Source organism: Streptomyces sp. NPDC020965 (assembly GCF_044333555.1).
Taxonomy (GTDB): domain Bacteria; phylum Actinomycetota; class Actinomycetes; order Streptomycetales; family Streptomycetaceae; genus Streptomyces.
The window spans coordinates 341,213-454,947 of sequence record NZ_JBIRRE010000002.1; the positions used below are offsets into that span (position 1 = coordinate 341,213).

At 71.0% G+C, this 113,735-nt stretch carries 99 protein-coding genes, 3 pseudogenes and 1 riboswitch (2 of these 103 running past the window's edge); of the genes and pseudogenes, 54 read left to right on the top strand and 48 right to left on the bottom strand.

The features are described 5' to 3' along the window. Positions 1-316: the 3' portion of a hypothetical protein gene (locus ACH4S7_RS08430; protein ID WP_398520330.1), read on the top strand. Its footprint begins 38 nt before the window's first position; only the last 316 of its 354 coding nucleotides appear in the window; its start codon lies beyond the left edge, outside the window; the stop codon is at positions 314-316. Between the two features lie 287 nt (positions 317-603). Next, positions 604-3,102 carry a DNA helicase PcrA gene (pcrA, locus tag ACH4S7_RS08435; protein WP_398520331.1) on the top strand — a complete coding sequence of 833 codons (2,499 nt, stop codon included), beginning with the start codon at positions 604-606 and terminating at the stop codon, positions 3,100-3,102. Positions 3,103-3,390: 288 nt separating this feature from the next. On the opposite strand, the gene ACH4S7_RS08440 is transcribed toward pcrA, so the two are convergent. Both ACH4S7_RS08440 and ACH4S7_RS08445 read right to left on the bottom strand, forming a co-directional pair. Next, entirely contained in the window at positions 3,391-5,157 is a 1,767-nt protein-coding gene (locus tag ACH4S7_RS08440; protein ID WP_398520332.1) for a M23 family metallopeptidase, read from the bottom strand. A 252-nt stretch (positions 5,158-5,409) separates the two neighbouring features. After that, positions 5,410-6,483, bottom strand: a complete 1,074-nt coding sequence (locus ACH4S7_RS08445) for an alpha/beta fold hydrolase (RefSeq protein WP_398520333.1) — start codon at positions 6,481-6,483, stop codon at positions 5,410-5,412. Positions 6,484-6,862: 379 nt separating this feature from the next. On the opposite strand from ACH4S7_RS08445, the gene ACH4S7_RS08450 reads away from it, so the two are divergent. After that, on the top strand, positions 6,863-7,276 hold the full coding sequence (locus ACH4S7_RS08450) for a cobalamin B12-binding domain-containing protein (RefSeq protein ID WP_398520705.1): 414 nt from the start codon (positions 6,863-6,865) through the stop codon (positions 7,274-7,276). Positions 7,277-7,583: 307 nt separating this feature from the next. Here ACH4S7_RS08450 and ACH4S7_RS08455 read toward each other — a convergent pair whose 3' ends face one another. Both ACH4S7_RS08455 and ACH4S7_RS08460 read right to left on the bottom strand, forming a co-directional pair. Next, a complete protein-coding gene (locus ACH4S7_RS08455) occupies positions 7,584-9,233 on the bottom strand; it encodes a DUF5691 domain-containing protein (protein ID WP_398520334.1) in 1,650 nt (549 codons plus the stop codon). A gap of 273 nt (positions 9,234-9,506) precedes the next feature. Further along, on the bottom strand, positions 9,507-10,853 hold the full coding sequence (locus ACH4S7_RS08460) for an SWIM zinc finger family protein (RefSeq protein WP_398520335.1): 1,347 nt from the start codon (positions 10,851-10,853) through the stop codon (positions 9,507-9,509). A gap of 128 nt (positions 10,854-10,981) precedes the next feature. On the opposite strand from ACH4S7_RS08460, the gene ACH4S7_RS08465 reads away from it, so the two are divergent. The 5 genes from ACH4S7_RS08465 to sucD all read left to right on the top strand — a co-directional run bounded on the left by ACH4S7_RS08465 (position 10,982) and on the right by sucD (position 18,409). Then, positions 10,982-12,118: an AAA family ATPase gene (locus ACH4S7_RS08465; protein ID WP_398520336.1), complete on the top strand. Its 1,137-nt coding sequence runs from the start codon at positions 10,982-10,984 to the stop codon at positions 12,116-12,118. After that, entirely contained in the window at positions 12,115-14,970 is a 2,856-nt protein-coding gene (locus tag ACH4S7_RS08470; RefSeq protein ID WP_398520337.1) for a DUF5682 family protein, read from the top strand. The genes ACH4S7_RS08465 and ACH4S7_RS08470 overlap by 4 nt, the downstream gene beginning before the upstream one ends. Then, on the top strand, positions 14,970-16,145 hold the full coding sequence (locus ACH4S7_RS08475; RefSeq protein WP_398520338.1) for a VWA domain-containing protein: 1,176 nt from the start codon (positions 14,970-14,972) through the stop codon (positions 16,143-16,145). The genes ACH4S7_RS08470 and ACH4S7_RS08475 overlap by 1 nt, the downstream gene beginning before the upstream one ends. A gap of 188 nt (positions 16,146-16,333) precedes the next feature. Further along, on the top strand, positions 16,334-17,509 hold the full coding sequence (sucC, locus tag ACH4S7_RS08480) for an ADP-forming succinate--CoA ligase subunit beta (RefSeq protein WP_398520339.1): 1,176 nt from the start codon (positions 16,334-16,336) through the stop codon (positions 17,507-17,509). 15 nt (positions 17,510-17,524) lie between these two features. Then, positions 17,525-18,409: a succinate--CoA ligase subunit alpha gene (gene sucD / locus ACH4S7_RS08485; protein WP_398520340.1), complete on the top strand. Its 885-nt coding sequence runs from the start codon at positions 17,525-17,527 to the stop codon at positions 18,407-18,409. 150 nt (positions 18,410-18,559) lie between these two features. On the opposite strand, the gene ACH4S7_RS08490 is transcribed toward sucD, so the two are convergent. Both ACH4S7_RS08490 and ACH4S7_RS08495 read right to left on the bottom strand, forming a co-directional pair. After that, on the bottom strand, positions 18,560-19,543 hold the full coding sequence (locus ACH4S7_RS08490; RefSeq protein ID WP_398520706.1) for a sigma factor-like helix-turn-helix DNA-binding protein: 984 nt from the start codon (positions 19,541-19,543) through the stop codon (positions 18,560-18,562). 630 nt (positions 19,544-20,173) lie between these two features. Next, positions 20,174-20,383 (bottom strand): annotated as a pseudogene (locus ACH4S7_RS08495) (helix-turn-helix transcriptional regulator); the annotation flags it as partial. Between the two features lie 116 nt (positions 20,384-20,499). On the opposite strand from ACH4S7_RS08495, the gene ACH4S7_RS08500 reads away from it, so the two are divergent. Continuing rightward, positions 20,500-22,692, top strand: a complete 2,193-nt coding sequence (locus tag ACH4S7_RS08500; protein ID WP_398520341.1) for a DUF6350 family protein — start codon at positions 20,500-20,502, stop codon at positions 22,690-22,692. A gap of 71 nt (positions 22,693-22,763) precedes the next feature. Here ACH4S7_RS08500 and ACH4S7_RS08505 read toward each other — a convergent pair whose 3' ends face one another. Next, a complete protein-coding gene (locus ACH4S7_RS08505) occupies positions 22,764-23,561 on the bottom strand; it encodes a hypothetical protein (protein ID WP_398520342.1) in 798 nt (265 codons plus the stop codon). A 408-nt stretch (positions 23,562-23,969) separates the two neighbouring features. On the opposite strand from ACH4S7_RS08505, the gene purN reads away from it, so the two are divergent. Then, positions 23,970-24,608, top strand: coding sequence for a phosphoribosylglycinamide formyltransferase (gene purN, locus ACH4S7_RS08510; protein ID WP_398520343.1), 639 nt, complete (start codon positions 23,970-23,972; stop codon positions 24,606-24,608). A gap of 77 nt (positions 24,609-24,685) precedes the next feature. Further along, the gene (gene purH / locus ACH4S7_RS08515; protein WP_398520707.1) at positions 24,686-26,221 is read left to right on the top strand and encodes a bifunctional phosphoribosylaminoimidazolecarboxamide formyltransferase/IMP cyclohydrolase; all 1,536 of its coding nucleotides are present in this window, start codon (positions 24,686-24,688) and stop codon (positions 26,219-26,221) included. A gap of 217 nt (positions 26,222-26,438) precedes the next feature. On the opposite strand, the gene ACH4S7_RS08520 is transcribed toward purH, so the two are convergent. Next, positions 26,439-27,041: a hypothetical protein gene (locus ACH4S7_RS08520; protein ID WP_398520344.1), complete on the bottom strand. Its 603-nt coding sequence runs from the start codon at positions 27,039-27,041 to the stop codon at positions 26,439-26,441. Positions 27,042-27,317: 276 nt separating this feature from the next. Here ACH4S7_RS08520 and ACH4S7_RS08525 point away from each other — a divergent pair, with 276 nt between their 5' ends. The 5 genes from ACH4S7_RS08525 to ACH4S7_RS08545 all read left to right on the top strand — a co-directional run bounded on the left by ACH4S7_RS08525 (position 27,318) and on the right by ACH4S7_RS08545 (position 33,640). Continuing rightward, entirely contained in the window at positions 27,318-28,196 is an 879-nt protein-coding gene (locus tag ACH4S7_RS08525; protein ID WP_398520345.1) for a bifunctional methylenetetrahydrofolate dehydrogenase/methenyltetrahydrofolate cyclohydrolase, read from the top strand. Between the two features lie 275 nt (positions 28,197-28,471). Further along, positions 28,472-29,233: a DUF3017 domain-containing protein gene (locus ACH4S7_RS08530; protein ID WP_398520708.1), complete on the top strand. Its 762-nt coding sequence runs from the start codon at positions 28,472-28,474 to the stop codon at positions 29,231-29,233. 397 nt (positions 29,234-29,630) lie between these two features. Beyond that, on the top strand, positions 29,631-30,809 hold the full coding sequence (locus tag ACH4S7_RS08535) for a helix-turn-helix domain-containing protein (protein WP_398520346.1): 1,179 nt from the start codon (positions 29,631-29,633) through the stop codon (positions 30,807-30,809). Positions 30,810-31,137: 328 nt separating this feature from the next. Continuing rightward, the gene (locus ACH4S7_RS08540; protein WP_398520347.1) at positions 31,138-32,127 is read left to right on the top strand and encodes a malate dehydrogenase; all 990 of its coding nucleotides are present in this window, start codon (positions 31,138-31,140) and stop codon (positions 32,125-32,127) included. 193 nt (positions 32,128-32,320) lie between these two features. Then, positions 32,321-33,640: a DUF5954 family protein gene (locus ACH4S7_RS08545; protein WP_398520348.1), complete on the top strand. Its 1,320-nt coding sequence runs from the start codon at positions 32,321-32,323 to the stop codon at positions 33,638-33,640. A 161-nt stretch (positions 33,641-33,801) separates the two neighbouring features. On the opposite strand, the gene ACH4S7_RS08550 is transcribed toward ACH4S7_RS08545, so the two are convergent. From ACH4S7_RS08550 to ACH4S7_RS08560, 3 genes are all read right to left on the bottom strand, one after another. Next, entirely contained in the window at positions 33,802-34,278 is a 477-nt protein-coding gene (locus tag ACH4S7_RS08550; RefSeq protein ID WP_398520349.1) for a DUF5680 domain-containing protein, read from the bottom strand. Between the two features lie 174 nt (positions 34,279-34,452). Beyond that, the gene (locus tag ACH4S7_RS08555) at positions 34,453-34,989 is read right to left on the bottom strand and encodes a carboxymuconolactone decarboxylase family protein (protein ID WP_398520350.1); all 537 of its coding nucleotides are present in this window, start codon (positions 34,987-34,989) and stop codon (positions 34,453-34,455) included. Continuing rightward, the gene (locus ACH4S7_RS08560; protein WP_398520709.1) at positions 34,986-35,828 is read right to left on the bottom strand and encodes a hypothetical protein; all 843 of its coding nucleotides are present in this window, start codon (positions 35,826-35,828) and stop codon (positions 34,986-34,988) included. The genes ACH4S7_RS08555 and ACH4S7_RS08560 overlap by 4 nt, the downstream gene beginning before the upstream one ends. A 123-nt stretch (positions 35,829-35,951) precedes the next feature. Here ACH4S7_RS08560 and ACH4S7_RS08565 point away from each other — a divergent pair, with 123 nt between their 5' ends. Further along, a complete protein-coding gene (locus tag ACH4S7_RS08565; protein ID WP_398520351.1) occupies positions 35,952-36,221 on the top strand; it encodes a hypothetical protein in 270 nt (89 codons plus the stop codon). A 37-nt stretch (positions 36,222-36,258) separates the two neighbouring features. After that, positions 36,259-37,440: a glutathionylspermidine synthase family protein gene (locus ACH4S7_RS08570; protein WP_398520352.1), complete on the top strand. Its 1,182-nt coding sequence runs from the start codon at positions 36,259-36,261 to the stop codon at positions 37,438-37,440. 21 nt (positions 37,441-37,461) lie between these two features. Here the strand turns inward: ACH4S7_RS08570 and rocD are convergent, their stop codons facing one another. Beyond that, entirely contained in the window at positions 37,462-38,670 is a 1,209-nt protein-coding gene (gene rocD, locus ACH4S7_RS08575; protein WP_398520353.1) for an ornithine--oxo-acid transaminase, read from the bottom strand. Positions 38,671-38,793: 123 nt separating this feature from the next. After that, positions 38,794-38,883, top strand: a riboswitch (ZMP/ZTP riboswitch). Positions 38,884-39,027: 144 nt separating this feature from the next. Between rocD and glyA the strand changes: the two genes are divergently transcribed. Continuing rightward, a complete protein-coding gene (gene glyA, locus ACH4S7_RS08580) occupies positions 39,028-40,296 on the top strand; it encodes a serine hydroxymethyltransferase (protein WP_398520354.1) in 1,269 nt (422 codons plus the stop codon). 240 nt (positions 40,297-40,536) lie between these two features. Here glyA and ACH4S7_RS08585 read toward each other — a convergent pair whose 3' ends face one another. The 3 genes from ACH4S7_RS08585 to ACH4S7_RS08595 form a co-directional block, all read right to left on the bottom strand. Beyond that, positions 40,537-41,169, bottom strand: a complete 633-nt coding sequence (locus tag ACH4S7_RS08585) for a hypothetical protein (protein ID WP_398520355.1) — start codon at positions 41,167-41,169, stop codon at positions 40,537-40,539. A gap of 287 nt (positions 41,170-41,456) precedes the next feature. After that, positions 41,457-42,518, bottom strand: coding sequence for a hypothetical protein (locus ACH4S7_RS08590; RefSeq protein WP_398520356.1), 1,062 nt, complete (start codon positions 42,516-42,518; stop codon positions 41,457-41,459). After that, the gene (locus ACH4S7_RS08595; RefSeq protein ID WP_398520357.1) at positions 42,511-43,155 is read right to left on the bottom strand and encodes an RNA polymerase sigma factor; all 645 of its coding nucleotides are present in this window, start codon (positions 43,153-43,155) and stop codon (positions 42,511-42,513) included. Before ACH4S7_RS08595 ends, ACH4S7_RS08590 begins: the two co-directional genes overlap by 8 nt. Positions 43,156-43,183: 28 nt before the next feature. Between ACH4S7_RS08595 and trpS the strand changes: the two genes are divergently transcribed. After that, positions 43,184-44,197 (top strand): tryptophan--tRNA ligase, encoded by a 1,014-nt coding sequence (gene trpS / locus ACH4S7_RS08600; RefSeq protein WP_398520358.1) that lies wholly within the window; start codon positions 43,184-43,186, stop codon positions 44,195-44,197. Between the two features lie 128 nt (positions 44,198-44,325). After that, entirely contained in the window at positions 44,326-44,913 is a 588-nt protein-coding gene (locus ACH4S7_RS08605) for a 2'-5' RNA ligase family protein (protein ID WP_398520359.1), read from the top strand. A 107-nt stretch (positions 44,914-45,020) separates the two neighbouring features. Here ACH4S7_RS08605 and ACH4S7_RS08610 read toward each other — a convergent pair whose 3' ends face one another. Then, on the bottom strand, positions 45,021-45,776 hold the full coding sequence (locus ACH4S7_RS08610; RefSeq protein ID WP_398520360.1) for a decaprenylphospho-beta-D-erythro-pentofuranosid-2-ulose 2-reductase: 756 nt from the start codon (positions 45,774-45,776) through the stop codon (positions 45,021-45,023). 153 nt (positions 45,777-45,929) lie between these two features. Continuing rightward, complete coding sequence (locus ACH4S7_RS08615; RefSeq protein ID WP_398520710.1) at positions 45,930-47,294, bottom strand: FAD-binding protein; 1,365 nt, start codon at positions 47,292-47,294, stop codon at positions 45,930-45,932. A 297-nt stretch (positions 47,295-47,591) separates the two neighbouring features. Between ACH4S7_RS08615 and ACH4S7_RS08620 the strand changes: the two are divergent. From ACH4S7_RS08620 to ACH4S7_RS08635, 4 genes and pseudogenes are all read left to right on the top strand, one after another. Then, a pseudogene (locus ACH4S7_RS08620) lies at positions 47,592-47,861 on the top strand (phosphatase PAP2 family protein); the annotation flags it as partial. A gap of 318 nt (positions 47,862-48,179) precedes the next feature. Further along, positions 48,180-48,449: pseudogene (locus ACH4S7_RS08625) on the top strand (phosphatase PAP2 family protein); the annotation flags it as partial. Next, positions 48,446-49,402, top strand: a complete 957-nt coding sequence (locus ACH4S7_RS08630; RefSeq protein ID WP_398520361.1) for a decaprenyl-phosphate phosphoribosyltransferase — start codon at positions 48,446-48,448, stop codon at positions 49,400-49,402. The pseudogene ACH4S7_RS08625 and the gene ACH4S7_RS08630, both read left to right, overlap by 4 nt. A 133-nt stretch (positions 49,403-49,535) precedes the next feature. Next, positions 49,536-50,477, top strand: coding sequence for a YihY/virulence factor BrkB family protein (locus ACH4S7_RS08635; protein ID WP_398520362.1), 942 nt, complete (start codon positions 49,536-49,538; stop codon positions 50,475-50,477). 116 nt (positions 50,478-50,593) lie between these two features. On the opposite strand, the gene ACH4S7_RS08640 is transcribed toward ACH4S7_RS08635, so the two are convergent. Then, entirely contained in the window at positions 50,594-52,120 is a 1,527-nt protein-coding gene (locus tag ACH4S7_RS08640) for a D-alanyl-D-alanine carboxypeptidase (RefSeq protein WP_398520363.1), read from the bottom strand. Between ACH4S7_RS08640 and ACH4S7_RS08645 the strand changes: the two genes are divergently transcribed. The 3 genes from ACH4S7_RS08645 to ACH4S7_RS08655 all read left to right on the top strand — a co-directional run bounded on the left by ACH4S7_RS08645 (position 52,059) and on the right by ACH4S7_RS08655 (position 55,252). Continuing rightward, a complete protein-coding gene (locus tag ACH4S7_RS08645) occupies positions 52,059-52,301 on the top strand; it encodes an SCO4848 family membrane protein (protein WP_398520364.1) in 243 nt (80 codons plus the stop codon). The two genes, ACH4S7_RS08640 and ACH4S7_RS08645, sit on opposite strands and share 62 nt — an antisense overlap. Before the next feature lie 11 nt (positions 52,302-52,312). Next, complete coding sequence (locus tag ACH4S7_RS08650) at positions 52,313-53,587, top strand: metallophosphoesterase (protein WP_398520365.1); 1,275 nt, start codon at positions 52,313-52,315, stop codon at positions 53,585-53,587. Between the two features lie 111 nt (positions 53,588-53,698). After that, a complete protein-coding gene (locus ACH4S7_RS08655) occupies positions 53,699-55,252 on the top strand; it encodes an ABC transporter substrate-binding protein (protein WP_398520366.1) in 1,554 nt (517 codons plus the stop codon). A gap of 28 nt (positions 55,253-55,280) precedes the next feature. On the opposite strand, the gene ACH4S7_RS08660 is transcribed toward ACH4S7_RS08655, so the two are convergent. The 6 genes from ACH4S7_RS08660 to sdhC form a co-directional block, all read right to left on the bottom strand. Next, on the bottom strand, positions 55,281-55,997 hold the full coding sequence (locus ACH4S7_RS08660; RefSeq protein WP_398520367.1) for a TetR family transcriptional regulator: 717 nt from the start codon (positions 55,995-55,997) through the stop codon (positions 55,281-55,283). Between the two features lie 181 nt (positions 55,998-56,178). Next, positions 56,179-56,682: a hypothetical protein gene (locus ACH4S7_RS08665; protein WP_398520368.1), complete on the bottom strand. Its 504-nt coding sequence runs from the start codon at positions 56,680-56,682 to the stop codon at positions 56,179-56,181. A gap of 442 nt (positions 56,683-57,124) precedes the next feature. Beyond that, positions 57,125-57,883 (bottom strand): succinate dehydrogenase iron-sulfur subunit, encoded by a 759-nt coding sequence (locus tag ACH4S7_RS08670; protein ID WP_398520369.1) that lies wholly within the window; start codon positions 57,881-57,883, stop codon positions 57,125-57,127. Further along, complete coding sequence (gene sdhA / locus ACH4S7_RS08675; RefSeq protein ID WP_398520370.1) at positions 57,883-59,637, bottom strand: succinate dehydrogenase flavoprotein subunit; 1,755 nt, start codon at positions 59,635-59,637, stop codon at positions 57,883-57,885. Before sdhA ends, ACH4S7_RS08670 begins: the two co-directional genes overlap by 1 nt. A 20-nt stretch (positions 59,638-59,657) precedes the next feature. Beyond that, on the bottom strand, positions 59,658-60,137 hold the full coding sequence (locus ACH4S7_RS08680; RefSeq protein ID WP_398520371.1) for a succinate dehydrogenase hydrophobic membrane anchor subunit: 480 nt from the start codon (positions 60,135-60,137) through the stop codon (positions 59,658-59,660). A gap of 8 nt (positions 60,138-60,145) precedes the next feature. After that, positions 60,146-60,526 carry a succinate dehydrogenase, cytochrome b556 subunit gene (gene sdhC / locus ACH4S7_RS08685; protein ID WP_398520372.1) on the bottom strand — a complete coding sequence of 127 codons (381 nt, stop codon included), beginning with the start codon at positions 60,524-60,526 and terminating at the stop codon, positions 60,146-60,148. A 402-nt stretch (positions 60,527-60,928) separates the two neighbouring features. Between sdhC and ACH4S7_RS08690 the strand changes: the two genes are divergently transcribed. The 4 genes from ACH4S7_RS08690 to ACH4S7_RS08705 all read left to right on the top strand — a co-directional run bounded on the left by ACH4S7_RS08690 (position 60,929) and on the right by ACH4S7_RS08705 (position 66,303). Then, positions 60,929-62,512, top strand: a complete 1,584-nt coding sequence (locus tag ACH4S7_RS08690) for a glycoside hydrolase family 20 protein (RefSeq protein ID WP_398520711.1) — start codon at positions 60,929-60,931, stop codon at positions 62,510-62,512. 451 nt (positions 62,513-62,963) lie between these two features. Continuing rightward, the gene (locus ACH4S7_RS08695) at positions 62,964-63,548 is read left to right on the top strand and encodes a hypothetical protein (RefSeq protein WP_398520373.1); all 585 of its coding nucleotides are present in this window, start codon (positions 62,964-62,966) and stop codon (positions 63,546-63,548) included. A gap of 416 nt (positions 63,549-63,964) precedes the next feature. Next, positions 63,965-64,858 (top strand): RNA polymerase sigma factor, encoded by an 894-nt coding sequence (locus ACH4S7_RS08700; RefSeq protein WP_398520712.1) that lies wholly within the window; start codon positions 63,965-63,967, stop codon positions 64,856-64,858. Then, positions 64,858-66,303, top strand: a complete 1,446-nt coding sequence (locus tag ACH4S7_RS08705; RefSeq protein WP_398520374.1) for a hypothetical protein — start codon at positions 64,858-64,860, stop codon at positions 66,301-66,303. Before ACH4S7_RS08700 ends, ACH4S7_RS08705 begins: the two co-directional genes overlap by 1 nt. A 208-nt stretch (positions 66,304-66,511) precedes the next feature. Here ACH4S7_RS08705 and ACH4S7_RS08710 read toward each other — a convergent pair whose 3' ends face one another. After that, positions 66,512-67,468: a L,D-transpeptidase family protein gene (locus ACH4S7_RS08710; protein WP_398520375.1), complete on the bottom strand. Its 957-nt coding sequence runs from the start codon at positions 67,466-67,468 to the stop codon at positions 66,512-66,514. 276 nt (positions 67,469-67,744) lie between these two features. Here ACH4S7_RS08710 and leuE point away from each other — a divergent pair, with 276 nt between their 5' ends. The 9 genes from leuE (at position 67,745) to ACH4S7_RS08755 (ending at position 78,501) form a co-directional block, all read left to right on the top strand. After that, the gene (gene leuE / locus ACH4S7_RS08715; protein ID WP_398520376.1) at positions 67,745-68,410 is read left to right on the top strand and encodes a leucine efflux protein LeuE; all 666 of its coding nucleotides are present in this window, start codon (positions 67,745-67,747) and stop codon (positions 68,408-68,410) included. A gap of 257 nt (positions 68,411-68,667) precedes the next feature. Continuing rightward, a complete protein-coding gene (locus tag ACH4S7_RS08720) occupies positions 68,668-69,894 on the top strand; it encodes a M20 family metallopeptidase (RefSeq protein ID WP_398520713.1) in 1,227 nt (408 codons plus the stop codon). A gap of 465 nt (positions 69,895-70,359) precedes the next feature. After that, positions 70,360-71,400, top strand: coding sequence for a BMP family protein (locus ACH4S7_RS08725; RefSeq protein WP_398520377.1), 1,041 nt, complete (start codon positions 70,360-70,362; stop codon positions 71,398-71,400). 549 nt (positions 71,401-71,949) lie between these two features. Next, complete coding sequence (locus ACH4S7_RS08730; protein WP_398520714.1) at positions 71,950-73,575, top strand: ABC transporter ATP-binding protein; 1,626 nt, start codon at positions 71,950-71,952, stop codon at positions 73,573-73,575. Next, positions 73,572-74,684 carry an ABC transporter permease gene (locus tag ACH4S7_RS08735; protein ID WP_398520378.1) on the top strand — a complete coding sequence of 371 codons (1,113 nt, stop codon included), beginning with the start codon at positions 73,572-73,574 and terminating at the stop codon, positions 74,682-74,684. Before ACH4S7_RS08730 ends, ACH4S7_RS08735 begins: the two co-directional genes overlap by 4 nt. Beyond that, a complete protein-coding gene (locus ACH4S7_RS08740) occupies positions 74,681-75,970 on the top strand; it encodes an ABC transporter permease (protein WP_398520379.1) in 1,290 nt (429 codons plus the stop codon). The genes ACH4S7_RS08735 and ACH4S7_RS08740 overlap by 4 nt, the downstream gene beginning before the upstream one ends. Continuing rightward, positions 75,967-76,362, top strand: coding sequence for a cytidine deaminase (locus ACH4S7_RS08745; protein ID WP_398520380.1), 396 nt, complete (start codon positions 75,967-75,969; stop codon positions 76,360-76,362). The genes ACH4S7_RS08740 and ACH4S7_RS08745 overlap by 4 nt, the downstream gene beginning before the upstream one ends. 102 nt (positions 76,363-76,464) lie before the next feature. Next, complete coding sequence (locus tag ACH4S7_RS08750) at positions 76,465-77,742, top strand: thymidine phosphorylase (protein WP_398520381.1); 1,278 nt, start codon at positions 76,465-76,467, stop codon at positions 77,740-77,742. Between the two features lie 456 nt (positions 77,743-78,198). Continuing rightward, positions 78,199-78,501 (top strand): STAS domain-containing protein, encoded by a 303-nt coding sequence (locus ACH4S7_RS08755; RefSeq protein WP_398520382.1) that lies wholly within the window; start codon positions 78,199-78,201, stop codon positions 78,499-78,501. A 76-nt stretch (positions 78,502-78,577) separates the two neighbouring features. Here the strand turns inward: ACH4S7_RS08755 and ACH4S7_RS08760 are convergent, their stop codons facing one another. The 3 genes from ACH4S7_RS08760 to ACH4S7_RS08770 form a co-directional block, all read right to left on the bottom strand. After that, a complete protein-coding gene (locus ACH4S7_RS08760; protein WP_398520383.1) occupies positions 78,578-79,567 on the bottom strand; it encodes a sigma-70 family RNA polymerase sigma factor in 990 nt (329 codons plus the stop codon). Positions 79,568-79,634: 67 nt separating this feature from the next. Then, positions 79,635-80,267, bottom strand: a complete 633-nt coding sequence (locus tag ACH4S7_RS08765; RefSeq protein WP_398520715.1) for a L,D-transpeptidase — start codon at positions 80,265-80,267, stop codon at positions 79,635-79,637. 238 nt (positions 80,268-80,505) lie between these two features. Next, complete coding sequence (locus tag ACH4S7_RS08770) at positions 80,506-81,780, bottom strand: MFS transporter (protein ID WP_398520384.1); 1,275 nt, start codon at positions 81,778-81,780, stop codon at positions 80,506-80,508. A 63-nt stretch (positions 81,781-81,843) separates the two neighbouring features. Between ACH4S7_RS08770 and ACH4S7_RS08775 the strand changes: the two genes are divergently transcribed. Then, positions 81,844-82,797, top strand: a complete 954-nt coding sequence (locus ACH4S7_RS08775) for a LysR family transcriptional regulator (protein WP_398520385.1) — start codon at positions 81,844-81,846, stop codon at positions 82,795-82,797. A 169-nt stretch (positions 82,798-82,966) separates the two neighbouring features. Here the strand turns inward: ACH4S7_RS08775 and ACH4S7_RS08780 are convergent, their stop codons facing one another. Continuing rightward, positions 82,967-83,647, bottom strand: a complete 681-nt coding sequence (locus tag ACH4S7_RS08780) for an alpha/beta hydrolase (protein ID WP_398520716.1) — start codon at positions 83,645-83,647, stop codon at positions 82,967-82,969. Between the two features lie 237 nt (positions 83,648-83,884). Between ACH4S7_RS08780 and ACH4S7_RS08785 the strand changes: the two genes are divergently transcribed. After that, positions 83,885-85,039, top strand: a complete 1,155-nt coding sequence (locus ACH4S7_RS08785; RefSeq protein WP_398520386.1) for an adenosine deaminase — start codon at positions 83,885-83,887, stop codon at positions 85,037-85,039. 122 nt (positions 85,040-85,161) lie between these two features. Then, on the top strand, positions 85,162-85,551 hold the full coding sequence (locus ACH4S7_RS08790) for an ATP-binding protein (RefSeq protein ID WP_398520387.1): 390 nt from the start codon (positions 85,162-85,164) through the stop codon (positions 85,549-85,551). A gap of 123 nt (positions 85,552-85,674) precedes the next feature. On the opposite strand, the gene ACH4S7_RS08795 is transcribed toward ACH4S7_RS08790, so the two are convergent. From ACH4S7_RS08795 to afsQ1, 5 genes are all read right to left on the bottom strand, one after another. After that, positions 85,675-85,878, bottom strand: coding sequence for a PspC domain-containing protein (locus tag ACH4S7_RS08795; protein ID WP_398520388.1), 204 nt, complete (start codon positions 85,876-85,878; stop codon positions 85,675-85,677). A gap of 97 nt (positions 85,879-85,975) precedes the next feature. Further along, positions 85,976-86,536 (bottom strand): VanZ family protein, encoded by a 561-nt coding sequence (locus ACH4S7_RS08800; RefSeq protein ID WP_398520389.1) that lies wholly within the window; start codon positions 86,534-86,536, stop codon positions 85,976-85,978. A 130-nt stretch (positions 86,537-86,666) separates the two neighbouring features. Continuing rightward, entirely contained in the window at positions 86,667-87,302 is a 636-nt protein-coding gene (locus ACH4S7_RS08805) for a hypothetical protein (protein WP_398520390.1), read from the bottom strand. Further along, entirely contained in the window at positions 87,299-88,924 is a 1,626-nt protein-coding gene (locus tag ACH4S7_RS08810; protein ID WP_398520391.1) for an ATP-binding protein, read from the bottom strand. The genes ACH4S7_RS08805 and ACH4S7_RS08810 overlap by 4 nt, the downstream gene beginning before the upstream one ends. A gap of 112 nt (positions 88,925-89,036) precedes the next feature. After that, complete coding sequence (gene afsQ1 / locus ACH4S7_RS08815) at positions 89,037-89,714, bottom strand: two-component system response regulator AfsQ1 (protein ID WP_208545416.1); 678 nt, start codon at positions 89,712-89,714, stop codon at positions 89,037-89,039. A 191-nt stretch (positions 89,715-89,905) separates the two neighbouring features. Here afsQ1 and ACH4S7_RS08820 point away from each other — a divergent pair, with 191 nt between their 5' ends. Beyond that, positions 89,906-90,685 carry a SigE family RNA polymerase sigma factor gene (locus tag ACH4S7_RS08820; protein WP_398520392.1) on the top strand — a complete coding sequence of 260 codons (780 nt, stop codon included), beginning with the start codon at positions 89,906-89,908 and terminating at the stop codon, positions 90,683-90,685. Positions 90,686-90,943: 258 nt separating this feature from the next. Here the strand turns inward: ACH4S7_RS08820 and ACH4S7_RS08825 are convergent, their stop codons facing one another. Next, a complete protein-coding gene (locus ACH4S7_RS08825; RefSeq protein ID WP_398520393.1) occupies positions 90,944-91,660 on the bottom strand; it encodes a uridine kinase in 717 nt (238 codons plus the stop codon). 43 nt (positions 91,661-91,703) lie between these two features. On the opposite strand from ACH4S7_RS08825, the gene ACH4S7_RS08830 reads away from it, so the two are divergent. Then, positions 91,704-92,102, top strand: a complete 399-nt coding sequence (locus tag ACH4S7_RS08830; RefSeq protein ID WP_398520394.1) for a hypothetical protein — start codon at positions 91,704-91,706, stop codon at positions 92,100-92,102. A gap of 100 nt (positions 92,103-92,202) precedes the next feature. On the opposite strand, the gene ACH4S7_RS08835 is transcribed toward ACH4S7_RS08830, so the two are convergent. Genes ACH4S7_RS08835 through deoC form a run of 3 tightly spaced genes read right to left on the bottom strand, consistent with a single transcriptional unit; the run spans position 92,203 to position 95,491 of the window. Continuing rightward, positions 92,203-93,105, bottom strand: a complete 903-nt coding sequence (locus ACH4S7_RS08835) for an aldehyde dehydrogenase family protein (protein WP_398520395.1) — start codon at positions 93,103-93,105, stop codon at positions 92,203-92,205. Then, entirely contained in the window at positions 93,098-94,534 is a 1,437-nt protein-coding gene (locus ACH4S7_RS08840) for an aldehyde dehydrogenase family protein (RefSeq protein ID WP_398520396.1), read from the bottom strand. The genes ACH4S7_RS08835 and ACH4S7_RS08840 overlap by 8 nt, the downstream gene beginning before the upstream one ends. 6 nt (positions 94,535-94,540) lie before the next feature. Beyond that, positions 94,541-95,491, bottom strand: coding sequence for a deoxyribose-phosphate aldolase (deoC, locus tag ACH4S7_RS08845; protein ID WP_398520397.1), 951 nt, complete (start codon positions 95,489-95,491; stop codon positions 94,541-94,543). Positions 95,492-95,664: 173 nt separating this feature from the next. Here deoC and ACH4S7_RS08850 point away from each other — a divergent pair, with 173 nt between their 5' ends. Next, positions 95,665-96,300: a PH domain-containing protein gene (locus ACH4S7_RS08850; protein WP_398520398.1), complete on the top strand. Its 636-nt coding sequence runs from the start codon at positions 95,665-95,667 to the stop codon at positions 96,298-96,300. Between the two features lie 876 nt (positions 96,301-97,176). Here ACH4S7_RS08850 and ACH4S7_RS08855 read toward each other — a convergent pair. From ACH4S7_RS08855 to ACH4S7_RS08870, 4 genes are all read right to left on the bottom strand, one after another. After that, positions 97,177-98,379 (bottom strand): hypothetical protein, encoded by a 1,203-nt coding sequence (locus ACH4S7_RS08855; protein ID WP_398520399.1) that lies wholly within the window; start codon positions 98,377-98,379, stop codon positions 97,177-97,179. Between the two features lie 115 nt (positions 98,380-98,494). Continuing rightward, the gene (locus ACH4S7_RS08860; protein ID WP_398520400.1) at positions 98,495-100,135 is read right to left on the bottom strand and encodes a phospho-sugar mutase; all 1,641 of its coding nucleotides are present in this window, start codon (positions 100,133-100,135) and stop codon (positions 98,495-98,497) included. 158 nt (positions 100,136-100,293) lie between these two features. Then, the gene (locus ACH4S7_RS08865; RefSeq protein ID WP_398520401.1) at positions 100,294-101,124 is read right to left on the bottom strand and encodes a purine-nucleoside phosphorylase; all 831 of its coding nucleotides are present in this window, start codon (positions 101,122-101,124) and stop codon (positions 100,294-100,296) included. A gap of 113 nt (positions 101,125-101,237) precedes the next feature. Continuing rightward, a complete protein-coding gene (locus tag ACH4S7_RS08870) occupies positions 101,238-101,675 on the bottom strand; it encodes a gamma-glutamylcyclotransferase (RefSeq protein ID WP_398520402.1) in 438 nt (145 codons plus the stop codon). Positions 101,676-102,041: 366 nt separating this feature from the next. Here ACH4S7_RS08870 and ACH4S7_RS08875 point away from each other — a divergent pair, with 366 nt between their 5' ends. Together ACH4S7_RS08875 and ACH4S7_RS08880 are read left to right on the top strand one after the other, a co-directional pair. Further along, positions 102,042-103,481: an NAD(P)H-quinone dehydrogenase gene (locus ACH4S7_RS08875; protein WP_398520403.1), complete on the top strand. Its 1,440-nt coding sequence runs from the start codon at positions 102,042-102,044 to the stop codon at positions 103,479-103,481. A gap of 155 nt (positions 103,482-103,636) precedes the next feature. Beyond that, positions 103,637-104,587, top strand: coding sequence for a DeoR/GlpR family DNA-binding transcription regulator (locus ACH4S7_RS08880; RefSeq protein WP_398520404.1), 951 nt, complete (start codon positions 103,637-103,639; stop codon positions 104,585-104,587). 469 nt (positions 104,588-105,056) lie between these two features. Here the strand turns inward: ACH4S7_RS08880 and ACH4S7_RS08885 are convergent, their stop codons facing one another. Both ACH4S7_RS08885 and ACH4S7_RS08890 read right to left on the bottom strand, forming a co-directional pair. After that, positions 105,057-105,677 carry a TetR/AcrR family transcriptional regulator gene (locus ACH4S7_RS08885; RefSeq protein ID WP_398520405.1) on the bottom strand — a complete coding sequence of 207 codons (621 nt, stop codon included), beginning with the start codon at positions 105,675-105,677 and terminating at the stop codon, positions 105,057-105,059. Between the two features lie 148 nt (positions 105,678-105,825). Next, complete coding sequence (locus tag ACH4S7_RS08890; protein WP_398520406.1) at positions 105,826-107,580, bottom strand: acetyl/propionyl/methylcrotonyl-CoA carboxylase subunit alpha; 1,755 nt, start codon at positions 107,578-107,580, stop codon at positions 105,826-105,828. Positions 107,581-108,064: 484 nt separating this feature from the next. On the opposite strand from ACH4S7_RS08890, the gene ACH4S7_RS08895 reads away from it, so the two are divergent. Further along, the gene (locus ACH4S7_RS08895; protein ID WP_398520407.1) at positions 108,065-108,502 is read left to right on the top strand and encodes a hypothetical protein; all 438 of its coding nucleotides are present in this window, start codon (positions 108,065-108,067) and stop codon (positions 108,500-108,502) included. Here ACH4S7_RS08895 and ACH4S7_RS08900 read toward each other — a convergent pair. Next, complete coding sequence (locus ACH4S7_RS08900; RefSeq protein WP_398520408.1) at positions 108,483-109,088, bottom strand: Maf family protein; 606 nt, start codon at positions 109,086-109,088, stop codon at positions 108,483-108,485. The two genes, ACH4S7_RS08895 and ACH4S7_RS08900, sit on opposite strands and share 20 nt — an antisense overlap. 107 nt (positions 109,089-109,195) lie before the next feature. Beyond that, the gene (gene mmpB / locus ACH4S7_RS08905; protein ID WP_398520409.1) at positions 109,196-109,324 is read right to left on the bottom strand and encodes a morphogenic membrane protein MmpB; all 129 of its coding nucleotides are present in this window, start codon (positions 109,322-109,324) and stop codon (positions 109,196-109,198) included. Positions 109,325-109,665: 341 nt separating this feature from the next. On the opposite strand from mmpB, the gene ACH4S7_RS08910 reads away from it, so the two are divergent. Genes ACH4S7_RS08910 through ACH4S7_RS08925 form a run of 4 tightly spaced genes read left to right on the top strand, consistent with a single transcriptional unit; the run spans position 109,666 to position 112,795 of the window. Further along, on the top strand, positions 109,666-110,112 hold the full coding sequence (locus tag ACH4S7_RS08910; protein ID WP_398520410.1) for a hypothetical protein: 447 nt from the start codon (positions 109,666-109,668) through the stop codon (positions 110,110-110,112). A gap of 42 nt (positions 110,113-110,154) precedes the next feature. Next, positions 110,155-111,399, top strand: a complete 1,245-nt coding sequence (locus tag ACH4S7_RS08915; RefSeq protein WP_398520411.1) for a hypothetical protein — start codon at positions 110,155-110,157, stop codon at positions 111,397-111,399. After that, positions 111,396-112,046, top strand: a complete 651-nt coding sequence (locus ACH4S7_RS08920) for a hypothetical protein (protein ID WP_398520412.1) — start codon at positions 111,396-111,398, stop codon at positions 112,044-112,046. Before ACH4S7_RS08915 ends, ACH4S7_RS08920 begins: the two co-directional genes overlap by 4 nt. Then, positions 112,046-112,795: an ABC transporter ATP-binding protein gene (locus ACH4S7_RS08925; protein ID WP_398520413.1), complete on the top strand. Its 750-nt coding sequence runs from the start codon at positions 112,046-112,048 to the stop codon at positions 112,793-112,795. Before ACH4S7_RS08920 ends, ACH4S7_RS08925 begins: the two co-directional genes overlap by 1 nt. Before the next feature lie 117 nt (positions 112,796-112,912). Here ACH4S7_RS08925 and ACH4S7_RS08930 read toward each other — a convergent pair whose 3' ends face one another. Both ACH4S7_RS08930 and ACH4S7_RS08935 read right to left on the bottom strand, forming a co-directional pair. Continuing rightward, a complete protein-coding gene (locus ACH4S7_RS08930) occupies positions 112,913-113,119 on the bottom strand; it encodes an acyl-CoA carboxylase epsilon subunit (protein WP_398520414.1) in 207 nt (68 codons plus the stop codon). Between the two features lie 87 nt (positions 113,120-113,206). After that, positions 113,207-113,735, bottom strand: partial view of an acyl-CoA carboxylase subunit beta gene (locus ACH4S7_RS08935; protein WP_398520415.1) — the end only. 1,055 nt of this gene lie beyond the right edge of the window; 529 of the gene's 1,584 nt are visible here — the last part of the coding sequence; its start codon lies beyond the right edge, outside the window — the gene reads right to left on this strand; its stop codon occupies positions 113,207-113,209.

The following is a 113,735-nucleotide window of genomic DNA, read 5'->3' on the forward strand; positions in this document are numbered from 1 at the left end:
CATCGGCATCGCGTCCTTGCTGGGCGGATTCCTCACGCAGATGAAGGCGATGGGGGCCGGAACGGCCCGTTTCGGCCCGGCGATGCTGCACGGGGCGCTGATGATGCTGATCACGGGCGTCGCGCTGGTCGGCCTGAATCAGGCCGACGATCAGACGGTGAACAACATAAAGATCGGCATCAAAATGGCGGTCCTGGTGGTGATCCTGGGCCTGGTCTATGTGAAGCGGGACGAGGAGACCGTGGAGAAGCCGCTGTTCGGCGCCGTGGGCGGACTGACGGTCACGAACATCTTCATCGCGACGGTCTGGACCTGAGGATCGCGGCGGTCTGAGGATCGCGGCGGTCCGGACCCGAGCGCGTCCGACCTCAAGATCGGCCAGGAGTGCGAAGCCCTCGCACGGTGACCGGACGAGTTCGGGGGGCGACCTGCTGTGATCGACCTGCTGTGATCGAGGTGGGCCCGGGGGGCGCCCCCCGGCCGGCGGGCGGCCGGGGGCGGGCCCTCATGAGCGGCGCGAGTGGCCTCGGGCCGCCACCGGATCGCCGCGGAATGCGAATGCGGCGGCGAGCTGTCAGTGGCTCGGCCTAGACTCGGAGAGCGATGAGCAGCCTCTTTGACGATCACTTCCTGGCAAACCTCCAGCCCCAGTCGGAGGAGCCCCCGCCGCCCGAGGACCACGAGGACCATGAGGGCCCCGATGGTCAGGCCCGCGAGGAGATTCCCGACGATCTCTTCCAGGGCGCCTTCGACGTGCCTCCGGCCCGGGACGCGTACTACCGCGACGGCGCCCCGCGCACCGTCGTGGACCCCGCCGCCCTCCTCGAAGGGCTGAATGACGAGCAGCGCGCCGCCGTGACGCACACCGGCTCGCCCCTGCTCATCGTCGCCGGGGCAGGATCGGGCAAGACCCGGGTGCTGACCCACCGGATCGCCCATCTGCTGGGCACCCGCAGCGTTCACCCCGGACAGATACTGGCGATCACCTTCACCAATAAGGCCGCCGGTGAGATGAAGGAGCGTGTCGAGCAGCTCGTCGGCCCGCGCGCCAACGCCATGTGGGTCTCCACCTTCCACAGCGCCTGTGTGCGCATCCTGCGCCGTGAGTCCAAGAAGCTCGGTTTCACCTCCTCGTTCTCGATCTACGACGCGGCCGATTCCAAGCGGCTGATGGCGCTGGTCTGCCGGGACCTCGATCTCGACCCCAAGAAGTTCCCGCCGAAGTCGTTCAGCGCCAAGATCTCGAATCTCAAGAACGAGCTGATCGACGAGGAGACCTACGCCGACCAGGCCACGAGCGCCGGGGGCGGGTTCGAGAAGACGCTCGCCGACGCGTACCGGATGTACCAGGGGCGGCTGCGCGAGGCCAACGCCCTGGACTTCGACGACATCATCATGACCACCGTCCATCTGCTCCAGGCGTTCCCGGACGTCGCCGAGCACTACCGGCGGCGTTTCCGACACGTCCTGGTGGACGAGTACCAGGACACCAACCACGCTCAGTACACACTCGTGCGCGAGCTGGTGGGCGCGGGGTATGAGGACCTGCCCCCCGCCGAGCTGTGCGTCGTGGGCGACGCCGACCAGTCGATCTACGCCTTCCGGGGCGCGACCATCCGCAACATCCTCCAGTTCGAGGAGGACTACCCGAACGCGACGACGATCCTGCTGGAGCAGAACTACCGCTCCACGCAGACGATCCTCTCCGCCGCCAACGCCGTCATCGAGCGCAATGAGAGCCGCCGCCCCAAGAACCTCTGGACGAACGAGGGCGCGGGCGCGCGGATCACCGGCTATGTCGCCGACACCGAGCACGACGAGGCGCAGTTCATCGCCGACGAGATCGACCGGCTGACGGACGCGGGCGACGCCAAGGCCGGCGATGTCGCCCTCTTCTACCGGACGAACGCACAGTCCCGTGTCTTCGAAGAGATCTTCATCCGGGTCGGCCTGCCGTACAAGGTCGTCGGCGGGGTCCGCTTCTACGAGCGCAAGGAAGTCCGGGACGTCCTCGCGTATCTGCGTGTCCTGTCCAATCCCGAGGACAGCGTCCCGCTGCGCCGCATCCTCAATGTGCCCAAGCGCGGCATCGGCGACCGGGCCGAAGCGATGATCGACGCGCTCGCGCAGCGCGAGCGCGTCACCTTCCCGCAGGCACTGCGCCGCGTGGACGAGGCGTACGGCATGGCCGCCCGGTCGGCGAACGCCGTCAAGCGTTTCAACGTGCTGATGGAAGAGCTGCGGACGATCGTCGACTCCGGCGCGGGTCCCGCGGTGGTCCTGGAGGCGGTCCTGGAGCGGACCGGCTATCTCGCCGAGCTCCAGGCGTCGACCGACCCGCAGGACGAGACCCGTATCGAGAACCTTCAAGAACTCGCCGCGGTGGCGCTGGAGTTCGAGCAGGGGCGCGGCGAGGCGGCCGACGGGGAAGAGGCCGGTACCGGCACCCTCTCCGAGTTCCTGGAGCAGGTCGCGCTCGTCGCCGACTCCGACCAGATCCCGGACGAGGACGAGGACGGTTCCGGGGTCATCACCCTGATGACGCTGCACACCGCCAAGGGGCTGGAGTTCCCGGTGGTCTTCCTGACCGGTATGGAGGACGGCGTCTTCCCGCATATGCGCGCCCTCGGCGAGGTGAAGGAGCTGGAGGAGGAGCGCCGGCTGGCGTACGTCGGCATCACCCGCGCCCGTGAGCGGCTCTATCTGACGCGGTCGTTGATGCGGAGTGCGTGGGGTCAGCCCTCGTACAACCCGCCGTCGCGGTTCCTGGAGGAGATCCCGGGACAGCACCTGGAGTGGAAGCGTACGGGGCCGATGGCCGCACCGGCCGGACCGACCGCCGGTCTCGGGGGGCGGCTGTCCTCGGCGCCGTCGTCGCGCGGACGGAACTCGGGCGCCTCCGGGTTCGCCACCCGGCGCGGTGCGTCAGAGAAGCCGGTGGTGTCGTTGGCGATCGGTGACCGGGTCACTCATGACCAGTTCGGTCTGGGGACCGTGGTGGAAGTGAAGGGCTCTGGCTCGGACGCCCAGGCGACGATCGACTTCGGTGACGAGAAGCCGAAGCGACTGCTGCTGAGGTACGCGCCGGTCGACAAGCTCTGAGTCGCGGCCGATCACCGGGGCGGGGCGGGGCCGAACCAGGGCTGGGCAGGCCGGGGCCGGTGGGCCTCGGCTCATGGGCCCCGACCGGCGATGGTCCCCTCGGCGGCGGGGGACCGGAGTCGGTGATCGATCAGAGCAGGTGACTGACCGAAGGCCGTTGAGACGACCGATGCCCGGTGCGCGACGGAGGGTCGTGGAACGAGCGAGACCTCCACGGTGAAGTGGAGACCTCGCTCGGGACGGCCGTCGTCGTGACGGCGAGTGGAGTGCGGAGGAGCGCCGGGGAGCCTACGTCGGGTCGAGGCCGTGGCCCCGGAGCCAGTTCAGCGGGTTGATCGTCGAACCGCCGCCCGGACGGACCTCGAAGTGGAGGTGGGGCCCGGTCGAGTTGCCGGAGTTGCCGGCGTATCCGATGACATCGCCCGCCTTGACCGCCCCGGACCGGATCTTCGCGCTGCTCAGATGGCAGTACCAGGTCTCGGTGCCATCGGGAGCGGTCAGGATGATCATGTTGCCGTAGGCGCCGTTCCACTGCGTACGGACGGTGCCGTCGGTCGCGGCGTACACCTCGGCGCCGTACGGGACGGGGAAGTCGATCCCGGTGTGCAGGGCCATCCAGTTGATGCCGGACTGGCCGTAGTACGTGCTCAGGCCCTTCTGCTTCACCGGCAGGGCGTACTTGGGGCGCAGCGCCTCGCGGCGCTTGACCTCATCCTCGCGCTTCTTCCGGTCCGCCTCCTGGCGCACCTTGAGGTCGATGCGCTCCTGGGTGCGGGAGGCGCGGTCGCCGAAGTCGCGGGCCTCGGCGCTGAGCGCGGCGAGCTGGGTGTCCATCTTGCTGTTCGCGGCGACCGACTTCGCGGACGGCGTGTCGGCGGCGGCGAGTTGGGTGGAGGTGTCCTTCTTGGTCTCGCCGCTGTTGGCGAGGCCCCCGACGGAAGCGGCGGCGATGCCCGCGACACCCATCACACAGGCGGAGGGGACGGCGACGGTCAGCAGCGCGGAGCGCTTGGCGGGGGTACGGCGGCGGCCGCGGCCCCCGTTCGTACCGGCTCTGCGTACGGGGCGAGGGGTGACGGGTGCCACGCCCACGATGGGGTCCAGTTCGGCTTCCGGCTCCAGGGCCGGGTGGGCGCCGGTGTCGGATTCGCCGTCGATGCCCTGGCCGGTGCCGGGCTCGGCATGGAAGCCGGCCCGGTGATCGAGGTCTTCCGGTGTCGGGTCGTCGGTGCGCCGGTACTCCGGGGTCTCGCTGTAGTCGGGCGAATCGGGGCCGGCATCCCGGGCGAGCCGCTGGTTCAGTTCGTCGCTGAACTCGTCACCGAACTCCGCCGTGTACTCGCGCTCGGGTGTGAACTCCGGCTGCCCGGCCTCCCGCTGCCCGAAATCCTGTTCGGGCGCGAACTCCGGTTCGCCGGTGAAGCCCCGCTCGGCCGGGAAATCGCGCTCGGCGCTGAAGTCCCGCCCGGCGCTGAAGTCCTGCTCGTGGCCGAATTGCTCCGGTACGACGGTCTCCATGGCGCCTGTGTTCCAGGCGGTGGCGTCATAGGCGCCGGTATCGAAGGTGGTCGTGGCCCACTGTCCCGTGGTGTCGTACGAGAAGGTGGCCGCGGCCGTTTCGTACTGGGCCGGCGTGACCGACTGCGGTCCGGACTGGTTCCACGCGGACGCGTCCCACTGTCCGGTGCCGTCGTACTGCCCCGACGGGTCGTACTCGGCGGGAACGGCGTACTGGCCGGTCGTGTCGTACTGACCAGCCGAGGTGTCGTACGGATCGGCCGTGCCGTACTGCTCCGCGGTGTCGTACCGGTCCGCGGTCTCGTACGGGGGGAACTGCTCTGCCTGCTGCGGTGTGGCGTAGAGGTCGTAGCCGCCGGTGGTCTGGTGCGACCCGGTGTCCCACTGCGAGGAGTCGTACTGCCCGCTGTGGCCGGCTTCGTAAGGCGAGGCGCCCGGGTCGCCCGGGATGACACCGAAGAGCGGATCGGCGTCGAAGCTGCCTGTGGGGGTGTTGTCGTGGCCGACGTACCCGGCGTGGGCGTGCTGGTCGTTCACCAACTTCTCTCTCGCCTCGGCAGCAGGACCTGGATTCTGGGGCCATGGAACGCGTGGGTCCCAGAGGGGAACCAGTGGCGCGACTGTACCCGGCGGTATGCGACGGCGACAATCTTCCCGAGGTTTTGGGCAATCAGGAAACGGGCATTCGAGCGTCTTTTGGGGGACGCCGGACGCAGCTTTGGCCCTATGTTCGAAATTCGTTCGACAGTCCGTTGCGCGGTGTGCCCTCCGACGGTGGGAGAGGGGGCGTCAGGCGACCGAGATGACCTCCGGGGTGCCGGCCGCCGACGCGTTGGTCTCCAGGGCTTGGCGGATACCGGCGGCGACGGCGGGATGCACGGGCAGGGCGAGATGGCCGATGCCGCTGACCCGCACGTTCTCCGTGATGAGGTCCGGGTGGTCGAGCCGGGCCGTCTCGATCGGCACCATCCACTGGTCGAGGTCGCTCCAGAAGCTCACGCAACGGGTTCGGCAGCCCGGCGCGGGGGCGCGCAACTCCTCGATCACGGCGGAGCCGGGGCGCATCTGGCGCACGATGGGGTGCGCGCTCGCGAGCGGGGCGACTGTCGTGCCCGAATGGGGGGTGCCGAGGGTGACGAGCGTGCGGACCCTGCGGTCACCACCGAGGCGCTGGATGTAGTAGCGGGCGATCAGTCCGCCGAGGCTGTGGCCGACGATATCGACTTCGCTGCGGCCGGTGCGGGCGCAGATCTTCTCGATGTGCCGGGCGAGTAGTTCGGCCGCCGCGCGGATATCGCAGGTCAGCGGTGAGTAGTTGAGGCAGGCGAGATGCCGCCAGCCGTGCCGGGCCAGGGAGCGCCGGAGCAGTACGAAGACGGAGCGATTGTCGACGAAGCCGTGGAGCATGACGACGGGCGGATGGTCTTCGTGGCCGACCGGCAGGGGAGTGGGGGCCGATTCGACCGACTCGTCGGACTTCTCTTCGGCGCCGCCGACCTCCTCGGCGCGGGGACGCCCGCGGGGGGACGGGGCGCGGGCCGGTCGTCGGTGCCGTACGGGGCCCGGTGTCGGGTCGAGGGCCTGGTCCGTGGAGCGGTCGGGAGCGCCTTCGGGGCCGGGGGAGCGGCTGGGGACGGGGTCGGGGCCGGGGGCTGAAGGGAGGGGGGCAGCCGGGAGGGGTTCTGTCGGGAGGGGGTCGGGGGTGGGGTCTTCGAAGATCTCCGGGGTCGCGTGCTCGGATACGAGACCCGAGGGGTAGAGCAGTACGTGCCCGGCGAGGATCGCCAGCTCAAGGGCGGTGGCACGCAGGGTGTCGGGGCGCAGACTCGGCAGGCTCAGAGGGAAGAACGGCGGAACCTTCATGGCCGACCTCCGTACGACACGCGGGAGACGGCTTCACTCCGTCCCTCGTATGCCCTCAGGGGGGCCTCTTCAGGGACTGCCCGTACGTCTTGGGGTGGGTCGGGTGGTGCGGTCTCTCCTTCGGTGTCGATGGCTGATGTCCATGACAACGGTGCCGTGTCACCGTGTCGTGCGGCTGCCGGCACGGGGACTGGGCCTGAAGCGGCTCCCTCGCGGCGATTCCCGCGCGGCTTGGGGCCGTGGATCGCGGGTACGACGCATAGCGAACATGTCCCACTGTGTGATTTCCCCCTCCCGGCCCACCGTGAAACGGGCGAGTACGGGATGCTGGAGATAACGTTCGTTCACTTGCGGCGGAGTCGTTTGGGTGGAGGCAGCGATGGGTGAGACTGGGCCGATCCGCGTGGTGGTCGCCAAACCGGGGCTGGATGGCCATGATCGCGGGGCCAAGGTGATCGCGCGGGCGCTTCGGGACGCGGGTATGGAGGTCATTTATACGGGCCTGCACCAGACCCCCGAGCAAATCGTCACGACGGCCATCCAGGAGGACGCTGACGCGATCGGGCTCTCGATCCTCTCGGGCGCGCACAACACGCTGTTCGCGAAGGTGATAGAGCTGCTGAAGGAGCGCGAGGCGGAGGACATCAAGGTGTTCGGGGGCGGGATCATCCCGGAGGCGGACATCGGGCCGCTGAAGGAGCTGGGGGTGGCCGAGATCTTTACGCCCGGAGCCACGACGACCTCGATCGTCGACTGGGTGAACGCGAATGTCCGGGAGCCGGCGGGCGCTTGATTCCCCGGCCCGGACCCGACCCGACTCCCTCGGCCTGCCCGAACTGCCCCGGCCCGGACCGGCGTGATCCGACCGGCGTGGACTGCCCCGGCCCGGACCGGCGTGGACTGCCCCCGGTCGGCCGGGGGCTCGGGTCCTCGCCGGGAGACTGGTGGTGACGTACCGCGACGCGTGAACGCGGGGTGTGACGGCGAGGGCCCGACCGCGTGGGCCGGGGCCGTCCGGGGTGGTCCAGGGCTGTTCGGGGCCGCCCGGTCCGCCCCTGTCCGGAGTGGTCCCGACCCCGGACAGGGCCGGACCGGGCGGGCTACCGCTGGGGCGCGCCCCCAACCGGGTCGGTCGCCTCGGCGGGGGCGGACAGCTCAAGCAGCATCGTCTCCCGCAACCGCAAGGTCGACACCAGCCGCTGGAACGCCTCCGACCAATACCCTCCCGCGCCCGGCGATGAGCCCTCCGCTTCGTCCGGCGTCGCCGTCAATAGGTCGAGACGGCTCGCCTCCGACGGGGAGAGACAGCGCTCCGCCAGACCCATCACCCCACTGAAGCTCCATGGATAGCTCCCCGCCTCCCGCGCGATGTCGAGCGCGTCGACCACCGAGCGCCCCAGCGGATCGGCCCAGGGCACCGCGCAGACGCCCAGGAGCTGGAACGCCTCCGACAGTCCGTGCGCGGCGATGAACTCCGCCACCCAGGCCGCCCGCTCCGCCTGCGCCAGCGTCGCCAGTAGCTTCGCCCGCTCGGCGAGCGACGAGGTGCCGGGGCCCGTCTCCGGAGGAGTGCCGGGTGCGCCGAGGAGTGCGCGGGACCACTCCGCATTCCGCTGGCGCACCGCCGCCCGGCACCAGGCCGCGTGCAACTCTTCGCCCCAGCCGTCGGCGACGGGCAGCGCGACGATGTCCTCAGGCCCCCGCCCCCCGAGCCGGTCCGTCCAGGTGGCGAGGGGGGCGGCCGCTACCAACTGGCCGAGCCACCAAGATCGTTCGCCCCGGCCGGTGGGCGGGTTCCGGGTCACTCCGTCCCGCTGCATATCCGCGTCGCACTCGTGCGGCGCCTCCACGGCTATCGCCGGACCGTCCCCGCCCCGGTCCAGGGAGACGCAGGTCGCCGCCCGCTCGGCCATCCGACCGGCGAGCGCGGAGCCCGGCAGCGCGGAGAGCAGATCGGCCGCGGTGGCGCGGACATTACGGCTGCGATCGGCCAGCGCCTGCTCCAAGAAGGGTTCGTCCGCGTCGGACAGCCCGGTCCGCAACGAGTCCAGGAACATCAGCCGGTCCTCGGCCCGCTCCGTCGCCCAGGTCCCGGCCAGCAGGGCCAGGGCCTCGCCCGCGTCCTGCTTCCGGCCCGCCGCGAGCAGCGCGACCCGCTCGGCGAACAGCCCCTCCTCCCAGAGCTTGTGGACCGCCTCCGTGTCACTCGCGTCGGGGAGCCGGGTGCCGCCGCCGGACGAACCGCGCAGCGCGAACTTCCACTCCGGATTGAACCGGGCGAGCCACAATCCCCGCGTACCGGCGAAGGCCAGAGCCTGGGGCCGGAGGTCCGTACGCGCCCGTGCCGCGTCGAGCAGCGCGGGCAGCAGGACCGGTGGTGTTCGGTATCCGCGTGCATTGGCCGCCGCCAGCCACTGCGGGAGCAGCTCGGTGAGATCCGGAGCCGTGCCCCGACGGCCTCCCGACGACGGGGCGGACCGGTCCGCCAGCAACTGCGCGAGCCGACGGGCGGCCGGTGCGGGCGGCAGTGGCCGGCCGTCGTGCGGCGCGGGATCCGGCCGGGCGGCGGCGCTCGCCGGCCGAAGCCCCGCTCTCCGTCGGACGGTGTGGATCGCCGCCGCGTCCAGCAGGGCCGCGGGCGCCTCCTTGCCCCCGGCCATGACGGGTGCCGGTGGGGTGCGGCGGTCAGTGCCGAGGAGGGCGGTGGTGACGAGCTGTTCCCAGAGCGAGGTATCGGTGATGCCGGTCATGGCGTCCTCCGGACGGTCACGGTGGGTGTGGGAGTGGAGTGGTCGGGATTCAGGGTCGGGGGGTCGGGTCGGGGTCGGGGCTGTGCGGGAGGTTGAACGGCGCGTGGGGATCGATGGCCATCCGGGGGCCGTCCGACCGCCTCCAGCAACAGGTAGGCGCGGGGGGCCCGACCGAAACCGAGGGGGCTCCGGTGGAGCCGGAGGGGAACGGTGCCGCCCCCTCCGGCTCCACCGGCGCACCGCACCCGTCGCCCAGGGAACGGAGAGCGACGGTCAGACGAGGGTGATCGTCGCCGGATCGTCGCCCGACCAGGCCGCCAGCGGTGTCACACCCCGGTGGCCGCACTCCCCGAACACCGTGACCGGCCCGCCCCCCGACAGGGCCGCCAGCCGCCACAGCCCCGAGCGGGACAGTGCAGCGGTCGCGATCGGCAGTGCGGAGCCGCCGTCCGCGTCGGCGAGCTGCCAGCCGTCGCCGTCGGGGACCGGTATGACATCCGTGAGCGTCACCGGCCAGGAGTCCAGCCAGGGATCGTCGCGCAGGGCCCGTCCGTACTCGTCGAGCGCCGTCGATGTCGATCCGCCCGGTGGCGGGGATCCGGTCGGGACGGGCATCCCGAACCGATCACCCAGCTCGGCCCGGAGCTGAACCGCACCCGCGTACGGGATTAGCTCAGCCTCGATCTCCCTTCCCACGGGCAGCGCCAGCAGCGGTGCCCGGCCCGCCGCGCCGAACGACAGCAACAGAGCGGTGCGCCTCGACTCCCTCCCGTACACCCATATACGGCGCGTGGTTATCCTCGCGTCGGACGAGTCGTACTGAGCGAGGATCAGCCAGTGGTCCCGGACCGGAGACTCCGCGGCCGGCGAGGTGAGGCCCACCCTCGTACGCACTGTCGCGGCCAGCGGTTCCGGCAGTCGGTCGCGGCCCAGCCACGCCGAATCCAGCAGATGAATCAGCGCGCACTCCTCCAGGAGCCGCACCGGCCAGCCCGCGCCCGACCCCGGAACGGCCCCCAACTCCCGGACCCGCGCGGCGAGTCCCGGGGCCTGTGCATCGACCATCCGGGCCGCCGTCTCCTCCCAGAGGCCGTACCCCTCCCGCTCGACCGCGGCCAGACCGCCCCGCAGGAGATCCTCCAAACGCTGCTCCAATTCCGTCGCCCCCGAACTGATCCGTCCGGCCCGAAGCTCCGCCCTGCGCCTGGCCGCCGCCGGGTCGGCGGCAGCACCTGACGGCCCCTCGCCCGGCTCCCCCTTCTTCTCCGACGCGCGCTCGCGGCGGCTCTCCAGCCACTCCTCCGCCCAGTCCGGCGCGCTGCCGGCCCGCACTGCTTCGTCCTCCGCCGACCAGAGCAGCAGTAGCCCCAGCGCGTGCTTGCACGGGAACTTCCGGCTCGGGCAACCGCACTTGTACGCCGGGCCCGAGGTGTCGACGACTGTCTGATACGGCCTGCTTCCACTGCCCCTGCACAAGCCCCATACAACCCCCGCGTTGTTGACGCCCGCGTCCGACCATGGGCCGGACGTGTTCAGCCTGCTTCCCGCCTTACGTGACGCGTCGTCAGGAGCAAGTGCCAGCACCTGTTCCGACGTCCAGCGCACCCCCTGCTGATTCATGTCTCCGACGGTACGGGCTACCACTGACAATCGGCTCTGACCTGCAACGACGCCCGGTCCGGGGTCGATTGTCAGTGGCGTGGTGCAGGCTGGGAACCACATCGGGTCGACGATCTGGAGGGGGAGACATGACCGTGTCCGAAACCGGCGCGAGCGTCGGTGCGGGGGCTGCCGCGGACACCGGCGCCCAGGCCCTGCGACCGCACGCGGAAGACGCCTTCGCGGCCGAGCTGACGGCACTCGCCGCGGCCGACGACCGCCCGCGCCCCGTCGGTTGGCGACTGTCCCCCTGGGCCGTCGCCACCTATCTGCTCGGCGGCACACTGCCCGACCGTACGGTGATCACCCCCAAGTACGTCGGCCCGCGGCGGATCGTCGAGGTCGCGGTCACCACGCTCGCCACCGACCGCGCGCTGCTGCTGCTCGGAGTGCCGGGCACCGCCAAGACCTGGGTGTCTGAGCATCTGGCGGCGGCCGTCAGCGGTGATTCCACCCTGCTGGTCCAGGGCACCGCGGGCACCCCCGAGGAAGCGATCAGGTACGGCTGGAACTACGCGCGCCTGCTCGCCCACGGCCCGAGCCGGGCCGCGCTCGTCCCCAGCCCCGTCATGCGCGCCATGTCCGACGGCATGACGGCGCGGGTCGAGGAGTTGACCCGGATCCCGGCGGATGTGCAGGACTCGCTCATCACCATCCTGTCCGAGAAGACCCTGCCGATCCCCGAGCTGGGAGAGGAGGTGCAGGCGGTCCGCGGGTTCAACATCATCGCCACGGCCAACGACCGCGACCGCGGAGTCAATGAACTCTCCAGCGCGCTGCGCCGCCGCTTCAACACCGTCGTGCTGCCGCTGCCCGCGACGCCCGATGACGAGGTCGACATTGTGTCCCGGCGCGTCGACCAGATCGGTCGTTCGCTGGACCTGCCCGCCGTGCCCGAGGGCCTGGAGGAGATCCGCCGGGTCGTCACCGTCTTCCGGGAGCTCAGAGAAGGGGTCTCGGCCGACGGCCGCACCAAGCTCAAATCGCCTTCGGGCACGCTCTCCACGGCCGAGGCGATCTCCGTCCTCACGGGTGGGCTCGCCCTCGCCGCGCACTTCGGTGACGGGGTGCTGCGCTCCGGTGACGTGGCCGCCGGCATTCTCGGCGCCGTCGTCCGGGACCCGGCGGCGGACCGCGTCGTATGGCAGGAGTATCTGGAGACGGTGGTTCGCGAGCGGGACGGCTGGAAGGACTTCTACCGTGCCTGCCGTGAGGTGAGCGTATGACCGCTCCCCTGCTGCTCGGAGTCCGCCACCATGGACCCGGCTCGGCGCGTGCGGTCCGGTCCGCGCTGGCGGCTTCGGCGCCGTCCGCCGTGCTGATCGAGGGCCCGCCCGAGGGTGACGCACTGCTGCCGCTGGCGGCCGACGACCGGATGCGACCGCCCGTCGCGCTGCTGGCCCATGCGGTGGACGATCCCGGCCGGGCGGCGTTCTGGCCGCTGGCGGAGTTCTCGCCGGAGTGGGTGGCGATCCGCTGGGCCCTGGAGCATGGCGTCCCGGTGCGCTTCATCGACCTCCCGGCCGCGCACTCACTGGCGCTGGCGGCGGCTGAGGAGGCCGCTGAGGCGGCGGAGGGGGAAGCCGCCGCCCGGACCGCGGCCGTGGACCCGGAGTGGGATGTCGTCACCGAGGGCGCCCGGAGCCGTCGGGCGGGCGATCCGGAGTGGGACGCCGTGCCGGACGGCGCGCGGGCGTGGGCCGGAGCCGCCGCCGACCCCGCCGCCGACCCCGCCACCGACCATCAGCCGGGACTCACTACCCACCCTCAGCGGGGGCCCGCCACCGACCCCGCCACCGGCCCCGAGCAAGGCACCGATCCCGCCACCGAGCGGGGGCCCGTCTCCGATCCGGCACCGGATCCCGACCCCGGACCGCCGGGGGACGCCGGCGCGGGCATCCGGATCGATCCCATCGCCGTGCTCGCCGGTACCGCCGGGTATGACGACCCCGAGCGGTGGTGGGAGGACGTCATCGAGCACCGCGGCCGGGGCGACGGCGATCCGCTCGCCCCGTTCGCCGCGCTCGGGGAGGCCATGGCCACCCTGCGCGCGACGTATGGACACGGGGGCCACGAGCGGGACCTCGTCCGCGAGGCCCATATGCGGCTCCGGCTGCGGGCCGCTCGCAAGGAATTCGGGGATCGGATCGCCGTCGTCTGTGGGGCCTGGCATGTGCCCGCGCTGGCGGCGAAGACCACCATCGCCGCCGACAAGGCCCTCCTCAAGGGTCTGCCCAAGGTCAGGACCGAGCTGACCTGGGTGCCCTGGACCCACCGCAGGTTGGCCCGGCACAGCGGTTACGGCGCGGGCATCGAATCGCCCGGCTGGTACGGGAACCTCTTCCAGGCACCCGACCGGCCCATCGAGCGCTGGCTGGTCCGCGTCGCCGGGCTGCTCAGGGACGAGGGCCGGCCGGTGTCGTCCGCCCATGTCATCGAGGCCGTCCGGCTCGCCGAGACCCTCGCCGCCATGCGGGGGCGTCCACTCGCGGGGCTGACGGAGACCATCGACGCGGTACGGGCGGTGATGTGCGACGGCTCCGATGTGCCGCTCGACCTCATCCGGGACCGGCTCATCGTCGGAGACGTCATCGGAGAGGTCCCGGACACCGCGCCCGCGGTGCCGCTCCAGCGGGACATCAACAGAATCCAGCGGAGCCTGCGGCTCAAGCCGGAGGCGCTGGAGCGGGAGTTGGAGCTGGATCTCCGCAAGGAGACCGACGCGGCGAAGAGCCGGCTGCTGCACCGGCTCCGGCTGCTCTCAGTCGGCTGGGGCGAGCCGGTCACCGGACGCGCCGGCACCGGCACCTTCCGGGAGAGCTGGCGGCTGGTGTGGCGACCTGAGCTGTACGTCCGGGTCGCCGAGGCCGGGGCCTGGGGCACCACGGTCCCCTCCGCGGCCAGCGCCAAGGCGGCGAGCGTGGCGGGCACGACCACCACTCTCGCCGAGCTCACGACGCTCGCCGAGCAGTGTCTGCTGGCGGAGTTGACCGACGCACTGCCCGTGGTGATGCGCGCGCTCGCCGACCGCGCCGCGCTCGACACGGACGTCGGTCATCTCGCCCAGGCCCTGCCCGCCCTGGCCCGCTCCCTGAGATACGGGGACGTGCGGGCCACCGACACCGCGGCCCTCGCCGAGGTCGCCACCGGTCTCGCCGAGCGGATCTGTGTCGGTCTGCCGCCCGCCTGCACTGGGCTCGACGCGGAGGGCGCGGCCCGGATGCGCGGTCATCTGGACGCCGTACACAGGGCGACGGGACTGCTGCCGGACGCGGCCGAGCTGGTCGGGCGCTGGCGTTCCGTGCTGAGGGGGCTCGCCGCCCGGGACACCGTGTCCGGCGTGATCCGGGGCCGGTCCGCCCGGCTCCTCCTGGACGACGGAGGGCTCGACGAGCGGGAGGCCGCGCGGTTCATGAGCCTCGCGCTCTCCTCCGGCACCCCGCCCACCGAGGCCGCCGCATGGATCGAGGGGTTCATCGGCGGGGGGTCGGGCGGCGGGATGCTGTTGGTCCATGACGAGCGGTTGCTCGGACTGGTCGACGCCTGGCTGACCGGAGTGCCCGCCGAGGCGTTCATCGATGTGTTGCCGCTGCTGCGGCGCACCTTCTCCGGCTATGAGCCGGGGGTCCGGCGCACCCTGGGCGAGTTGGTCCGGCGCGGCCCGGTGGCGGCTCCGGGCGGTCCGGCCCGGTCCGGCGCGGAGGTGCCCGGTTTCGGCCCCGATCCGGATCGCGGGCGGGCGGAGGCCGTCATGCCGGTGCTCCGACTGCTGCTCGGCCTCGACACCGGTGTCCCCTCGACCGGTGACGCCTCGACCGGTGACGCCTCGACCGGTGACGCCTCGACCGGTGCCGGACCGGCCGGTGCCGGACCGGCCGATGGCAGTCCGGCAGATGGCAGTACGACCGATGACAGTCCGGCTTGCGACAGTCCGACCGGTGGCAGCCCGACCGGAGACAGCGGGACCGGCGAGCGTCCGGCGGGCGGGGGTAGGACCGGCGATGGGGCCGTCGGCGGCCCGGCCGGTGAGAGTGCGGTAGGCGGCGGAGCGAACGACCTCGCGGGGGTGGGGCAGTGATGTCCACAGTGGAGCAGACAGCGGCGGACGAGCGCTCGCGGCGCTGGCGGCTCGTCCTCGGCGGTGGGCCCGCCGACGGCACCGGTTGCCCACTGGCCCCCGCTGACCTGGGGATCGACGGGGCCCTCGCCGCCCTCTACGGCCGGACCGACGGCGCGGGCGACGGCAGGGGCGGCCCCGGAGGCTCGCGCGGCGCCGGCCTCGGCGCCTCCGCGCCCTCCGTCGCCCGCTGGCTCGGCGACATCCGGACCTACTTCCCGAGCTCGGTCGTGCAGATCATGCAGCGCGACGCCATCGACCGGCTCGGCCTCTCCACCCTGCTCCTGGAGCCCGAGATGCTGGCGGCGGTGGAGGCGGACGTCCACCTCGTCGGCACCCTCCTCTCCCTCAACAAGGTGATGCCCGAGGCGACCAAGGAGACCGCCAGGGCCGTGGTCCGCAAAGTGGTGGACGACCTGGAGAAGCGGCTCGCCACCCGCACCAGGTCCACGCTCACCGGGGCACTCGACCGCTCCGCCCGGATCAGCCGGCCCCGCCATCGGGACATCGACTGGGACCGTACGATCCGGGCCAATCTCAAGAATTACGTCCCCGAGTTCAACACCGTCGTCCCCGAACGACTGATCGGCTACGGGCGGGCGTCCCAGTCGGTGAAGAAGGAGGTGGTGCTCTGTGTCGACCAGTCCGGTTCGATGGCGGCGTCCGTCGTCTACGCCTCGGTGTTCGGCGCCGTCCTGGCCTCCATGCGCTCCATCGCGACCCGGCTCGTCGTCTTCGACACCGCGGTCGTCGACCTCACCGACCAGCTCGACGACCCGGTCGATGTCCTCTTCGGTACCCAGCTCGGCGGCGGCACCGACATCAACCGGGCGCTCTCCTACTGCCAGTCGCGGATCACCCGTCCCGCCGACACCGTCGTCGTGCTGATCAGCGATCTGTACGAGGGTGGCATCCGGGACGGGATGTTGAAGCGGGTCGCGGCGATGAAGGCGTCGGGGGTGCAGTTCGTGACGCTGCTCGCACTGTCGGACGAGGGGACACCCGCCTATGACCGTGAGCACGCCGCCGCACTCGCCGCGCTGGGCGCCCCCGCCTTCGCCTGTACACCGGATCTCTTCCCCGATGTCATGGCGGCGGCGATAGAGAAGAGGCCACTCCCCATACCCGATCTGTGACCGTTATCACCACTCATGTGTGAGCTGGGATTTAGGGACCCACGTTCCGCGGGGATAACCTGCGAGACGGACATGCCGCGTGCCCGGTCACCGTGTGCGCCTCCCTTGTGACATCGCAGTCACGTTGCCCTTCGCGGCACGCCCACGCAGAAAACGAACCGCGATCATCAGAAAAGGGACGGACGCGCGTGGACCTGTTCGAGTACCAGGCGAGGGACCTCTTCGCCAAGCACGGTGTACCGGTGCTGGCCGGTGAAGTCATCGATACGCCTGAGGCGGCGCGCGCAGTGACCGAGCGTCTCGGCGGCCGTTCGGTCGTCAAGGCGCAGGTCAAGGTCGGCGGCCGCGGCAAGGCCGGTGGCGTGAAGCTGGCCGCCAGCCCGGATGAGGCGGTCGAGAAGGCCGGTCAGATCCTCGGCATGGACATCAAGGGCCACACGGTCCACAAGGTCATGCTGGCGGAGACCGCGCCCGACATCGCCGAGGAGTACTACGTCTCGTACCTCCTCGACCGCACCAACCGCACCTTCCTGGCCATGGCCTCCGTCGAGGGCGGCATGGACATCGAGGAGGTCGCGGCCACCAAGCCCGAGGCCCTCGCGAAGGTCCCGGTCGACGCCAATGAGGGCGTCGACCTGGAGAAGGCGCGCGAGATCGTCGCCGCCGCGAAGTTCCCGGCGGAGGTCGCCGAGCAGGTCGCCGACATCATGGTGACCCTGTGGAAGACCTTCATCGCCGAGGACGCCCTCCTCATCGAGGTCAACCCGCTGGCCAAGGTCGCCGACGGCCGGGTCATCGCCCTCGACGGCAAGGTCTCCCTCGACGAGAACGCCGACTTCCGCCAGCCGGAGCACGAGGCGCTGGAGGACAAGGACGCGGCCAACCCGCTGGAGGCCGCCGCCAAGGCCAAGAACCTCAACTACGTCAAGCTCGACGGTGAGGTCGGCATCATCGGCAACGGCGCGGGGCTGGTCATGTCCACCCTCGACGTCGTCGCCTACGCCGGTGAGGCGCACGGCGGTGTCAAGCCCGCCAACTTCCTCGACATCGGTGGTGGCGCGTCGGCCGAGGTCATGGCCAATGGCCTGGAGATCATTCTCGGCGACCCGGACGTCAAGTCCGTCTTCGTCAACGTCTTCGGTGGCATCACCGCCTGTGACGAGGTCGCCAACGGCATCGTCCAGGCCCTGGAGCTGCTGAAGACCAAGGGTGAGGACGTCACCAAGCCGCTGGTCGTCCGCCTCGACGGCAACAACGCGGAGCTGGGTCGCAAGATCCTTTCCGACGCCAATCACCCGCTCGTGCAGCGTGTGGACACCATGGACGGCGCGGCCGACAAGGCCGCCCAGCTCGCGGCGAAGTAAGGGATTCAGACCACCATGGCTATCTTCCTCACCAAGGACAGCAAGGTCATTGTCCAGGGCATGACCGGTGCCACGGGCATGAAGCACACCAAGCTCATGTTGGGTGACGGCACCAACATCGTCGGCGGCGTCAACCCGCGCAAGGCCGGTACGAGCGTCGACTTCGACGGCACCTCCGTACCCGTCTTCGGCTCGGTCGCCGAGGCGATGAAGGAGACCGGGGCCGACGTCTCCGTACTCTTCGTGCCCCCGGCCTTCGCCAAGGCCGCCGTCGTCGAGGCGATCGACGCCGGGATCCCGCTGGCCGTCGTGATCACCGAGGGCATCGCGGTGCACGACTCCGCCGCCTTCTGGGCCTACGCGACCAGCAAGGGCAACAAGACCCGGATCATCGGCCCGAACTGCCCCGGTCTGATCACCCCCGGTCAGTCCAACGCGGGCATCATCCCGGGCGACATCACCAAGCCCGGCCGGATCGGCCTGGTCTCCAAGTCCGGCACGCTGACGTACCAGATGATGTACGAGCTGCGGGACATCGGCTTCTCCTCGGCCGTCGGCATCGGTGGTGACCCGATCATCGGCACCACCCACATCGACGCGCTCGCGGCCTTCGAGGCCGACCCGGAGACCGAGCTGATCGTGATGATCGGCGAGATCGGCGGCGACGCCGAGGAGCGCGCGGCCGACTTCATCAAGGCCAACGTCACCAAGCCGGTCGTCGGCTACGTCGCGGGCTTCACCGCCCCCGAGGGCAAGACGATGGGCCACGCCGGCGCCATTGTGTCCGGTTCGTCCGGCACCGCGCAGGCGAAGAAGGAGGCCCTGGAGGCCGCGGGCGTCAAGGTCGGCAAGACTCCGACCGAGACCGCCAAGCTGGCGCGAGAGCTGCTCAAGGGCTGATCTCACTCCCGCTCCGCGGTAACACCCATGTGTGGGCCCGCGCCTCGATCACGAGGCGCGGGCCCAACATATGTCCCCACCGCGCGGACCGAGGCCCGTCATCCGGCGCGGTCGGGATCCCCCGGCGCGGTCGGGGATCTCCCGGCGCGGTCAGGGGATCTGCGGGACGAGCCGCTCCGGGCCGTGGGCCGGCTCGGAGAGCAGCTTCCCGCGCAGTTCCCGGCCCTGTTCCGTCAGCGGCTGGGGGCCGGCGTGCGCCGGTACGCCCTCCACCCGCTGGCCCGGTGCGACCTCCGGTTCATAGCCGGTCGGTGCCGTGATCAGCGTGAAGCTGGTGGCCCCGATGATCATCGCGGTGACCGTGAGCGCGGTCCTGGTCCAGAACCAGACATGGTGCTCGCTGCCCTCCCGCACGGTCCGCGCGGGCACCGGTTGGGGCATGGGACAGGCGTTCACCAGCGCGATCAACTGCTCGTGCAGTACGTCCGGCGAGACGAGCGCCGGCAGCCGCTCGGCGATGGCCTCCCGCGCGTGCAGGAGCCGATTGGCCGCGGCCGGTGTGCTGGCCTCCGTCTCGGCGGCCGTCTCGGGCAGGTCGAGACCGAGGCAGTCGTAGAGGAGCAAGGTCCGGCGGTACGGGGGCGGCAGCTCCAGCAGCGCTTCGAGCAGTGCGCGTCGGTCCGGGTCGAGCGGCGGGGTGTCGGGGTGCCGGTGGGCGGGGCGCAGCCGCTGCCACGGTGACATGGCGAACTCGTACGACGCGGCCCGCACCCACCCCACCGGGTCCCGGTCGCGGGCGACCTCGGGCCAGCGCTGCCAGGCGAGGTGGAAGGCACGTTCCACGGAGTCGTGGGAGAGCCGTCGCCGCCCGGAGAGCAGGAAGGTCTGTCGTACGAGGTCGTGGGCGGCGTGTGCGTAGAGCGCGTCGAACGCATCGGCGGGCGCGCGCCACTCCTCCGTCGTCCAACTCGCCCGCCGCCCCCGTCGGGGCTCTTGCCCTTCTGGCGGTTGGCCATCCGGCTTCTGACCTCCCGGCTCCTGACCTTCCGGGCTCTGGCCTTCGGGGCTCGATCCTTCTGGAGTCGTCGGCTCGGCCGGGGCCGTCTCCGTGTCCTCCGCCAGTACCGCTGCCACCGTCGGTGACGATGCAGCCGCGGTCTCCGCTGCCGTATCGGCTCCCTGTGACCCCTGTGACCCCTGTGACCCCGCTGATCCCTGTGATCGCGCTGATCCCTGTGGTTTCGGTGGTTCAGGTGATCCCTGTGCAGCCTGCGCTGCCGGTTGGGGCGGGTGCTCCGGCGCCGGTGGTTGCTCCGGGTGGGATGCCGAGTGGACGAGTGGAGGCGTGGCCTTCGGCGGATGCGGTGGGACCGGCCGGGGCGCGCGTTTGTGGGCGGGGGTGGGCCGTGTGAGTGAGTGTGGTTGCTGCTTGGGGCGCTGCCACGGGGCCGGATGAGACGGATGAGCCGACTGAGGCGCTTCCGGCGCCGCCACCGGTCCCGCCCGGCGCCTGCCCTTGCCCCGCTTGCCCCTGGGGGGCGGTTTCGGCTGCCCGGACGGGGATGTCTCTGGCGCCCCGGTGGTGTCCGGGGCGCCAGGCGCCCCTGTTGCTTCCGGGGCCTGGGATGCCGTCAGTCCCTCGGCCGGCTCCGAGCCGTGCGGCGTGTTCAAGGTCCCCGGCGCGTTCGGCGCGTTCGGTCCGTTCGGTCGGTTTGGCGCGTTCGGTGCGGGTGTCGGTCCGTTCGCCGCACCGGTGTCGTTGCCGTGGACGCCCAGAAGCTTCGCGTACGCCTCGCGTCTGCGGCCCCGTGGCTCGCTGCGGCCGGTCTCCCACGCGCGCACGGTCGCCCTGGTGACGCCGATCGCCGTCGCGACCTCCTGTTCGCTCATCGACTTCGCCTCCCGCAGCCTGCGCCGTTCTTTGGGGGAAGGCAGCGGGAGGCCGGAAGCGGAGTGTGTCGTGCTCTGGGTCATGAGAGGCTCCCCTAAGCGCTGCACTCGGCATAAAAGTACATAAACGTATCTTGAGCGACACAACGGGCATTCGCCCGTTACATGGATAGAGCGCGTGTCGTTGGCAGCATGGCCGCGTGACCCAGACGACCGATCACGACCCGTCGCACCCCAAGGCTCCGGTCCTCGCTCCGGTCCTTGTGCAGGGTGGCCGGAAAGCGGCCCTGACCGCGTGTTTCGTACGGGGTGCCACTGCCGCTGGGCTCGGGCTCGGCGTGTTCGCCGTCCTGGTGACGGTGGTGTGGATCAGTTCTCCGTACCCGGACAGCGGTCCTGGCGGCGCCCTGCGCGTCGCGGCCGGGCTCTGGCTGCTCGCCCACGGCGCCGAACTGGTGCGCGCGGACACCCTCTCCGGACAGCCCACGCCGATCGGCGTCGTACCCCTGCTGCTGGTGGTACTGCCCGTCTGGCTGACGCATCGCGCCGCGCGGGACGGGCGGCTGCCCGACGTGCGGCGGCCACGGCCGTCGGCGCGGGGCACGGTGTGGGCGGTGAGCCTTGGATATCTGCTGGTCGGAGCAGCCGCGACGAGTTACGCCGCCAGCGGTCCGCTGGCGGCGGACCCGATGACCGCCCTGGTGCGGCTGCCGCTGGTGACCGTGCTCGCGGCTGTCGCCGGGGTGTGGACGGCGAGCGGCCGTCTCGCCGGGTCGTTCCCGCGCGGACTGCCGCCCTCCGTCTGGCTGGGGCCGGCCCGTACGCGGGCGACCGTGGCCGTGCGTTCCTCGGTGGCCGCCACACTCACACTGATCGGCGGCGGCGCGCTGCTCGTCGCCTCGTCACTGGTGTGGCACGCGGATGCCACTCAGGACACCTTTCTGCATCTCTCCGGGGACTGGTCGGGGCGGCTCGCGGTGCTGCTCCTGGCCATGGCGCTGGTGCCGAACGCGGCGGTCTGGGGGGCTTCGTACGGTCTCGGCCCCGGATTCGCGCTCGGTACGGGCGCCACCGCCACCCCCCTGGCGGTGGGCGGCGATCCCTCCCTGCCGCAGTTCCCGCTGATCGCCGCGGTGCCGTTGGAAGGGCCGGGCACCCTGCTGAACTGGGCCGCGATGGTGTTGCCCGTGGCGGCTGGGCTGGTGATCGCCTGGTTCACGGCGGCGGGTGCCACGCATCGCCCCGGGGGCCGTGACCGAGCCAACCGGGAGACCGCGCTGACCGCCCTGCTGGGAGCCGTCGGCTGTGGCGCGCTGATGGCGCTGCTGGGGGCGGCCTCGGGCGGTGCGCTGGGGACCGGCCGGCTGGCGCAGTTCGGCCCGGTGTGGTGGCTGACGGGCGCGGCGGCGCTGTTCTGGTCGGCGGTGATCGCCGTCCCGGTGGCGGTGTGCCTGCGGATCTGGCGCGTGAGCGTACGAGGGAGGGGGCGCCGAACGGGTGGTACGGAGGCCCCGCCGGCGCGGGGCTCGGCGGCGGCGCTCGTCCGGGTGTCCGGCGCGGGCGTGGAACTGGCTTCGGGGTCGGCGGCGTCGGGGGCCGCGGGGGCCTCCGGCTCGGATGCGAGTCCCGGTTCCGGTCTGCGTCCGGAGTCGGGTTCGGGCTCTGCGCCGGTCAAGGAGCCGGTGGCGGCGGTTGAGGCGGTGAAGGGCCGGCCCTTTGAGACGTACGACTTCCTGCCGGAGCTTCCGCTGTCGGGGGCGTCGAAGTCCGGGACTGGCCCGGAAGCGGAGCCTGTGCCCGAGCCCGAGCCCGAGCCTGTGCCAGAGCAGGAGCAGCACCAGGAGCCTGTGCCGGAGCCAGGGGCCGAGTCCGAGCCCGTGTCGGAGCTGGTGTCCACGCCGCAGCGGGAGCCGGTCGAGCCGATGGTGGTGGCGGCCGGGTCCGAGGTCGCCGCCGCCGAGCCGGGGACCGTGCGCCCCGTCCCCGTACCCGAGGACAACCCCGTACCTGAGGATCGACCCGTGCTCCGACCGGACCCCGCCCAGGAACCCCAGCGGGAACCCGAACCCGAATCGAGGCCGGAACCCGGACGACCCGGACCCGGGCTCGAATCGGTACCCGGACCCGGGCCCGGGCCGGAGGTCGTCGCGGCGCCCGGCCCGGATACCGACCCCGAGGGTGGCGCGGGGCCGCCCCCGGACAGGCCGTGGGCCGCCCCCGCCAGCCCCTGGCCCTCTGCGCCAGGCGACTTCCCGGCGAAGGGAGTCCAGTCCGCCGAATCCGAGAAGATCGGCGAGGCGGGCGGGACGGACGAGGCGGGCGGGCCCGGACCGCGGGCCGCGGCCGAGGTGGGGAAGCCGCCGGAGGAGTCTCCTGGCAGCCGACTCCGGTGAGTCAGTGCCCCCGAATAAGGGGCCGGTGACCCCGATGAGTGGTCAGTGCCCCTGACTTGCCGGGGACCCGACTAGTCAGTGACTCCGATGACGTCGCGCAGCGGCTCCGGCAGCTTCTCGTTGCACGAGATCTGCCCCTCCTTCGTCAGCGCGTCCCGCTCACAGGTGTAGAAGTCCCGGTAGACGAGCTGAGCGGTGAACGTCGCCGCCACGATCAGCAGCGCGATGCCACCCATCACCAGCCCGGTCAGCGCCGCCGTCCGCTGCGACCGGTTCGACAGCGCGGGTGTTCCGGTGCCTCCGGACGCCTGGGGCGATCCGGCCGGCCCGGACTTCGTGACGGCCGCCGGTGCCGGTTTCGGCGCGGCCGTGGGGTCGGCGGGGCGCCGGTCCTTCCCGCGCAGGGAGCTGATCGACCAGTAGAGCGCCAGCGCGCCCAGCAGCAGCGCGATCTCCGTGAAGTCGAACACTGCGAAGAAGAACGCCCACATACCGGACAGCAGGCCGTACCGTGCCCGGCGCTGGGTGGGGTCGGTCGGGTCCCAGCGGAGCCCCGGGGGAGAGCCGCCGGGGCGCTGCGAACCGCCGTTCTGGGGGTTCTGGTCGTTGGGACGACCGCCGAAGCCGCCGCCCGAACGGCCGGGCTGGCGGCTGCTCCACTGGCTGCCCCAGCGGGGCTTGTCGTTCGAGGACCCGGATGAACCGGAGGGGTCATCGGACGACCCCGACGAGTCGTCGTTCGAGGGCTGCCGGGGCTGCCACGGCTGGTCCGGCTTGCCCTCCGGCGGCGGCGCGTAGGGGTTGTTGTCGTCGGTGGACTGGCGCTCCCGCGGCAACAGGAGGTCCGTACGGCGGCGTCGGTCCCGCATCTGGTGAACGTCTTCCCCTCAGACCCGGTACTGATGGGGTCTTGTCTCGTCGTGCCCGTCGAGGACGGGTGCTGCTGTCCCCTGACGCTACCTCCCGGCCGCGCCCCCGTCCCGTGGGGGCTCTCCTGTGTGCCGGTATCGTTGCTGGCGGTCGGTCTCTTCGTAGGGTTCCCCGTATCGGGGAACACGACTCGTTCGTACGACCACACAACTCCGTACACCCCCGCGACGAGAACCGTGCCCAGCCCCGCGAGCCGTCCCACGGACCCGAGAAACGGAACCCGGACCCCGTCCAAACGGAATCCGGACCACGGCCCCGAAAGACGGACCCCGGACCCCGGGCACGGAACCCGCGAAGGACGACCGCGCGAAAAAACACGCGATCCGCACGCGAGAAAGAGACCCGCCGTGGCCTCCCCGCCCCCCTCCGCCCGCCCCGCCGCCCGACTGGTCGTCCTGGTATCCGGTTCCGGGACCAATCTCCAGGCCCTGCTGGACGCCGTCGCCGCCGACCCCGAGGGCTTCGGCGCCCGGATCGTCGCCGTCGGGGCGGACCGGGACGGCATCGCCGGTCTGGACCGCGCCGAGCGCGCCGGGCTGCCGACCTTCGTGTGCCGGGTGAAGGACTTCGAGTCCCGTGCCGCGTGGGACCGCGCGCTGGCCGAGGCGACCGCCGCCCACGAGCCGGATCTGGTGATCTCGGCGGGCTTCATGAAGATCGTGGGCAAGGAGTTCCTCGCCCGGTTCGGCGGCCGGTGCGTCAATACGCACCCCGCGCTGCTGCCCAGTTTCCCCGGTGCCCACGGAGTGCGCGATGCCCTCGCGTACGGCGCGAAGGTCACCGGGTGCACCGTCCACTTCGTCGACGACGGCGTCGACACCGGCCCGATCATCGCGCAGGGCGCGATCGAGGTCCGTGATGAGGACGACGAAGCCGCTCTCCATGAGCGCATCAAGGAAATCGAGCGAGCTCTGCTCGTCGAGGTCGTGGGGCGTCTGGCCCGTAACGGCTACCGCATTGAGGGACGAAAGGTAGTTTTTCCGTGACTGTTGACGCCACCGAGGCCACCGAAGCAACCCAGGCCGAGACGGCCGCCCAGGTCGAGGCGGCCGAGCGGCGGGCCATCAGGCGAGCGCTGGTCAGTGTGTACGACAAGACGGGTCTGGAGGAGCTGGCCCAAGGGCTGCACCAGGCCGGGGTGGAGCTCGTCTCCACCGGCTCCACCGCCGGACGGATCGCCGCGGCCGGGGTCCCGGTCACCAAGGTCGAGGAGCTGACGGGCTTCCCCGAGTGCCTGGACGGCCGGGTCAAGACGCTGCACCCGCGGGTGCACGCCGGAATCCTCGCCGATCTGCGGCTCGACTCCCACCGTGAGCAGCTCGCGGAACTCGGCGTGGAGCCGTTCGACCTGGTGATCGTCAATCTCTATCCGTTCCGGGAGACCGTCGCCTCCGGCGCCTCTCCCGACGAGTGCGTCGAGCAGATCGACATCGGCGGCCCCTCGATGGTCCGCGCCGCCGCCAAGAACCACCCGTCGGTCGCGGTCGTCACCAGCCCCGCGCGGTACGGGGACGTCCTCACCGCGGTCGCCGCCGGGGGCTTCGACCTGACCGCCCGCAAGCGCCTCGCCGCCGAGGCGTTCCAGCACACCGCCGCGTACGACGTGGCGGTGGCGGGCTGGTTCGCCTCCTCGTACGCCCCCGCCGACTCCTCGGGCTTCCCCGACTTCGTGGGCGTCACCTACGAGCGCTCGAACGTGCTGCGCTACGGCGAGAACCCGCACCAGAGTGCCGCGCTGTACGCCAGCGGCGGTGGCGGTCTCGCCTCCGCCGAGCAACTGCACGGCAAGGCGATGTCGTACAACAACTACACGGACACGGACGCCGCGCGCCGGGCCGCGTACGACCACGCCGAGCCCTGCGTGGCGATCATCAAGCACGCCAACCCCTGCGGTATCGCGGTCGGCGCGGACGTCGCCGACGCCCACCGCAAGGCACACGCCTGTGACCCGCTCTCCGCGTTCGGCGGGGTGATCGCGGTCAACCGGCCGGTCTCCGTCGCGATGGCCGAGCAGGTCGCGGAGATCTTCACCGAGGTGATCGTCGCCCCCGGGTACGAGGACGGCGCGGTCGAGGTGCTCGCCCGGAAGAAGAACATCCGGGTGCTGCGGTGCGCCGGTGCGCCCGCGGCGGTGGTCGAGGCCAAGCCGATCGAGGGTGGCGCGCTGCTCCAGATCACCGACCGGCTCCAGGCGCCGGGCGACGACCCGGCGAACTGGACGCTGGCGACCGGCGAGGCGCTGAACGCCGACGAGCTGGCCGAGCTGGCGTTCGCCTGGCGGGCCTGTCGCGCGGTGAAGTCCAACGCGATCCTGCTGGCCAAGGGCGGTGCCTCGGTCGGGGTCGGGATGGGTCAGGTCAACCGGGTGGACTCGGCGAAGCTCGCGGTGGAGCGCGCGGGCGAGGAGCGGGCGCGGGGCGCGTACGCCGCTTCGGACGCCTTCTTCCCGTTCCCGGACGGGCTGGAGATCCTGACCGCGGCCGGGGTGAAGGCCGTGGTTCAGCCGGGCGGGTCGGTACGGGACGAGCTGGTGGTGGAGGCGGCGAAGAAGGCGGGCGTGACGATGTACTTCACGGGCACGCGCCACTTCTTCCACTGAGCCGTATGCGCATCTGGAGCCGTACGCGCGTCTGAGCCGTACGCGCCGCTGAGCCGGTCGCGCGTCTGAGCCGTGTGCGCGCCTCCCACTGAGCGCGTACCGCCTCCTTCACCCCGGCGAACGTACGGTCGGGGTACGGGAACGGCCCGCGGGTTCGATGAACCTGCGGGCCGTTCCGTTACGCGCCGTCCGCCGATGGGGATCGGCCGCGTCGCGTTCAGTGGCGCGGGCGGTTGAACCAGGCTCCGCCGTCGGACTTGGCGACGAACACGGCGATCAGAATCGCGAGCACGGTGTGCACGAGACCGACGACGACGAACGGGTAGATACCGAGGATCGCCGTGATGATCGCGAAGACCATGGTGGCGATCCGGATGCCATTGCCGCCCTTGGCGAATTTGATGGCGAGGAATATCGCGACCGCGCCCCAGAGCAGGGCGAGTACGCCGATGCCGTAGACCGAGCTGGTGGAGAAGTCGGCGAGGTCCTCGAACTGGAGGTCGTCCCGGAGCTTCGGGTCCTCCTTGGCCTTGTCGATGGCCGCGGCGGACAGGAACATCAGGGCCGCGCCGATGACCTGGAAGCCGGCGATGACGTAGAGCATCACCCGAGCCGCGGTGACACCGCCCGGCATGGTGGTCGGCGGGCCGCCCCAGCCGCCGTCGCCGTAGGGCTGGACCGGCGGGGCCTGGGGGTAGCCGTAACCGGGCTGTCCCTGGGGCTGTCCCTGCGGGGGGTAGCCGTAGCCCGGCTGACCGCCCTGTTGCGGCTGACCGCCCTGCTGCTGGCCGTAGGGGTTCTTCGGGTCGCCGAAGCTCATGGCGGAATTCCTCCGTGGGAAGTGCGGGGACTGTGCGGTCCGAGTGGAGGGACCTTCTGAGACTCAGCGGTTCGCCCCCCAGACTTCCCGCGGTACTGCGCGGTCATCGTGGGCTCGTAGCCGACATTTTGTCCAGTCGGTATCCCTATGTGTTGTGTAAGTGCAACCTGTGGTCGGAGTGGCGGACGAATGCCACAAGGTGTCGAAACGGGCGGGATCGCGGGGCCGGATGAGCGGGATTGGAACCGGGACGGGGACATCCGCGAAGATGGGTCCATGACTGCCCAGATTCTCGATGGCAAGGCCACCGCAGCCTCGATCAAATCCGATCTGACCGTCCGTGTGGCGGCGCTCAGGGAAAGGGGAGTCGTACCCGGTCTCGGAACGCTCCTCGTCGGCGACGACCCGGGCAGCCGCTGGTACGTCAACGGCAAGCACCGTGACTGTGCCCAGGTGGGCATCGCCTCCCTCCAGCGCGAACTCCCGGCCACCGCCTCCCAGGAGGAGATCGAGGAGGTCGTACGGGAACTCAACGACAACCCCGAGTGCACCGGTTACATCGTTCAGCTGCCCCTTCCCAAGGGCATCGACACCAACCGGGTGCTGGAACTGATGGACCCGCTGAAGGACGCGGACGGGCTGCACCCGATGAGCCTCGGGCGGCTGGTGCTGGGTGTGCCGGGGCCGCTGCCCTGCACCCCGTACGGCATCGTGCAGTTGCTCCGGCACCACGGCGTCGAGATCAACGGCGCGAATGTGGTCGTCGTCGGGCGTGGCATCACCATCGGACGGCCGATGCCGCTGGTGCTGACCCGTAAGTCCGAGAACGCGACGGTGACGCAGTGCCACACGGGCACGCGTGACCTCTCCGCACACCTGCGCCAGGCGGACATCATCATCGCGGCGGCCGGGGTGCCGCACCTGGTGAAGCCCGAGGACGTGAAGCCGGGCGCGGCGGTGCTCGACGTCGGGGTCAGCCGGGACGAGAACGGAAAGATCGTCGGGGATGTGCACCCGGGAGTCGCCGAGGTGGCGGGCTGGGTGGCGCCGAACCCCGGTGGCGTGGGGCCGATGACCCGCGCGCAGCTGCTGGTCAATGTGGTCGAGGCGGCCGAGCGGGCGGCGGGTCTCGACACGGCCGCCAGCGCGGGCTGACGGAGAGAGGCCGCGCCATGGGCGTACGCACGAACGAGGACCCGGAGACGGGTCGTCGCGCCGCGACGGCGGAGGGCTCGGCGGCGGCGGGGGCCCCGACCGGAGCCGGGCCCGAGTCCGGGGTCGGGGCTGGAGCCGGCTCCGGAGCGGAGTCCGCGGCCGGCTCGTCGGACGATCCCCCGGCCGGTGCATCGGCCGGGGCATCGGACGGTCCTTCGGAGGCAGCGCAGGCATCGGAGGCGTCGGGAGCGGCTGAGGAGCCGAAGGCGTCTGGTGTGCCGGGCGGGTCGCGCGAGGGGACGGACGAGGCTGGTGGCGGTACGGGCGAGGCGGCGGCCGACTCCGGCGCCCCGGCCTCCGGTGATGAGGGCGCCCCGGCCTCCGGTGATCAGGACGCCTCTGCCTCCGGCGACCAGGACTCCGGCAGCCCGAAATCGGACAGCCCGGGCGCTCCGGTCTCGGCCGCCCCGGGAGCTTCGGACTCTGCCACCTCGGACTCTGACGACCCCGGCAACCCGGACTCTGATGGCCCGGGCGCCCCGGACTCTGATGGCCCGGCCGCCTCGGACTCTGACGACCCGGGCGACCAGGACTCCGACGGACCGGAGTTCGGCAAGGCGCCCTCCCGGCGTCCGCCGACCCTCACCACCGATACCGCGCGCCCCGAGGGCGGGGGCAGGGCGGCCCCTGGGGACGCCCCCGCCCCCGCCCGGCAGTGGCCGTTGCTGACCGTGCTCGCGCTCGCCGGACTCGGCCTGCTGATCGTCGGACTCGACCCGTTCGCGGAGGCGTTCCGCATCGGCACCATCCTGATCGGGATGGCGCTGATCACCAGTGCGGTGATGCGCAGGGTGCTGCCGTCCGTCGGCATGTTGGCCGTGCGGTCGCGGTTCACGGACATGGTCACGTACGGGCTGCTGGGCGTCGCCATCACCCTGCTCGCGCTGGTCGCGCAGCCCGGCCCATGGCTGGAGCTGCCCTTCCTGGAGGACATCGTGCGCTTCACCGTGCGCTCCGACGAACCGACCGTCGGATAGCCCGCCCGGTGGCGGTACGGCACGACCGTCACACCACGACCGGCGCCCGTCCTCTCCCCCGAGGGAGGACGGGCGCCGGTCGTGGTGACCAGAGTCATGCACGTACCAGGCCACTTCAAGGGGTGGCTGTGGCCTGTGGCACGGAAGTGACGATTCCGCCACGGTGTGATCGCCGGTCGGCGGATGCGAGACTGTGGCGGCAGCCGGGAAGGGGCGCACTCAGGGGCGCATCCACCTACCCGAATGCTCCCGTGCACGCCGGTTTCAGGAACTGACATCCTGTCCGCGCGCATCCCTCCGGGTAGTTCGCCGACTGGCGCCCGGTCAGTGGTGCGCGGGGGGCGTACAGAGCGCGGGGGACAGCACCGACGTTCGGGCGGACAAGGGGGGTACATCCATGCCTCGTTGGAAGGCGTTGCCGGAGGAGCTGGACCCGGAGGTTCGGGAGTTCGCCGAGCAACTGCGCCGTCTCGTCGACCGGAGCGGGCTGAGCATCGCGGCGGTCTCGGACCACACGGGCTACAGCAAGACGTCCTGGGAGCGCTATCTCAATGGGCGCATCCTTGCCCCCAAGGGCGCGGTCGTCGCACTGGCGGAGGTCACGGGCACGAGTCCGATCCACCTCACGACCATGTGGGAGCTGGCGGAGCGGGCCTGGAGCCGGGCTGAGATGCGCCATGACAGGACGATGGAGCAGATACGTATCTCTCAGGCGCGTGAGGCGCTCGGGGAGTATGAGCGGAAGGCGGCGGCGGCCAACGGCCCCAAGGGTGGACGCGGCGCGGCCGTCGAGCAGGACCGGGGGACGCCGGGGGGCGAGGAGCCGTACGGATCGCCCCGTGCCGACGCCCCTGGCGGCTCGCGTGGACGCGGCGGCCACCGGGCGGTCCCGACCTCGGGCGGCAGAACCGGCCCGGACCGTTCCAACCCCCTGGCGGGACGCGACGGCCACAGTGGACAGGGCGGCCACAGCGGGCAGGGTCGCCACGGGGGCCACGGGGGCCACGGGGGCCACGGCGGGTCTGGCGGTACGGGCCGGGGCACCCGGGGCGCGGGCCGTGCCGCCGCGACCGGCGGTCGGCGCCGGGTCGTCATGTTCGTGACCGGTGTGGTCGGTGCGCTGGTGGTGATCGCCCTGGCCGTGATGCTGGCCGACCTCGGCGGGGACACGGACACCACCGAGACGGTCGCCAGGACTCCGGCACCGTCCGCGACCGCCTCCGGGGTCGCCTCGACGCCGGCCGGTGTGAAGTGCACCGGAGCCACCTGCGCGGGGCAGGACCCGGAGGCGATGGGCTGCGGCGGCGCGTTCGCGAAGACCGTCGCGTCCGCGACCATCGGCGAGGCCGTCGTCCAGGTCCGGCACAGCCAGGTCTGCCAGGCGTCCTGGGCGCGGATCACCAAGGCCAACGCCGGCGACACGGTTGAGATCAGCGTCGGTGGCAAGGGCGTGCAGAAGGGCCTGGTCAACGCCGACAGCGACGCGTTCACACCGATGACGGCGGTGGTGGCCGGAGCGAAGGCGCGCGCGTGCGCGACGCTCACGACGGGCACGAAGGGCTGCACGGACGAGTAGGGCCACCACTGCAGTCACGCTGGCCGGCCGAGCGGGGCCACCGTTGGCCGGAGTGAGCCGCGCCACAAGGGGCCGAGCGACGGCCGGGGCCCGGGGCGGGATAGCCTGACCGCTGGATGTCTCTTCACATCAAGATTCGTCTCGTGGTTCGCGAGGACCGTGAGATCCGGAATCCGGGGTTCGTGAACCCGGGACCCGGGCCCGTCAGGGCCGTGGGATCGGTGAGACCCGAGGCTCGTGAGGGCCGTGGGCGGTGAAGAGGGTGGGAAGGGGCGTCCCGCACCCGGGGCAGGGACCCCCCACCGCCAGCTGTCTTACGGAGATCGCCATGACCCGCACTCCCGTCAACGTCACCGTGACCGGCGCGGCCGGCCAGATCGGCTACGCGCTGCTCTTCCGCATCGCATCGGGCCACCTGCTCGGCGCGGATGTGCCGGTCAAGCTGCGCCTTCTTGAGATCACCCCGGCGCTCGGCGCCGCCCAGGGCACCGCGATGGAGCTCGACGACTGCGCCTTCCCGCTGCTGCGCGGCATCGAGATCACCGACGACCCGAACGTCGCCTTCGACGGTGCGAACGTGGCGCTGCTCGTCGGCGCCCGCCCCCGGACGAAGGGGATGGAGCGCGGCGACCTGCTGGCGGCCAACGGTGGCATCTTCAAGCCGCAGGGCAAGGCCATCAACGACCACGCGGCGGACGACATCAAGGTGCTGGTCGTCGGCAACCCGGCCAACACCAACGCGCTGATCGCCCAGGCGGCGGCCCCGGACGTACCGGCCGAGCGCTTCACCGCGATGACCCGGCTCGACCACAACCGCGCGATCTCGCAGCTCGCGGCGAAGACCGGTTCGGCCGTCTCCGACATCAAGCGCCTGACGATCTGGGGCAACCACTCGGCCACCCAGTACCCGGACATCTTCCACGCGGAGATCGCGGGCAAGAACGCGGCCGAGGTCGTCAACGACGAGGCGTGGCTGGCCGACACCTTCATCCCGACCGTCGCCAAGCGTGGTGCGGCGATCATCGAGGCGCGGGGCGCTTCCTCGGCGGCCTCCGCCGCGAACGCCGCGATCGACCACGTCCACACCTGGGTCAACGGCACGGCGGACGGCGACTGGACCTCGATGGGCATCCCGTCGGACGGTTCGTACGGTGTGCCGGAGGGCCTCATCTCCTCCTTCCCCGTGACCACGAAGAACGGTGCGTACGAGATCGTCCAGGGCCTGGACATCAACGAGTTCTCCCGCCCGCGCATCGACGCGTCGGTGCGCGAGCTGGCCGAGGAGCGCGACGCCGTGCGCGCGCTCGGCCTGATCTGAGCCGTATCGCGGAGCTTCGCCGGATCGCCCCCGACCGCTGGAACTGCGGCCGGGGGCTTTCGCGTTCCTGCCGGACCTCCCGGGTGACCTGCGGTTTTCCAGGGGTGCGACAAACTGACTCATTCCGGCCGTTGACTTTGCGCGATTTTTTCGTCGGCAGGTCCCCGGACGATCGGTTGAGCACACTGAGTGCATGAATGAGTACGGTGAGGGAGCACCCGCCTATCTGACCTTCCGGGTGACCGCTCAGCCCGGTCCGATCGCCGCCTTCGCGGAGGAGGAGGCGTGGCGGGCGCGGGAACGGTATCCGCAGATCATGGGCATGGGGCTGCCGGTGTTCCACTACACACGGGAGTTGGATCACGGAGGCTGGGAGATCCTCGGCTGCGGCGGGCACGCGCCCCAGGACGCCCGGGATCTGCTGGCGTCGTACTTCCTCCGAATGGCGAACGCGTGCGCGAGTGACGACAGGACGAAGACCGGGGCGCTGGCGGCGGCGGAACGGCTCGACTGGGTCGCGCTCAACGAACTGAGGGTGCTCGGACGCCGGTACCGGGTGGTCCGGGCCGAACAGTTCATCCGGATGGGTCCGGACGGCCCGGAGCCGCCGCGGCCGTCCGACCCCGACCCGGCCCGCAGCCGACCGGGCGAGGCCAATGACATCCCGAGTCGGACGCAGGGGTTCGTACTCGATCCGTACACGGGGACGGGGCTGTCGGACGGGCTGCTCCGCTTCGATCTGTCGCAGTTCGTCCGGGCGCGGTGGGCCGCACCGGACGAGATGTACATCGATGCGCGGGCGGCGCGCAGGTCCCATCCGGGGGCGGTGCTGCTGCCCGCCGAGTTCGCCATCGCGGAGAAGAGTGACGACGGCCGCTGGCTGCCGCACAGTGCGTCGAGTTCCTCCCCGCAGGGCGCGCGGGACGCGCTGGCGTCGCACTTCAGGGTGTACGCGCCGGTGATGGACGGTCTGAGCGCGGCGGAACGCGAGGAGTACGCGCGGGCCGCCGACCGCCTCGACGAGAAGCGGGGCACCGGCGTGGCGGTCGCGGGTCGCCGCTTCCGGGTGACTCGGGTGGAACAGCTCGTCCGCATCGGCCCGGACGGTCCGGAGCCGCCGCGCCCTTCGGACCACGATCCGTATCCGCCTCCGGCTGCCCAGGTCCAGCAGTTGAAGGCGGAGGGCCGCTGGCGCGACGAGGACACGGAGCCGGAACCGATGACGGCGGAGCAGCGGGAACTCTGGCGGCTGCTGGAGAAGGAGCGCGACCGACGGCGCTCGGTCCGCAGGGAGCGTGAGGAACGGCAGCGCCGCGAGCGGGAGCGGGGGGTCGGCCGGGACCTCGGCGCGGGGCTCGACGCCGCCCTCGGGGCGGAAGCCCACAGGGACCTCGGGACGGGCTTCGACCGCGATTTCGGGACGGGCTTCGACCGGGACCTTGAGGTGGATCTCGACCGGGACCCCGATACGGGCCTCGGGCGGGACCCCGATACGGCTTTCGGAACGGATTGAGGGCGGGGCCCTGATACGGCTTTCGGGACGGGCTTCGGGCCGGGCCTCGATACGGGTCTCGACCGGGACCCCGATACGGGCCTCGGGCGGGACCTCGATCGGCGGCGGTGGGAAGGTCCGCCCGAATGAGGTCGCGGGTGGGCGTGCCCCCCGCGGTCGGCTCAGTCCAGGATCCGGCCGCCGTGGTAGCGCAGCTCGTACACCAGGGTGCCGTCGGGGGTCGCGATGTGCTCGATGCCGCGGAAGCGGGACACCTCGCCCACGGTCTCGTCGACATAGGTCAGTTCGCCGACCGTGTGACGGAAGCCGCCGAGGAATCTGCCCTCTCCGTACAGCGAGGTCAGTGCCGCCTTGATGGTCTCGCCCGCGGTGAAGGCGTCTATGTCGTCCGTGAGCAGATAGCCGTAGTAGTTCATGCCCCAGACGGGATGGCCGGCCGAGTGGACCGTTTCCTGGCCCAGGAAATCCGTACCGCCGAAGTAACTGTCCCGGTAGACGAGGTCGTCCTCGCGGTACTCCAGGTCGTGTGAGGCGGTGCGGACGGGGGCGATCTTGCCCGCACCGCCCACGTAGGTGGCGGACTTGGCGCGGACGATGAAGGATTCCAGCGCGGAGGCTGTGAGAGTGAGCGTATCCATGGCCGATGTTCTAGCAGCCGGGTGTGACAGCGGTGCCGTCCCGTGGCCGGTGTTGCGGTCCCGTGCCCGGTGTTCCGGTCCCGTGCCCCTGCGGCCGTGGTCCCACCGCCTGGTCCTGCGGGAGACGGCGGTGGCACCACCGTCTCCCGTGCGGTTCGGCGGCCCGCGGCCGGTTCAGTGGCTGTGGTCGCCCGGTGTGTAGTGGCCGGGAGCCATCCGCGCGGTCACCCCGAAGCGGTTCCAGGCGTTGATGACCGTGATCGCGGCGATGAGACGCGTCAGCTCCGTCTCGTCGAACTGCTTCGCCGCCTTCGCGTACACCTCGTCCGGAACGGAACCGTCCGTGAGGACGGTGATCGCCTCGGTCAGTTCGAGCGCCGCCACCTCCTTCGCGGTGTAGAAGTGCGTCGACTCCTCCCAGGCGCTCAACTGGATGATCCGTTCGACCGATTCGCCGGCCGCCAGTGCGTCCTTGCTGTGCATGTCGAGGCAGAGGGCGCAGCGGTTGATCTGGGAGGCGCGGATCTTCACCAGTTCCAGGATGACCGGATCCACTCCACGGCGGGCGGCCGCGTCCAGTTTCACCATGGCCTGGTAGACATCGGGGGCCAGTTCGGCCCACCGCAGGCGGGCGGGGGTCTCGGGCAGGAGTTCCCGGTCCGCCCCGCTGTTCTGGTCTTCGCTCGTGCTCGTGTTCTGATCTGTGCTCATGGGGACGAATCTAGTGCGGGTCCGTCCGGGGGGTCGCCGAATCTCGCCAGGGTCAGCGCCCCGGTCACCGCGACCGCGAAGCCCGTGCCCGCCAGCCAGGCCAGCCCCTCCCGGGGGCGGTCGCCCAGCCACACCACCCCCACCAGCGCGGGGCCGATCGTCTCGCTCAGCACCATGCCCGCCGTCGCCACCGTCACCGAACCCCGCTGGAACGCCGAGGTGAGCAGCAGGAACGCCGCTCCGCCGCCCACCAGTAGCGCATAGAGCGCCGGGTTGGTGAACAGCTCGGGCGCGGCGAGCGAGTCGATCAGCCGGACCGCGACCTCGACCACGCCGAAGCCCACACCCGCGCCGATGCCGAGCGCCAGGGCGCGGGTCGGGTCCGGGAGCGGGCCCGCGAGCGCGCCGGCGAGGAGTACGGCGACGGCGGCGCCGAGCAGTGACCAGTGCAGTCCGTACGGGCCGGGGCGGTCGCCCGCCGTGCCCGAGGCGAGTCCGAGCATCGCCAGACCCGTGCAGACCGCGCCCACCGCGAGCCACTCGACCGTGCTCAGCCGGACGGCGAGGAGACGGGCCGCGACCAGGGCGGTCACGGCGAGGCTGGCGGCGAGCGCGGCGCCCACCGTATAGAGGGGGAGGGTGCGCAGGGCGATGATCTGGAGGAGGAAGCCGAGGCTGTCGAGGGCGAGTCCGGCTCCGAACCGCCACTGGCGCAGGGCGCGGAGCAGCAGCGCGGGATCGACGCCGGAGCCGCTGCCGGGCCCGGCCTTACGGGTGGCCATGGCCTGGAGCACGGACGCCGTACCGAAGCAGACCGCTGATGTGAGCGCGCAGATCATACCGAAGAGCACAAAGCGGACTGTAGAGGAGGGAAGGAGGCGGACCGGCCGCAGAACGCGTGTGCGGCTGCCATTAGTCTGTCGGCGGTTCAGCAGCAAGATTCGAACGGGGGGATGGGCGGGATGGCACGGCGCAGACTGAGGTCCAGCACGGTGGTTCTCGGTGGCATGGGGGTGCTCGCCGCGACGATCACGGCCTGTGGCTCCGACCCGGACAAGCGGTGCGCCGACCCGGTGACCAGGGAGAAGCTGCCCAGCTACGAGTGCGATGACGGCAATGGGCGCTACTACTACGGCGGCAGCGTCAGCAAGGGCTATGTGAAGGGCGGCGACTTCGACAAGTCGGCCGTGGACCGTGGCGGCTTCGGTTGCTCGGGCTCCGGCGGCGGCTGACCGACGGAGTCGAACAGGCCGAACGAGGAGCCGTCGGATGAAACGTCACACCATGGAACCCCGGCCCGGCTGGCAGGAGATCGTCGAGGAGCAGGGCTGCGTCTACCCGCTCACCCGCCACCCGGACGGTTCGCTGCGCCCCTACTGGGACGAGAGCGCCTACTACTCCTTCTCCCTGCCCGAGGTGGAGGCGCTGGAGGAGGTCGTGGAGGAACTCCACGCCATGTGTCTCGAAGCGGCGGCGCACATCGTGGCGCGGGATCGTTTCGCCGATCTCGGCATCACCGATCCCCGGCTCGCCTCCCTGGTCGCCGAGTCCTGGCGGCGACGGGCCGAGCTGCCCTCCCTGTACGGCCGGTTCGATCTGCACTATGACGGCACCGGCCCGGCGAGGATGCTGGAGTACAACGCCGACACCCCCACCTCCCTGGTCGAGGCCGCCAGTCCGCAGTGGTTCTGGATGGAGGACCGCTTCCCCGGCGCCGACCAGTGGAACTCCCTCCACGAACGGCTGGTCGAGGCATGGCGGAAGCAGGCGCCCCTGCTGCCGCCAGGCGTCCTGCACTTCGTCCACTCCGACGGCGACGAACTCGGCGAGGACCTGATGACCGTCGCCTATCTGCGCGAGACCGCCGAACAGGCCGGGCTCAGCACCGAGGCGCTGTCGGTCGAACAGATCGGCTGGGACCGGCTCGCCGGTCGCTTCGTCGACGAGCGGCTGCGGTTCATCCGCTCCTGCTTCAAGCTCTACCCCTGGGAGTGGCTGACCACCGACCGGTTCGGCCCCCATGTCCTCGACACCCTGGACAACGGCGGTGGCACCGGCACCACCTGCTGGATCGAACCCGCCTGGAAGATGCTGCTCTCCAACAAGGCGCTGCTCGCCATCCTCTGGGAGCTGTACCCGGGCCATCCGAATCTGCTCCCCGCCTATCTCGACGGCCCGCGTGAACTCGCCGCCGAACGGGGCTACGCCGCCAAACCCCTGCTCGGCCGGGAGGGCGACGGAGTCACCCTGCACCGGCCCGGCGCCGCCCCGGTGATCCGGGACGAGCCCTGCTGTTACCAGGAGTTGGCGCCCCTGCCCGACTTCGACGGGAACCGGGTGGTGCTCGGCGCCTGGGTGGTGGAGAACGAGGCCGCGGGCCTCGGCATCCGTGAGTCGGCGGGGCTGATCACGGACGGATACGCCCGCTTCCTGCCTCATGTGATCCTCTGAGGCCCCCGGCCGACAACCCGGTCAGGCGTTCAGCACCGCCCTGAACTGGTCCAGGCCCCAGTCCAGATCCTCCTTGCTGATCACCAGCGGCGGGGCGATCCGGATGGTGGAGCCATGGGTGTCTTTGGCCAGCACTCCGTGGTCCATCAGCTTCTCGGAGATCTCCCGGCCGGTGCCGTGGGCGGGTGCGATGTCCACACCCGCCCACAGCCCCCGCCCGCGCACCGCCTCCACCGCGCCGGTGCCGGTGAGCAGACTCAGCTCATGGTGGAGATGCTCGCCCAGCTCGGTGGCGCGCTGCTGGTACTCGCCGGTGCGCAGCATCGCGATCACTTCCAGCGCCACCGCACAGGCGAGCGGATTGCCGCCGAAGGTCGAGCCGTGCTCCCCGGGTCGGTAGACGCCGAGCACCTCCCGGGAGGAGACCACCGCCGACACCGGCACGATGCCGCCGCCCAGCGCCTTGCCCAGCAGATACATGTCCGGCACGACGCCCTCGTGCTCACAGGCGAACGTCCGGCCGGTCCGGCCCAGACCCGACTGGATCTCGTCCGCGATGAACAGCGTGTTCCGCTCCTGGGTGAGGCGCCGGACCCCCGCCAGATAGCCGGCGGGCGGCACCAGCACCCCGGCCTCGCCCTGGATCGGCTCCAACAGCACGGCCACGGTGTTCTCCGTGATCGCCGCGTCCATCGCGGTCAGGTCCCCATACGGCACGATCTCGAAACCGGGTGTGTACGGGCCGAAGTCCGCCCGCGCCTCCGGGTCGGTCGAGAAGCTGATCACCGTCGTCGTCCGGCCGTGGAAGTTGTTGGCCGCGACAACGATCTTTGCCCGGTTGGCCGGGACCCCCTTGACCTGGTAGCCCCATTTACGGGCGGTCTTCACGGCGGTCTCCACCGCCTCCGCCCCGGTGTTCATCGGCAGCACCATCTCCATGCCGCACAATTCGGCGAGCCGCGTACAGAACTCACCGAACCGGTCGTGGTGGAACGCGCGCGAGGTGAGGGTGACCCGCTCCAACTGCGACTTGGCGGCATCGATCAACCGTCGATGGCCATGACCGAAGTTGAGGGCCGAATACCCGGCGAGCATGTCGAGGTAGCGGCGCCCCTCGATATCGGTCATCCACGCGCCGTCGGCCGATGCGACGACGATCGGGAGTGGGTGGTAGTTGTGCGCGCTGTGCGCCTCGGCGGAAGCGATGGCACTCTCAGATGCAGAAGACACGGGATCTCCGTTCCCTATCGAGACAAGGCGTCCGGCCCGGGGCGGGGTGGTGCCCCTGTTTCTATCGTCGCTCGCATGGTGGACGAAGAAACCTTGCTGCGCCGGGTGAGCACTAAGGTTGACAGTACGCACGGCGACTGGCGTACGGGGAGGAACCCCGAGGGAGCCGCGCGCGCAGGAGTGAACGAGGTGCCGCCCGCCTGGGTACCCCGGCGACCCCATGGCATCGGGGTGCCGGCCCGCCCTCGCCTCCTCGGAGGCGGGACCTCCGAGTCGCAACCCGGTGACCCAAGCCCCTGGGGTGCCGCCCGGACCGCACGCCGGACCCCGGGAGCCCCCAGCGAACCGGAGACCACCATGACTCTTCCCCTGCCCCACCCCGCGCTCTCCGCCGCCGACCCGGAACTCGCCGCGCTCGTCGGCGCGGAGGAACTGCTCCAGGCCGAGACCCTGCGGCTCATCCCCAGCGAGAACTATGTCTCCCGCGCCGTCCTGGAGGCATCCGGCACCGTCCTCCAGAACAAGTACAGCGAGGGTTATGCCGGTCGTCGTTACTACGAGGGCCAGCAGAACATCGACCAGGTCGAACGGCTGGCCGTCGCCCGCGCCAAGGCCGTCTTCGGCGTCGAGCACGCCAATGTCCAGCCCTACTCCGGCTCCCCGGCCAACCTCGCCGTCTATCTCGCCTTCGCCCGGCCCGGTGACACCGTGATGGGCATGGCCCTCCCCATGGGGGGCCATCTCACCCATGGCTGGGGTGTCTCGGCCACCGGCACCTGGTTCCACGGGGTGCGGTACGGCGTCCGCCAGGACACCGGCCGCATCGACTTCGACGAGGTGCGCGAGATCGCGCTCAAGGAACGCCCGAAGATCATCTTCTGTGGTGGCACCGCCCTCCCCCGCACCATCGACTTCCCGGCCTTCGCGGAGATCGCCCGCGAGTCGGGTGCCGTCCTGGTCGCCGATGTCGCCCATATCGCCGGTCTGATCGCGGGCGGCGCGCACCCCTCGCCCGTGCCCCACGCGGACGTGATCTCCACGACCACGCACAAGACCCTGCGGGGTCCGCGCGGCGCGATGCTGATGTCTCGGCAGGAGCACGCCAAGGCCATCGACAAGGCGGTTTTCCCCGGCCTCCAGGGCGGTCCGCACAACCAGACCACTGCCGCCATCGCCGTTGCCCTCCATGAGGCGGCCCAGCCCTCCTTCCGCACCTACGCCCGATCCGTCGTCGCCAACGCCGGGGCACTCGCCGAGGAACTGCTCGCCCGGGGCTTCGACCTGGTCTCCGGGGGCACCGACAACCATCTGATCCTGATGGACCTCACCCCGAGGGAGGTGCCCGGCAAGGTGGCCGCCAAGGCCCTCGACCGGGCGGGAATCGTCGTCAACTACAACACCGTCCCCTATGACCCGAGGAAGCCCTTCGACCCCTCCGGCATCCGGATCGGCACCCCCTCCCTCACCTCTCGCGGTCTTGGCACCGAGCACATGGCCGCCGTCGCCGACTGGATCGACCGGGGTGTGACCGCAGCCGGTGCGGGGGACGAGGACTCCTTGGCCGCCATCCGCTCCGAGGTCGCCGAACTGATGGCCGCGTACCCCGCGCCGGGCCTCACCGCGTAGCCCCTGACCGGGTGATCTTGTCGGGCCCGCGCCGACGGCTACGGCACGTCCCCTAGGCCCTGCGCTCTGGGGAGGCCCCAGGTAACTGACGCCGCGGGTTGATCCACGGAGATCATCATTCGATGTCCGGCCGGCTTCCGGAGCCGTGCCCCCCGGAAGCCGGTGGGCACGGCTCCGCGATACGAAGGCCCGAGTCAGCCGTCCAGGAGTTGCTGTCGGGGGCCCTGCTCCCGCGAGGGGTCACTTCTTCCGAATGGCGGGGGGCGCCAACAGTCGGGCGGCCATCGGGCGGAGCGCCAGAACCACTCCAGCCCCCAGGGTCAGCCCGGGTATCCCCCACCACCAGCCCCTCAGCACATCTGAGGACCCGGCCGCCCTGGTGGTCACCGGTGACTCTTGCCGCTGCTCCCGGGCCTCGGCCGCCCCGACGGTCGCCTTCCCGTCCATCAGGCTCAGCTTGGTGAGGAGGGCGGTCAGCCGCACAGGGTCCGCCGCCCGGTGCCGGACGCTGGCGGAGGCGCCCGGGTCCAACGTGGTGTTGATCCAGACGACACCCGCCCGGTCGGCCGGCTCGACCCTGTCGGTCCGCCAGGCGTGCACCTCGTGGAGCAGCCAGGACACTGTGATCTCGCCCGGCTTCACATCCGTCTCGGTCACGGGCCGCGGCGGCTTCGCTCCACCCGTGGGGTCCGGGTGGAGCAGGGCCCTCAGCGTCTCGTACTCCTGCTGGGAATGGTGGAGCGAGGCCGTCTCGCCGCTTGACGGGACGGTGAGCAGCACGCTTGTCGCCCCGCCCGCCGCCGCGCCGGGCGCGAGGAGCCAGCCCAGCGCGAGCACCGTCGCCAGCACCGCGAGTCGTCGGATTAATCGCATACGTCCCCCCAGTCGATCCCCCGGCACGGCCTGTCCGCACCGGGTCACCTCTGGTACACCGCTCAGGAGCCTCGGGTTCCCGATTCCGATGCCCCTGATTCCGACGTCCCTGAAACGACGCCCCGATTCCGGCTGCCCGGACACGACCCGCACCCTCAACGCTCCCGGTCGAGGGTGGGGGTGGCTGTGCTGTGGGTGGAGGTCAGCTCGTGGCCTGGGCGCCCTGGGACCCCGGCCGAGGGTGATGCTGGCTACGGCTACGGCTACGGCTACGGCTACAGCTACAGCTACGGCGCCGACGCCGATGTCGCGATCTCCAAGGCGCGTGACAGCGAGTCGACGCCCTCCAGCCGCATCGTCGTATCGCCGCCGCCTTCCGGGCCGCTTCCTCCCGCGCCACCGACGTCTTCCGCGCTGTCGTGCGTGGTGATCCACAACAGTGTGGGGCCCGCCGTGCGCCTGGCCTGCCGCCATTCACCGCCCCGATCGTCGGTCATTCCGTAACTCAGGAGATGCGGATCCTGGAACCACAGGCCCTCGCCGGCCCTCACCGCCACCCACTCGGGCATCAGCCCGGCCTGCTTGACGAAGGCGAAGTCCAGCTTCGTGGGGAACTGGTCAAGCCGGATCGTCCGGCCCCGCTCCCGCCAGCACAGGCTCACCAGCCGACGCCCTTCCGGCCCGGGGGTCGTCGAGACCGCTGCCGGCTCCCCGAGAGCCGTCGGCACCCGCACCCGGAAGCCCGCCTGGCGCTCCGCCTCGGCCGGAGACATCGGCTGGGCAGGGGAGATCGGGCTTTCGCACCACGGGGTGTGCGCGTCCGGCCGGGGTGTCGCCGAGGGGTGGTACCGCACCTCGACCCCGCCGAATCCGAAGCCGAACCAGTCCGCCACCTCGGCCCGCACCGGAGGGGTGAGCACCAGAACGACCAGCACCCCGGAGAGCCCCGCCGTCAGCACCCGCCACCGGGTCCGCGCCCAGGTCCGGAGCCGCTCGGCCCGCCTCGCGGGCGCGGGCGTCGGCACCCCGTCGGCGAGGAGTTGGGTCAGCACCCGCTCGGCCATCGTCTCTCCGTCGACATCCGGGAGGCGGATATCGCGCCCCAGCGCCCGCAACTCCCCGGCCAGCTCCGCCGCCGTGGGATCTCCGGGCCGCCTCCCGGGGAACGGTCCGGAGACCCGCCCCCCGGTCCCGCCGCCCGCAGGCCGGCCACCACCGCTCCCCGCGATCGGGCCGCCGCCGCTGCCCTCCGCGGAACGACCGCCACCACTGCCGCCCGCGCTGTCACCGACGCCGAATCCGTGCCCCGCGGTGTCATCACCACCGCTGGCACCGGCATCCTCACTCATGCTCCTCACCTCCCTTCGCTCCTATCAGCCGCCCCAGCCTGGTCAGCGCTCGATGCAGCCGTGACTTCACCGTCCCCCGCGCCACTCCCAGGGCCTCGGCCGTCTCCGCTTCGTCCATCTCCAGCAGATAGCGGTAGGCCACGACCTGGCGCTGGTCCTCGCTCAGCTCGTCCAGCGCCGCCAGTAGCTGTGTCCGCCGCTCGTCCGCGAGGGCCGCCAGCGCCGGATCCGTGGATTCCGGTATCAGCGGCTCGGAGCCGAGCAGCAGCGCTTCCCGGCCGGCGAGCGCCCGCAGCCGCCCCGCCGAGCGCACTGTGTTCCTCGTCTCATTGACCACGATCCGCAGCAGCCAGGGACGGAACTCCGCCCCTTCCCGGAACCGACCCAGTGACTGATACGCCTTGATGAAGGCGCTCTGCACCACATCCTCCGCATCTGCCCCGGCACCGAATGCCATGGCCGCCCGCAGCGCGACGGACGTATGGGCGCGCACCAGCTCCGCGTACGCCTCCGGCTCCCCGGCGCGCACCCGAGCGATCACTGCACCCTCGTCTACGACGCCGCGGCTTCCTCTCCGAGTCCCCGTCCGCGTCCCCTCCCGCGTACTCACACCTTTGATACACCGGCGACCGGACATCGGTTCCGCACCTGAGAGAATGAGCCGCATGGCCGCACTCCCACCCCGCGCTCTCTCCGGCATCCAGCCCACCGCCGGTTCGTTCCATCTCGGGAACTACCTCGGAGCGATCCGCCAGTACGTGGCGCTGCAAGAGACCCATGACGCGTTCTACATGGTCGTCGACCTCCACGCGATCACCATGCCGCAGGACCCCGCCGAGCTGCGGGCCAACACCCGCCTCGCCGCCGCCCAGCTCCTCGCGGCCGGGCTCGACCCCGAGCGCTGCACCCTCTTCATCCAGAGTCATGTCCCGGAGCACGCCCAGCTCGGTTGGATCATGAACTGCCTCACCGGTTTCGGCGAGGCGTCCCGGATGACCCAGTTCAAGGACAAGTCGGCCAAGCAGGGCGCCGACCGCGCCACCGTGGGCCTGTTCACCTACCCGATCCTCCAGGTCGCGGACATCCTGCTGTACCAGGCGGACGCCGTCCCGGTCGGCGAGGACCAGCGCCAGCACATCGAGCTGACCCGCGATCTGGCCGAGCGCTTCAACACGCGTTTCGGTGACACCTTCACGGTCCCGGCGCCGCACATCGTCAAGGAGGTCGGGAAGATCTACGACCTTCAGGACCCGTCGATCAAGATGAGCAAGTCGGCCTCCACGCCCAAGGGCCTGATCAATCTGCTCGACGAGCCGAAGGCCACGGCGAAGAAGGTCAAGAGCGCGGTCACCGACACCGACACCGTCATCCGCTTCGACCCCGTTGAGAAGCCCGGCATCAGTAACCTCCTGACGATCTACTCCACCCTCACCGGCGCGACGATCGCCGGCCTGGAGAAGGAGTACGAGGGCAAGATGTACGGCGCCCTCAAGACGGACCTCGCCGAGGTGATGGTGGAGTTCGTCACTCCGTTCCGGAACCGGACCCAGGAGTATCTGGACGACCCGGAGACGCTGGACTCGATCCTGGCCAAGGGTGCCGAGAAGGCACGTGCCGTGGCCGCCGAATCGTTGGCCACCGCCTACGACAAGGTGGGCTTTCTGCCCGCCAAGCGCTGAAACCGGGCAGCGGCGGGGGGCTGGTCGGCCCAGCTCGACTGTGTCCAACGCCTCTGGCCACACACGCCGTACAGCCGCCACACTGGCGGCTGTACGGACACGCACCTGAGCGAGTGAAGGAGAACGACGTGGGGACCGTAACGCTCGGCGTTTCGATCGCGGTCCCGGAGCCCTACGGCAGCCTGCTCCAAGAGCGGCGGGCGGGCTTCGGTGATCCCGCCGCGTACGGCATTCCCACGCATGTCACCCTGTTGCCGCCGACGGAGGCGGACCCCGCGCTGCTGCCCGCGATCGAGGCGCATCTCACCGAGCTGGCGATGACGGGGCGCCCGTTCCCGATGCGACTGTGCGGTACCGGAACATTCCGCCCGATCTCGCCCGTCGTCTTCATCCAGATCGTCGAGGGCGCGGCGGCCTGCTCCTGGCTCCAGAAGCGGGTCCGGGACGCGTCCGGGCCGCTGACGCGGGAGCTCCAGTTCTCGTACCACCCGCATGTGACCGTGGCGCACGGTATCGCCGAAGAGGCGATGGACCGGGCGTACGAGGAACTCGCCGACTTCGAGGCGGCCTGGACCTGCGCTTCCTTCGCGCTGTACGAGCAGGGCGCGGACGGTGTCTGGCGCAAGCTGCACGAGTACGCCTTCGGGGGCGGCATCGGCGCCGTACCCGCACAGGGCTCCCCGGTGGACGAGCCGGCCGCCGCCCCCCGCACGTAGACAGACTGTCGTTCCGGAGGGGAGCCCCCCCCCGCACGAAGACAGATTGTCGTTCCCGGAGGGGAGCGGACGCTCTCTCCGTGTGAAGCGGCTGCCGCCGTCGCTCCTCAGACCGGCAGTCTGCGGAACAGCGGGCGCGGCAGATGCCGCAGTGCCGCCATCACCACCCGCAGGGTGCCGGGTACCCATACCGTCTCCGACCCGCGCCGCAGACCCAGTTCCACGGCCGTGGCGACCGCCTCCGGCGTGGTGGCGAGGGGCACGTCGGGCCGCCCGGCCGTCATCCTCGTACGGACGAATCCGGGCCGTACGACCATGACGTGCACCCCGGTCCCGTACAGGGCGTCCCCCAGCCCCTGGGTGAAGGCGTCGAGACCGGCCTTGCTTGAGCCGTAGATGAAGTTGGTGCGCCGGGCGCGTTCACCGGCCACCGACGAGAGCACCACCAGCGAGCCGTGTCCCTGGCTCTGGAGCGCCGCCGCGCAGATCAGGCCCGCCGACACTGCGCCGGTGTAGTTGGTCTGGGCGACCCGGACGGCGGCCGGGGGGTCGGCCTCGTCGTTGGCCTGGTCGCCGAGGACGCCGAAGGCGAGCAGCACCATGTCGATGTCCCCCTCCGCGAAGAGCTTGCCCAGCGTCTCCTCGTGGCGATCGGGGTCGAGGGCGTCGAAGGTCACCGTGCGGACGTCGGCGCCGAGCGCGCGCAGCCCGTTCGCGGCGGATTCGAGGTCGGCGGAGGGGCGGCCGGCCAGCCAGACCGTACGGGCCCGACGGGCGATCAGCCGTCGTGCGACGGCCAGTCCGATCTCCGACGTGCCGCCGAGGACGAGCAGGGACTGGGGGGTGCCGAAGGCGTCCTTCACGACTGCTCCTTCATGTCCTTCATGGATGTTTCGGATGGGAGGGCCCCAGAGGCTGCGCCGGCCCCGGGGATTGCTGTGACCCCAGAGACCAAAGCGGTGCCAGAGTCCAAAGCGGTGCCAGAGGCCAAAGCGGTGTCAGAGACCAAGGCGGTGTCAGAGGTCGAGGCGGCGGGAGAGGTCGGAGGTGAAGACCCCCGTCGGGTCGATACGGGCCCGCAGGGCACGGAAGTCGGCGAGTCGGGGGTACATCGCGGCGAGCAGATCCGGCCGCAGCCGGGAGTCCTTGGCCAGGTAGATCCGGCCGCCCGCCGCCGCGACCTCGTCGTCCAGTTCGTCGAGGAAGGCTCCGAGCCCGGAGAGTCCGACCGGGATGTCCAGGGCCAGCGTCCACCCCGGCATCGGGAACGACAGCCATCCGGGGTCCCCCTCGCCGAAACGCTTGAGGACCGCGAGGAAGGAGGGACAGCCGCGCCGCGCGATGCGCCGCACGATCCGGCGCAGTGTCTCTTCCTGGCCGTGGCCGACCACGAATTGGTACTGGAGGAATCCGGCCCGGCCGTAGACCCGGTTCCAGTGCGGCACCCCGTCCAGCGGATGGAAGAAGCCCGACAGTCTCCGCAGTTCACCCGTGCGGGAGCGGGGAGCGCGGCGGTACCAGAACTCGTTGAAGAGCCCGACCGTCGCGCGGGACAGCAGACCCGTCGGTACGAAGGCGGGCGGGGCGGGCAACTGCGCGGGGCGGAAAGCGAGCGGCGCGCGCCGGGCGCGCGCGGGCAGCGCGTCCAGCGGGGCGTGCTCGCCCCGGGTGAGGACCGCGCGCCCCAGCGCGCGGCCCCGGGCCAGGAGGTCGATCCAGGCGACCGAGTACCGGTAGCGGTGGTCGGTGGTGGCGAGCCGGGCCAGCAGGTCGTCCAGGTCGGTGGCCCGCTCCGTGTCGACGGACATCAGCGAGGTCTCCACCCGGTGCAGCCGCACGGTCGCCGAGAGGATCACCCCGGTCAGACCCATGCCACCGGTGGTCGCGTCGAAGAGTTCGGTGCCGGGCAGGACGCTGCGGATCGCGCCGTCCGCCGTGAGCAGTTCGAAACCGTGCACATGGCGCGAGAAGGCCCCGCTGACGTGGTGGTTCTTCCCGTGGATATCGGCGCCGAGCGCGCCGCCGACGGTGACCTGACGGGTTCCGGGGGTCACCGGTACGAACCAGCCGAGCGGGAGCAGCACCTCCATCAGCCGGTGCAGGCTGACCCCGGCGTCACAGACCACGACGCCCGTCTCGGCATCGACGAGCCGGATACGGTCCAGCGCGGTCATATCGAGCACCGTGCCCCCCGCGCTCTGCGCCGCGTCACCGTAGGCCCGGCCGAGCCCCCGCGCGATTCCGCCGCGCGCGCCCCAGGTCCGTACCGCTGTGACGGCCTCCTCGGGGGTACGGGGGCGGAGCCGCCGTGCGGTGGTCGGCGCGGTACGGCCCCAGCCGGTGACGGAGACGAATGGGTCGGAGAGGAACGGGTCCGACATGAACGGGTCCGGGGCGAGCGGGTCCGGGGCGGTGACGGAGGCGAACGGTTCCGGGGCGGCGGGGTCCGGGGCGGGGGGATCTGCGACGAAGGTGTGGGCCGCTTCCGGTTCCGGGGCGGGGGTGGCGTGCGGGTCGGCAGACATACTCCGGACCGTATAGCCGGTTATGCCCACATTTTTGGAGTGTCTGGTGGACTCGCCGAAATGGGTGATTAAACGAGTGTCATCAAAGAATGTCGCCGAAAGTCGGGCTGTTGCCCAGAAGAGTCGCCCCTGGCTCATGAGAAGGGGTGGCGGATGAGATTTTCCGACTGCGCGGCGGCCGACAGGCGACTGCTGGTGACGCTGCGGCGGTGTGGCGACCGGCCGGAGATCGCCGCCATGGCGCGGGTGCTCTCCTTCGCGGGGGAACACGGCGCGCTCTGGATCGCGGTGGGGCTCACGGGCTCCGTCGTGGACGGTGGGCGGCGCGGGGCGTGGCTACGGGCGACGGCGCTGGTGGGCGGGGCGCATGTGGTGAGCGTGGGGGTGAAGAGGGTGGTGCGGCGGACGAGGCCCGCCGCGTTCCCCCAGGCTGCATCCACCCTGGCTGCATCCACCCAGGCCGCCTCTGCCCTAGTCGCATCCGCCCAGGTCTCGCCCGCTCGGGCCGGGTCCGCTCAGGTCCCGGCCGTACGAGGTCCGGCCGCATGGGTTCCGGTGGCCGGCTCCAGCGACCCGGCAGCCCCGGTCATCCTGACCGCGCAAGGCCCGGTCGTACGGGACTCAGCCGTGCAAGGCCCGGTCGTACGGGACTCAGCCGCGCGAGGCCCGGTCGTACGAGACCCGGCCGCCCAAGGCCCGGCCGTACGACGAGCCGCACGGGTCCCCCGCGCACCGGTGTGGACGCCCCTCGTCCGGACCGCCAGTCCCTACTCGTTCCCCAGCTCACACGCCACCTCCGCGACCGCCGCCGCCGTCGCCTTCGGCGCGCTGACCCCCGGGACCCGGCGGATCGTCGCACCGCTGGCCGCCGCCGTGTGCGTCTCGCGGCTGGTCGTCGGCGTCCACTACCCGACCGACATCGCGGCGGGTGCCGTCCTCGGCGGGCTCGCCGCCCGGCTCGGCCGCCACTGGGCGGCCGGCTCCCACCGTCACGGGAGGCGAGCGGAATGACCGAGCGCGGCACCGCGCTGCTCGAACGGCCGGAGCGGCCCGAGCCGCGGCGCTCCTCGCTGCGGGGCGGCCGGAACCTCTCTCTCGGGCTACTGAGATCCGCCCGCCCCCGCCAATGGATCAAGAACCTTCTCGTGGTCGCGGCGCCCGCCGCCGCCGGTGAACTGGGCTCGCCGCGCAACGCCGCCGAACTCGCACTCGTCTTCGCCCTGTTCACGGCCGCCGCCGCCGCTGTCTATCTCGTCAACGACGCGCGCGACGCCGAGGCCGACCGCGCCCACCCGGTGAAGCGCCGACGGCCCGTCGCGGCCGGCCAGGTCCCCGTCGCCGCCGCCTACGCCACCGGCGCCGTCCTCGCCGTCGTCGCCGTCGGCGGGGCCGCCGTCCTGTGCAACACCATGACCGGCGCGCTGCTCACCGCGTACCTCTCGATCCAGCTCGCCTACTGCGTCTGGCTCAAACACGTCCTCGTCGTCGACATGGCCGTCGTGACCACCGGGTTTCTGCTGCGCGCGATGATCGGCGGGGTGGCGCTCGACATTCCGCTGTCGCGCTGGTTCCTGATCACCACCGGCTTCGGCGCGCTCTTCATGGTGGCGGCCAAGCGGTACTCGGAGGCCGTGCAGATGGAGGGCGGGAAGGGGGCGACCCGGGCACTCCTCAGCGAGTACACGACCGGATATCTCCGCTTCGTCTGGCAGCTCGCGGCCGGGGTCGCCGTACTCGCCTACTGTCTGTGGGCCCTGGAGAGCGGCGGGGTGGACGACCATGCCCTGCTGCCCTGGCGACAGCTCTCGATGATCGCCTTCATCCTGGCCGTGCTGCGGTACGCGGTCTTCGCCGACCGGGGCACGGCGGGCGCGCCCGAAGACGTGGTGCTGCGCGACCGGGCGCTCGCGGTCATCGGGGTGGTGTGGGCCGCGATGTACGGACTCGCGGTCGCGGGCCTGTGACGCCCGTGGCGCCCCCGCTGCTCGCGGTACCCGGGCCGCCCGCGTGTGGCCACCCACCCCCGCCACTCGCGGTGCCGGTGACAAATCCGGCCGGCCGGACGCTGGTGTTCGATGCGGAGGGTAGGCGTACGGCATGGACTGGTTGACCAAGCTCCCCGTCATCGGCCCGCTGATGGCCAGGATCATGCGGACCCATGCCTGGCACTCGTACGAAACGCTGGAACGCGTGCACTGGACGCGCCTCGCCGCCGCCATCACCTTTCTCAGCTTCCTCGCGCTCTTCCCGCTGATCACGGTCGCCGCGGCGATCGGCGCGGCGCTGCTCAGCAAGGAGCGGCTGGCCACGCTGGAAGACAAGATCAGCGAACAGGTCCCCGGCATCTCCGAGCAGCTCGACATCAACTCCCTGGTGGCCAATGCCGGCACCGTCGGACTGGTCGCCGGAGCGCTGCTGCTACTCACCGGCATCGGCTGGGTCGGTTCGATAAGGGACTGCCTGCGGGCGGTCTGGGGGCTGGACGACCAGGACGAGGGCAACCCGGTCCTCACCAAGCTCAGGGACGCGGGAGTGCTGCTCGGTCTCGGTGTGACCGCGCTCGCCTCGCTCGCCGCGTCCACGCTCGGCTCCAGCGCGGTCGGCTGGGTGGCCGACCGGCTCGGTATTGACGAGGGCGGGGCCGAGGGCGTGCTGTTGCGGATCGCGGCACTCGCCATCGCCGTCGTCGCCGACTTCCTGTTGCTGCTCTACCTGCTGACCCTGCTGCCCGGCGTGCAGCCGCCGCGCCGCCGGCTGGTGATCGCCGGCTTGATCGGCGCGGTCGGCTTCGAGCTACTGAAACTGCTGCTCAGCGGCTATATGCAGGGTGTGGCGTCGAAGAGTGTCTACGGGGCCTTCGGGGTGCCGATCGCGCTGCTGCTGTGGATCAACTTCACCGCGAAGCTGCTGCTGTACTGCGCGGCGTGGACGGCGACCCGGAACGGCGGTACCGCGGCGGACACGGGTGGCACCGGGGGCGCCGGAGGGGCGTCGGGAGCCGTGCGGCCGACGGAGAGCGCCGGCACGCCGGCTTCCTGAGCCCCTCAGGGGCCGCCTCCGCACCCCGCCCGGCCCCCTCAGGGACCGCCTCCGCACCCCGCCCGGCCCCCCGGCCGCCCCCATCGGCTCTCAGCCGCGCCGTGACGGGCCGGCTCTCAGCCGCGCCGTGACGGCCAGCGGCGGTTGACCAGGAACACGCCGGCCGCCAGCACCAGCAGCAGCCCGCCGATGACCGCGAGCGCCGTACCGACGCCCCCGGACGACTCCTCCTTGGCCTTGGCGACCGGCTTCGCCTCGCTGTCGTTCTTGGCCGGCCCGGCGCCGCCGGTCTCCTTCAAGGACGCCGACCTCGGCGCCACCAATTCACCCACAGGAGTGACCTTCCCCGAGGCCGCGAACCCCCAATCGAGGAGTCGGCCCGCCTCCTTGTAGACGGCCTGGTCCTCGCTGGACTCCGGATTCATGACGGTGACCAGCAGCACCTTGCCGTTCCGCTCCGCGACTCCCGTGAAGGTCGCTCCGGCGTGCGTGGTGTTGCCGTTCTTGACGCCCGCGATTCCGCCGTACGGGGACATGCCGGAGTCCCCGGTGAGCAGTCGGTTGGTGTTCTGGATCTCGAACGTCTCGCGCTTGGAGCCGTTCATCTCGCCGGGGAACATGGCGCGGACGGTGGAGCAGTACTCGCGGAAGTCCTTCTTCTGCATACCGCTGCGGGCGATCAGCGTGAGGTCGTACGCGGATGACACCTGGCCGCTGGCGTCGTAGCCGTCCGGGGAGACGACCTGGGTGTCGAGGGCCTGCAACTCCTCCGCGTGCGCCTGCATGTCCTCGACGGTCTTGGGGATGCCGCCGTTCATCGCGGACAGCACATGGACGGCGTCGTTCCCGGAGCGCAGGAAGACTCCCAGCCACAGATCGTGGACTGAGTACGCGTACCCCTCCTTGACTCCCACCAGGCTGCTGCCGGCGCCGACGTCGGCCAGTTCGGCCTGGGTGACCTTGTGGGTGGCGGCCTTGGGGAGCTTGGGAAGCAGTGCGTCCGCGAAGAGCATCTTGAGGGTGGAGGCGGGGGGCAGCCGCCAGTGGGCGTTGTGCGAGGCGAGCACGTCACCGCTCTCCGCGTCCGCCACGATCCAGGACCGCCCGCTGACGTCCTTGGGGAGTACGGGTGCTCCCGCGCCGAGGCCGACCTGGGTGCCCGGCCTGCCCAGCCGGGGGCCGCCGACCGTGGACATGGCGGCCGGGGGGTTCGGCTGCTTCCGCGCTGCCGGGTTCTTCGCCGTGCCGGTGGCCGTGCCGGTGGTCTTGCCGGTGGCCGTGCCGGTCGTCTTGCCGGTGGCCGTGCCAGTCGCCGTGCCGGTGGTCTTGCTGTGCGCCTTGCCGTTCGGCTTGTTGTCGTGGGTCTCGGCGACGGCGGGGGCGACGGCGAGCAGGGGGAGCAGGGAGGCGGCGGTGACCGTCAGCGCGGTCTTCTTCGCGGCATTCTTCAAGGCAGACACGGACGTGAAAGTACAGGGCAGAAGAGAAAATATGTTTATCGGCTTGATGACTCGCCGGTGAGGCCGCCGAGACAGCCCACCCCGAGGACTCCCGCCGGACGGGGCCCCTGATACTGGGGGGATGAAGCTCAGCCGCCCCGTCTCCTGGTTCCTGCTCGCCTTCGGGGTGTGGAGCTGGGTCATCTGGGTCACCTTCGTCAAAAACCTGTGGAAGGACGGCAGCGGACTCGCCTTCGATGAAGCGGGCGATCCGACCGGTTACTTCTGGGTGCATCTGTTGCTCGCCGTGACGTCCTTGCTTCTGGGGACGGTCGTCGGCGTCATCGGGTTGCGTGGGGTTCGTGCCCTGCGGCGCGAAGGATAGGGGAGCTGTCTGTGATCGTGGTCGCGCTACTGGTGGCCGTGGCGGTGATCGCGCTGCTTTTCGGCGCGCACTGGTACGTATGGCGGAGGCTGGTCCGCGACACGACGCACCCCGGCGCCGCGGCCCGCCGCATCGGCACGGTGGCGGTCTGGGTACTGCCGGTGCTGTCGGTCGGGGCGCTGGTGTCGGGGCGGGCGGGGGCGCCGTTCTGGCTGCAGCAGGTGCTGGCGTGGCCGGGATATCTCTGGCTGGCGGTCCTCCTCTATCTGGTGCTCTGGCTGCTGGTGGGAGAAGCGGTACGGGGGTTGTGGCTGCGACTGGAGAAGCGATCCGTCGCCGCGTCACCGGTACCCGATGCGTCCGAAACGGGCCCGACCGCCACAGCGGCGACCACCGCCACCGCCACTGCCACAACAACGGCAGCGGACAAGGAAACGGCAAGCACCCCCCGCCCCGTCTCGCGCCGACTCTTCGTCTCACGCGTCGTCGGCGGAGCCGCCACGACCGCCGCGCTCGGGACCGTCGGACACGGCACCTACGGCGTTCTCCGGGGGCCCCGGACCAAGCGCGTCACGATTCCCCTCGCCAAGCTCCCGCGCGCCGCCCACGGCTTCCGTATCGCCGTCGTCAGCGATATCCACCTCGGTCCCATCCTCGGCCGGAGCCACACCCAGCGGATCGTCGACTCCATCAACGCCGCCCAGCCCGATGTCGTCGCCGTCGTCGGGGACATGGTCGACGGCAGCGTCGCCGATCTCGGTTCGGCCGCCGAACCCCTCGCCCAGCTCCGGACCCGGCACGGGTCCTTCTTCGTGACCGGGAACCACGAGTACTACTCCGGTGTCGAGGAGTGGATCGACCAGGTCCGCGAGCTGGGTCTGCGCCCCCTGGAGAACGAGCGGGTCGAGATAGCGGGCGGAGATTTCGATCTCGCGGGTGTCAACGACATCGAGGGCGAGGCCACCGGCCAGGGTCCTGATTTCGCCAAGGCCCTCGGGGACCGGGATCCCGCCCGCGCCGCCGTCCTCCTCGCCCACCAGCCCGTCGTCATCCACGACGCCGTCGACCACGGTGTCGATCTCCAGCTCTCCGGCCACACCCACGGCGGCCAGCTCTGGCCCGGCGGCTACCTCGCGGAACTGGCGAACCCCACCGTCGCGGGGGTGGAACGGTACGGAGACACGCAGTTGTACGTCAGCCGGGGCGCCGGCGCCTGGGGCCCTCCCGTACGGGTGGGAGCCTCCTCGGACATCACGATCGTGCAACTAGCCTCCCGACAGGCATAGTCGAAGTAAAAGTTATCTGAGAACGGCTGGATTTCGTCGCCCGAAACGCGTTTCCTGTGGTGAGGTGAAGCCCTCACGTACTGGGGCGGGCGTGAAGGGAAACGGTCATTCATGCAGTCGATCCGTCTGCGCATACTCGTCATCTGCGCGGTAGTTCTCGCCGCGGCTGTCGGCGGCTGGCAACTGCTGCCGTCGAAGGATTCCTCCAAGGGGCCGATCAGCATCGGCACGACCGATGCGGTCACGTCGCTCGATCCGGCCGGCGCGTACGACGTGGGCTCCTGGGCGATGTTCAGCAACATCTATCAGTCGCTGCTCACTTTCAAACCCGGTGGTGTCACGCCGGTGCCCGACGCGGCGCGCGAGTGCGCCTTCGCCGGGATGAACCTCCAGGTCTATACCTGCCGGCTCCGCGACGATCTGACCTTCACCAACGGGCGCAAGATCACTGGCGCCGATGTGAAGTTCTCGTTCGACCGGATGCTCGGCATCAAGGCCGACGTCGGCCCGGCGCCGCTGTTTCCAACGCTCAAGAGCGTCACCGCCGACGGGCAGGAAATCACCTTCCGGCTGAGCGCCCGTGACGCGACCTTCCCGCAGAAGCTCGCCACCGGTGCCGGCGCGATCGTCGACCGTGAGCGCTACCCGGCCGCGAAGCTGCGCGCCGGCAATGAGGTCGACGGCTCGGGCCCGTACGTCCTCAAGGAGTACGAGAGCGGGAAGCGCGCCCGTCTCGAACCCAATCCCTCCTACAAGGGCGCGCTGAACAAGACCGGCAAGCCGATCGAGATCCGGTACTTCAAGGCGGCCGAGGAACTCGCGGCGGAGTGGCAGGCCAAGCGGCTCGACCTCACCCATCGCCAGCTTCCCGCCGCCACGATCGCCGAACTCGACCTCGGCAGCCCGAAGCTCCAGGTGACCGAGGCGCAGAGCGCCGAGTCCCGCCAGCTCGTCTTCAACCTGCGGTCCGGCTCGCCCATGGCGGAGCAGCCCGTACGCGCGGCCATCGCCTCGATCGTGGACCGCGGCGACATCGCGCAGAGCGTCTACCACTCCACCGTGCAGCCGCTCTACTCGATGATCCCCAAGGGGACCCTGGCGCACAGCAATCCCTTCCTCGACGAGTACGCGGAACCCAATGTGCCGCGCGCCCGGAAGCTGCTGGAGGACGCCGACATCGAGACCCCGGTCCGCTTCACCCTCGCCCACCGCGCGGCCAAGGGCGCTGCGGCCGAGGCCGCCAATCTGAAGGGGCAGTTGGAGGCGAGCGGACTGTTCCAGGTGACGGTCGTCGCGAAGGAATGGACGGTGTTCCAGCAGGGGTACGCGAAGGGTGAGTACGACGCCTTCACCCTGAGCTGGCTCCCGGACTTCCCCGACCCCGACAGCTTCACCCAGCCGCTGGTGGGCAAGGACTCCGCCCTCCACAACGGCTACCGGAGCGATACCGTCGACCGGCTGATCGCCCGTACGCAGCAGAAGGACGTCCGCTCCCACGCCAGCCCGGACTTCAAGGCGATCCAGCGGGAGGTCGCCAAGGACGTACCACTGGTGCCGCTCTGGCAGAAGAAGGACTACGTCCTGAGCACCCGGGACATCGGCGGTTCGCAGTACCTGACGGACGGCACCACGATCTGGCGGCTCTGGGAACTGGAGCGGCTCTAGAGTCCGGAGCGGGCGCCGGGCGGGGGAGTCAGCTCTTCTTGCGCCCGGCGACCGTCTGCGCCATGCCCGGCAGCAGGTCGACGAGGAGTTCGTGCACATCGCCGATCAGGGGCCGCAGCACCCGGAAGCGAGCGAGGACGATGCCCCGCGCGATCAGCCGTGCGCCCTGCTTCGCCAGTCGTCTGCTGCGCTCGTGGTCGTCCGAACGGTCGAAGACCCAGTAGAGGACGAGGCCCATCTGCGCGAGCCACAGCAACTCCGGCAGACCGTAGGCCAGTTCGGCCGGGACCTTGGTCTTGGCGCCGGCGAGTGCTTCCCGGTGGACCGTGATGGCCTCGTCCCGGGCCGGCCTGGACTCGGACGAGAAGGGGCTGAGGGGGCTCTCCGGATCGGCCGCGTTCTTGAAGAACTGGGCCGCGAATTCATGGTACGGAGCGGCGATCTCCAGCCAGGCCAGCAGCACACCCGCGAGCCGGGCCTCCAGCGCGGTCTCCCGTTCCAGCACCGGCCGGACCGCGGCCTGGTGGTCGGCGGCGATCCGGTCGTAGAAGCCCTGGACGAGGTGTTCCTTGGAGGAGAAGTAGTAGTACGCGTTCCCGACCGAGACCCCGGCCTCCTGGGCGATGGCCCGCATCGTCGTCTTGTCGTAACCGCGCTCCTGGAACAGCCGGAGGGCGGTCTCCAGGATGAGCGTTCGGGTCTGCTCGCTCTTGGGAGTGCCCTTCGGGTTCTTCGCGTCAGTCACGGTGACCGAGCCTAACCGGTACCCGGATGGCCGGATCACCCGTCGGCGCGGGCCCGGTTCCGGCCACCGGAGCAGCCCGCGGTGCCCCGTCACACCTCTGTCGTCCGGCCGCCCGACCGCCCAGCCGGAAGAGCTGATCCCGGAACCCCCGCGACGGAAAGCGCGGGGGCCGGGACCGCTGTCACATGCTGCTCAGTGAGCGGGCGTAGTTGATCTGGCCCATGACCTGGTGGAAGGCGTGCGGCTGCTGAGCCGGGATCATCGTCGAGTGGTGCTTGCCCCCGCTGGTGACCGAGACCTGGATGAAGCCCGTGGTCTGCCGGTCCTTCATCAGCAGGAAGAGCAGCCCCAGCAGACAGGCGAAGGCGAAGATGACCGCGAGGACGATCGCGTACGTCGGGATCTTCTCCTCGGTACGGGACAGGTCCGTCGCGTTCCAGATCGCGCCCTTGAGGGGCATCGTGCCGGCCGGGGTCACGATCGAGTCGCTCAGTACGGTGATGTCACCGATCGCCACCAGCGGAGCCCCGCCCATGGGCACTGCCATGCCACCCGACTGGGCGTACGCCGGGTCTCCCTGCGGGTAGCCGTACCCCGGGGCGTTCTGCGGGTAGCCGTACGGCTGCGAGGGCCCCCACTGGTACTCCGGTTCGCCGTCCGCCTTGTATGGATTGGGATCGGTCATCGTCGCGCTCCCCGTTCGCCGGCCGTGCCGTCTGTGTCGACACTCTCTGCATACTGCCTCGATCCTGCCAGCTTCGGCCACCCCCGGTGAAGCCGGGGCCCATGGATCGGGCCGGGCGGCCGGACATCTCGGCCGGCGACCGTGCCGGTGAGCCGGGCGGATCCGCACCGCCGACAAGTCCCGCCCGGGGGAGAGCGGTCCGGCCGCCGGAGGTGTCCGTGGCGGATCCCGCCGTACGCGGAAGGGCCCCGCATCCACGACAGGGATGCGAGGCCCTCCTCCGTACGACCGAGCGACCGTCCCGCAGGACGGCGTTCACAGCGTCCACGGCGACGATGCCACAAACGCCAAACGCCAAACGCCAAACGCCAAACGCCAAACGCCAAACGCCAAACGCCAAACGCCAAACGCCCGGCGTGACGACGGGACGATGGGGCGAACGTCAGAAGCGGCGCGTGATCAGCGCCCGCTTCACTTCCTGGATCGCCTTGGTGACCTCGATGCCACGCGGACACGCGTCCGTGCAGTTGAACGTCGTACGGCAGCGCCAGACGCCGTCCTTGTCGTTCAGGATCTCCAACCGCTGCTCCCCGGCCTCGTCACGCGAGTCGAAGATGAAGCGGTGCGCGTTCACGATCGCGGCCGGTCCGAAGTACTGGCCGTCGTTCCAGAACACCGGGCACGACGACGTGCACGCCGCGCAGAGGATGCACTTCGTCGTGTCGTCGAAGCGCTCCCGGTCCTCGGCCGACTGACGGCGCTCGCGGGTGGGCTCGTTCCCCTTGGTGACCAGGAACGGCATCACGTCCCGGTACGCCTGGAAGAACGGCTCCATGTCCACGACCAGGTCCTTCAGGACCGTCAGGCCCTTGATGGCCTCGACCGTGATCGGCTTCTCCGGGTTGAGGTCCTTGATCAGCGTCTTGCAGGCGAGCCTGTTCCGGCCGTTGATCCGCATCGCGTCGGAGCCGCAGATGCCGTGCGCGCACGAGCGACGGAAGGTCAGAGTGCCGTCGACGTCCCACTTGATCTTGTGGAGGCCGTCGAGCACCCGCTCCTTCGGGTCGATCTCGATCGGGAAGTCCTCCCAGACCGCGTGCTCCGACACCTCCGGGTTGAAGCGCCGGATCCGGAAGGTGACCGTGATGTACGGGGAGGCTGCGGACTCCGCCTCGACCTTGTCCAGTACGGGGGTAGCCATCAGTACTTACGCTCCATCGGCTGGTAGCGGGTCTGGACGACCGGCTTGTAGTCGAGTCGGATCGACTCGGAGCCGTCGTCGCCAACCTCGCGGTACGCCATGGTGTGGCGCATGAAGTTGACGTCGTCGCGGTTGGGGTAGTCCTCGCGGTAGTGACCGCCGCGCGACTCCTTGCGGGCCAGCGCCGACACGGCCATGACCTCGGCCAGATCGAGCAGGTTGCCCAGCTCGATGGCCTCCAGCAGATCCGTGTTGAACCGCTTGCCCTTGTCCTGCACCGAAACGTTCCGGTAGCGGGCGCGGAGCTCGCCGATTTTCTCGACCGCGGTCTTGATGGTCTGCTCCGTGCGGAACACCATGACGTTGGCGTCCATGGTCTCCTGCAGCTCGCGGCGGATCTCCGCGACCCGCTCGTTGCCCGTGGAGTCGCGCAGCCGCTCGACCTGGGCCACCACCAGCGACGCCGGGTCCTCCGGAAGGTCGACGTAGTCGTTCTTCGCGGCGTACTCGGCGGCGGCGATGCCGGAGCGGCGGCCGAAGACGTTGATGTCGAGCAGCGAGTTGGTGCCGAGCCGGTTGGCACCGTGCACCGACACACAGGCGACCTCGCCGGCCGCGAACAGACCCGGTACGACGGTGGTGTTGTCCGACAGGACCTCACCCTCGACGTTGGTCGGGATGCCGCCCATCGCGTAGTGCGCGGTCGGCTGGATCGGGATCGGGTCCGTGTAGGGCTCGATACCGAGGTACGTCCGGGCGAACTCGGTGATGTCGGGGAGCTTCGCGTCGAGCTGCTCCGGGGGCAGGTGCGTCAGGTCGAGGTAGACGTGGTCGCCCTCGGGGCCGCAGCCGCGTCCTTCCCGGATCTCGGTGTAGATCGACCGGGACACGACATCGCGGGAGGCCAGGTCCTTCATGACGGGCGCGTACTTCTCCATGAAGCGCTCACCGTCCTTGTTGCGCAGGATGCCGCCCTCACCGCGGGCGCCCTCCGTGAGGAGGATGCCCATGCGCCAGATGCCCGTCGGGTGGAACTGGAAGAACTCCATGTCCTCCAGCGGCAGCCCGCGCCGGTAGCAGGCCGCCTGGCCGTCGCCGGTGAGGGTGTGCGCGTTGGAGGTCACCTTGAAGAACTTGCCGGTGCCACCGGAGGCGTAGATGACGGACTTCGCCTGGAAGACGTGGATCTCGCCGGTCGCCAGCTCGTACGCGACGACACCGGCCGACTTCTTGACCCCGTCGACCTCGGTGATCAGCTGGTCGAGGACGTAGAACTCGTTGAAGAACTCCACACCCTCCTTGACGCAGTTCTGATAGAGCGTCTGGAGGATCATGTGACCGGTGCGGTCGGCGGCGTAGCAGGAGCGGCGGACCGGGGCCTCGCCGTGGTTGCGGGAGTGCCCGCCGAACCGGCGCTGGTCGATGGTGCCGTCCGGGGTCCGGTTGAACGGCAGGCCCATCTTCTCCAGGTCGAGGACGGCGTCGATGGCCTCCTTCGCGAGGATCTCGGCGGCGTCCTGGTCGACCAGGTAGTCGCCGCCCTTGACCGTGTCGAAGGTGTGCCACTCCCAGTTGTCCTCCTCCACGTTGGCGAGCGCCGCGGCCATGCCGCCCTGCGCCGCGCCTGTGTGGGAGCGAGTGGGGTAGAGCTTCGTCAGCACGGCGGTACGGCTGCGCTTGGTGGCTTCGATGGCCGCGCGCATACCCGCGCCACCGGCGCCGACGATGACGGTGTCGTACTTGTGGATCTTCATGTGGTTCGTCAGCCCCGGCTTTAGCGGATGTTCGGGTCGAAGGTGAAGATCACCAGCGTGCCCAGCAGGATGGTGAACACCGTGGCGGTGTACAGCAGGCCCTTCAGCCACAGTCGCGTGTTCGGGCGCTCGGCGTAGTCGTTGATGACGGTACGCAGCCCGTTCCCGCCGTGCAGCATGGCGAGCCAGAGCATCAGCAGATCCCAGACCTGCCAGAACGGGGACGCCCAGCGGCCCGCGACGAACGCGAAGCCGATCTTGGAGACGCCGCCGTCGAGGACGAGCTGGATCAGCAGGTGGCCGATGACCAGGACGACCAGCACCACGCCGGAGAGGCGCATGAAGAGCCAGGCGACCATCTCGAAATTGCCGCGCGTGGAGCGCGGGGTCCTGCTCGTGCGCTTGCGCGGGGCCTCGATGAGCGGGGCCGGATTGTCCACGTCGTAGTGCGGGGTGTCGCCCTCGACGGGACCGATCGCGGAAGAGGTGTCAGCGGACATGTTCGGCGTCAGCTCCCGAAGACTTCGCGTACGGCGTGGCCGAGGACGGGGTACAGCGCGCCCGCCATCAGCACGACCCAGATGCCCACGACGGTCCAGAGCATCTGCTTCTGGTAGCGCGGGCCCTTGGACCAGAAGTCCACGGCGATGACACGGAGACCGTTCAGCGCGTGGAACAGGACGGCGGCGACGAGGCCGTACTCCAACAGAGCGACGATCGGCGTCTTATAGACGGCCACGACCTTGTCGTAGTCCTCGGGGGAGACACGCACGAGTGCGGTGTCCAGGACATGGACGAACAGGAAGAAGAAGATGAGGACGCCGGTGACTCGATGAGCCACCCAGGACCACATTCCTTCCCGGCCGCGGTACAGCGTTCCAGCCGGCACGGAAGATCCCTCCGGGAGCGGGGACTGGGGCCTGCCGGCTCGGGTTGTCGGTCGGCCCGGCCGGGTACGGTCCACCGGCCCTGGCCATCGTAGCGACGACTTGTCGGTTCGTTCGCCCGGGGTCCACTGGTGTGATCAAACAGGCAATCAAACAGCCTCGTACGGGCTATCGGGAAGCCTTCTACCGGCCTGATTCGGGGCGATGATTCCGGCAGGGCGCGCCGCGGCGGATGCGCGATGTTCACCCCTACGGGAGAGTTTCTCCCGAAGAGCGGATCCGGTCGGGGGTGTTTGGTCAGATTTTCTGCCCATCTGGGAGGTATCCGAGTGATACGGCACTCCGGGCGCGCCCCGCGCCCCCGACTGCTCGGTGCGGCGGTCGCCGTGGTCCTGGCCCTGTCGATGACGGTGGGCGGCTGCTCCGACGGTGACCCGGCACGGATGGCCGATTCGGGTGACACGGGCGGCACCGGGCGCACGGAGGCGGGCGCGGGCCGGGCACCGGAGCCCCGCGCCACGACCCCCGCCCCGGCCCGGACCCCGTCACCCACCGGGACGCACCCCCTCTCGAAGACGCCCGCCACCATTCCGTCCGTCCGCACGCACGAACCGGCCAGGGGCCCCGGCTGGCGGCCGGGGGACGGCGGGATCGTCATCGCGGCGGACAGCGAGGCCCTCGCCGACGAGGCCAGACTGCTCGCCGGGGAGCTGAAGCTCGGCTACCGGGGCGCGGTGCCCGCCCGTGCGGGCGACGTCGAGCTGGCCCTCGCGCCTTCGCAGCCGGGCGGCCCGGAGTCGTACACCGTCACCACCAGCGGCGACCGGGTGCGGATAGCCGGGCCCGACGAGGCCGGGGTCTTCTACGGCACCCGCACCCTGAAGCAGGCGGTCCGCTCCGGCGGCGCCATGCCGGAGGGCGTCGTCCGGGACCGTCCGGACCGGCCGCAGCGCGGGCTGATGATCGATATCGCACGGAAGTCGTTCACCGCGGCCTGGATCGAGGACCGGGTCCGCGCGATGGCCGACCTCAAGCTCAACCAGCTCGGTCTGCACTTCTCCGACGACCAGGGATTCCGCATCCAGTCGGACACCCACCCCGAGATCGTCTCCCGGGAGCATCTGACGAAGGCCGAGGTGCGCCGGATACTCACCCTCGCCACCTCCCTGCACATCACGGTCATCCCCGAGATCGACTCCCCGGGACACCTCGGCGCGGTGCTCGCTGCCTACCCCGATCTCCAACTGAAGGACGTCACGGGCCGGACCGTGCGCGGCGCCATCGACATCGGGCAGCCGGCTTCGGCGAAGCTCCTGGACGAGCTGCTGACGGAGTTCGCGGGACTCTTCGAGGGCCGGTTCTGGAATCTCGGCGGCGACGAATACCAGGCGCTGACCAGGAAGGACCCGGAGGCGTCCTTTCCGGGGCTCGCGGCTCTCGCCCGGCAGGAGTACGGGCCCGAGGGGCGGGTGCAGGATCTCGCGACGGCCTGGGTGAACGATCGCGCGGCGGTGCTCCGGCCGCAGGACCGCACGCTGGCGGCGTGGAACGACGGGTTCTTCCGCGGCGGTCAGGTGAGCGTGGACAAGGACATCCAGGTCGAGTACTGGACCGGCAAGGAGATCGGGGCCCGGCCTCCGGAGGAGTATCTGGCCGAGGGGCGGCCGGTGGTGAACCTCAACGACGAATACCTCTACTACGTGCTCGGCGAGCCCAATGACTTCACCTATCCGACCGGGCGCCGGATCTACGAGCAGTGGACTCCGCTGGTGCTGCGCGGTACCCGGCCGGTGCCGGCGCGGTACGCGAAGCAGATCCTCGGTGGCCGGTTCGCGATCTGGTGCGATCTGGCCAATGCGCAGACCCCGGCGCAGATCGCCCAGGGCATTGCGATGCCGCTGGCGGCGACGGCCCAGAAGGTATGGGATCCGCGCCCCCCGGCCAGGAGCTGGAGCGATTTCCGGACCCTGGCGCAGCGGCTGGAGTGAGGGCCGTGGCCCGGTTTCGGGCGCGGGGGCGCGGTGTGAGTCCGCTCGGGGGTGCGCGGGCTCACACCGCTGATTCCCGGACATCTCCAGGCGGAAGGGCCGGTTGAGCGGCCCGTCCACCGAGTTTCCAGGTGACCAAAATGTAACAGAAGTATGGTGCAAATGTGTGAGGTTGGCGCTCGATTGAGGGATTGCGCCCAGGGGCCCGCACAACCACTCAGCTCCGCACAACCGTGGCGACCAGACCGCTCAAGGAGGTACTTTGCGCCAAGCGGCCCGAGTCCCGTGCCGAGGCGCCTCCCTTCCACACCCCTGGAAGAAGCCGGAATTTCCGGTTCATCGGCACAGCGGGAATGAGCCACGGGACGCGGCTATGCACGGTTCCGCCCAGTAGAAGGCCCTGTGCGGAGGACCGTGCCCGGGAGAGGTGCGTCCGCGATGGGAGGCGTCGGTGACGTCGAGGTGCCTGAGGGAACTGATCGCACAGGCGGATGAGCGAGGGCTGGCCGGCAGCGGGCTCGCCTGTCTGGAGCGCTGTCTGCCACCGCTCGAATCCGGCGCCGGCCCACTGCGCCCCCTGTGGACGGGGCTCGCGGCGGGTGCGGACGGTTGGGCCGACCGGCTCGCCACCGCCCGGGAGGCGATGGCGGACACGACCGACGACGACGAGGCCACCGCTCTCGTACGGCAGATGCTGGCCGCCGCGCCGGCCACCTGGACGGTGGCCCCCCTGCGGGAGTGGGCCGACGACTGCTCCGTGGCCGCCCTCGAACTCCACCACCGCTTCGACAGGGGACCCGGCGACGGGGAACCCGAAGCGGCCGATGTCGTCGAGGTCCTCAAGAACTGCCGCGAGGGGGCGCCCACCGATGCCGGGCCCCTGCTCACGGGCGAGCTGCGACGACAGGTGCGGGTGCTGGAGATCCTCGCCGACGGCACCGGCGGGGCCGGGCTGCGCCAGGTGCTGGGGATCTCGACCGAGGGACAGCGGGTGCTGCGGGCGGTCGTGTCGCGGCGGGCCCGCGTCCGTCGCTGACACCACCGGCGGCAGTGCTGGCGCGGGTGCCGTGTGGGCGGCCGGGCAGTGCTGGCGCGGTGCCGTGTGGGTGATCGGGCGGGGGTGAACCGGTGCCGTGTGGGCGATCGGGCTGGGGGTGAACCAGTGGCGCGACCCGGAGGTTTGCCGGGCGGTGTCCGGTGGCAGACGCAAGGACGACCGGAGCCGCCACCCCCCACAGGAGAGACCCCGGTCGCCATTGGCCGGGGTCGCGTGCGCCCCCGTACTCCACTCAGCGCCGGACGGGCGATTTCTGTCACACAAGCACCGGGTCGGCCTATTGTTGCAAGTTGTACAAGCCATGGACGTGGCCCCGGTGGAGGTCGTAGCGTGCTGACTCGCGTACGGGGGCGTGAGCGGTGGTGACCAGCTGCGAATCGGAACAGGTTGAGGAAGTGCTGGGGGACGACGCGGAGCTGACCGCCGCGGTGCTCGCGGCTCAGGGCGGGGACGAATGCGCTTTCCGCACTGTGTACCGCGCGGTGCACCCGCGGCTTCTCGGCTATGTACGGACTCTCGTCGGCGAACCGGACGCCGAGGACGTGGCGTCCGAGGCATGGCTCCAGATCGCCCGCGATCTGGACCGGTTCAGCGGGGACGCCGACCGGTTCCGGGGCTGGGCCGCGCGAATAGCCCGTAACCGGGCCCTCGACCACATACGGACGCGCGGCCGCCGCCCCGCCGTCGGCGGCGACGAGACCGAACTCACCGGCAGGCCCGCCGAGTCCGATACGGCCGGCGAGGCGATGGAGGCCCTCTCCACCGACAGCACCATGGCGTTGATCGCGCGGCTTCCCAGGGACCAGGCCGAGGCGGTGATGTTGCGGGTGGTGGTCGGCCTCGACGCGAAGAGCGCGGCCCGGACGCTGGGCAAACGGCCCGGAGCCGTGCGCACGGCCGCCCACCGTGGACTGAAACGGCTGGCCGAGCTGTTGGGCGCCGACGATCTGCCCCACGATCCGGTGCGTGATCCGATACGTGACCAGGGACCCGATCCGGTGCGTGATCCGGGGCTCGATCCGATACGTGACCAGGGACCCGATCCAGTGCGTGATCAGGGACTCGATCCGGCGTACGGGGAGGGACACGGGCAGCCGGAATACGCGGCTCCGGTCCAGACCGCGTACGGTGCGGACGGCGCCGCGGCGGACGATCCGCGTACGGGCGCCGGGCCCGCTGATCCCGGTGTTGACCTGAATGGCCTGCCTCCGCAGCGCGTGCCACGGACGGGTGCTACGGCACCTGCCGGTGTGACGCATACACGGCTGCGGACGCAGAAGGACATGTGATGGCCGACGAGCGGTACGACTGGCTTGACAAGGAGACGGCGGAACGGCTGTTGCGCGGTGAACCGGTCGAAGCCCCGGACGGGCACGCCCGCGTCCAGGTCGCACGACTCCAGGAGTTCCTGCGGGACGCGGGGTCGCCGGCGCTCCGCTCCGACGCCGGTGAGCTGCCCGGTGAGGCGGCGGCGACGGCCGCTTTCCGCGAGGCCAGGGCGGGGCGCGCGGCGGCGGGCACCGGGGCGCCTGACAGGGGCCGGCCCGCCCCCAGCCTCTCCGCTCAGGATGCGACTCCGACTTCGACTCCGGCTCCGACTGTGACTCCGGCTCAGGCCGTGGCTCCGGTCTCCGGGACCGTCGGTCCCGCCGAGGTGTCGATGGCCTCCGGCACCGCAGGCGCGCAGGTACCGGCACCGGCTGTCCCGGTCCCAGGCGGCGCCCCGGCGGTCGGGGGCGACGACCTCGGGATCGTGCGACTGGTTCCGACGGCACGCCGCTCGGCCCGTACCCGCCTGGGCGGCCCGATGCGGTTCGCCGTCGTCGCCGCCGTGGCCGGTCTCGCCTTCGGCGGTGTCGCGGTGGCGGCGACCACCGGTCTGCTCCCCTCGCCCTTCGGCGACAGCCCGCCCGCGGCCACGGTCTCGGCGGCGGACACGCCCCGGCTGCTGAACGAGACCCCCACTGGTGGGGCGGGGACCGGACCCCCGGTGACCCGGTCCCCCCGAGCGGACCCCTCGGCCGGTGGGTCCACCGGGCACCGCCCTGGCCCGGGAACCGCGCCGGGCGTCGTGCCCGGGGTGCCGGAGGACGGCGGACACCGGAACCGGGACGGAAACGCCCGGTCGAAGGCCGAGCGGAAGGCGGAGCTGCACCGCAGGCTCTCCGACGCGTGCCGGGCGCACCGGGCCGGAACCGTCGATCCGGTGTGGGCGAGGAAATTGGTGAAGGCGGCCAAGGGCGCAAGGCGGGTCGAGTGGTTCTGCGACAAGCTGCTCGGCGGCCGACCTCACCTCCATGGCACGCACCCCGGAAGCGGCGGGCCCGCCGCGGGGGGCGGCGCGGGGAACAAGACCGGAAACAAGACGGGGAAACCGACGGGGAACAAGGGGCATTCGGGTGACGCGGCCGGTCACGGTGACGGCCCCGGCAACAAGAACCTGGACGGGCCCAAGCAACCCAAGAACCCTGGCGAGGCCGACCCGGAGACGAAGCACGAGCCCAAGAACAGGCCCACGAGCGAGTCCAAGCCCAGGAGTGAACCCGGTGGCCCATGCGCATGGGGCGAATCGGGCGAAGAGGTCACCACGGGTGGGATGCGTCCAGCCAAGGGTGAGGCGCATTCATCAGATAAAAGAAGTGAAGGCGGCGCGTCGGCGGCGTGGAGCCCCACCGTCGACCGGGGCCAGGCCCACCGCGACGATAGCCGTGAAGCCGCTCTCCTGAGCCTGTGACCAGCGGTTCCATCGAACCGAACCGATGGGTGTGACACTTCCACGCCTCCCGGCGCAGTACAGAGTGAGCCGACTGGTCATCGGCTGCGCCAGAAGCCGGGGTTCCCCCCGTACCTACGGCTCGGCGCGTATGGCGCGGGCGGGACACGTTCCCCCGGTCCCGCCCGCGCCTCTTTCTCCACCGCCTCGACCGCCCGCGCGGGCGCGGTCACCAGTGGATGACGACCTTGTCGCCGTCCCGTACCTCGGAGAAGAGCGCGGCGACCGCCTTCCGGTCCCGGACATTGACACATCCGTGCGAGGCGCCGTTGTAACCGCTGGCGGCGAAGTCCGACGAGTAGTGCACCGCCTGACCGCCGCTGAAGAACATCGCGTACGGCATGGGGGTGTCGTACAGCGACGAGACATGGTCCTTCGACTTCAGGAAGACGCTGAAGACGCCCTCCCGGGTCGGGGTGTACTCGGAGCCGAACCGTACGTCCATGGACGCGCGGACCGTGCCGTTGACCACCCAGGACAGTGTGCGGCTGGTCTTGCTGACGCACATCACCCGGCCCGTCGTACAGCGCGGGTCGAGCTTGGGCTGCGGCTTGTCGGCCGGCTTGCCGGTCAGCTCGGCCTCGGTCGGCCGGGTCGTCATACCGAGCAGCCGCTGCCAGGTCACAGTGTCCGTGTCACCGGTGACCGGCAGACCGCGCCGGCCCTGGAAACCCTCGACGGCGGCGGCCGTGAGCCGCCCGTACACACCGGTCGGAGCGGTGTGGAACCAGCCGATCTGGGCGAGCCTGGCCTGGAGACGGCGGACCTTCACACCCTGGGAGCCCCTGGCGAGCAGTACTTCGGGGGGCGCCGCGCTCGGCGTGGGCGTCGGCTCGGCGGTCTTCTCGCGCGTCCGTTCCGGAGTCGCATCCGGCGATGCCTGGCGGGTCGGTTCGACGGTCGGGGTCGGCCGGGGCGCGGGCGGCGACGACCGGGCCACCGGCGGCGAACCGCCCGGCTTGCCGTCAGCCCCGCTGGACGGCAGGTCGGCGGCCTGGGCCGTGCAGCCGGTGACCACGGCAAGCACGGCAGCGGCGGCGAGCGCTCCCCGCGCCGGCCTACGCCGCGTCGGACCGGTGGCCGGTCCGGGGCCCGATTCCCGTATGGCGGCGATATGGCGGCGCATCCTCATCCCCCTGTGATTCCGTCTCCCCTTCAGAGAGAGGGAACCCCGCGCGGCCCGGTTGCGCAATCCCGCACGATGCTCCGCGCCATGAGGAGGAAGCCACCAACTGCGCGTCGGCGCAGGCCGATACGGGCACCCGGGCGCCGACGGACACGTCCCGATCCCGCCGCACCCGGCCCGCCCCGGTATCCCGTCGGCCTGTCCGGCCCCACCAGCGGTGCGGTCCACCCTGAAATTCTCGGCCGAGTGTCGTACCCGTGTGCGAGACTCCGATCCATGCTGGGTGTTACCGATCTACCGACCTATCTGGCGGGCCTTGTCCTGATCATCCTGCTGCCGGGTCCGAATTCGCTGTATGTGCTCTCGGTCGCCGCGCGACGCGGAGTGCGCGTGGGATACACGGCCGCCGCCGGTGTGTGGTGCGGGGATGCCGTGCTGATGGTGCTGTCGGCGGCGGGCGTCGCCTCGCTGCTCCAGGCCAATGCGCTGCTCTTCGGGATCGTGAAGTTCGCCGGTGCGGGCTATCTGACCTGGCTGGCGATAGGGATGCTGCGCGCGGCCTGGTCGATGTGGCGCGAGCGGCGTGAGCAGTCGGCCGTCGCGGCGGACTCCACCGTGCCGGAGAAGCCGGAGAAGATCGAGCGGCCGTTCCGCAGGGCCCTGGTGATCAGCCTGCTCAACCCGAAGGCGATCCTGTTCTTCATCGCCTTCTTCGTTCAGTTCGTGGATCCCGCCTACGCCCACCCCGCGCTGTCCTTCTTGGTGCTCGGGTCGCTCGCGCAGGCCGCCAGCGTCCTCTACCTGACGCTGCTGATATTCACCGGCACCCATCTGGCCGCCGCATTCCGCCGCCGCAAGCGGCTCTCGGCGGGGGTGACCTCGGCGGCGGGCGCGCTCTTCCTCGGCTTCGCGGTGAAGCTCTCCCTGACCAGCACCTCCTGAGGCGGGTGCGGCACACATCCGCGGGCACCTGCCCGGGGCACATCCGGCAGCCCCACCCCACGGCCCCCGTGCGCAGTGCCTCAAGGCGGAGTCCGACAGGTTGAGGTACCGTCGAAATGAAGCGTGAGCTTACCCAGAGACGTCCGCATTCATGCCCTGAGAGGGCCACTTTTCCTTCGTCTATCGGGCTGAACTTTTGTTGATCAGTGGTCAGTTGACCCCCTCCGGGGCCTACCCTTCACCAGGTGAACCAACTGATGTCCCGTGAGTCCGAAGCCGATCTGCCCGGCAGCGTCGAACTGCCCGGCACACTGTCCACCGCGCTGCGTGCCGAGCTGATCGCCTTCCGGCGCGATCTCCATATGCACCCCGAGCTGGGCAACCAGGAGTTCCGTACGACCGCCGCCATCAAGGCGCGACTGGAGCAGGCCGGCCTGGAGCCGCGCGTACTCTCCGGCGGCACCGGGCTCAGTTGTGACATCGGCACCTGGGACGGGACGCGGCCGTTCCTCGCGTTCCGCGCGGACATCGACGCACTCCCCATCCCCGACACCAAGACCGGCGTCCCCTACCGTTCCACCGTCCCCAATCGGGCCCACGCCTGCGGGCACGACGTGCACACCACCACGGTCCTCGGCGCCGGACTCGTGCTGGCCGAGCTGGACCGACGGGGACTGCTGCCGCAGCCGGTGCGGTTGATCTTCCAGCCCGCCGAGGAGGTGCTCCCCGGTGGCGCTGCCGACGCCATCGAGTCCGGAGTCCTGGACGGCGTCGGCCGGATCATCGCGGTGCACTGCGACCCCCGGGTGGACGCGGGCGTCATCGGGCTGCGGTCCGGGCCCATCACCTCCGCCTGCGACCGGCTCGAAGTCACCCTCGACGGCCCCGGGGGACACACCGCCCGCCCCCATCTGACCACCGACCTGGTCACCGCCGTGGCGAAGGTCGTCACCGAGGTCCCGGCGCTGTTGGCCCGTCGCGTCGACGCCCGGTCGGGGCTCGCCGTCACCTGGGGCCGGATCGACGCGGGCCACGCCTGCAATGTCATCCCGCAGCACGCCGAACTCTCCGGCACCGTGCGCTGCCTGGACCTGCCGGGCTGGCGGGCCGCCCCCGACCTGGTGCACGCGGCCATCGACGAGATCGCCAACCTGCACCGTGCCAAGTCGGAGATCAACTACGTCCGGGGGGTGCCCCCGGTGGTCAACGATCCGGTGATCACGGAGCTGCTGCGCGAGGCGCAGATCGCCCGGCGCGGTGAGTCCGCCGTCGAGGACACCGAACAGAGCCTGGGTGGTGAGGACTTCTCCTGGTATCTGGAGCACGTGCCGGGCGCGATGGCGCGGCTCGGGGTGCGTACGCCGGGTGAGGCGACCAAGCACGATCTGCACCGGGGCGACTTCGACGCCGATGAGCGGGCGATCGAGGTCGGGGTGGAACTGTTCACGGCCGCCGCCCTGATCGACGCCGGCCGCGCCGCCTGACGGTCGGGGCGTGTAAGGGGCGGGTCACGGGGTGCGCGGGGCCACGGTGCACCGTCGGGTTCACCGCCGCGCCCCCCGACCGTCCCGTACCGGCCCCGTACCCGATCCCCGGCAGCCCCGCTTGCCCCATCAGCCCCAGCCCCACCCCACCCCACCGGACCCGAGCCGGACCCGAGCCGGACCCGGGCCGCCCCTCAGTCCCGCACCCGTCCCACCCCGGCCAGGGGGCAGCGCGCGCCCGTGCCCGTACCCCGTCCCGTATCCGACGTCAGGCGCACATCCGCGTGTCGTGGCAGCTCAGAGCCGTGTGCGCCGCACTACGCTAGGTGGTTCCCATGGCCTGTTCGCGACGATCCGATAACGACTCATGAACAGGTCTTTAACTGACATCTACGCGCGTTACGATCGCGGCAAAACCAGCGCCGGAAGAGGCGCTTTCGGTCAGTCTCGAAGGGACTCCTCCTCTTGCGCCGGGTATCCAAGATCACTGCCGCGTGTATCGCGACCGCGGCCCTCTCTTTCACCGCCACCGCGTGCGGTGAATCGTCCACCGAGTCGTCCACTTCGGAGGACGGCAAGCTGAAGATCGGCATGGCGTACGACGTCGGCGGTCGTGGCGACAACTCGTTCAACGACTCGGCCGCCCGTGGTCTCGACAAGGCCAAGGCCGACCTGGGCGCCGAGACCAAGGAGCTGACCGCCAAGCACGGCGAGACGCCCGCGGACCGCGAGGCCCGTCTCTCCTCGCTCGCCGAGGGCGGGTTCAACCCCGTCGTCGCCGTCGGCTTCGCCTACAAGGACGCGATCGACAAGGTCGCGGCCAAGTACCCCAAGACCAGCTTCGGCCTGGTCGACTCGGTCTCCGAGGCGAAGAACGTCGACAGCATCGTCTTCACCGAGGAGCAGGGCTCCTACCTCGCCGGTGTCGCCGCCGCGCTGAAGTCCAAGGACGGCAAGATCGGCTTCATCGGCGGAGTGGACCTTCCGCTGATCAAGAAGTTCGCCGCGGGCTTCCAGCAGGGCGTCAAGGAGACCAACCCCAAGGCCAGCGTGCAGATCCAGTACCTGACCACGGGTACGGACCTCTCCGGCTTCGGCAGCCCCGACAAGGGCAAGCAGGCCGCCCAGGGAATGCTCGACAAGGGCATCGACATCATCTACACGGCCGCGGGCGGCTCCGGCGCCGGCGCCATCGAGGCCGTCGCCGCCAAGAAGGGCTCCTGGTCGATCGGTGTCGACTCGGACCAGGCGAAGGACCCGGCGCTCTCCAAGTACGCGAGCTCGATCATGACCTCGGTCGTCAAGAACGTCGACACCGGCGTCTTCGAGCTGGCCAAGTCCGTCAAGGACGGCAAGCCGCTGACCGGCACGCACACCTACTCGCTCGCCGAGGACGGTGTCAGCCTCACCACCACGGGTGACCACCTCAAGGACATCCAGGGCAAGCTGGACGCCGCGAAGAAGAAGATCATCGACGGCCAGATCAAGGTCAAGACCACGACCTGATCGGGACGTTGATCGGGGCCCGGTGAGAGCGGCCTGCGCCGCTCATCCGGGCCCCGACCCACGTACGGCACGGACCCCGGTCTCCCCGGGGTCCGGACCGCCGTCCCGCTCCACGGCTCGACCCTCGACCACCCTCGACCCGGTATCCGGCCCCTGGCCGGCACGGTCCGGGGGAGGGGCGCGAGACCCCGGTCCGACCGGAACCACCGGTCAGCCGGTACGAGCCCCTGATCCACCCCGGTACGAGCTACGGGAAGATCCCTGGTGCGAGCTACCGGAACACCCCCGGTGCGAGCACCGGAGACCTCCGGTACGAGTCGCCGAAACACCCCCGGTACGCGTACCAGAGCACCTCCCGGTGCGCGTATCGACCCCCGGAGTGAGCACCGAAACACCCCCGGTGCGAGCCTCGATTCGGTTATCGCGCGAGCCGGATCCGCCCCCCGCGTCCGGCTCTTCAACGATTTGGCCGCGCTACGCGCGTAGTTTTCCGGCTACACGGTAGTTTTCGCCACCACCGCCTCCGCTCCCTGCCCTGGAGAGTGCGCCATCAAAGCGTCCAGCAGTCCCCATGCCGTAGAGCTGCGCGGCATCACCAAACGGTTCCCCGGCGTCGTGGCCAATCACGACATCGACATCACCGTGGCCCGCGGCACCGTGCACGCCCTCGTCGGCGAGAACGGCGCCGGCAAGTCCACCCTGATGAAGATCCTTTACGGTATGCAGAAGCCGGACGAGGGCACCATCGCGGTCGACGGCGAGCAGGTCTCGTTCCACAACCCCGGTGATGCCATCACCCGCGGAATCGGCATGGTGCACCAGCACTTCATGCTCGCCGATTACCTCACCGTCCTGGAGAACGTCGTCCTCGGCTCCGAGAAGCTGTACGGGATCGGGGACCGGGCCCGCGCCAAGATCCAGGAGATCTCGGACACCTACGGCCTCAACGTCCGCCCCGACGTCCATGTGGAGGACCTCGGTGTCGCCGACCGCCAGCGGGTGGAGATCCTCAAGGTCCTCTACCGGGGTGCCCGCACCCTGATCCTGGACGAGCCGACCGCCGTCCTCGTCCCGCAGGAGGTCGACGCCCTCTTCAACAACCTGCGGGAGCTGAAGGCCGAGGGCCTGACCGTCATCTTCATCTCGCACAAGCTCGGCGAGGTGCTCTCGGTCGCGGACGAGATCACGGTCATCCGGCGCGGTACGACGGTCGGTACCGCCGACCCGGCGTCCACCACCCCCAAGCAGCTCGCCGAGCTGATGGTGGGCAGTGAACTCCCCTCGCCCGAGACCCGTGAGTCCACCGTGACCGATGTGCCGATGCTGACGGTCGAGGACGTGCGGCTGACCGCCACCGACCCCGACGGCGTCGTCCGCGCGGTGCTCGACGGCATCGACTTCACCATCCACAAGGGCGAGGTCCTCGGCATCGCCGGTGTGGAGGGCAACGGCCAGTCGGAACTGGTCGAGGCGATCATGGGTATGCGCACCCTGGACACCGGCCGGCTCACGCTCGACACCGAGGACATCTCGCACCGGCCGACGCGCAAGCGCCGCGAGGACGGGATGGCGGTCATCCCCGAGGACCGCCACCGCCACGGACTGCTGCTGGAAGCCCCCCTGTGGGAGAACCGCATCCTCGGCCATGTCACCGAGAAGCCCAACAGCAAGGGCGTCTTCCTCGATCTGAAGGCGGCCCGCGCCGACACCGAGCGGATCGTGCGCGAGTACGACGTCCGCACCCCCGGTATCGACGTCACCGCGGCCTCCCTCTCCGGCGGCAACCAGCAGAAGCTGATCGTCGGCCGGGAGATGAGCCACGCCCCCAAGCTGCTGATCGCCGCCCACCCGACCCGTGGTGTGGACGTCGGCGCGCAGGTCCAGATCTGGGACCAGATCCGGGCCGCCCGCCGGGAGGGCCTGGCGGTACTGCTGATCTCCGCGGACCTGGACGAGCTGATCGGGCTCTCCGACACCCTGCGGGTGATGTACCGCGGCCGGCTCGTGGCGGACGCCGACCCCGCCAACGTCACTCCGGAGGAACTGGGCTCGGCCATGACCGGCGCGGCCAGCGGCCATCTCGAAGCGGACACCCCCGGTGACACTCCCGGCGACGGGAAGCCCGAAGCGGGCACCTCCGGCGATACTCCCGGCGACGGGGAAGAGGACCGATGAAGAAGTTCGACAAGGAGCGGGTGCTCCTGGGGCTCGCGGCCCCTCTGCTCGCGATCGTGGTCGCGTTCCTGGTCACGGCGCTGGTACTGGCGGCCACCGGCAAGGAGCCGTTCAACGCCTTCAGCATTATGTTCGACTACGGCTCCAAGGCGGACAGCCAGGTCTACATCCTGAACAAGGCCACCACCTATTATCTGGCGGGTCTCGCGGTGGCCGTCGGCTTCCGGATGAACCTGTTCAACATCGGTGTCGACGGCCAGTACCGGCTCGCCGCCTTCTTCGCCGCCGCGCTCGGCGGTGCGCTGACCCTGCCGGGACCGATCCAGATCCCGCTGATCATCCTCTGCGCGATGCTCGTCGGTGCGATGTGGGCCGGTATCGCCGGTCTCCTCAAGGTCACCCGGGGTGTCAGCGAGGTCGTCTCCACGATCATGCTGAACGCCATCGCCACCGCGATCATCGGCTACCTGCTCCAGTCCGGCCGCCTCGGCCACCTGGACACGGCGGGTACGAAGATCTCGACCAAGCCGATCCCGGAGTCCTCGCGCTTCTTCGAGTTCCCGACCACCCCGACCCCCGTCTGGGGCTTCATCGTGGTCGCGATCATCGCCGGTATCGCCTACTGGTTCACCCTCTCCCGTACCCGCTTCGGCTTCGACCTGCGGACGGTGGGCCAGTCCGGCTCCGCCGCCCAGGCCAGCGGCGTCAATGTGAAGCGGATGATCGTCACCTCGATGCTGATCTCCGGCGCCATGGCCGGCCTGGTCGGGATGCCGACGCTGCTGAATGACTCGTACGAATACAGCGGCGACTTCCCCGTCGGCATCGGCTTCACCGGTATCGCCATCGCCCTCCTCGGCCGCAACCACCCGGTGGGCATCGCGCTCGGCGCGATCCTCTGGGCCTTCCTGGAGCGCGGCAGCGGTCAGCTCGAATTCAAGGGCTACGACAAGGAGATCGTCGGCGTCATCCAGGGCGTCATCGTCCTCTGCGTCGTCATCGCCTACGAAGTGGTGCGCCGCTACGGCCTCAAACGTCAGCAGCGGCAGGTCGGCGCGAAACTCGCCGCCCAGGCCCGTAACTCCGACAAGCAGGAGGTGTCGGCGTGAGCGCCACGGCGACTTCCACCCCGCCGCCCGCGGCCCCCAAGGTGAGCGGCGGCAAAAGGGGCCGTACCCGGCTCTCCTTCCCGGTCATCCTGCTGATCATCGCGGGCGTTCTGCTCGCCCTGTCCGCGGTCCGCGCCATCACCGGCGCGCAGGACGTCACCTCCTCCGGCCAGATCAGCGCCGCCCTCTCGATGGCGGTGCCGATCGGTCTCGCCGGTCTCGGCGGACTGTGGGCCGAGCGCGCGGGCGTGGTCAACATCGGCCTTGAGGGCATGATGATCCTCGGCACCTTCTTCGGCGCCTGGGCGGGCTGGCAGACGGATCCCTGGATCGGTGTGGCCGCCGGTGTCCTCGGCGGTATGTTCGGCGGTCTGCTGCACGCGGTGGCCACCGTGACCTTCGGTGTCGACCACATCATCTCCGGCATCGCGATCAACATCCTGGCGCTCGGTGTCACCACCTACCTCGCCAAGCTCTGGTTCAACAGCGAGGAGGCGCTGAAGGCGGGTGGCAGCCCGAAGCAGTCGCCGCCGTCCGACGACATCACCTCGGTCACGGTGCCCGGGATCTCCGACGGGTTGAACTGGATCGAGGACCACCACTGGTTCTTCGTCTCGGACCTCGCGGGTGTCCTGGGCGGTCTGGTCACCAATGTGTCGCTGCTGACGATCGTGGCCGTGCTGCTCTTCGTGATGACGTTCGTGGTGCTGTGGAAGACCTCGTTCGGCCTCCGGCTCCGCTCCTGTGGCGAGAACCCGATCGCCGCCGAGTCGCTGGGCGTCAACGTCTACAAGTACAAGTACATCGCCGTGATCGTCTCCGGCGGTATGGCGGGTCTGGGCGGCGCGTTCCTCTCGCTGGTCACCTCGCACATCTACAACGAGGGCCAGACGGGCGGCCGTGGTTACATCGGCCTCGCCGCGATGATCTTCGGTAACTGGCGGCCCGGCGGTCTCGCCATGGGTGCCGGACTCTTCGGCTTCGCCGACGCGCTCCAGCTCCGCAACGGCGGCCAGTCCGTCCACGCCCTCCTGCTGCTGCTGGTGGTCGTGCTCATCGGGCTCGCGGTGTGGAAGTACTACCGCAAGAACCTGGTCCCGGCCGTGATCAGCGCGGTCATCGCCGCCGTCGTGCTGTTCTGGTACCTGAACACGGACACCGTGCCGACCGAGTTCGTGACCGCCACCCCGTACGTGGTGACCCTGCTCGTCCTCTCGCTCTCCGCGCAACGACTACGCATGCCGAAGGCGGACGGTATGCGATATCGCAAGGGCCAGGGCAAATGACGGATGCGCCGTTCGACTGGGAGGGCCTGCGGGAGCTGGCGCGCGAGGCGATGAGCCACGCGTACGCCCCGTACTCGGACTTCCCGGTCGGCGTGGCGGCGCTGGTGGATGACGGTCGCACGGTCACCGGCTGCAATGTGGAGAACGCCTCCTACGGGCTCTCCCTCTGCGCGGAGTGCGGGCTCGTCTCCCAGCTCCAGGCCACCGGTGGCGGCCGGCTGACCCACTTCACCTGTGTGGACGGCCGGGGCGAGAGCCTGGTCCCGTGCGGTCGCTGCCGTCAGTTGCTGTACGAGTTCGGGGGGCCCGAGCTGCTTCTCGACACTCCCGGGGGGATCGTGTCGCTGGCGGAGATGCTGCCGCAGGCGTTCGGGCCCAAGCATCTGGCGTAGTCCCTGGCGGCCCCTTCGCGTGCGCGGAGGGGCCGCACCCTTACCCTCGTCTCTATGCGCGTAGAGCGCTGGGAGTCACGCACCACCTCTGGAGGAATTGCCATGGACGTCATCTCCGTCATCCGCACCAAGCGGGACCGGGGTGAGCTGAGCCCGGAGCAGATCGACTGGGTCATCGACGCCTACACCCGTGGTGAAGTCGCCGACGAGCAGATGTCGGCGCTGGCCATGGCGATCCTCCTCAACGGCATGAACCGCACGGAGATCGCCCGCTGGACCGCCGCGATGATCGCCTCCGGCGAGCGGATGAACTTCGACGCGCTCTCCCGGCCCACCGCCGACAAGCACTCCACCGGCGGTGTCGGCGACAAGATCACGCTGCCGCTCGCCCCGCTGGTCGCCGCCTGCGGCGCCGCCGTACCGCAGCTCTCCGGCCGCGGTCTCGGCCACACCGGCGGCACCCTCGACAAGCTGGAGTCCATCCCCGGCTGGCGCGCGCTGCTCTCCAACGAGGAGATGCTGCACGTCCTGGACACCACCGGTGCGGTGATCTGCGCGGCGGGTGACGGGCTCGCCCCCGCCGACAAGAAGCTCTACGCGCTGCGCGATGTCACCGGCACCGTCGAGGCCATCCCGCTCATCGCCTCCTCGATCATGTCGAAGAAGATCGCCGAGGGCACGGGCTCGCTGGTCCTGGACGTCAAGGTCGGCTCCGGCGCCTTCATGAAGACCATCGAGGACGCCCGCGAGCTGGCCTCCACCATGGTCGCGCTGGGCACCGACAGCGGGGTACGGACGGTCGCCCTGCTCACCGACATGGCCACCCCGCTCGGCCGCACCGCGGGCAATGCCCTGGAGGTCCGTGAGTCCGTCGAGGTGCTGGCCGGCGGCGGCCCCTCCGACGTCGTCGAGCTGACCCTCGCCCTCGCGCGCGAGATGCTCGACGCGGCCGGTCTGAAGGACGCCGACCCGGCCAAGGCCCTCGTCGACGGCTCCGCCATGGACGTCTGGCGCCGGATGATCTCGGCGCAGGGCGGCGACCCGGACGCCACCCTGCCCACCGCCCGCGAGCGGCATATCGTCACCGCCCCGGCCTCGGGCGTCCTGACCCGTCTCGACGCCTACGCGGTCGGCGTGGCCGCCTGGCGCCTCGGCGCGGGCCGCGCGCGCAAGGAGGACCCGGTCCAGGCGGGCGCGGGCGTCGAACTGCACGCCAAGCCCGGCGAGACGGTGACCGAGGGCCAGCCGCTGCTGACCCTGCACACGGACACCCCGGAGAAGTTCTCCTACGCGCTGTCGTCGCTGGAGTCGGCGTACGACATTGCCCCGGCCGGTACGGACTTCACCGCGAACCCGATCGTGCTGGGCCGCATCGCCTGACGGACGCCCCCGGCCTCCCGCACCCGGGCCGGCGCACCCGGTGGTCCCCCCACCCGGTCGCCGGCCCGTCGGCGTCCCGCCCGGGCCTGGGTGCGTCCCTCGGCCCGGGGCCCCGTACGCGGCGTCCGGTCCGCGCCCGCGCCCCGGGTGCGTCCCTAGGCCCGCGCTCGGGTCCGGCCCGGGTGCGACCCCCGGCCCGGGGCCCGTACTGCCCCGCAGCCGAGCGGGGCCGTCGATGCCCCACCGCCGGGAAACCCGTGCGCGCTCCCACCACCGGGGAGCCCGCCCACGCCGGCGCGGCAGCCGGGCGGGGGCCGTACTCCCGCTCCGCGGCCGGGGGCCCCGTCGACGCGCCACCGCCCGAAACCCGTCCGTGCCCCCGCCGCCGAGGGGCGCCAGCCGCGTCCGCTCCCGGGCCCGGCGATGAGTTCCGGGCCCGGGGGCAGTCACTGTCGTGTGGACACCACACAACCGATCGTCGTACATGTTTCCGGGCGAGTGACCCGGGACGACATACCTCGCCTCTGCGCGGAGTTGATCCGACGCCTCGCCGACGCCCCCGCCACTGAGGCGATCTACGATGTGGGCGCGCTGGCCCCGGCCGATCTGGCCGCCGTCGACGCGCTCGCCCGGCTGCGGCTCACCGCCCGCAGACGGGGGTGTCGCCTCCACCTCCGCTCGGCCACCCCGGAACTGCTGGCCCTCCTCGCCCTGGTCGGGCTGGCCGAAACCCCGGCGGGTCTCATCGAGACGGAGTGAAAGCACCGCACCCACACAGCGGCGCCGGCCCCCGCGACCCCATGAGCCCGCGCCCCCGCGACCCCACGAGAAGGGCCTATGCCTCCCCCTTCGCCAGCCGCGCCGGCAGATCGAAGAGCGGGAACCAGCGTTCGGTGTCGAGGAAGGAATTGATCCCCGCGATCTTGCCGTCGCGGATCTCCATGACCATCAGCGCCCACGGCACATGCCCGTCGCCGTCCTCCGCCGCGTGGTAGTGGGCGAACGCGGGCATCCCATTGGCCACGGTCGGCACGAGCCGCGAACCCCGGCACACCGAACCCACGCCCAGCATCCAGCCGACGATGTTCTCGTGGCCCTGGAGCCACAGGTCGTACGGGGGCATGGAGAGGGTGGCGTCGTCATGGAGCACCGCGGTCAGCGCGACCATGTCATACCCCTCGAAGGCGGCGACATAGCGCTCCAGCAGCTTCCGCTGCTCGTCGTCGAGCGGATTGGACGCATCGCTCGCCGCGGGTGGTGACTCGGCGAGGGTCGCCCGGGCCCGCTGGAGCGCGCTGTTGACCGAGGCGACCGACGTGTCCAGCAGCTCCGCGACCTCCTGGGCCTTCCACGCCAGCACCTCGCGCAGGATCAGCACCGCGCGCTGCTTCGGCGGCAGGTGCTGCAGCGCGGCGACGAACGCCAGCCGGATCGTCTCGCGCTCCACCGCGCGCTCAGCGGGGTCGGCGACCGACGGCAGCACCCGTCCGTCCGGCACCGGCTCCAGCCAGGTGGCTTCCGGACGGGCGCTGAGCTGTGCCTGGGCGACCGGTGTCGGGCCCGACAGATCCATCGGGCGGGCCCGACGATTGCCCGCGTTCAACATGTCGAGACAGACGTTCGTCGCGATGCGGTACAGCCAGGATCGCAGCGACGAACGTCCCTCGAACTTCTCGAAACTCCGCCAGGCGCGGACCATGGTGTCCTGGACGGCGTCCTCCGCCTCGAAGGACGAACCGAGCATGCGGTAGCAGTAGCCGGTCAGCTCTCTGCGATACCGCTCCAGCTCGGAGTCGAGATTCTGTGTTGTCGCCAGATCACTCATCGGATCCACCCCTGTATCCCTTTGGCACCAGCCCTTGGGAACCTACAGCAGACCACTGACAACAGACTCAGGTTCCCGGCTTACGCCCCCAGACGTAGACGTCGTCACCATTGCTCAGCAGATTCCAGTAAGTCTTCGCCTCGGCGGGGCGCATGTTGACGCAACCCGCCGAACCCGGCGGATTCCACATCGACTTCGTCGTGGAATGGAACGCCTGACCGCCGTCGAAGAACTGCGCGTACGGCATCTTCACCTTGTATATCGACGACACATGGTCGATATTCCGCCAATAGATCTTCTTCGCGCCGGTCCTGGTCTCGCTGCCGTCCTTGCCGGTACGCACCGGGACCGGACCGAACTTCAGCGTTCTGCCGTCCTGGATCCAGCTCAGCTGCCGGGTCAGGTCCACACAGGCGATCCGGCCCTTGTTCGTCGGGCAGTTGCCCGCCGCGTTCGGATTCTTCTTCGCGGCCCGCTGCTGAAGGATCGTGTTCATCGTCTGCCACGTCAGCGAACCGGCGTAACCGGCCGACGGCGTGATGCCGTGCAGCGTCTGGAAGGCCCGGATCGCCTTGCAGTCGTTGACCGACTGTCTCCCGTCCACCGTCCGCCCGAGGAACTTCTCCACCTGCTTCTGGTACGGGCCGGTCCCCGATGTGCACGCGGGCGCCGCCTGGGCCGTGCCGCCGCCGACGGCCATGGTCAGCGGGACCAGCAGCCCGGTCAGACCCAGCGTGATCCCCGCCCGTCCGCCGAAGCGCCGTACCCCACGCGCCCGTTCTGTCCCTCGTGTCCCGTCTGTCTCGACTCCCACGGTTCCCACTCCCCTCCGCACGGCCCCCGTACGAGTGCACAGGGTCAGCTCGTTGGACGCTCCTGGCATCGGGGCGGTTGTACCGGGCCGTGTACCGAAACGGCAACCGGGCCGGCGCCCGCCGTCAGTGCTGGGCCGCCACCACGAGGCTGCGCCGCTCGGCGCGCGCCACCCGGGTCCCGTACAGCGTGATCGAGACGACGCCGACCACCGCGAGCAGCCCGAGCCCGACCGTGCCCGCCCAGCCACCGGAGTGGAAGGCGATCGCGCCGAGCGTGCCACCCACGCTGCTGCCCAGGTAGTACGCGGACTGGTACAGCGCCGACGCCTGCGCGCGGCCCGTGGTCGCCGTCCGGCTCACCGAGGAGGAGGCCACCGCGTGACCGGCGAAGAAGCCCGCCGTGATCAGCACCAGGCCCAGCAGTACGGCGGTGAGCGCGTCGGCCAGCGACAGCAGCAGTCCGGCCGCGGTCGTGGTCACCGCCAGATAGAGCGCCCCGCGCCGCCCGAGCCTGCCGACCAACCGGCCGGCCGCCGCCGAGGAGACCGTACCGACGAGATAGACCAGGAAGATCGAGCCGATGACACCCGGCGGAAGGTTGAACGGCGCCGCGACCAGCCGGTAGCCGATCACCGTGTAGACCGCGCCGAACACCGTCATGAAGAGGGCGCCGATCGCGTACAGCCGCAGCAGCAGCGGATCGGCGAGATGACCGCGCACGGTGGTCAGCAGCGCCTTCGGGCTCAGCGTCCCGGGGGTGAAGTGCCGCGCCTTCGGCAGCAGCAGCCGGAAGGCCACCGCACCGATCAGCGCCAGCAGACCCACCGCGGCGAGCCCCGCGCGCCAGCCCCAGAGCTGCGCCGCCCAGCCGGTGACGATCCGGCCGCTCATCCCGCCGATGCTGTTGCCCGCCACGAAGAGCCCGATGGCGGCGATCAGCGCCCGCGGCCTGACCTCCTCGGCGAGATACGCCATCGCCGACGCGGGGAGTCCGGCCAGCGCGGCGCCCTGGATCGCGCGCAGCGCCACCAACCACTCCAGATTCGGTGCGAACGGCACCAACAGTCCGACGACGACCGCGACGGAGAGGGAGGCGGTCATCAGGGTGCGCCGTCCGAAGCGCTCGGAGAGCGCGCTCAGCGGCAGGACGAACAGGGCCAGTGCGCCCGTCGCGGCGGAGACCGTCCAACTCGCCGCCGACGCACTCACACCGAAGTCGGCGGAGACGGCGGGCAGCAGTGCCTGTGTGGAGTAGAGGAGGGCGAAGGCGGCCATACCGGCCGCGAAGAGCGCGAGGCTCATGCGGCGGTAGCCGGGGCGGCCGGGGGAGAGGTGTTCGGAAGCGTCGGCGGAGACGGCGCCCACCGGAGTGGACGCCTTGGTACTGGCAGCAGGCATGGTTCGAACGTACGGCCCAAGCTTTAAATGCGTCCAATGCATGAACCGGCCATAATCGTTCCCATGACGCATAACCCCAGCTCACAGCCGCGGCTGTCACAGGGCAGTTACGAAGAAGACATGGCGGCGCTGCTCGCACCCCGTCTCGCGTACTTCGCCGGAGTCGCCCGCCACGAACATGTGACCCGCGCCGCACTGGACATGGGAGTGCCCCAGTCGACCCTCTCCCGGGCGATGGTCCGACTGGAGCGCGACCTCGGGGTGGCGCTCTTCGCCCGCAAGGGCCGCACGGTCTCGCTCACCCCGGCCGGCCGCACCTTCCTCCGCTCGGTGGAGCGTGCGCTGGGCGAGGTCGAACGGGCGGCCGACGCGGTACGGGCCGACGCCGACCCCCGGGCCGGCAAGGTGGCCTTCGGGTTTCTGCACACCATGGGGTCGGAGACCGTGCCCGGACTGTTGCGGGCCTTCCGCGCCGACCATCCGAAGATCCGCTTCACGCTGGTGCAGAACTACGGCGAGGCGATGCTCGGCGGACTGCGCACCGGCGAACTCGACCTCTGCCTCACCTCACCCGTGCCGGACGCCCCCGATCTGGTCGCCCGCCGCCTCGACGAACAGCGGCTGCGGCTGGTGGTACCGGACGACCACCGCCTCGCCGGCCGCCGTCGGGTCCGGCTCGCGGAGGCCGCCGACGAGGTCTTCGTCACCCTCGAACCGGGGTACGGGCTGCGCCGGATCACCGATGACCTCTGCGCCGCGGCGGGCTTCACCCCGAGGGTGGCCTTCGAGGGCGAGGAGGCGGAGACCCTGCGCGGACTGGTGGCGGCCGGACTCGGCGTCGCGCTGCTGCCGCCGCCCGCCGTGGCGCGCCCCGGTGTCGTGGAGCTGACGGTGACCGCGCCCCGGGCGGTCCGGGAGATCGGGGTGGCTTGGCTGGACGGCCATCCGGACACCGCCCCGGTGGCCGCCTTCAAGAAGTTCCTGCTCTCCCGCCGGGGGCGGCTGCTACCCGAGTGAGACCCCCGACCGGTCGGTACGCGAGTGAGACCCCCGACCGGTCGGTACCGCACCGGAGCGAGCCGGCCCCCGGCCGCCCGCAACCGCCCGGCTGCCCGCCCGTGCCGGCCGCCCGCAACCGCTCGGCCGTCCACCCGCGCCGGCCGCTCCGTCTGCTCGCTCCGCCCGGTCAGTGCCGGAGCGATTTGCCGAAGCCCGCCGCCAGCGGCATCCGCAGCCCCAGCGGCGGCGGCGCGGCCAGCGCGTCCGCCACCGGGCGGGCGTACGGATGGGGGAAGAAGGAGCCCAGCACGAAGTCCGTCGCCAGGGCGAGGACTTCGGGGTGGTGCTGACGCAGCGCGTTCCCGTCCGTGTGCACCTCGAACCGGCATATGTTCCGGTTGATCTTCTTGGCGCGCTCCGCGAGCCGGTACGACAGCTCCGGATCGGTCCGGGCGTCATTGGTGCCGTGCACGATCAGCACCCGCCGGCCCACCAACTGCTTCACCGGCTCGAGTTCGGCAGCGCCGTCGTCGTCCGGCAGCCAGGGCGCCATCGCCAGTACGGAGTCGACGGCCGGATGGTCCGCCGCCTGCAGCGCCGCCCGGCCGCCGAGGCCGTGGCCCGCGAGGCAGACCGGTACGTCCCCGTAGCGCCGGGTCACCTCCTCCACCGCCCAGGACGCGTCCGCCGCGAGCCGCGCGTCCGCGCCGTTCCAGCCGCGGCAGGCGTAGTGCACCGAGTGCACCACCAGCCCGTCGCCCCGCCCCGCCCGCGCCAGCGCCCGCCCGAGCGGCAGGGTCCGCGCGTACGAGAAGGGGGAAGGGGTGCGCAACGACTCCGGCTCCCCGTCCGGGAGCAGCAGCACCACCGCCCCCACCCCACTGTCGACGGGACCGTCCGAGCGCCCGCCGTACGTCCGGCTCAGCCGGGGCTCTCGGTTCACCGCTGTCGCCTCACGATCGCCGGAACGTCCCCGCCAGGGGGCATTGCACGCAGTGCCATGCCAGAACAGTCTCAGAAGTACGGGTGTACGCCACCCTTCCGCGCGATCACTGTTACGTATCGACCAGGGGCGCTCTACGCGCGTAGGGGCTAGAGTGCGCAGATGACGAGCCAGACCCTCAATACGCCCACGGCGGACCAGATCCGACGCGCTCCGAAGGTGCTCCTCCACGACCATCTCGACGGCGGGCTGCGTCCGGGCACGATCATCGAAATCGCCCGGTCCATCGGCTACGAAGCGCTCCCCGAGACCGAACCCGACAAGCTGGGCGTCTGGTTCCGCGACGCCGCCGACTCCGGCTCGCTGGAGCGCTATCTGGAGACCTTCGCGCACACCTGCGCCGTCATGCAGAGCCGCGAGGCGCTCTTCCGGGTCGCCGCCGAATGCGCCGAGGACCTCGCCCAGGACGGGGTGGTGTACGCGGAGGTGCGGTACGCCCCCGAACAGCACCTGGAGGGCGGACTCACCCTCGAAGAGGTCGTCGAGGCCGTCAACGACGGCTTCCGCGAGGGCGAGCGGATCGCCCGGGAGAGCGGTCACCGCATCCGGGTCGGCGGACTCCTCACCGCCATGCGCCACGCGGCCCGTGCGCTGGAGATCGCCGAACTCGCCAACCGCTACCGGGACCAGGGCGTCGTCGGCTTCGACATCGCGGGTGCCGAGGCGGGCTTCCCGCCCACCCGTCACCTCGACGCGTTTGAGTACCTCAAGCGCGAGAACAACCACTTCACCATCCACGCGGGCGAGGCGTTCGGGCTGCCGTCGATCTGGCAGGCGCTCCAGTGGTGCGGCGCCGACCGCCTCGGCCACGGCGTGCGCATCGTCGATGACATCGAGGTGGCCGGTGACGGGGAGGTGCGGCTCGGCCGGCTCGCCGCCTATGTCCGGGACAAGCGCATCCCGCTGGAGCTGTGCCCGACCTCCAACCTCCAGACCGGTGCGGCCGACTCCTATGCCGAGCACCCCATCGGACTGCTGCGCAAACTGCATTTCAGGGCCACCGTCAACACCGACAACCGGTTGCAGGGCGCCACCAGCCTGAGCCGTGAATTCGAGCATTTGACCGAGGCTTTCGGATACACGCTCGAAGACATGCAGTGGTTCACCGTCAATGCGATGAAGTCGTCGTTCATTCCTTTCGATGAAAGACTGGCGATGATCAATGACGTCATCAAGCCCGGATATGCCGAGCTGAAATCCGAATGGTTGTTCCGGCAGACCGCCACGACCAGCGATTCTTCTCCAGAGGAGAGCTGATCCTACTAATTCCGGAGCGGTCGGGAGCGTCAACACCCGGCCGCTCCGAGGTGTTTGCCACGTCAGTGGCGGGATGGCTAACTTGCGGGGCCGCTCCATTTCCCCTCCCAAGGACACCCCTGATGAAGCAGTCTGCTGCCAAGACTCTCGGTGCTGCCGCTCTCGGCGCCGCTTTCGCCGTCGGTGCCGCCGGCGCGGCCTCGGCCGAGCCCGCCGCCCTCCCCGACTCCGCCACCTCGCTCGACACCATCACCGGCCTGGTGCCCGCCCAGGGACTGCTGAAGAAGCTCCCGGCCGGCGGCCCCGAGACCGTCGCGGGCGTGCAGGCCGCTCTCATCGAAAGCGCGGCCACCCTGCCCGGCACCCTCCAGACCGCCGGGCAGCGGGCGCTCGCCCCCGAGAGCCCCACCGAGGTCGTCACCGCCCTGCTCGGCGGTCTGCCGGTCGACAGCCTGACGAAGGGCCTGCCGGCGGTGCCGAAGGCGCCCGCCAAGGGACTGGGCCTCGCCTGACGCGACCGTCCGCCGTCTGCTTCCCCCCTGAACGGCTGACCCGCCGCACGGCGCGATCGTGGGGCGTACACCCCCGAGCGGGGTGTACGCCCCACTCGCATGTGCCGGTCGGGATGCCGGGGGCTACCAGGCGGCGGTCCTGGCGGTGCGCTCGGACGGCAGGAAGATCCAGAGCGCCAGATAGAGCAGGAACTGCGGTCCCGGCAGCAGGCAGGAGACCAGGAAGATCACTCGCATCGTCTTGGCGGATGTACCGAAGCGCCGTGCCAGCGCCGCGCACACTCCACCGATCATGCGTCCTTCGCTGGGGCGGACAAGTGCGGCCATGGTGGGCTCCTTCGCGGACGTTCGTGGACTCGTTCATGAATCCGGTACTGGATTCGATACGTCCATGGTCCGCCGCCAACCGGGACAAAGCATCGCTCTACGGTGCGATGCCGACCCTGGTAATCGTCGGGGTGGACCCCTGAGCGGCGTCCTCCCTGAGTACCCGGGGGCTCTCGTCCTCCGGCCCCCCACCCTTACGGGTCCCCGGACCCCGTCCCCGCCCACCGGGTGTGGGGTACAGCCGGTGCCGGCGCAGCCGCGCCCGGCCCATCGGCACGACCGCCAGATGAGCGATCACCACCCCGGACGTGTTCAGCAACAGCGAGTCGACATCGAGCACCCGCCCCGGCACCCCGGTCTGGAGCAGCTCGATTCCCAGCGACAGCAGCGCTCCGGCCGCGACCGTACGAGCCAGGGACACCCAGGGAGAGGCCATCAGCCTGCCGCCCGCCATGGGCAGCAGCACGCCCAGCGGCGCCAGCAGCAGCAGCCCGCCGCCGATCCGGCGCAGTGCCTCCGGCGGGCCGAGCGCCAATTGGGCCCTGATCCCGGCGAGCGGTTCCAGATTCGCGGCCGTCACCCAGGGCACGTCCAGCGGGCGCAGCGTCAGCCATCCGACGATGAGCAAGTGCGCGAGGAGGAGGAGAGCCCCCGCCACGCGCAAGCGGATGGCGGCACTGCCGCCCGAACTGTGACGCTGCACGACCCCGTAGACGCTTTTCGCGCGCGAAACGGTTCCGCTCGTATTTTCCTCCGGAGGAGTACCTAGGTCGTGTCCCGGACACGACCTAGGGGGCCGAGGGGCTCGCGGCGGGCGACGGCAGTGCGGTGTACGTCGGTACGGGGCCGCGCGGGCGGTCTTTGATCGCCTCGGAACAGGTGTACCCCCGGGGCGGGTACTCCCCGGGTCCGCCCAGCACCACCGCACCGCCCGGAGCCGCTGCCCGGCTCTCCGCGAAGGTGCAGACGATCTGCGCGAGCGCCGTCGTCGGCAGGTCCTCGGGCTGACGGCTCAGCCGCAGCGTTCCCTCGGGATCGCCCTGCCGGGGGCCGCTGATCATCATCGGCCCCCGTACGGCGGTGTCGAAACCGGCCTCGCGCTCCGCGTCCGACGGTTCCACCCGCAACTGCGCGAGCAGCGCCTGCGCCACCCGTACCCGGCCCTCGTCCCCCGCCACCATCGGCAGGTCGGCGGTACGGTCCACCGACTTCAGCTGTGAGGCGCAGGCCAGGTAGACCCGTACGGGCATGGTCTCGGGGCGCGACTGGGCGAAGTTCGCGCCGGTCGTCTCGCACGGCACCCGGGGCGGGGCGGGACCGGCGTCCACCGGTACCTGGGTGGTCCGGATTCCGCAGCCGGTGAGGGTGAGAACACCGCCCAGCAGCCCCACCAGGGCACGTCGGCCGAGGAGCTGTCGTCTCACCGCTCGCCTTCCCTTCCTCGTTCAGGTCCGTGCCCGGCGTCGCGCTCCGGGCCCGGCGCGTGCTGCCCCGCCCCGTCGGACCGGCCGGGCGCGCCGGGGTCATCAGGGGCGTCGGGGTCCGTGGGGCTGTCGGGGTCTTCGGGAGGGAGGCCGTCGTCCAGCGGCAGCCGCAGGACGAACACCGCGCCGTCGCCGTCGGGCGAATTCGCCGCGGTGATGGTGCCACCGTGGATGTGCGCGTTCTCCACGGCGATCGAGAGGCCGAGACCGCTGCCCTCGGAGCGCGGCCGGGAGGCACTGGCCTTGTAGAACCGGTCGAACACATGCGGCAGCACATCGGCGGGAATGCCGGGGCCGTGGTCCCGCACCTCGATCAGCAGTTCGTCGGCGACCGGCCGCACCGACACCCGTACCGGCGAACCGCCGTGTTTGAGCGCGTTGCCGATCAGATTGGCGAGGATCACATCGAGCCGGCGCGGATCGAGCCGCACCATGATCCCGCGCTCGGCGTCCAGGTCCACCGCGTCCAGCCAGGCCCGCGCGTCGATGCAGGCGGTGACCTGGTCGGCCACGTCGACCGTGTCCACGACGAGCCGGGCGGTGCCCGCGTCGAAGCGGGTGACCTCCATCAGGTTCTCCACCAGGTCGCCCAGTCGCCGGGTCTCGCTCACCACGAGATTCACCGCCGGCGCGATCATCGGGTCGAGGTTGTCGACCTCGTCCTCCAGCACCTCCGTCACGGCGGTCAGCGCGGTCAGCGGAGTGCGCAGCTCGTGGGACATATCGGCGACGAAACGGCGGCTGGACTCCTCCCGGGCGCTCATGTCGGCGACCTTCTTCTCCAGCGATTCGGCGGTCTTGTTGAACGTCCTCGCCAATTCGGCGAGTTCGTCCGTGCCGGAGACCCGCAGCCGGGTGTCGAGCTTGCCCTCCCCGAGTCGTCGCGCCGCCTCGCCGAGCCGGTGCACCGGCTTCAGCACCGTCGTCGCGGCGGCCTGGGCGAGGAGGGCCGAGCCGACGAGCGCCAGCGCGGTCGCGATCCCCAGCGACCAGGCCAGCGCGTTGAGGTCCTCGCGCTCCTGGTCCAGCGACTTGAACAGATAGCCGGTCGGCCCGCCGCCCACGATCCGGGTGCCGCCCACCAGGTAGGGCTCGCCGTAGCGTTCCACCCGCTGCCAGTAGAGGTGGTACGGGGCGGTGTTGCCCGCCCCCACCTGCTGCGGGTCGTTCACCGCCTCCACGAGACGACCGGGTATGTCGCCGAAGGTGAAGCGGTCCCCCACGGAGGTGACGACGACCGGGTCGCCGCTGGCGCGGTCGTCGACCAGCAGCACGCCGTAGCCGGCCTTGCCGTGGGCCATCTCGTCCGCCGCTTCCTGGAGTTCGCCACGGGTCGGACGGAGCGGCAGGACCGCGGGGCCGCCCTGCATCTCCTTGCGGAAGGCGTCGAGCGCGGAGTCCTGGGTGCGGGTGAGCAGCGCCTCGCGGTTGAGCCAGTACGCGATGCCCGAAGCGGACACGGCCGCCGTCAGCGCCACCACGGCGAACACCACGACCAGCCGGAGCCGGAGACTGGTCCAGCGGAGTCCGGCGAGGAGGACGCGCTTCGCGGCCCCGCTCACCGAGGAGTGCCCATCGGAAGACCCGCCGAGCCGGTCGAGCCCGCTGAGCCGGTCGAGCCCGCTGAGGGGCCGGGGGATCCATAGGGCCCACGGGGTCCCGGGACCGTGCGTGTCACTGCGGAACGTCCAGCCGGTAGCCCACCCCGCGCACCGTACGGATCAGCGTCGGCGAGGACGGCACATCCTCCACCTTCGCCCGCAGCCGCTGGACACAGGCGTCCACCAGCCGGGAGTCGCCGAGGTAGTCGTGCTCCCAGACCAGCCGCAGTAGTTGCTGGCGGGACAGGGCCTGCCCCGGCCGCCGGCTCAGCTCCAGCAGAAGACGCAGCTCGGTCGGCGTGAGCTGGAGATCCTCGCCGTTCTTGGTGACGGTCATGGCGGAGCGGTCGATCATCAGGGATCCGAAGGTGGCGGAGTCGGTGGATTCCCGCTCCCCCCGGCGCAGCACGGCGCGGATACGGGCGTCCAGCACCCGGCCCTGTACGGGTTTGACCACATAGTCATCGGCTCCTGACTCCAGGCCCACCACGACGTCGATGTCGTCGCTGCGGGCGGTCAGCAGAATGATCGGCAACTGGTCGGTGCGTCTGATGCGGCGGCACACCTCGAAACCGTCGATCCCGGGCAGCATCACATCCAGCACGATCAGGTCCGGCCGCTGCTCGCGCAGCAGTTTCAGGCCGTCCTCGCCCGTCGCCGCGGTGGCCACACGGTGGCCCTGGCGGGACAGGGAGAGTTCGAGGGCCGTGCGGATGGCGTCGTCGTCCTCGATCAGCAACAGGAAAGGCACGGGGGTCATTCTGGCCCATGGCCGTGGCGGAGTTCGACCGGTGCGCCGCTCCCACCGGGCTCCCGCGTGCGCTCCGTCCCCGCCCATCCCCTGTGACAGCCCTGTGACAGTCGGGGGACACCGCCATGAAACTGCCTCGGCAAGCTTCTGACCACGGACCGAAACACACTCCACTCGACGGGGGGCGCGAGATGAACGCACTGCACAGCACGACCTCAAGCGCGGTTGTCACACGTCTCCACGACGTCGGGCGGGTCACCGAGAAGTCCGGTGCCGTGAACGGACGGGGGTGCGTCCGCGGCACCGGGCGTCAGCACAAGCCGTCGTACATGACGGTGGTTGACGCCGGTGCGGGGGTCGGCGGTACGGGGGCGTACAGGGAGAGCGGCGTCGGGTCCGCGGTGCCGGAGAGTCGGGTGGGCTCGCCGGCACCGAAGGACACCGGACTGTCGGAGGCGGAGTTCACCGCCTACGTAGAACAGCGCCGCTCTTCCCTGTACGCGACCGCCTACCACCTCACCGGCGATCGGTTCGAGGCCGAGGACCTGCTCCAGAGCGCGCTGTTCTCGACCTACCGCGCCTGGGACCGGATCAGCGACAAGGCGGCGGTCGGGGGCTATCTCCGCCGCACCATGACCAATCTGCACATCAGCGCCTGGCGCCGGCGCAAGCTCAACGAGTACCCCACGGAGGAGCTGCCGGAGACGGCGAGCGACACCGACGCGATGCGGGGTACGGAGCTGCGGGCGGTGCTCTGGCAGGCGCTGGCCAGGCTGCCCGAACTCCAGCGGACGATGCTGGTCCTGCGGTACTACGAGGGCCGGACCGACCCGGAGATCGCGGAAATCCTGGACATCAGTGTCGGCACGGTGAAGTCGAGCATCTGGCGGTCGCTCCGCCGGATGCGTGAGGACGAGGTCCTCAGCTTCGGCCGTGACGAGGAAGAGTCCTTCGGCGAGCTGGTGGCCTGAGGGCACGGGGGAGAACCAGTGGGGGGACGGCGTCTCGGGGGAGACGGCGGACGCTGGGGGGTACGGGGGTACGGGGGTACGGGGGTACGGGGTCGGGGGACCCGAGCCGCCATGTGCGGTGTAAATAAAGGGTGACGGAGCGGGACTGGACAGGCCGGGGGGTCTTGTCCGGCCCCGCTCCCACTCGTTCGCCTGATCCGTTCCGTTTTGATTCGTCCGCCGCTCGCCGCCGCCCGGGTGCGGGCCCCGTACGGAGGCTCAGGTCAGCGTGCGGGTCCGGTGGCGACCCGCCGCCGCGGCGGCGACCCGGCCCAGCGCCTCGTCCCTGGCGCAGGCGTGCGCCCCGAGCGCCGTCTGGCGGGCCACGATGCTCCGTTCGGCCCGCATCAGCCGCCAGCCCCGGCGCAGCAGGAACGCCACCGACTTCCGCCCCTCGCGCAGATCGCGGGTGAGCCGGCGCCGGAATGTCGTCGAAGGCCGGCCCCGCAGACAGAGCGCGTCCGCCAGCACGCCCGACTCCGCGCACCGCGCCACGATGTCCGCCGCGAAGATCCCCTCCGCCACGAACAGGGTCGTACGGTCGATCGAGAACGACTCCCGGCCCACCCGCGCGCTCGTGGCGATGTCATAGACCGGGACGGTCGTACGCCCCGTCCGGCACAGCTCCTCGATCGCCGCCACCGCCGCGTCCGCGTCCCAGGAGAGCGGTGAGTCCCAGTCGATGTCCTGGCTCCCCATGACCAGCGGCAGCGTGGTGTCGTTGCCCTCTTTGTAGAAGTCGTCCAGACGCAGCACGGGAAGTCCCGTACGGGCGGCGAGGGACGACTTTCCGGAACCGGAGGGGCCCGTGAGCAGGACCACGCGAGTGGAAATCGGCAGCGGGCCGGTGGATGCAGTCACGGGACACCAGTGTGAGGCATTGACCCGTGAAGGGGACCCGTCCGGCGGGCCGGTGGATTGAGGATCACACCTCAACTACGCTGAGTGCTCGTCCGATTACTCGCTAGGTGGGAACTCCATGGCACGTCATACAGCTCAGCACTCCCGGCGCATCGGCCTCCGCGCCGGTCTGACCGTCGCGGCCGTGGCCGCGACCTTCGCCGCGGGCGAGACCGCGCACGCCGCGCCCGCCCCGCCCGCGGGCGGCCTCGATGCGCTGACCCAGATCCTGCCGCTGCCGACGACGGGAGTGGCCGGCGCGGTCACCAACTCGGTCTCCGGCATCGGCTACCTCAAGAACCTCCAGCTCAACCCGCTCGCCAAGACCGGGGTCGACCCGCTGACCAATGGCGTCGGCACCCAGATCGCCGACTTCAAGCCCATCTCCACGACGCTGGTCACCGGCGCGCTCTCCGAGGGCGGCGGGCTCAAGGATCTGCCGCTGGTGGGCGGAGTGGTGCAGGCGCTCCCGCTGTAGCGCATTCGTAGATCCCGGTCTCGGTCCGGCGGCAGGGCAGAGCCCCCTGTCGCCGGACGGGACGACAGGGGGCTCCGATCAGGTCCTCGGAGAGGGGTCCTCAGTAGGAGGCCCCGGAGGTGCCCAGCGCGCCCGTGGGGTGCCAGACCGTCTTGGTCTCCAGGAACGCCGTCATGCGACGGATGCCGGGGTCGGCCGCGTAGTCCACCGGCTGCGGACGCAGGACCCGCTTCAGATTCTCCGCCGCCGCGATCTCCAACTCCTTCGCCAGCGCGTCGTCGGCGCCGGTGAGGTCGATCGCGTTGACGTCCTGGTGCGCGGCGAGCGGGGCCGCGATCTCCGCCGTACGGCCCGACAGCACATTGACCACCCCGCCGGGGAGGTCGGACGTCGCCAGCACCTCGCCCAGCGAGAGCGCGGGCAGCGGCGACTTCTCGCTCGCCACGACGATCGCGGTGTTGCCGGTGGCGATCACCGGCGCGAGCACCGAGACCAGCCCCAGGAAGGACGAATCGCGCGGCGCGAGCACCGTGACGACACCCGTCGGCTCGGGCGTGGAGAGGTTGAAGTACGGGCCGGCAACCGGGTTGGCGCCGCCCACCACCTGGGCGATCTTGTCCGTCCAGCCCGCGTACCAGACCCAGCGGTCGATCGCCGCGTCCACCTGGGCCGCGGCCTTGGCCAGCTCCGCCTTCTTCGCGGGGGAGTGGCCCTCGGCCTCCGCGACCTCCCGTACGAACTGCTCGCGGCGGCCCTCCAGCATCTCCGCGATGCGGTACAGGATCTGACCGCGGTTGTACGCGGTCGCGCCCGACCAGCCGCCGAACGCCTTGCGGGCCGCGACCACGGCGTCCCGGGCGTCCTTGCGGGAGGAGAGCGGGGCGTTCGCCAGCCACGCGCCCTTGGAGTCCGTCACTTCGTACACCCGGCCGCTCTCGGAGCGGGGGAACTTGCCCCCGACGTACAGCTTGTAGGTCTTGAGGACAGTGAGACGGTCAGACATCGAGGTATCCCTCCAGGCCGTGCCGGCCGCCTTCGCGGCCGAAGCCGGACTCCTTGTAGCCGCCGAAGGGCGAGGTCGGGTCGAACTTGTTGAACGTGTTGGCCCAGACGACGCCCGCCCGGAGCTTGTTCGCCACCGCGAGGATGCGGGAGCCCTTCTCCGTCCAGATGCCCGCCGACAGGCCGTACTGGCTGTTGTTGGCCTTGGCGACCGCCTCGTCCGGCGTACGGAAGGTCAGCACCGACAGCACCGGGCCGAAGATCTCGTCGCGGGCGACCGTGTGCGCCTGGGTGACCTTGGTGAACAGCGTCGGCGCGAACCAGTAGCCGTTCTCCGGCAGCTCGCACTCCGGCGACCAGCGCTCGGCGCCCTCGGCCTCGCCGGTCTCCGCGAGCGCGGTGATCCGGGCGAGCTGCTCGGCCGAGTTGATCGCACCGATGTCGGTGTTCTTGTCCAGCGGGTCACCGAGGCGGAGCGTGGCCAGCCGCCGCTTCAGCGAGTCGAGCAGCTCCTCCTGGATCGACTCCTGGACCAGCAGCCGCGAACCGGCGCAGCAGACCTGGCCCTGGTTGAAGAAGATGCCGTTGACGATCCCCTCCACGGCCTGGTCGATGGGGGCGTCGTCGAAGACGATGTTCGCGCCCTTGCCGCCCAGCTCCAGCGTGACCTTCTTCCGGGTGCCCGCGACCTCGCGCGCGATGGCGCGGCCGACGGCGGTCGAGCCGGTGAACGCCACCTTGTCGACGCCCGGGTGCGCGATCAGGGCCTGGCCGGCGCGGCCGTCGCCCGTCACGATGTTGACGACACCCCGGGGCAGGCCCGCCTGGCGGCAGATGTCCGCGAAGAAGAGCGCGGAGAGCGGTGTCGTCTCGGCGGGCTTCAGCACCACCGTGTTGCCGGTCGCCAGCGCCGGGGCGATCTTCCACGCGAGCATCAGCAGCGGGAAGTTCCACGGGATGACCTGGCCCGCCACGCCCAGCGGGCGCGGGTCGGCGCCGAAGCCGGCGTGGTCGAGCTTGTCGGCCCAGCCCGCGTAGTAGAAGAAGTGCGCGGCGACCAGCGGGAGGTCGGAGTCGCGCGTCTCCTTGATCGGCTTGCCGTTGTCCAGCGTCTCCAGCACCGCCAGCTCACGGCTGCGCTCCTGGATGATCCGGGCGATCCGGAACAGGTACTTCGCCCGCTCCGAACCGGGCAGCGCGGACCAGGTCGTGAACGCCCGGCGGGCGGCGCCGACCGCGCGGTCGACGTCCTCGGCGTTGGCCTGGGTGTACTCCGCCAGCACCTCTTCGGTGGCCGGGGAGACCGTCTTGTTGCGGGCGTCGCCCGAACTCTCGACGAACTCTCCGTCGATGAAGAGCCCGTACGACGGCGCGATGTCGACGATCGCGCGGGATTCGGGGGCGGGTGCGTAATCGAAAGGCTTCGTCATGTCCGCTCAGTCCACAGTCACATAGTCGGGGCCGGAGTAACGGCCGGTGGCCAGCTTCTGGCGCTGCATCAGCAGATCGTTGAGCAGGCTCGACGCGCCGAAGCGGAACCAGTGGTTGTCCAGCCAGTCCGTGCCGACGGTCTCGTTGACGAGGACGAGGAACTTGATCGCGTCCTTGGTGGTACGAATGCCGCCCGCCGGCTTCACGCCGATCTGTACCCCGGTCTGCTCCCGGAAGTCCCGGACGGCCTCCAGCATGAGGAGGGTGTTCGCCGGAGTGGCGTTGACCGCCACCTTGCCCGTCGAGGTCTTGATGAAGTCCGCGCCGGCCAGCATGCCGATCCAGGAGGCGCGGCGGATGTTGTCGTACGTGGACAATTCACCGGTCTCGAAGATGACCTTCAGCCGGGCGGTGCCACAGGCTTCCCGCACCGCGCGGATCTCGTCGTACACCTTCAGGTACTTGCCCGCCAGGAACGCGCCGCGGTCGATGACCATGTCGATCTCGTCGGCTCCGGCGGCCACGGCGTCACGGACGTCCGCGAGCTTCACCTCACGGCTCGCGCGGCCCGCGGGGAACGCGGTGGCGACGGACGCGACCTTGACGTCCGCCCCGCCCAGGGTCTCCTTGGCGGTGGCGACCATGTCCGGATAGACACAGACCGCGGCGGTGGCGGGGGTGTCGCGGTCGGTCGGATCCGGCCGGAGGGCCTTGGCGGCGAGCGCCCGGACCTTGCCCGGGGTGTCGGCGCCTTCGAGGGTCGTGAGGTCGATCATCGAGATGGCGAGATCGATGGCGTACGCCTTGGCGGTGGTCTTGATCGACCGGGTGCCGAGGGCGGCGGCGCGGGCCTCCAGTCCGACGGGATCGACGCCCGGGAGCCCGTGGAGGAAGCGGCGGAGGGTCTGGTCGGAGGCGGTCACGTCGGCCAGTGCGGGGGTGGATGCGGTGGGCATGGTCACCACCTGAGCATATCTACGCGCGTAGCGACCTGTACAGGGGGTGGGGTTGAGGGGGCGCGGGAGGCTGCGGTTGAGATGCCGGGCGCGGGCGGTCGCCGCTGCGGTCACAGAGGCTCCCCGAGCGGGCTGGAGCGCGGTCGGGCCGGGGCGTACGGCAGAATCGGGGTATGACCAGCTCGCAGTCGCCCGTGGAGCCCACCTACGCCGATCGTGTCTTCCGATCGCCCGCGGCGATGGGCGGTGGCGCGCTGCTCCTCGGCCTCATCGCCTGGCTCGGTGGTGACGCCGTCGTCCGCGGTGACGGGAGCACGCCCTGGTTCGCCGTGGCGGCCGTGCTGATCGCCGCGCCGCTCGTCGTCGCCTTCAGCGTGCGGCCCGCCGTCTTCGCCAATGACGACCGGATGCGCGTCCGCAACCCCTTCCGCACGATCTCCCTCCCGTGGAACGCCGTCGACTCCATCCGCGCCGGCTACTCCAGCGAGGTCTTCACCAAGGGCGGCGCCAAGTACCAGCTCTGGGCCATCCCCGTCTCGCTGCGCCAGCGCAAGCGCGCGGCCCGTCAGCAGGCGCGGAAGGCGGGCGACGATCCGCACGGCCGGACGTCCGTCAGCGCCGACGTCCAGGACACCCGGGCCCGTACGGCCCGCTCCGACCAGACGATCAACGAGCTGCGGAGCCTCGCCGAGAACAACGCGGCCCGACCCGGCGCGCAGGGCGAGCCGCTGGTCCGCTGGGCCTACGAGATCATGGCCCCGGCCGCGGCCGGGGCCGTACTCCTCGCCGTGCTGTTGGCCATCGGCTAGGGCCTTTCGTTTGGATCTTGCTGGGCTCGCGCGCGCTGGCACCGCACGTCCCTTCGGCCCTGTGGGCCTGGGGGCCCGGGGAGAGCCACGCCTGGGCCTGGCAACCTGGGAGGTGCCCCCACGGCGCGTTGTCGTCAGTCGTCAACGTGCCCCCGTAGCCCCGCGGGCACGGGAGGGACCCCCACCGCGTTGGCTCTCCCGCACCTCCCGGCCGGGAGGTGGCCCCATCCTCCGCCTTGCGATACGTCCCCTAGGCCCTGTGGCCTGGGGAGGCCCCACGTCTAGGCGCTGCGGGTCTGGGGAGACCCCACGCCTAGGCCCTTGCGGGCCTGGGGAGACTCCACGCCTAAGCCCTGCGGCCCGGGGAGGCCCCATGCACCAGACGCCCGCTCACTGATCCAGCCTGATCTAAACGAAAGACCCTAGGGCGGGCGGGTTGCCAAAGTCCCGTCTGGCCCACGCCCCCGGCACGCACTCCCCCTGCGCCCTGGGGGCGCGGGAGGTGCCCCTCGCTGTGTTGTCGGAGTGGCCCGAGCCCAGTCCAGTACGAGGACGATCTCCTCCTGGCTTCGCCGGGGGACCACTGCGTTGCGATTCGTCCCCTCGGCCCTTCGGGCCTGGGGAGACCCCACGCCTCGGCCCTTGGGGCCTGGGGAGACCCCACGCCTCGGCCCTTGGGGCCTGGGGAGACCCCACGCCTCGGCCCTTGGGGCCTGGGGAGACCCCACGCCTTGGCCCCTGCGGGTCTGGGGAGACCCCTCGCCTAGGCGCTGCGGGCCTGGGGAGACCCCACGGATCTGGCGCCGCGGGCTGGTTCTCGAAGACAGCTCGGACAGCTCGGGCGGCGGGACAGGATCTCGGGCCGCCACGACGGGCTCACGGCGGGCCCTGCCAGACCAGCAGTATGTAAGCGCCGGTCCAGGCCGATGTCAGCGTGGCCGTCAGCAGTACGACCGCGACGGTCACCGGCCGGCGTGCCCGGGCCAGCGCGCGGGCGATCGGCAGCAGCAGGGGGAAGCCCGGCAGCAGGAAGCGGGCCCGGGGGAAGTACACGCCCGCGCTGCCCAGGACCACCAGCAGCAGGACCCCCGTGAAGACGAGCAGCGGCAGCGGCTGGCGGTCGGCCGCTGACAGTAGGAGAAGCACCGCCGAGGCGATCAGCACGGCCGAGACGATGAGCAGGAACAGCTCGGGGCGCGTGGTGTAGACGAGCTGCTGGCGCAGTTCGAGGAGGGTCGCCCGGCCGCCGTCCCACTCGTTCTTCCAGAGCCGCTGGACCGCGAAGTAGCCGTCGGCCCGGCCGACCCGCAGCCCCACCCAGGCGACGAACGCCAGCCACCCCAGGGGGGCGAGCAGCGCGCCGGCCAGCGCTCCGCGGCGGTCGCCCGGTGTCCGGCAGGCGAGCAGGGCGGTCACCGAGACGGCCGCCGCGACGGCGACCCCCGTGGGGCGGGTCAGCCCCGCCAGCGAGGCCAGCGCTCCCGCGGCCGGCCAACAACCGCCGATGACCGCGTACAGCGCCCAGGCGGCCAGGGCCGTGAAGAGCGATTCGGTGTACCCCATCCACTGCACGATCGCGACGGGCAGCGCGCCCCACAGGACGGTGAGCAGGGTGCCCACCCGCCGCCCGTACAGCCGGTCGCCCACCGCGAAGATCCCCCAGGCGGCGATGAAGGAGCAGCCGATCGCCAGCAGCAGTCCGGCGCTCGCGCGCGAGCCGGGGGTGACGGCCGCGACCGCCTTCACCAGGAGGGGGTAGAGCGGGAAGAAGGCGAGGTTGTTGTCGTTGACCCGGGTGCCGAGCGCCTCGGCGTAGCCGTGGTCGGCGATGCCGAGGTACCAGCCGGAGTCCCAGGAGGTGGCGAGCGTCGGCCAGACCCCGTGGCCCTTGACGTGCGCCAGATGGGTGAGGAAGGCGAGTCCGCAGAGCCGTACCGCCAGGTACGCGGTGAGCGCGGGGGCCGCCCGCCGGAGCGAGCGCAGCAGCCGGTGCCGCACCCCCGGCGTGCCGCCGCCTCCCGGGGCCGGGGGGCGGCGGGAGGCGGGGACGAAGGCGTGCACGGTCGCTGCGGGGGACAACGGCGGCTGCTCCTGGGAATCCGTAGGGGACTACCGGGTCACCATTGCCCGCTGGCACCGGCGCGCGGGGCGCGCGCCGGTGGAGCCGGAGCAGATTCACCCAAAAGGGCTGCCGTCAGATACCGGCGGCGGTCGCGAGGTCTCGTTTGATGGCCGCGAGGACCGTCGTGGCGCGTTCGCGCGCGTCCTGGAGACCGCTCGCGTCAGCGACCGGGACCACGACCTCCAGATAGCACTTGAGCTTGGGCTCGGTGCCGCTGGGACGGACGATCACCCGGGCCGTGTACGCGCCGCCGAGGGTGTAGCGCAGCCCGTCGGTGGGCGGGAGGGCGTCCGTGCCGTGGGTGAGGTCCTCGGCGTTGACGATGTCGAGGCCGGCCAGCGCGGTCGGGGGCGCGGTGCGCAGGCGGCGCATCGCGTCGGCGATGACGGTGAGGTCCTGGACCCGGACCGAGAGCTGGTCGGTGGCGTGCAGACCGTGTGCCACGGCGAGCTCGTCGAGGAGGTCGAGGAGGGTGCGCCCCTCCTCCTTGAGGACCGACGCCAGTTCGGCGACGAGCAGCGCGGCGGTGATGCCGTCCTTGTCGCGGACGCCCTCGGGGTCGACGCAGTAACCGAGGGCCTCCTCGTACCCGTACCGCAGGCCCTCGACGCGGGCGATCCACTTGAAGCCGGTGAGGGTCTCCTCGTACGGCAGTCCGGCGGCCTCGGCGATCCGGCCCAGCAGGGAGGAGGAGACGATCGACTCCGCGAAGGTGCCGCGCGCGCCGGTGCGGACGAGGTGCGCGGCGAGCAGGGCGCCGACCTCGTCGCCCCGGAGCATCCGCCAGTCGCCGTCGGCGGGGACCGCGACGGCGCAGCGGTCGGCGTCCGGGTCGTTGGCGATCACGATGTCCGGGCGGGCCTGGCGGGCGGTCGCGAAGGCGAGGTCCATCGCGCCGGGTTCCTCCGGATTGGGGAACGCGACGGTCGGGAACGCGGGATCGGGCTCCGACTGCTCCGGTACGAGGGTGGGCGCGGGGAACCCGGCCCGCGCGAAGGCCGCGGTGAGCACCTCCGTGCCGACGCCGTGCAGGGCCGTGTGGACGACGTGGGCGGTGCGCGGGGACCCGGGGGTCAGGACGGCGTCCGTACGGGCCAGATAGGCCGCCAGCACCTCGTCGTCGAGGGTCTCCCAGCCGGTGTCGGCGCGGGGTACGTCCCGCAGGCTCCGGACGGCGTCGATCTCGGCGGCGATCTCCGCGTCGGACGGCGGCACGATCTGGGTGCCGTCGCCGAGATAGACCTTGTAGCCGTTGTCCCGCGGCGGGTTGTGGCTGGCGGTGACCTCAACCCCGGCGACCGCGCCCAGGTGCCGTATGGCGAAGGCGAGTACGGGGGTGGGCAGCGGGCGCGGCAGTACGGCGGCGCGCAGTCCGGCGCCGACCATCACGGCGGCGGTGTCCCGGGCGAAGTCGGCGGACTTGTAGCGGGCGTCGTAGCCGATGACGACGAGGCCGTCGCCCTGGCCCTGGGCCTTGAGGTAGGCGGCGAGACCGGCGGCGGCGCGGATCACGACGGCCCGGTTCATCCGCATGGGTCCGGCGCCCAGCTCGCCGCGGAGTCCGGCGGTGCCGAACTGGAGGGTGCCGCTGAAGCGCGCGGCCAGTTCTTCCTGGTCACCCGTCTCGATCAGCTTGCCCAGCTCGTCCCGGGTGTCGGGGTCCGGGTCCTCCGCGAGCCACGCCTGGGCCCGCGCGATGAGGTCCTGCTGCACGGTCGCTCCGCCTCTCGTGTCCATCTGTCGTGTGGCCCTCGGACGGCGGGGCCGCTTCCGGGGGACAGCCTGCCGTGCCCCCCTCCGTACGAGGGTGTTCCGCGCGGCCGTGCCCCCGTCGCCAGCCTGCTGGCGGTACGGCACGGCCGCGGAGTGGCTCAGAGCCGCGCCAGCACCCGGGTGAGCAGCTCGCCCATCCGGGCCGCCGAATCGCGGCCGGCCTGGAGGACCTCCTCGTGGTTCAGCGGCTCACCCGACAGGCCCGCGGCCAGATTGGTGACGAGGGAGATGCCGAGCACCTCGGCGCCCGCCTCGCGGGCCGCGATGGCCTCCAGGACGGTGGACATGCCCACCAGGTCGCCGCCGAGCACCCGGACCATGTTGATCTCGGCGGGCGTCTCGTAGTGCGGGCCGGGGAACTGGACGTAGACGCCCTCTTCGAGCGAGGGGTCGATCTCCTGGCACAGCGCCCGCAGCCGGGGCGAGTAGAGGTCGGTCAGATCGACGAAGTTCGCGCCCACGATCGGCGAGGTCGCGGTGAGGTTGATGTGGTCGCTGATCAGCACGGGCTGACCGGGGCGCATCCCGTCGCGCAGACCGCCGCAGCCGTTGGTCAGGACGATGGTCTTGCAGCCGGCGGCGACCGCGGTGCGCACCCCGTGGGCGACGGAGGCGACGCCCCGGCCCTCGTAGTAGTGCGTACGGCCCAGGAAGAGCAGGATGCGGCGGTCGCCGACGCGGTACGAGCGGATCTTGCCGCCGTGGCCCTCGACGGCGGGCGGCGGGAAGCCGGGCAGGTCGGTCACCGGGAACTCTGCCTCGGGCGCCCCCAGCGCCTCCACGGCCGGCGCCCAGCCGGAGCCCATCACCAGGGCCACGTCATGCGTCTCGGCGCCGGTCAGTTCGCGCAGGCGGGCGGCGGCGGCGTCGGCCGTGTCGTAAGGGGAGACGGTCGCGCCGTTGAGGTCCGGGTTCACAGATTCGTTCACGCGAATGAGGGTAGCCGGTGATTCCCTACGCGCGTAGATGCGGCAGCGCACGGTCCTCGGATCGTTGTCTTGTCGTTTCCGACGAAGCCGCTGGCCGGACCGGGGCGGCCAGCTCAGCAGGGCCGCTTGCGCAGCTCCATCACATAGTCGTGGGGCGCGCCGGCGGAGTCGGCGGCGTCCGCCAGCTCACCCAGGTAGCGCGCGGAGGGCAGTCCGCCCTCGTACCCGTTCAGGACGTACACCCACGCCGGCTCCTCGCCGTCCAGGGTGTGCACCCGGACCCGCATCCGCCGGTAGATGTCCATCCCGACACCCTCCCAGCGGTCCATCGAGTCCTCGTCCATCGGGGCGATGTCGTACAGCGCGATGAAGACCTGGGAGCGCGGCGCCTCCACGATGGTCGACAGCGCCCCCTCCCAGCCCATCTGCTCGCCGCCGAACGTCAGCCGCCAGCCGTTGAGCCAGCCCGTGCCGCGCAGCGGGGAGTGCGGAGCGCGGCGGGTCATCAGCCGCGCGTCGAGGTTGCCGGCGTACGCGGCGTAGAGCGACATGAGATTGAGGGTACGGGAGGGGCGCGGGTGGCCGCCTTTTCCCGACGTGGCTGAGCCCTCGTTCCCGGGGCGGTCCGGCGCCCGCCGCGCCGCGGTGGCCACGCCCCGGAGTGGTGGGCCCCGCCACCGGGGGAGCGGGCGCCCCTACCCCGTACGGTGGGAGAACGTCCGTACGGACCCCTCGGCGGAGGGGCTGATTCCCGGGTGCCCTCCCGGGTGCGCCGCGCCCGGGGTGGCGGGTCCGCGTCCATTGGGAGGGGCCGGGGACGAAGGAGTTGAAGCGTGCGGGACAATGGGGTACGTACTCCAGCCCAGCGGGACCACCCGACCCCCCCGGCAGCAACGAGAGCGCGAGGCGTAACCCCAGTGACCCGGATCGTGATCATCGGCGGCGGACCCGGCGGATACGAGGCGGCCCTGGTGGGCGCCCAACTCGGCGCGGAGGTGACCGTCGTCGACTGCGACGGCCTCGGCGGCGCGTCCGTACTGACTGACTGCGTGCCGTCGAAGACCCTCATCGCCACGGCCGAGGTGATGACCACCTTCGACTCCTCGTACGAGGAGCTGGGCATCATCGTGGCCGACGACACCCCGCCGATGGAGCAGTCCGCCCGTGTGGTCGGCGTGGACCTCGGCAAGGTCAACCGACGGGTGAAGCGGCTCGCCCTCGCCCAGTCCCACGACATCACCGCCTCCGTCACCCGGGCCGGTGCCCGGGTGCTGCGCGGCCGGGGCCGGCTGGAGGGCCAGCAGGCCATGGACGGCTCCCGCACGGTGGTCGTCACCGCCGCCGACGGCACCGAGGAGCGGCTGATCGCCGACGCCGTCCTCATCGCCACCGGTGGCCACCCGCGCGAGATCCCCGACGCCCTCCCCGACGGGGAGCGCATCCTGAACTGGACCCAGGTCTACGACCTCGACGAGCTGCCCGAGGAACTGATCGTGGTCGGCTCCGGCGTCACCGGCGCCGAGTTCGCCGGCGCCTACCAGGCGCTCGGCTCCCGGGTCACCCTCGTCTCCTCCCGCGACCGGGTGCTCCCCGGCGAGGACCCGGACGCCGCCGCGGTCCTGGAGGACGTCTTCCGCCGCCGCGGTATGAACGTCATGGCCCGCTCCCGCGCCGAGTCCGCCAAGCGGGTCGGCGACCGGGTCGAGGTCACCCTCTCGGACGGCCGGGTCATCTCCGGCACCCACTGTCTGATGGCCGTCGGCGCCATCCCGAACTCCGCCGGCATGGGGCTGGAGGAGGCGGGCGTACGGGTCAAGGACTCCGGCCACATCTGGACCGACCGGGTCTCCCGCACCAACACCCCCGGTGTGTACGCGGCCGGTGACGTCACCGGCGTCTTCGCGCTGGCCTCCGTCGCGGCCATGCAGGGCCGGATCGCGATGTACCACTTCCTGGGCGACGCGGTGACGCCGCTCAATCTGAAGACGGTCTCGTCGAACGTCTTTACCGACCCGGAGATCGCCACCGTCGGTTACACCCAGGCGGACGTGGACGCGGGCCGGATCGACGCCCGGGTCGTCAAGCTGCCGCTGCTGCGCAACCCCCGCGCGAAGATGCAGGGCATCCGGGACGGCTTCGTCAAGATCTTCGCGCGGCCCGGTACGGGCATCGTGGTCGGCGGCTGTGTCGTCGCGCCGCGCGCCAGCGAGCTGATCCACCCGATCTCACTCGCCGTCGACAACAACCTGACGGTGGAGCAGATCGCCAAGGCGTTCACCGTCTACCCCTCGCTCTCGGGGTCGATCGCCGAGGTCGCACGGCAGCTGCACACCCGGAAGGCGTCGGGCGACGCGTAACCGGCGAAGAAACCCGGACACCTCCGGGCACATCGCCGCGCACGCGATCAACTTTGTGCTCACCTATACCACTTGTCGGCCCTGGGTGAGCGCAATACTTGGTATTCACCGCATACTGCTGAAAACTATCGGTCGCTCACGTTACTGTCAGTTTCGTGTTCGCTGCAGAACGTCGCCAATTGATCCTTGAAATGGTGCGCGCCAACGGAGCCGTGTCGCTCCGTGAGCTCGCCCGCGTCGTCCAGACCTCCGAAGTGACCGTACGGCGGGACGTGCGGGCGCTGGAGGCCGAAGGACTCCTCGACCGCCGCCACGGCGGTGCGGTACTGCCGGGCGGTTTCACGCGGGAGTCCGGCTTTCCGCAGAAGTCCCTGTCCGCCACCGCCGAGAAGACCGCCATCGCCGACCTCGCCGCGGGTCTCGTCAATGAGGGCGAGGCGATTGTCGTCGGCGCCGGCACCACCACGCAGGAGCTGGCCCGTCGGCTCGCGCGGGTGCCGGGACTGACGGTGGTCACCAACTCCCTGCTGGTCGCGCAGGCGCTCGCGCACGCCAATCGCGTCGAGGTCGTCATGACCGGGGGCACCCTCCGCGGCTCCAACTACGCGCTCGTGGGCAGCGGGGCCGAGCAGTCGCTCCAGGGCCTGCGAGTCTCCCGGGCCTTCCTCTCCGGCAGTGGCCTCACCGCCGAGCGTGGGCTCTCCACCTCCAACATGCTCTCCGCCAGCGTCGACCGGGCGCTGGTGCAGGCCGCGGCGGAGGTCGTGGTCCTCGCCGATCACACCAAGCTCGGCGCCGACACCATGTTCCAGACCGTACCGACCGATGTGATCACCCGGCTGGTGACGGACGAACCTCCGACGCTCGACGACCGCGCGGCGACCGAGCTCCAGGCGCTCGCCGACCAGGGCGTGCAGATCACCGTCGCGGGGTCGGGCGCCGCCGAGACCGACGCGGCTCCGGGCCGGCCACCACGCCGCGATATGCCGCTCCCGGGCCAGCGCCGCACGCGCGGCGGCGGGCCGCAGCGGCTGAGCGCGGCGGGCGGACTGGAGCCCGGCGCGGTGGAGCGGAACGCGAGAGTCGCCGACCTCCGCCGTCGCTGATCACGGCGGGACACAGCGGGTCACGGCGGACCGCAGCAGGTCACAGCGGGTCGCGGTTGGCCGCGGCGGCTGATCGTGGCGGGTCGGGGCCGGGCAGCGGATCGCGCTTGGCCGAGGCCGGTCGCTGCGGGGCGCGGTGGGCCGGGGCGGGGCGCGGTGACCGATCGCATCCGAGGCCCCCGACAGGGGGTGGAGGGCCCCAGCGGCCTTCGGCGCCCGCTGGGCCCCGGCCTTGAGGCGTCCGGGGCTTCCTGGGGCCTTGGCGCCCCGTCAGGCACCCCTGAGGGGGCTTTGTACGGCCCGGGGCCATGGTGGTGTCGAGTGACGCGCATCCCCGACCGCGCCGTGCCGGTGCCCGACTCTCCGCGCGCCGGCCCGGGGCCCGCGAAGGTCGTACGTACGGAGGCCGAGGCGCCGGCCACTCCCCGTCCCGGCGCGGGAGCGCGGGGTCAGGTGGGGGTGCCCGGGATCAGGTGTGGGGCGCGGGGTGCTCCGGGGCCGGCCGGAGGTCCGGGCGCAGGCCCCGCAGGGTGAGATTCAGCAGCCGGTCCGGCAGATCCGGGTCGTCCGGGGTCTGCTCGGAGGCCAGCGCTATCGCGTTCGTCAGTTGCATCAGATCGCCGATCGCCACCTCATCGCGCACCGCCCCGGCCTCCCGCGCCCGCGCCAGCAGCAGGTCCCCCGCCTCGTACAGCGGCACACAGCACGGCCACAGCGCCGAACTCCGGTCCTGTGAGGCCGACATCAGCGCCCGGGAGACGCCCCGGTACTCACCCGCGTGAGTGATGAGGGCGCGCAGCCACTCCATCAGCGCCGCGCACGGCCGCTCCGCGCGCGCCAGCTCGCGGGAGCGCTCCAGCAGGGCGCCCGCCCCTTCCTGGAAGACCGCGTTCACCATGGCCTGGCGGTTGGGGAAGTGGCGGTAGAGCGTGCCGATGCCGACGCCCGAGCGGCGGGCGATCTCCTCCAGGGACGCGTCGGTGCCCTGTTCGGCGAAGACGGTGCGGGCCTCGGTGAGGAGCCGTGCGTAATTGCGCCGGGCGTCGGCCCGCATGGGTCGTACCGTGCCCGCCGCCGTACTCGTCGCCATCACGCCGTCCTTCCTGGGTCCCCCCGGCCGGGGTCTCCAGGATGCCACCGGGCACCGACAGCCCCGCTCCGGACCGTGCCACCGGAACGCGCCGGGGCCCGTCCCCGGGCCTTGACGGCTCCGGGGGACGGGCCCGGGCGGGTGAACGTCAGTCCTTGATCTCGCAGATGCTGGCGCCGGACGAGAGCGAGGCGCCGACCTCGGCGTTCAGGCCCTTGATGGTGCCCGCGCGGTGCGCGTTCAGCGGCTGCTCCATCTTCATGGCCTCCAGGACGACGACGAGGTCGCCCTCCTGGACCACCTGGCCCTCCTCGACCGCCACCTTCACGATCGTGCCCTGCATCGGAGAGGCGAGGGTGTCGCCGGACGCGGCGGAGGCGGACTTCTTCGCGGCGCGGCGCTTCGGCCGGGCACCGGCGGCGAGGCCGGTACGGGCCAGCGACATGCCCAGCGACGACGGCAGCGAGACCTCCAGTCTCTTGCCGCCGACCTCGACGACGACCGTCTCGCGGCCCGGCTCGTCCTCCGGGTCCGCCTCGGCGGGCGCGGCGAACGCGGGGATCTCGTTGACGAACTCGGTCTCGATCCACCGGGTGTGGACCCGGAACGGGTCACTGGTGAACGCCGGGTCGGTGACGACCGCGCGGTGGAACGGGATGGCCGTGGCCATGCCCTCGATCGTGAACTCGCCGAGCGCGCGGGCGGCCCGCTGGAGGGCCTGCTCGCGGGTGGCGCCGGTGACGATCAGCTTGGCGAGCAGCGAGTCCCAGGCGGGGCCGATGACCGAGCCGGACTCCACTCCCGCGTCCAGCCGGACGCCGGGGCCGCTCGGCGGGGCGAAGGTGGTCACCGTGCCCGGTGCGGGCAGGAAGTTGCGCCCCGGGTCCTCGCCGTTGATCCGGAACTCGAAGGAATGACCGCGTATGGCGGGGTCGCCGTAGCCCAGTTCCTCACCGTCGGCGATCCGGAACATCTCGCGTACGAGGTCGATGCCGGTCACCTCCTCGGTGACCGGGTGTTCCACCTGGAGGCGGGTGTTGACCTCCAGGAAGGAGATCGTGCCGTCGGTGCCGACGAGGAACTCGACCGTGCCGGCGCCGACATAGCCGGCCTCTTTGAGGATGGCCTTGGACGCGGCGTACAGCTCGGCGTTCTGCTCGTCCGACAGGAACGGCGCGGGCGCCTCCTCCACCAGCTTCTGGTGGCGGCGCTGGAGGGAACAGTCACGGGTGGAGACGACGACGACATTGCCGTGCTGGTCGGCCAGGCACTGGGTCTCCACATGGCGGGGGCGGTCGAGATAGCGCTCGACGAAGCACTCGCCCCGGCCGAAGGCGGCGACGGCCTCCCGGACGGCGGAGTCGTACAGCTCCGGCACCTCGTCCAGGGTGCGGGCGACCTTCAGACCCCGGCCGCCACCGCCGAACGCGGCCTTGATGGCGATGGGGAGGCCGTTCTCCTTGGCGAAGGCGACGACCTCGTCGGCACCGGAGACCGGGTCGGGGGTGCCGGCGACCAGCGGGGCGCCGGCGCGCTGCGCGATGTGCCGGGCGGCGACCTTGTCACCGAGGTCCCGGATCGCGGACGGCGGCGGGCCGATCCAGGTCAGTCCGGCATCCAGGACGGCTTGGGCGAATTCGGCGTTCTCGGAGAGGAAGCCGTATCCGGGGTGGATGGCGTCCGCGCCCGAATCCTTCGCGGCCTGGAGGACCTTGGCCATGTCCAGATAGCTGGCGGCCGGCGTGTCACCGCCCAGGGCGAACGCTTCGTCGGCGGCGCGGACATGCGGGGCGTCCCGGTCCGGGTCGGCGTAGACGGCTACGCTCGCGATCCCGGCATCCCGGCAGGCACGGGCAACGCGGACAGCGATTTCGCCACGGTTGGCGATGAGCACCTTGCGCACGATGGCTCCCTCCTTGAAACAAGCTGAGTTTAGGGACTGCCGACACGGCCTTTCGACCCGTCCCCATTGGTGAGCTTGCCCACACGGAGCGTGATTCGAGGCTCGCGCAAGTCGCGAAATCCCTTGTCGCACCACGGTACGACGGGTTTCCATCCCGCACAGTAGCCCTGTTGTGTGGCGCAGGTCTCTGTCCGGGAGCCCAGCGGCCGGACGTGTTTCTTTGTGGGGAACCTACGAACGGGAGATTGATTCTTTGCGGTCGGACCGAGCGTGCCGGACGCTCGGACCGGGCGTGCGGGGGGATCGGACCGAGTGCGCGCAGCGTGCGCACCATGCGGGCCGGGTGGTCGGGCCGGGTGGTCGGGCCGGGAGCGCGGGGGCGGTCGGGTCGGGTGGGCACGGACCCTTGTCCCACGGATTACCCATGAGTAGCGTGCGCGCTGTCGTCCGTGCGTACTAGCGGTAACCAAGGGTGGGAGGCGCTGTGGCGCGCAGGCCCGTGGCCGTGCTGGCCGCGATCGTGCTGCTGACGGAGGCCGTGGGGATCGTGGTGATCAACGGCATTCTCGCCACCTTCGTGGACGGCCAGAGCATGTCCCTGGACGGTCTCGATCCCGGTACGACGGCCGTCGCCACCTGGGCGCTGGGCGGTGTCCTCGGCCTCTATCTGGGGGCGTGCGCCGTGGTGACCCTGCGGGCCGGTGCGCGGGGCCGTGCACCAGGGCGCTACGCGCGGGCGCTGTTGATCAGCGCGGCGGTGGTGCACGGAGTGCTGGGTGTGGTGGCCGCGGGACTGGTGGGGTGGGGGGTCTTCGGCTTCCTGATGGTGGCGCTGGGTCTGATCGTCTGGGTGTTGCTGGCGTACGGGGCGGAGGCCGGGCCGGTCTCCGGCGCGCGACGGCTCAGGTCCACAGCTCCGTGACCGAGCGGTCCAGCTCCGCCAGCAGCCGGCGCAGCAGTGGCAGCGAGAGGCCGATGACATTGCCGTGGTCACCCTCGATGCCCTCGATGAACGGCGCCGAGCGGCCGTCCAGCGTGAACGCGCCCGCCACGTGCAGGGGTTCACCACTCGCCACATACGCGGCGATCTCCGCGTCCGTCGGCTCCCCGAAGTGGACCGTCGTGGACGCGGTCGCCGACGCGATGCGGCCGGTGGTGGTGTCGGTGACGCAGTGTCCGGTCCTGAGGATGCCCGACCGTCCGCGCATCGACTTCCAGCGGGCCGTGGCCTCCTCCGCGTCGGCGGGCTTGCCGAGCGCCTCACCGTCCAGCTCCAGCACCGAGTCGCAGCCGATGACCAGCGCGCCGGCGGCGTCGGGGCGGGCGGCGACGACGGCGGCCTTGGCCTCGGCGAGCACCAGGGCCAGTTCGGCGGGGGTCGGGGCGGTCAGGGCGTCCTCGTCGACGCCGCTGACGATCACCTCGGGGGCGAAGCCCGCCTGGCGCAGCAGATTGAGCCGGGCGGGAGAGGCGGAGGCGAGGACGAGGCGGGGGGCTGGCACGGTCATGCGGCCATGGTAGGCGCGCCCCGCGCGGGCCCGCCCCCCTTCGGTCCGCCAGCGCGCCCGGTGCGGGGGGTCCCCGGTCGGTCCCTGGCCGGCCGGGGGCGGGCCGTTCAGAGCAGGCTGACCACGAGCATGACGAGCACGATGGCGAGGGCCAGCACCAGACCCGCGCGGCGCATCATCGCCTGGGTCTCGCGCAGTTCCTCGGGGGGCTCGTTCTCGGGGTCCGACCACAGCATGTCTCCGATGGTGCGGTCCCGGTCCGGGCCGGCGCCTGAGTACGGGTACTCAACCGTGACGTGACGCGCGTCGCGCCGGAGTGTCGCGCACCGCTGGGGGTCCACCCCGCCCCCCGGCCGCGTTCTGATCGATTGATTTCTTATTCTGCATTCTTTGGGTGCCGAATTGATGGATTACCTTTCGGTTTAGGCCGATGGCATATTCCGGACGGGTATCCATTGACGATCATGTGATGGGTGAGTAATTTGGTTAACTCTGCCGGGGAATCGCCTTTCGCGTGTGATCGCACCGTGCGAAGGGCATGACCGCACCACGCGAAGGGCATAAGGGGGAGCAGGAAATGAAGACAATGGGCAACGGGCGGACCGCTTCGGTCGGCGCCCTGGTTTCGTTATTCGTGCTCGGCTCGGCGGCGGCGGTGTTCGCCGTGGACCCGCCGACCAACAAGAGGATCAGCAATGGGCGCGAGGGGTGGGAGTCCACCCGCTGGTCCGACGAGCAGTATTCGAAGCTCTGGTTCAAGGGGTGCGACGCACCATCGGTCGCCGGGCTGCCGGAGAGCGTCACCGTGCGGTACTACAAGGACAAGGATTTCTTCCCCGATCCGGGGTACGGCTCGCGGAAATTCACCAAATGCTTTGAATCCGCTAGCGCCATCAGTGTGGGGGAGTGGCGCAACCTGCCGCGGCAGGACGGCTATTACGTCAGGATCGTGGACATCAACTCGACGGCGTACGAAACCATCGACGTCGCCAGGTACTCGGTCGACACCACCGCGGCGGAGTAGGACGAAGACGGCGGCACGCAGGGGACGGCACACCAACACCCGATGAAACTCTCCACACGGATCCGGGGCAGCGGCGCCCTGCGCGTCCTGCCCTTCGCGCTGGTGCTCGTCTTCTTCTACTACGGCACCAACGACTACGCCGACGACGGGCTCGGCCACGCGCCCACCGCCGTCTCCGACGCGCTCGGGATGATCTACGGCTTCGCCTACGCCGTCGCGTCGGGGCTCGGTGTGTGGGAGAGCGGCAGACTGCGGGCGACCGGGCTGTGGCGGCTGGCCCCCGGTCGGTCCCGGTTCCGGGTCGCCGGGTCCGCCCTGCTACCGGTGCTGCTGCTGAGCTGGCTGATGCTGGTGTTGCCGGTCGCCGCGGCCCTGCTGGTCAGCGGCGTGCCCCCGACCCCGGCGAGCCTGCTCCCGCTACTCATGGCCCTGCTGCTCTGCGCCGCGCACGCGAGCATCGGCTTCGGGGTCGGGCTGCGGACACCCCCGTTGATCACGGCGCCGCTCATGAGTGTGTTCGTGCTGATCCTGGTGACCTTCTCCTGGACCGTCGAACCGACCTGGGTGCGCCATCTGTTCGGGCAGTACCCGACCACGCTGATGTTCGGCGAGCGGGCCAGCGTCCTCTCCCTCGTACCCCATCTCTCGCTCACCGGCGGTATCGCGGCGGCCCTGTGGCTGTTGTGGCTGCCCTGGCGGCCGGTGCTGCCGCGGGTGGCGGTGGCCCTGGTGGCGTCGCTCGCCGCCGTCGCGGGGTCGTGGGCGATGGTGCGCACCTGGGATTTCAATCCGCCCCTGGTGACGGCGTCGGCGCCGGTGCGCTGTGCCGGCGAGGAACCCCGGGTCTGTATGCCCCGGGTGACCGCGAGTCGGCTGCCCGAAACGCGTGCCGAACTGGTCTCGGTGCTCGCCGATTTCCGGGTGGCCGGTGTGGCTTACGCGCCCGATGTGATTACCGACAGCATGAATGACGGGCGATTCCCGGTGTCGTCCACCGAATCCCGTTGGCACATTCCGCTGACCGCGATCGCGAACCGCGGGAACTCCCGGTATCAACTGGCCCTCGCCTCGGTGCGATTCACCTGCGGACGGCCCGATCCGGTGACCCGTCACGCGGTCCGGGCATGGGTGGCGCGAGTGACCGGCGAGGAGATCGGTCACCGTGGGACGACCTCTTCCGCGCGGCGGGCCGAGCGGGAAATCGACCGTGTCAACGCCCTGCCGAGAGAGCAGCAGGCGCAATGGTTCCGCGAGAGTCTCGCCGAGGGGTGCGGAAAGGGTGGGTGACGGGGATGAAGTGGTGGTTCAAGGCCCGGCGCGGCCACACCTTGCTGCCGCTGACCCTGACCGTATTCCTGCTCTTCGTGATCGTCGTGCGCAACAGCGTGATCGGTCTGCCGTCCCTCTTGAGCGGTGGTGGTGATGTGGTGCTGATGACCTTCGCCCCGATCCCGGTCACCTCGGGTCTCATGGCGGTCCTCGATTCTCGGCTGGACGCGCCCGAGACCTCCGGTATCCGGCCCGTCGCCGTGCTGGACTCCCTGCTCGTGCTCGCCGTCGCCGGCCTCGCGGCGCTGATCGGTTTGATCGCGGGCACCGCGCTGGGGCAGCCGGACGCGATCATCACCGGTCGGAACACCGCGTTCCTGGTCGGCCTCACGCTCTGCGTCCGGGCCGTGGCGGGGCCCGCCGCCGTGATGGCCCCGGTCGGCTGGCTGATGCTGGTCATCCTGGTCGGCGTGGGTCCCGACGGGGATCCCTACCCCTGGACCGTGGTCCGGCCACCCCTGGACTCCTGGCCGGCCGCCGTGGCGGCGGTGCTGGTCCTCGCCGCCGGGACCGCCGCCGTACTGCGTCCCGCGCTGCGGCGGCCCCGGCGGCCCGCCGCTTCGCACGCCCGATCCCGCTCACCGCGCTCCCTGAGGAAGACGTGATGACCCTGCGCTTCCGCTCCTGTACGTACTCCTACTCCCACCGCCGGCGCCGCCCACCGGTCCTCGCCGACCTCAGTTACGAACTGCCTCCAGGTCTCACGATCCTGCTGGGTCCCAACGGCGCCGGGAAGTCCACCCTGCTCCGGCTCGCCGCCGCCGTCGCCCGGCCCCGCTCCGGCGACATCACCCTCGGCGGCCTCACCGCACCGACCAAGGCGTACCGACGTGCCATCGCCTGGATGCCCCAGACGATCACCGCCGCGCCCGCCCTCACCGTCCGGGAGTACGTCGCCTACGTCGGCTGGCTCAAGGGCATGAGCCGGCGCGACGCCTGGGACCGGGCGCTCGAATCGCTGCGGCGGGTCGAGCTGACCGACCGGGCGGAGCAGCGGACCGGCCGGCTCTCCGGCGGGCAGCTCCGGCGCCTGGGGGTCGCGGCGGCCCTGGTCCACGGCGCCCGGGTGCTGCTGCTCGATGAACCGACCGCCGGGATGGACCCGCACCAGCGGCGGGTCTTCCGGGACACCCTCGGTGAACTCGCCGGTGAGGTGCGGATCCTCATGTCCACCCACGATGTGGCGGATCTGGCCGAGGACGCCGATCACGTCACCGTGCTCATCGAGGGACGGATCCGGCAGACCGGGGACGTCCCGGCGTTCCTCGCCCACGGCCCGCGCGGGGCGCCACCCGGCCGGGCGGCGGAGGCGGCCTACACTGCGCTGCTCACCGGCCCGGAGCGCCGCCACTGAACGGACGCGGACGCCGACGCGGACATGGATACGGACCCGGACATGGACATGGATACGGACCGGGCCCGGTCCGGCGCCACTGCCGCCACCCGGACCCGGGTCAGGCGCGGTCCAGACCTAAGACGGCCAGTAGGTGCGTGCCCAGGCCCGCGGCCCCGGCACCTGTCGGCGGGCGCGCGCGATCCTGGCCGGGTCGGACCACTGCTCGGGCGGCGCCGCCGCGCCCTCCACCGTGGAGGCCGTCGCCGCCGCCCGCGCCTGGACCACCGCCAGTGCGGCGGCCAACTCCTCGGGCGTGGGATTGCCCCGTACGACCTTGATCATCGTCCTGTCCTTCCTGACGGGCCGGGTGCGACCGCGGTGCGCGAGAGACGCATGGGGTGCATAAGACGTACAGGGTTCAACGGGGCGCTACAGCGGAATATTGCCGTGCTTCTTCGGCGGTAGGCTCTCCCGCTTCGTCCGGAGCTGACGCAGCCCGCGCACGATCTGCGCCCGGGTGTCCGACGGCATGATCACCGCGTCCACATAGCCCCGCTCCGCCGCCGCGTACGGGTTGAGCAGGGCGTCCTCGTACTCCTGGATCAGCCGTTCGCGGGTCGCCTCCTGATCGTCGGCCGCCGCGATGGTGCGGCGGTGCAGGATGTTCACCGCACCCTGCGCGCCCATCACCGCGATCTGCGCGGTCGGCCAGGCGAGATTGAGATCGGCCCCCAGGTGCTTGGAGCCCATCACGTCGTACGCCCCGCCGAACGCCTTGCGGGTGATGACGGTGATCAGCGGGACGGTCGCCTCGGCGTACGCGTAGATCAGTTTCGCGCCGCGCCGGATGATGCCGCCGTACTCCTGGTCCACCCCGGGCAGAAAGCCCGGGACGTCGACGAAGGTCAGCACCGGGACATTGAAGGCATCACAGGTGCGGACGAACCGGGCCGCCTTT

Excerpts from the sequence above, each read along its gene's own strand:
- ACH4S7_RS08900 (WP_398520408.1), bottom strand. The coding sequence starts at position 109,088 with ATGACCGTGCCAGCCCCCCGCCTCGTCCTCGCCTCCGCCTCTCCCGCC.
- ACH4S7_RS08475 (WP_398520338.1), top strand. The coding sequence starts at position 14,970 with ATGTCCACAGTGGAGCAGACAGCGGCGGACGAGCGCTCGCGGCGCTGG.
- leuE (WP_398520376.1), top strand. The coding sequence starts at position 67,745 with ATGCTGGGTGTTACCGATCTACCGACCTATCTGGCGGGCCTTGTCCTG.
- ACH4S7_RS08560 (WP_398520709.1), bottom strand. The coding sequence starts at position 35,828 with ATGATCTGCGCGCTCACATCAGCGGTCTGCTTCGGTACGGCGTCCGTG.
- ACH4S7_RS08870 (WP_398520402.1), bottom strand. The coding sequence starts at position 101,675 with ATGTCGCTCTACGCCGCGTACGCCGGCAACCTCGACGCGCGGCTGATG.
- ACH4S7_RS08590 (WP_398520356.1), bottom strand. The coding sequence starts at position 42,518 with ATGAGTGAGGATGCCGGTGCCAGCGGTGGTGATGACACCGCGGGGCAC.
- ACH4S7_RS08535 (WP_398520346.1), top strand. The coding sequence starts at position 29,631 with ATGCCTCGTTGGAAGGCGTTGCCGGAGGAGCTGGACCCGGAGGTTCGG.
- deoC (WP_398520397.1), bottom strand. The coding sequence starts at position 95,491 with ATGCCCACCGCATCCACCCCCGCACTGGCCGACGTGACCGCCTCCGAC.
- ACH4S7_RS08910 (WP_398520410.1), top strand. The coding sequence starts at position 109,666 with ATGAAGACAATGGGCAACGGGCGGACCGCTTCGGTCGGCGCCCTGGTT.
- ACH4S7_RS08930 (WP_398520414.1), bottom strand. The coding sequence starts at position 113,119 with ATGATCAAGGTCGTACGGGGCAATCCCACGCCCGAGGAGTTGGCCGCC.
- ACH4S7_RS08705 (WP_398520374.1), top strand. The coding sequence starts at position 64,858 with ATGGCCGACGAGCGGTACGACTGGCTTGACAAGGAGACGGCGGAACGG.
- ACH4S7_RS08710 (WP_398520375.1), bottom strand. The coding sequence starts at position 67,468 with ATGCGCCGCCATATCGCCGCCATACGGGAATCGGGCCCCGGACCGGCC.
- pcrA (WP_398520331.1), top strand. The coding sequence starts at position 604 with ATGAGCAGCCTCTTTGACGATCACTTCCTGGCAAACCTCCAGCCCCAG.
- ACH4S7_RS08840 (WP_398520396.1), bottom strand. The coding sequence starts at position 94,534 with ATGACGAAGCCTTTCGATTACGCACCCGCCCCCGAATCCCGCGCGATC.
- ACH4S7_RS08565 (WP_398520351.1), top strand. The coding sequence starts at position 35,952 with ATGGCACGGCGCAGACTGAGGTCCAGCACGGTGGTTCTCGGTGGCATG.
- ACH4S7_RS08670 (WP_398520369.1), bottom strand. The coding sequence starts at position 57,883 with ATGGCTACCCCCGTACTGGACAAGGTCGAGGCGGAGTCCGCAGCCTCC.
- ACH4S7_RS08615 (WP_398520710.1), bottom strand. The coding sequence starts at position 47,294 with ATGTCGGACCCGTTCCTCTCCGACCCATTCGTCTCCGTCACCGGCTGG.
- ACH4S7_RS08775 (WP_398520385.1), top strand. The coding sequence starts at position 81,844 with ATGACGCATAACCCCAGCTCACAGCCGCGGCTGTCACAGGGCAGTTAC.
- ACH4S7_RS08455 (WP_398520334.1), bottom strand. The coding sequence starts at position 9,233 with ATGACCGGCATCACCGATACCTCGCTCTGGGAACAGCTCGTCACCACC.
- sdhA (WP_398520370.1), bottom strand. The coding sequence starts at position 59,637 with ATGAAGATCCACAAGTACGACACCGTCATCGTCGGCGCCGGTGGCGCG.
- ACH4S7_RS08760 (WP_398520383.1), bottom strand. The coding sequence starts at position 79,567 with ATGAGTGATCTGGCGACAACACAGAATCTCGACTCCGAGCTGGAGCGG.
- ACH4S7_RS08450 (WP_398520705.1), top strand. The coding sequence starts at position 6,863 with ATGGGTGAGACTGGGCCGATCCGCGTGGTGGTCGCCAAACCGGGGCTG.
- ACH4S7_RS08570 (WP_398520352.1), top strand. The coding sequence starts at position 36,259 with ATGAAACGTCACACCATGGAACCCCGGCCCGGCTGGCAGGAGATCGTC.
- ACH4S7_RS08820 (WP_398520392.1), top strand. The coding sequence starts at position 89,906 with ATGAACGCACTGCACAGCACGACCTCAAGCGCGGTTGTCACACGTCTC.
- ACH4S7_RS08850 (WP_398520398.1), top strand. The coding sequence starts at position 95,665 with ATGACCAGCTCGCAGTCGCCCGTGGAGCCCACCTACGCCGATCGTGTC.
- ACH4S7_RS08595 (WP_398520357.1), bottom strand. The coding sequence starts at position 43,155 with ATGTCCGGTCGCCGGTGTATCAAAGGTGTGAGTACGCGGGAGGGGACG.
- trpS (WP_398520358.1), top strand. The coding sequence starts at position 43,184 with ATGGCCGCACTCCCACCCCGCGCTCTCTCCGGCATCCAGCCCACCGCC.
- ACH4S7_RS08835 (WP_398520395.1), bottom strand. The coding sequence starts at position 93,105 with ATGTCTGACCGTCTCACTGTCCTCAAGACCTACAAGCTGTACGTCGGG.
- ACH4S7_RS08465 (WP_398520336.1), top strand. The coding sequence starts at position 10,982 with ATGACCGTGTCCGAAACCGGCGCGAGCGTCGGTGCGGGGGCTGCCGCG.
- ACH4S7_RS08540 (WP_398520347.1), top strand. The coding sequence starts at position 31,138 with ATGACCCGCACTCCCGTCAACGTCACCGTGACCGGCGCGGCCGGCCAG.
- ACH4S7_RS08720 (WP_398520713.1), top strand. The coding sequence starts at position 68,668 with ATGTCCCGTGAGTCCGAAGCCGATCTGCCCGGCAGCGTCGAACTGCCC.
- ACH4S7_RS08785 (WP_398520386.1), top strand. The coding sequence starts at position 83,885 with ATGACGAGCCAGACCCTCAATACGCCCACGGCGGACCAGATCCGACGC.
- ACH4S7_RS08830 (WP_398520394.1), top strand. The coding sequence starts at position 91,704 with ATGGCACGTCATACAGCTCAGCACTCCCGGCGCATCGGCCTCCGCGCC.
- ACH4S7_RS08665 (WP_398520368.1), bottom strand. The coding sequence starts at position 56,682 with ATGACCGATCCCAATCCATACAAGGCGGACGGCGAACCGGAGTACCAG.
- ACH4S7_RS08745 (WP_398520380.1), top strand. The coding sequence starts at position 75,967 with ATGACGGATGCGCCGTTCGACTGGGAGGGCCTGCGGGAGCTGGCGCGC.
- ACH4S7_RS08555 (WP_398520350.1), bottom strand. The coding sequence starts at position 34,989 with ATGAGCACAGATCAGAACACGAGCACGAGCGAAGACCAGAACAGCGGG.
- ACH4S7_RS08445 (WP_398520333.1), bottom strand. The coding sequence starts at position 6,483 with ATGAAGGTTCCGCCGTTCTTCCCTCTGAGCCTGCCGAGTCTGCGCCCC.
- ACH4S7_RS08690 (WP_398520711.1), top strand. The coding sequence starts at position 60,929 with ATGACGGTGGGCGGCTGCTCCGACGGTGACCCGGCACGGATGGCCGAT.
- glyA (WP_398520354.1), top strand. The coding sequence starts at position 39,028 with ATGACTCTTCCCCTGCCCCACCCCGCGCTCTCCGCCGCCGACCCGGAA.
- ACH4S7_RS08645 (WP_398520364.1), top strand. The coding sequence starts at position 52,059 with ATGAAGCTCAGCCGCCCCGTCTCCTGGTTCCTGCTCGCCTTCGGGGTG.
- ACH4S7_RS08550 (WP_398520349.1), bottom strand. The coding sequence starts at position 34,278 with ATGGATACGCTCACTCTCACAGCCTCCGCGCTGGAATCCTTCATCGTC.
- ACH4S7_RS08915 (WP_398520411.1), top strand. The coding sequence starts at position 110,155 with ATGAAACTCTCCACACGGATCCGGGGCAGCGGCGCCCTGCGCGTCCTG.
- ACH4S7_RS08470 (WP_398520337.1), top strand. The coding sequence starts at position 12,115 with ATGACCGCTCCCCTGCTGCTCGGAGTCCGCCACCATGGACCCGGCTCG.
- ACH4S7_RS08640 (WP_398520363.1), bottom strand. The coding sequence starts at position 52,120 with ATGACCCAGCTCCACACCCCGAAGGCGAGCAGGAACCAGGAGACGGGG.
- ACH4S7_RS08885 (WP_398520405.1), bottom strand. The coding sequence starts at position 105,677 with ATGGCGACGAGTACGGCGGCGGGCACGGTACGACCCATGCGGGCCGAC.
- ACH4S7_RS08680 (WP_398520371.1), bottom strand. The coding sequence starts at position 60,137 with ATGTCCGCTGACACCTCTTCCGCGATCGGTCCCGTCGAGGGCGACACC.
- ACH4S7_RS08635 (WP_398520362.1), top strand. The coding sequence starts at position 49,536 with ATGGACTGGTTGACCAAGCTCCCCGTCATCGGCCCGCTGATGGCCAGG.
- ACH4S7_RS08655 (WP_398520366.1), top strand. The coding sequence starts at position 53,699 with ATGCAGTCGATCCGTCTGCGCATACTCGTCATCTGCGCGGTAGTTCTC.
- ACH4S7_RS08630 (WP_398520361.1), top strand. The coding sequence starts at position 48,446 with ATGACCGAGCGCGGCACCGCGCTGCTCGAACGGCCGGAGCGGCCCGAG.
- ACH4S7_RS08750 (WP_398520381.1), top strand. The coding sequence starts at position 76,465 with ATGGACGTCATCTCCGTCATCCGCACCAAGCGGGACCGGGGTGAGCTG.
- ACH4S7_RS08925 (WP_398520413.1), top strand. The coding sequence starts at position 112,046 with ATGACCCTGCGCTTCCGCTCCTGTACGTACTCCTACTCCCACCGCCGG.
- ACH4S7_RS08585 (WP_398520355.1), bottom strand. The coding sequence starts at position 41,169 with ATGCGATTAATCCGACGACTCGCGGTGCTGGCGACGGTGCTCGCGCTG.
- mmpB (WP_398520409.1), bottom strand. The coding sequence starts at position 109,324 with ATGCTGTGGTCGGACCCCGAGAACGAGCCCCCCGAGGAACTGCGCGAG.
- ACH4S7_RS08770 (WP_398520384.1), bottom strand. The coding sequence starts at position 81,780 with ATGCCTGCTGCCAGTACCAAGGCGTCCACTCCGGTGGGCGCCGTCTCC.
- ACH4S7_RS08735 (WP_398520378.1), top strand. The coding sequence starts at position 73,572 with ATGAAGAAGTTCGACAAGGAGCGGGTGCTCCTGGGGCTCGCGGCCCCT.
- ACH4S7_RS08795 (WP_398520388.1), bottom strand. The coding sequence starts at position 85,878 with ATGGCCGCACTTGTCCGCCCCAGCGAAGGACGCATGATCGGTGGAGTG.
- ACH4S7_RS08505 (WP_398520342.1), bottom strand. The coding sequence starts at position 23,561 with ATGCGGGACCGACGCCGCCGTACGGACCTCCTGTTGCCGCGGGAGCGC.
- ACH4S7_RS08790 (WP_398520387.1), top strand. The coding sequence starts at position 85,162 with ATGAAGCAGTCTGCTGCCAAGACTCTCGGTGCTGCCGCTCTCGGCGCC.
- ACH4S7_RS08545 (WP_398520348.1), top strand. The coding sequence starts at position 32,321 with ATGAATGAGTACGGTGAGGGAGCACCCGCCTATCTGACCTTCCGGGTG.
- ACH4S7_RS08460 (WP_398520335.1), bottom strand. The coding sequence starts at position 10,853 with ATGAATCAGCAGGGGGTGCGCTGGACGTCGGAACAGGTGCTGGCACTT.
- sucD (WP_398520340.1), top strand. The coding sequence starts at position 17,525 with ATGGCTATCTTCCTCACCAAGGACAGCAAGGTCATTGTCCAGGGCATG.
- ACH4S7_RS08765 (WP_398520715.1), bottom strand. The coding sequence starts at position 80,267 with ATGGCCGTCGGCGGCGGCACGGCCCAGGCGGCGCCCGCGTGCACATCG.
- ACH4S7_RS08525 (WP_398520345.1), top strand. The coding sequence starts at position 27,318 with ATGACTGCCCAGATTCTCGATGGCAAGGCCACCGCAGCCTCGATCAAA.
- ACH4S7_RS08520 (WP_398520344.1), bottom strand. The coding sequence starts at position 27,041 with ATGAGCTTCGGCGACCCGAAGAACCCCTACGGCCAGCAGCAGGGCGGT.